General features: G+C 43.1%; 103 protein-coding genes and 1 tRNA gene (1 of these 104 cut by a window edge). 44 read left to right on the plus strand and 60 right to left on the minus strand.

From position 1 onward, the window contains the following. Positions 1-63 precede the first annotated feature (63 nt). Together EAG18_RS00535 and EAG18_RS00540 are read left to right on the plus strand one after the other, a co-directional pair. Positions 64-753: a hypothetical protein gene (locus EAG18_RS00535; RefSeq protein WP_125250468.1), complete on the plus strand. Its 690-nt coding sequence runs from the start codon at positions 64-66 to the stop codon at positions 751-753. A 40-nt stretch (positions 754-793) separates the two neighbouring features. After that, positions 794-1276, plus strand: a complete 483-nt coding sequence (locus EAG18_RS00540; RefSeq protein ID WP_125250469.1) for an NYN domain-containing protein — start codon at positions 794-796, stop codon at positions 1274-1276. Positions 1277-1362: 86 nt separating this feature from the next. Here the strand turns inward: EAG18_RS00540 and EAG18_RS00545 are convergent, their stop codons facing one another. Next, entirely contained in the window at positions 1363-2073 is a 711-nt protein-coding gene (locus EAG18_RS00545) for an SIMPL domain-containing protein (protein ID WP_125250470.1), read from the minus strand. 253 nt (positions 2074-2326) lie between these two features. Here EAG18_RS00545 and EAG18_RS00550 point away from each other — a divergent pair, with 253 nt between their 5' ends. Beyond that, a complete protein-coding gene (locus tag EAG18_RS00550) occupies positions 2327-4993 on the plus strand; it encodes a bifunctional acetate--CoA ligase family protein/GNAT family N-acetyltransferase (RefSeq protein WP_125250471.1) in 2667 nt (888 codons plus the stop codon). Positions 4994-5234: 241 nt separating this feature from the next. After that, on the plus strand, positions 5235-6182 hold the full coding sequence (locus EAG18_RS00555; protein ID WP_125250472.1) for an ion transporter: 948 nt from the start codon (positions 5235-5237) through the stop codon (positions 6180-6182). Here the strand turns inward: EAG18_RS00555 and EAG18_RS00560 are convergent. The 3 genes from EAG18_RS00560 to EAG18_RS00570 are packed head-to-tail and all read right to left on the minus strand — an operon-like array spanning position 6177 to position 11294. Then, on the minus strand, positions 6177-10613 hold the full coding sequence (locus EAG18_RS00560; protein ID WP_275557199.1) for an EAL domain-containing protein: 4437 nt from the start codon (positions 10611-10613) through the stop codon (positions 6177-6179). The two genes, EAG18_RS00555 and EAG18_RS00560, sit on opposite strands and share 6 nt — an antisense overlap. A 52-nt stretch (positions 10614-10665) precedes the next feature. Continuing rightward, the gene (locus tag EAG18_RS00565; RefSeq protein WP_125250474.1) at positions 10666-11091 is read right to left on the minus strand and encodes a GNAT family N-acetyltransferase; all 426 of its coding nucleotides are present in this window, start codon (positions 11089-11091) and stop codon (positions 10666-10668) included. Continuing rightward, the gene (locus EAG18_RS00570; RefSeq protein WP_125250475.1) at positions 11091-11294 is read right to left on the minus strand and encodes a DUF3283 family protein; all 204 of its coding nucleotides are present in this window, start codon (positions 11292-11294) and stop codon (positions 11091-11093) included. The genes EAG18_RS00565 and EAG18_RS00570 overlap by 1 nt, the downstream gene beginning before the upstream one ends. A gap of 163 nt (positions 11295-11457) precedes the next feature. Between EAG18_RS00570 and EAG18_RS00575 the strand changes: the two genes are divergently transcribed. After that, positions 11458-12147 (plus strand): transporter substrate-binding domain-containing protein, encoded by a 690-nt coding sequence (locus EAG18_RS00575; protein ID WP_275557200.1) that lies wholly within the window; start codon positions 11458-11460, stop codon positions 12145-12147. Here the strand turns inward: EAG18_RS00575 and EAG18_RS00580 are convergent. The 6 genes from EAG18_RS00580 to EAG18_RS00605 form a co-directional block, all read right to left on the minus strand. Further along, a complete protein-coding gene (locus tag EAG18_RS00580) occupies positions 12131-12379 on the minus strand; it encodes a DUF1289 domain-containing protein (protein WP_125250476.1) in 249 nt (82 codons plus the stop codon). The two genes, EAG18_RS00575 and EAG18_RS00580, sit on opposite strands and share 17 nt — an antisense overlap. Positions 12380-12522: 143 nt before the next feature. Next, positions 12523-13947 (minus strand): dihydrolipoyl dehydrogenase, encoded by a 1425-nt coding sequence (lpdA, locus tag EAG18_RS00585; protein WP_125250477.1) that lies wholly within the window; start codon positions 13945-13947, stop codon positions 12523-12525. 211 nt (positions 13948-14158) lie between these two features. Next, complete coding sequence (aceF, locus tag EAG18_RS00590; protein WP_125250478.1) at positions 14159-16048, minus strand: pyruvate dehydrogenase complex dihydrolipoyllysine-residue acetyltransferase; 1890 nt, start codon at positions 16046-16048, stop codon at positions 14159-14161. Positions 16049-16059: 11 nt separating this feature from the next. Beyond that, positions 16060-18726 carry a pyruvate dehydrogenase (acetyl-transferring), homodimeric type gene (gene aceE, locus EAG18_RS00595; protein ID WP_125250479.1) on the minus strand — a complete coding sequence of 889 codons (2667 nt, stop codon included), beginning with the start codon at positions 18724-18726 and terminating at the stop codon, positions 16060-16062. A gap of 70 nt (positions 18727-18796) precedes the next feature. After that, complete coding sequence (gene pdhR, locus EAG18_RS00600) at positions 18797-19546, minus strand: pyruvate dehydrogenase complex transcriptional repressor PdhR (RefSeq protein ID WP_125250480.1); 750 nt, start codon at positions 19544-19546, stop codon at positions 18797-18799. Positions 19547-19831: 285 nt separating this feature from the next. Continuing rightward, positions 19832-20584, minus strand: coding sequence for a transporter substrate-binding domain-containing protein (locus tag EAG18_RS00605; protein WP_125250481.1), 753 nt, complete (start codon positions 20582-20584; stop codon positions 19832-19834). Positions 20585-20947: 363 nt separating this feature from the next. Between EAG18_RS00605 and EAG18_RS00610 the strand changes: the two genes are divergently transcribed. After that, positions 20948-22078 carry a DUF1570 domain-containing protein gene (locus EAG18_RS00610; RefSeq protein WP_125250482.1) on the plus strand — a complete coding sequence of 377 codons (1131 nt, stop codon included), beginning with the start codon at positions 20948-20950 and terminating at the stop codon, positions 22076-22078. Between the two features lie 45 nt (positions 22079-22123). On the opposite strand, the gene EAG18_RS00615 is transcribed toward EAG18_RS00610, so the two are convergent. The 3 genes from EAG18_RS00615 to serB all read right to left on the minus strand — a co-directional run bounded on the left by EAG18_RS00615 (position 22124) and on the right by serB (position 24330). Beyond that, entirely contained in the window at positions 22124-22726 is a 603-nt protein-coding gene (locus EAG18_RS00615) for a hypothetical protein (protein WP_125250483.1), read from the minus strand. Positions 22727-22877: 151 nt separating this feature from the next. Continuing rightward, a complete protein-coding gene (locus tag EAG18_RS00620) occupies positions 22878-23150 on the minus strand; it encodes a helix-turn-helix transcriptional regulator (RefSeq protein WP_125250484.1) in 273 nt (90 codons plus the stop codon). 166 nt (positions 23151-23316) lie between these two features. Then, on the minus strand, positions 23317-24330 hold the full coding sequence (gene serB, locus EAG18_RS00625; RefSeq protein WP_125250485.1) for a phosphoserine phosphatase SerB: 1014 nt from the start codon (positions 24328-24330) through the stop codon (positions 23317-23319). Between the two features lie 95 nt (positions 24331-24425). Between serB and EAG18_RS00630 the strand changes: the two genes are divergently transcribed. Further along, a complete protein-coding gene (locus EAG18_RS00630) occupies positions 24426-25061 on the plus strand; it encodes an AhpA/YtjB family protein (protein ID WP_125250486.1) in 636 nt (211 codons plus the stop codon). A 78-nt stretch (positions 25062-25139) separates the two neighbouring features. After that, a complete protein-coding gene (locus EAG18_RS00635) occupies positions 25140-25868 on the plus strand; it encodes an alpha/beta fold hydrolase (RefSeq protein ID WP_125250487.1) in 729 nt (242 codons plus the stop codon). A 164-nt stretch (positions 25869-26032) separates the two neighbouring features. Here EAG18_RS00635 and EAG18_RS00640 read toward each other — a convergent pair whose 3' ends face one another. From EAG18_RS00640 to EAG18_RS00755, 24 genes are all read right to left on the minus strand, one after another. Next, the gene (locus tag EAG18_RS00640; protein WP_125250488.1) at positions 26033-26836 is read right to left on the minus strand and encodes a TatD family hydrolase; all 804 of its coding nucleotides are present in this window, start codon (positions 26834-26836) and stop codon (positions 26033-26035) included. Beyond that, positions 26802-27440 (minus strand): pyridoxamine 5'-phosphate oxidase, encoded by a 639-nt coding sequence (gene pdxH / locus EAG18_RS00645; RefSeq protein ID WP_125250489.1) that lies wholly within the window; start codon positions 27438-27440, stop codon positions 26802-26804. The genes EAG18_RS00640 and pdxH overlap by 35 nt, the downstream gene beginning before the upstream one ends. 119 nt (positions 27441-27559) lie before the next feature. Then, positions 27560-29302 carry an arginine--tRNA ligase gene (argS, locus tag EAG18_RS00650; RefSeq protein ID WP_125250490.1) on the minus strand — a complete coding sequence of 581 codons (1743 nt, stop codon included), beginning with the start codon at positions 29300-29302 and terminating at the stop codon, positions 27560-27562. A 24-nt stretch (positions 29303-29326) separates the two neighbouring features. Then, entirely contained in the window at positions 29327-30916 is a 1590-nt protein-coding gene (gene prfC, locus EAG18_RS00655) for a peptide chain release factor 3 (RefSeq protein ID WP_125250491.1), read from the minus strand. A 158-nt stretch (positions 30917-31074) separates the two neighbouring features. Further along, positions 31075-32025: a sensor domain-containing diguanylate cyclase gene (locus tag EAG18_RS00660; protein ID WP_125250492.1), complete on the minus strand. Its 951-nt coding sequence runs from the start codon at positions 32023-32025 to the stop codon at positions 31075-31077. Positions 32026-32095: 70 nt separating this feature from the next. Beyond that, positions 32096-32857 (minus strand): hypothetical protein, encoded by a 762-nt coding sequence (locus EAG18_RS00665; RefSeq protein WP_125250493.1) that lies wholly within the window; start codon positions 32855-32857, stop codon positions 32096-32098. 10 nt (positions 32858-32867) lie between these two features. Continuing rightward, on the minus strand, positions 32868-34103 hold the full coding sequence (locus tag EAG18_RS00670) for a type II secretion system F family protein (RefSeq protein ID WP_125250494.1): 1236 nt from the start codon (positions 34101-34103) through the stop codon (positions 32868-32870). Further along, entirely contained in the window at positions 34103-35761 is a 1659-nt protein-coding gene (locus tag EAG18_RS00675) for a GspE/PulE family protein (RefSeq protein WP_125250495.1), read from the minus strand. The genes EAG18_RS00670 and EAG18_RS00675 overlap by 1 nt, the downstream gene beginning before the upstream one ends. 9 nt (positions 35762-35770) lie before the next feature. Next, positions 35771-37432, minus strand: coding sequence for an ExeA family protein (locus EAG18_RS00680; protein WP_125250496.1), 1662 nt, complete (start codon positions 37430-37432; stop codon positions 35771-35773). Beyond that, positions 37429-38376: a tetratricopeptide repeat protein gene (locus tag EAG18_RS00685; protein WP_125250497.1), complete on the minus strand. Its 948-nt coding sequence runs from the start codon at positions 38374-38376 to the stop codon at positions 37429-37431. The genes EAG18_RS00680 and EAG18_RS00685 overlap by 4 nt, the downstream gene beginning before the upstream one ends. Continuing rightward, positions 38373-40100 carry a pilus (MSHA type) biogenesis protein MshL gene (gene mshL / locus EAG18_RS00690; protein ID WP_125250498.1) on the minus strand — a complete coding sequence of 576 codons (1728 nt, stop codon included), beginning with the start codon at positions 40098-40100 and terminating at the stop codon, positions 38373-38375. Before mshL ends, EAG18_RS00685 begins: the two co-directional genes overlap by 4 nt. A gap of 37 nt (positions 40101-40137) precedes the next feature. Continuing rightward, on the minus strand, positions 40138-42558 hold the full coding sequence (locus tag EAG18_RS00695; protein ID WP_125250499.1) for a hypothetical protein: 2421 nt from the start codon (positions 42556-42558) through the stop codon (positions 40138-40140). After that, on the minus strand, positions 42546-43652 hold the full coding sequence (locus EAG18_RS00700) for a type II secretion system protein (protein ID WP_125250500.1): 1107 nt from the start codon (positions 43650-43652) through the stop codon (positions 42546-42548). The genes EAG18_RS00695 and EAG18_RS00700 overlap by 13 nt, the downstream gene beginning before the upstream one ends. Then, positions 43649-45046, minus strand: coding sequence for a prepilin-type N-terminal cleavage/methylation domain-containing protein (locus EAG18_RS00705; RefSeq protein WP_125250501.1), 1398 nt, complete (start codon positions 45044-45046; stop codon positions 43649-43651). The genes EAG18_RS00700 and EAG18_RS00705 overlap by 4 nt, the downstream gene beginning before the upstream one ends. 2 nt (positions 45047-45048) lie before the next feature. After that, a complete protein-coding gene (locus EAG18_RS00710; RefSeq protein WP_125250502.1) occupies positions 45049-45804 on the minus strand; it encodes a type II secretion system protein in 756 nt (251 codons plus the stop codon). After that, positions 45805-46278, minus strand: a complete 474-nt coding sequence (locus EAG18_RS00715; protein ID WP_125250503.1) for a hypothetical protein — start codon at positions 46276-46278, stop codon at positions 45805-45807. Then, positions 46275-47582, minus strand: a complete 1308-nt coding sequence (locus tag EAG18_RS00720) for a hypothetical protein (RefSeq protein WP_125250504.1) — start codon at positions 47580-47582, stop codon at positions 46275-46277. Before EAG18_RS00720 ends, EAG18_RS00715 begins: the two co-directional genes overlap by 4 nt. Next, a complete protein-coding gene (locus EAG18_RS00725) occupies positions 47582-48067 on the minus strand; it encodes a hypothetical protein (protein WP_125250505.1) in 486 nt (161 codons plus the stop codon). Before EAG18_RS00725 ends, EAG18_RS00720 begins: the two co-directional genes overlap by 1 nt. A gap of 9 nt (positions 48068-48076) precedes the next feature. Beyond that, a complete protein-coding gene (locus tag EAG18_RS00730) occupies positions 48077-48898 on the minus strand; it encodes a type II secretion system protein (RefSeq protein ID WP_125250506.1) in 822 nt (273 codons plus the stop codon). A 10-nt stretch (positions 48899-48908) separates the two neighbouring features. Next, on the minus strand, positions 48909-49715 hold the full coding sequence (locus tag EAG18_RS00735) for a type II secretion system protein (protein ID WP_125250507.1): 807 nt from the start codon (positions 49713-49715) through the stop codon (positions 48909-48911). A gap of 13 nt (positions 49716-49728) precedes the next feature. After that, positions 49729-50520 carry a type II secretion system protein gene (locus tag EAG18_RS00740; RefSeq protein WP_125250508.1) on the minus strand — a complete coding sequence of 264 codons (792 nt, stop codon included), beginning with the start codon at positions 50518-50520 and terminating at the stop codon, positions 49729-49731. 33 nt (positions 50521-50553) lie between these two features. After that, positions 50554-51159, minus strand: coding sequence for a prepilin-type N-terminal cleavage/methylation domain-containing protein (locus tag EAG18_RS00745; protein WP_125250509.1), 606 nt, complete (start codon positions 51157-51159; stop codon positions 50554-50556). Between the two features lie 681 nt (positions 51160-51840). Continuing rightward, complete coding sequence (locus tag EAG18_RS00750) at positions 51841-52545, minus strand: DUF3581 family protein (RefSeq protein ID WP_125250510.1); 705 nt, start codon at positions 52543-52545, stop codon at positions 51841-51843. A 98-nt stretch (positions 52546-52643) separates the two neighbouring features. After that, positions 52644-53282, minus strand: coding sequence for a cytochrome b/b6 domain-containing protein (locus tag EAG18_RS00755; protein ID WP_125250511.1), 639 nt, complete (start codon positions 53280-53282; stop codon positions 52644-52646). 255 nt (positions 53283-53537) lie between these two features. Here EAG18_RS00755 and EAG18_RS00760 point away from each other — a divergent pair, with 255 nt between their 5' ends. The 4 genes from EAG18_RS00760 to EAG18_RS00775 all read left to right on the plus strand — a co-directional run bounded on the left by EAG18_RS00760 (position 53538) and on the right by EAG18_RS00775 (position 56341). Continuing rightward, complete coding sequence (locus EAG18_RS00760) at positions 53538-54395, plus strand: transporter substrate-binding domain-containing protein (protein WP_275557201.1); 858 nt, start codon at positions 53538-53540, stop codon at positions 54393-54395. Between the two features lie 111 nt (positions 54396-54506). Further along, positions 54507-54986 (plus strand): glutathione peroxidase, encoded by a 480-nt coding sequence (locus tag EAG18_RS00765; RefSeq protein ID WP_125250513.1) that lies wholly within the window; start codon positions 54507-54509, stop codon positions 54984-54986. Further along, positions 54987-55409 (plus strand): MarR family transcriptional regulator, encoded by a 423-nt coding sequence (locus EAG18_RS00770; RefSeq protein ID WP_125250514.1) that lies wholly within the window; start codon positions 54987-54989, stop codon positions 55407-55409. A 368-nt stretch (positions 55410-55777) separates the two neighbouring features. Further along, a complete protein-coding gene (locus EAG18_RS00775; protein WP_125250515.1) occupies positions 55778-56341 on the plus strand; it encodes a phosphoribosyltransferase family protein in 564 nt (187 codons plus the stop codon). Positions 56342-56432: 91 nt separating this feature from the next. Here the strand turns inward: EAG18_RS00775 and EAG18_RS00780 are convergent, their stop codons facing one another. Continuing rightward, complete coding sequence (locus tag EAG18_RS00780; protein WP_125250516.1) at positions 56433-57089, minus strand: Crp/Fnr family transcriptional regulator; 657 nt, start codon at positions 57087-57089, stop codon at positions 56433-56435. Between the two features lie 440 nt (positions 57090-57529). Here EAG18_RS00780 and EAG18_RS00785 point away from each other — a divergent pair, with 440 nt between their 5' ends. Beyond that, positions 57530-57742 carry a YgjV family protein gene (locus tag EAG18_RS00785; RefSeq protein ID WP_125250517.1) on the plus strand — a complete coding sequence of 71 codons (213 nt, stop codon included), beginning with the start codon at positions 57530-57532 and terminating at the stop codon, positions 57740-57742. Here the strand turns inward: EAG18_RS00785 and EAG18_RS00790 are convergent. Continuing rightward, a complete protein-coding gene (locus tag EAG18_RS00790) occupies positions 57739-59379 on the minus strand; it encodes an amidohydrolase (RefSeq protein WP_125250518.1) in 1641 nt (546 codons plus the stop codon). The two genes, EAG18_RS00785 and EAG18_RS00790, sit on opposite strands and share 4 nt — an antisense overlap. 316 nt (positions 59380-59695) lie before the next feature. Here EAG18_RS00790 and EAG18_RS00795 point away from each other — a divergent pair, with 316 nt between their 5' ends. After that, positions 59696-60196: a DUF1543 domain-containing protein gene (locus EAG18_RS00795; protein ID WP_125250519.1), complete on the plus strand. Its 501-nt coding sequence runs from the start codon at positions 59696-59698 to the stop codon at positions 60194-60196. 33 nt (positions 60197-60229) lie between these two features. On the opposite strand, the gene EAG18_RS00800 is transcribed toward EAG18_RS00795, so the two are convergent. Next, entirely contained in the window at positions 60230-60451 is a 222-nt protein-coding gene (locus tag EAG18_RS00800; RefSeq protein ID WP_125250520.1) for a hypothetical protein, read from the minus strand. Between the two features lie 199 nt (positions 60452-60650). Between EAG18_RS00800 and proB the strand changes: the two genes are divergently transcribed. The 4 genes from proB (at position 60651) to gltX (ending at position 64924) form a co-directional block, all read left to right on the plus strand. Beyond that, entirely contained in the window at positions 60651-61763 is a 1113-nt protein-coding gene (gene proB, locus EAG18_RS00805) for a glutamate 5-kinase (protein ID WP_125250521.1), read from the plus strand. A gap of 88 nt (positions 61764-61851) precedes the next feature. Then, a complete protein-coding gene (locus EAG18_RS00810) occupies positions 61852-62820 on the plus strand; it encodes a GGDEF domain-containing protein (RefSeq protein ID WP_125250522.1) in 969 nt (322 codons plus the stop codon). A gap of 168 nt (positions 62821-62988) precedes the next feature. Further along, entirely contained in the window at positions 62989-63354 is a 366-nt protein-coding gene (locus EAG18_RS00815; protein WP_125250523.1) for a glutathione S-transferase N-terminal domain-containing protein, read from the plus strand. Between the two features lie 82 nt (positions 63355-63436). Then, positions 63437-64924: a glutamate--tRNA ligase gene (gene gltX / locus EAG18_RS00820; protein ID WP_125250524.1), complete on the plus strand. Its 1488-nt coding sequence runs from the start codon at positions 63437-63439 to the stop codon at positions 64922-64924. 94 nt (positions 64925-65018) lie between these two features. Here gltX and parC read toward each other — a convergent pair whose 3' ends face one another. The 7 genes from parC to EAG18_RS00855 form a co-directional block, all read right to left on the minus strand. Further along, complete coding sequence (gene parC, locus EAG18_RS00825) at positions 65019-67319, minus strand: DNA topoisomerase IV subunit A (RefSeq protein ID WP_125250525.1); 2301 nt, start codon at positions 67317-67319, stop codon at positions 65019-65021. An 8-nt stretch (positions 67320-67327) separates the two neighbouring features. Further along, on the minus strand, positions 67328-68437 hold the full coding sequence (locus tag EAG18_RS00830) for a PQQ-dependent sugar dehydrogenase (RefSeq protein ID WP_125250526.1): 1110 nt from the start codon (positions 68435-68437) through the stop codon (positions 67328-67330). 1 nt (position 68438) lies between these two features. Further along, positions 68439-70328: a DNA topoisomerase IV subunit B gene (gene parE, locus EAG18_RS00835; RefSeq protein WP_125250527.1), complete on the minus strand. Its 1890-nt coding sequence runs from the start codon at positions 70326-70328 to the stop codon at positions 68439-68441. Positions 70329-70405: 77 nt separating this feature from the next. Continuing rightward, positions 70406-70969 (minus strand): YqiA/YcfP family alpha/beta fold hydrolase, encoded by a 564-nt coding sequence (locus EAG18_RS00840; protein WP_125250528.1) that lies wholly within the window; start codon positions 70967-70969, stop codon positions 70406-70408. Beyond that, the gene (locus EAG18_RS00845; protein ID WP_125250529.1) at positions 70954-71718 is read right to left on the minus strand and encodes a metallophosphoesterase; all 765 of its coding nucleotides are present in this window, start codon (positions 71716-71718) and stop codon (positions 70954-70956) included. Before EAG18_RS00845 ends, EAG18_RS00840 begins: the two co-directional genes overlap by 16 nt. Continuing rightward, a complete protein-coding gene (locus EAG18_RS00850) occupies positions 71705-72160 on the minus strand; it encodes a DUF1249 domain-containing protein (protein ID WP_125250530.1) in 456 nt (151 codons plus the stop codon). Before EAG18_RS00850 ends, EAG18_RS00845 begins: the two co-directional genes overlap by 14 nt. A gap of 11 nt (positions 72161-72171) precedes the next feature. Then, positions 72172-72786: an NUDIX domain-containing protein gene (locus tag EAG18_RS00855; RefSeq protein WP_125250531.1), complete on the minus strand. Its 615-nt coding sequence runs from the start codon at positions 72784-72786 to the stop codon at positions 72172-72174. A gap of 247 nt (positions 72787-73033) precedes the next feature. Between EAG18_RS00855 and tolC the strand changes: the two genes are divergently transcribed. The 3 genes from tolC (at position 73034) to EAG18_RS00870 (ending at position 76040) form a co-directional block, all read left to right on the plus strand. Further along, on the plus strand, positions 73034-74380 hold the full coding sequence (gene tolC, locus EAG18_RS00860) for an outer membrane channel protein TolC (RefSeq protein WP_125250532.1): 1347 nt from the start codon (positions 73034-73036) through the stop codon (positions 74378-74380). Between the two features lie 105 nt (positions 74381-74485). Continuing rightward, positions 74486-75409, plus strand: a complete 924-nt coding sequence (gene lpxL / locus EAG18_RS00865) for an LpxL/LpxP family Kdo(2)-lipid IV(A) lauroyl/palmitoleoyl acyltransferase (protein ID WP_125250533.1) — start codon at positions 74486-74488, stop codon at positions 75407-75409. A 19-nt stretch (positions 75410-75428) separates the two neighbouring features. Then, complete coding sequence (locus tag EAG18_RS00870; protein ID WP_125250534.1) at positions 75429-76040, plus strand: TcpQ domain-containing protein; 612 nt, start codon at positions 75429-75431, stop codon at positions 76038-76040. Here EAG18_RS00870 and glnE read toward each other — a convergent pair. Further along, positions 76037-78832, minus strand: a complete 2796-nt coding sequence (gene glnE / locus EAG18_RS00875; protein ID WP_125250535.1) for a bifunctional [glutamate--ammonia ligase]-adenylyl-L-tyrosine phosphorylase/[glutamate--ammonia-ligase] adenylyltransferase — start codon at positions 78830-78832, stop codon at positions 76037-76039. The genes EAG18_RS00870 and glnE overlap by 4 nt on opposite strands. A gap of 78 nt (positions 78833-78910) precedes the next feature. Here glnE and EAG18_RS00880 point away from each other — a divergent pair, with 78 nt between their 5' ends. The 7 genes from EAG18_RS00880 to EAG18_RS00910 all read left to right on the plus strand — a co-directional run bounded on the left by EAG18_RS00880 (position 78911) and on the right by EAG18_RS00910 (position 84604). Continuing rightward, on the plus strand, positions 78911-79804 hold the full coding sequence (locus EAG18_RS00880) for a hypothetical protein (RefSeq protein WP_125250536.1): 894 nt from the start codon (positions 78911-78913) through the stop codon (positions 79802-79804). An 11-nt stretch (positions 79805-79815) separates the two neighbouring features. After that, a complete protein-coding gene (locus tag EAG18_RS00885) occupies positions 79816-80331 on the plus strand; it encodes a hypothetical protein (protein WP_125250537.1) in 516 nt (171 codons plus the stop codon). Positions 80332-80452: 121 nt separating this feature from the next. Then, positions 80453-81187: a 16S rRNA (uracil(1498)-N(3))-methyltransferase gene (rsmE, locus tag EAG18_RS00890; RefSeq protein ID WP_125250650.1), complete on the plus strand. Its 735-nt coding sequence runs from the start codon at positions 80453-80455 to the stop codon at positions 81185-81187. 57 nt (positions 81188-81244) lie between these two features. After that, complete coding sequence (gene gshB, locus EAG18_RS00895) at positions 81245-82204, plus strand: glutathione synthase (protein ID WP_125250538.1); 960 nt, start codon at positions 81245-81247, stop codon at positions 82202-82204. A 19-nt stretch (positions 82205-82223) separates the two neighbouring features. Continuing rightward, the gene (locus EAG18_RS00900; protein WP_125250539.1) at positions 82224-82781 is read left to right on the plus strand and encodes a YqgE/AlgH family protein; all 558 of its coding nucleotides are present in this window, start codon (positions 82224-82226) and stop codon (positions 82779-82781) included. A 34-nt stretch (positions 82782-82815) separates the two neighbouring features. After that, on the plus strand, positions 82816-83265 hold the full coding sequence (gene ruvX, locus EAG18_RS00905) for a Holliday junction resolvase RuvX (RefSeq protein ID WP_125250540.1): 450 nt from the start codon (positions 82816-82818) through the stop codon (positions 83263-83265). 301 nt (positions 83266-83566) lie between these two features. Then, positions 83567-84604: an alpha/beta hydrolase gene (locus EAG18_RS00910; RefSeq protein WP_125250541.1), complete on the plus strand. Its 1038-nt coding sequence runs from the start codon at positions 83567-83569 to the stop codon at positions 84602-84604. Positions 84605-84625: 21 nt separating this feature from the next. Here EAG18_RS00910 and EAG18_RS00915 read toward each other — a convergent pair whose 3' ends face one another. From EAG18_RS00915 to EAG18_RS00925, 3 genes are read right to left on the minus strand one after another with little or no spacing between them, the layout of a single operon-like run. Further along, the gene (locus EAG18_RS00915) at positions 84626-85501 is read right to left on the minus strand and encodes a hypothetical protein (protein WP_125250542.1); all 876 of its coding nucleotides are present in this window, start codon (positions 85499-85501) and stop codon (positions 84626-84628) included. After that, complete coding sequence (locus tag EAG18_RS00920; protein WP_125250543.1) at positions 85479-86600, minus strand: PilT/PilU family type 4a pilus ATPase; 1122 nt, start codon at positions 86598-86600, stop codon at positions 85479-85481. The genes EAG18_RS00915 and EAG18_RS00920 overlap by 23 nt, the downstream gene beginning before the upstream one ends. Positions 86601-86614: 14 nt before the next feature. After that, positions 86615-87661 (minus strand): type IV pilus twitching motility protein PilT, encoded by a 1047-nt coding sequence (locus tag EAG18_RS00925; protein ID WP_125250544.1) that lies wholly within the window; start codon positions 87659-87661, stop codon positions 86615-86617. Between the two features lie 30 nt (positions 87662-87691). Between EAG18_RS00925 and EAG18_RS00930 the strand changes: the two genes are divergently transcribed. From EAG18_RS00930 to EAG18_RS00960, 7 genes are all read left to right on the plus strand, one after another. Further along, positions 87692-88375 (plus strand): YggS family pyridoxal phosphate-dependent enzyme, encoded by a 684-nt coding sequence (locus EAG18_RS00930; protein WP_125250545.1) that lies wholly within the window; start codon positions 87692-87694, stop codon positions 88373-88375. A 13-nt stretch (positions 88376-88388) separates the two neighbouring features. Beyond that, entirely contained in the window at positions 88389-89210 is an 822-nt protein-coding gene (gene proC / locus EAG18_RS00935) for a pyrroline-5-carboxylate reductase (RefSeq protein WP_125250546.1), read from the plus strand. A gap of 10 nt (positions 89211-89220) precedes the next feature. Then, on the plus strand, positions 89221-89754 hold the full coding sequence (locus tag EAG18_RS00940; RefSeq protein ID WP_125250547.1) for a YggT family protein: 534 nt from the start codon (positions 89221-89223) through the stop codon (positions 89752-89754). Positions 89755-89763: 9 nt separating this feature from the next. Beyond that, a complete protein-coding gene (locus EAG18_RS00945) occupies positions 89764-90198 on the plus strand; it encodes a DUF4426 domain-containing protein (RefSeq protein WP_125250548.1) in 435 nt (144 codons plus the stop codon). Between the two features lie 5 nt (positions 90199-90203). Next, positions 90204-90797 carry an XTP/dITP diphosphatase gene (locus tag EAG18_RS00950; protein WP_125250549.1) on the plus strand — a complete coding sequence of 198 codons (594 nt, stop codon included), beginning with the start codon at positions 90204-90206 and terminating at the stop codon, positions 90795-90797. Beyond that, positions 90794-91930, plus strand: coding sequence for a radical SAM family heme chaperone HemW (hemW, locus tag EAG18_RS00955; protein ID WP_125250550.1), 1137 nt, complete (start codon positions 90794-90796; stop codon positions 91928-91930). Before EAG18_RS00950 ends, hemW begins: the two co-directional genes overlap by 4 nt. Before the next feature lie 82 nt (positions 91931-92012). Next, the gene (locus EAG18_RS00960; RefSeq protein ID WP_125250551.1) at positions 92013-93845 is read left to right on the plus strand and encodes a DUF885 domain-containing protein; all 1833 of its coding nucleotides are present in this window, start codon (positions 92013-92015) and stop codon (positions 93843-93845) included. 263 nt (positions 93846-94108) lie between these two features. Here the strand turns inward: EAG18_RS00960 and EAG18_RS00965 are convergent, their stop codons facing one another. From EAG18_RS00965 to EAG18_RS00995, 7 genes are all read right to left on the minus strand, one after another. Continuing rightward, positions 94109-95914 (minus strand): HAMP domain-containing sensor histidine kinase, encoded by a 1806-nt coding sequence (locus EAG18_RS00965; protein WP_125250552.1) that lies wholly within the window; start codon positions 95912-95914, stop codon positions 94109-94111. A 147-nt stretch (positions 95915-96061) separates the two neighbouring features. After that, the gene (locus EAG18_RS00970; RefSeq protein WP_275557202.1) at positions 96062-97438 is read right to left on the minus strand and encodes a diguanylate cyclase; all 1377 of its coding nucleotides are present in this window, start codon (positions 97436-97438) and stop codon (positions 96062-96064) included. Positions 97439-97804: 366 nt separating this feature from the next. Then, complete coding sequence (locus EAG18_RS00975) at positions 97805-98722, minus strand: glycosyltransferase family 2 protein (protein ID WP_185745534.1); 918 nt, start codon at positions 98720-98722, stop codon at positions 97805-97807. Beyond that, a complete protein-coding gene (locus EAG18_RS00980; RefSeq protein ID WP_125250554.1) occupies positions 98679-99818 on the minus strand; it encodes a polysaccharide pyruvyl transferase family protein in 1140 nt (379 codons plus the stop codon). The genes EAG18_RS00975 and EAG18_RS00980 overlap by 44 nt, the downstream gene beginning before the upstream one ends. A 293-nt stretch (positions 99819-100111) precedes the next feature. Continuing rightward, the gene (locus EAG18_RS00985; protein ID WP_125250555.1) at positions 100112-100798 is read right to left on the minus strand and encodes a sugar transferase; all 687 of its coding nucleotides are present in this window, start codon (positions 100796-100798) and stop codon (positions 100112-100114) included. 2 nt (positions 100799-100800) lie between these two features. Next, a complete protein-coding gene (locus EAG18_RS00990; protein WP_125250556.1) occupies positions 100801-102042 on the minus strand; it encodes a WecB/TagA/CpsF family glycosyltransferase in 1242 nt (413 codons plus the stop codon). A gap of 186 nt (positions 102043-102228) precedes the next feature. Further along, positions 102229-102963 carry a hypothetical protein gene (locus EAG18_RS00995; RefSeq protein WP_125250557.1) on the minus strand — a complete coding sequence of 245 codons (735 nt, stop codon included), beginning with the start codon at positions 102961-102963 and terminating at the stop codon, positions 102229-102231. A 348-nt stretch (positions 102964-103311) separates the two neighbouring features. Between EAG18_RS00995 and EAG18_RS01000 the strand changes: the two genes are divergently transcribed. The 8 genes from EAG18_RS01000 to EAG18_RS01035 all read left to right on the plus strand — a co-directional run bounded on the left by EAG18_RS01000 (position 103312) and on the right by EAG18_RS01035 (position 114076). Next, complete coding sequence (locus tag EAG18_RS01000; RefSeq protein WP_125250558.1) at positions 103312-104943, plus strand: LruC domain-containing protein; 1632 nt, start codon at positions 103312-103314, stop codon at positions 104941-104943. A gap of 12 nt (positions 104944-104955) precedes the next feature. Next, the gene (locus tag EAG18_RS01005; RefSeq protein ID WP_125250559.1) at positions 104956-105474 is read left to right on the plus strand and encodes a hypothetical protein; all 519 of its coding nucleotides are present in this window, start codon (positions 104956-104958) and stop codon (positions 105472-105474) included. Between the two features lie 359 nt (positions 105475-105833). Further along, entirely contained in the window at positions 105834-107288 is a 1455-nt protein-coding gene (locus EAG18_RS01010; RefSeq protein ID WP_125250560.1) for a sigma-54 dependent transcriptional regulator, read from the plus strand. A gap of 206 nt (positions 107289-107494) precedes the next feature. Next, on the plus strand, positions 107495-108736 hold the full coding sequence (locus EAG18_RS01015; RefSeq protein ID WP_125250561.1) for an oligosaccharide flippase family protein: 1242 nt from the start codon (positions 107495-107497) through the stop codon (positions 108734-108736). A 19-nt stretch (positions 108737-108755) separates the two neighbouring features. Beyond that, positions 108756-109778 carry a glycosyltransferase family 2 protein gene (locus EAG18_RS01020; RefSeq protein ID WP_125250562.1) on the plus strand — a complete coding sequence of 341 codons (1023 nt, stop codon included), beginning with the start codon at positions 108756-108758 and terminating at the stop codon, positions 109776-109778. Positions 109779-110086: 308 nt separating this feature from the next. Next, complete coding sequence (locus EAG18_RS01025) at positions 110087-111361, plus strand: polysaccharide biosynthesis/export family protein (RefSeq protein WP_125250563.1); 1275 nt, start codon at positions 110087-110089, stop codon at positions 111359-111361. Positions 111362-111372: 11 nt separating this feature from the next. Continuing rightward, positions 111373-112764 (plus strand): hypothetical protein, encoded by a 1392-nt coding sequence (locus tag EAG18_RS01030; RefSeq protein WP_125250564.1) that lies wholly within the window; start codon positions 111373-111375, stop codon positions 112762-112764. A gap of 34 nt (positions 112765-112798) precedes the next feature. Next, positions 112799-114076: an O-antigen ligase family protein gene (locus tag EAG18_RS01035; RefSeq protein WP_275557203.1), complete on the plus strand. Its 1278-nt coding sequence runs from the start codon at positions 112799-112801 to the stop codon at positions 114074-114076. A gap of 145 nt (positions 114077-114221) precedes the next feature. Here the strand turns inward: EAG18_RS01035 and EAG18_RS01040 are convergent. Continuing rightward, a tRNA-Leu gene (locus EAG18_RS01040) sits at positions 114222-114306 on the minus strand. A 317-nt stretch (positions 114307-114623) separates the two neighbouring features. On the opposite strand from EAG18_RS01040, the gene EAG18_RS01045 reads away from it, so the two are divergent. Next, on the plus strand, positions 114624-115121 hold the full coding sequence (locus EAG18_RS01045; RefSeq protein ID WP_125250565.1) for an RDD family protein: 498 nt from the start codon (positions 114624-114626) through the stop codon (positions 115119-115121). 140 nt (positions 115122-115261) lie between these two features. On the opposite strand, the gene lptG is transcribed toward EAG18_RS01045, so the two are convergent. Beyond that, on the minus strand, positions 115262-115343 hold the 3' end of the coding sequence (gene lptG, locus EAG18_RS01050; RefSeq protein ID WP_125250566.1) for an LPS export ABC transporter permease LptG. The gene runs 986 nt beyond the window's last position; the window shows 82 of its 1068 coding nt (coding positions 987-1068); its start codon lies beyond the right edge, outside the window — the gene reads right to left on this strand; its stop codon occupies positions 115262-115264.

The raw sequence follows: 115343 nt of genomic DNA on the forward strand, positions 1-115343 counted from the left end.
GAGGGAACAATTAAGCCTTTATTAAACTCTAACCCCGCACGACTCAAGGATTTAATAAGAATAATGCGGCTGCTCCAAAACAACCTGATTAGTTTCACCATCATCGGCTCTATTTTGCTGCATCTACTGCTCGGGTGGTACCTGCAGCAAAGTACCTACGTCCGCTCAAAGCCGTTGCCAATTAAAGCAATGAAAACCTATTTGGTTATTGAGCCTACTAAGCCTAAGTCGGAGCCTGTTAAGACCCCGGCGATCACTGAAGATAAGCCAGTAAAAGAGTTAAAACCGACACAGCAGGACAATATAGTCGAAGTACCAATAGCGACACAAGTAGAACCAACAAAGCCAGCGGTTGAAAATACAACCAAGCACGTGGTCAAAACGGCCGTCACCACACAACCTAAAAAGCTAGATCATCGAAAAGCAATCTTGCAATTTCGCCAGCAACTTTTAGAGCGCTCGGCCAGTGATAGTGTTCTTAGCCCAAATCAAGCAAAGCCGCAGCGGATCACCGTGCCTAAAACGCATCAAACTACCGCTGCGAGCATGCAAAGAGAACAACTCGAGTCTACGCCTCAATACACCGTCTACCGTGAAAATGGCCTGTGTTATGCTGAGGTTAGGCCTGATCCGAGTATTCCGACACCGGAGGGGTTAGATAAGAACTGGCGTACTGCGCCCCGCCCTTGCGATGGCGGAACCATTAAAAAAGCCTATGATGCCGCGATGACTAAATGGCTAAACAAGCGCTAATCTTGCTATCATAAAGCAAACCTATTGCTAAGAGTCCGTTATGGAAAAAGTCACCATTTTAGTCGATGCTCAAAATGTTTATTACACCACCAAGCARGCCTACCAAACGGGCTTTGACTATAATGCGTTTTGGCGCAAATCAACGGCTAATCGCGAGGTATATCAAGCCATTGCCTATTCCAGCGAACGAGGTGATGATAAACAAAGACAGTTCCAGAATATCTTACGAGCAATAGGCTTTGAGGTGAAATTAAAGCCTTATATTCAACGTGCCGATGGATCAGCGAAGTGTGATTGGGACGTTGGCATTACAATAGATGCGATGGAGTGCGCAGCAAAGTCCGATGTGATAATTCTAGTTACTGGTGATGGTGACTTTGATTTACTCGCCAGTAAACTTAGAGAGAAATACCATACTCGAGTTGAAGTTTACGGCGTGCCGCAACTTACCGCTGCTTCTTTGATCCGTGCTGCCAATGAGTTTATACCAATCGAAAACGAGTTATTAATTGGCAAGAAATAAACAAGCAAAACCCCTTTGATAGAAGGAGCTTTGCTTGTTTGACGAATTTGTCATTTTTGCTCGCTTAGCCGCGTAATAAACGCATTTTAATCCGATAAGTAATATTCCACACTCGTTACCACGCGCACGATTTTAATTTGCGGTGTGTTACTGTCTCGGTCACGAATACTAAACTGCCCTTGCCTTGCCGATTTTATTTTGCCAAGCACAGAGTCAGAATCTTTAGCAAATTTTACGGCAACTTCTCGCGCTTTTTGCGTCGCTTCTTGCACCATTTCAGGCTTAATATCATTAAGACCAGTAAACAAATACTCTACTCGATTTTGATAGTCATCTTTAGTGATAGCAATACCTTGTTTTGCCAGTTCATTCAGCTGACCCAATGCTTGGGAGACTTTATCAGGATTATTAGAATATACCGTGACTCCAGCCTTTGCTACATAACGAAACCCTTGATTATTTTGGCCATACTCTTGAGCATATTTGTCTGTGATAGAAGGTGCCGACACCGATAGCTCGGACGCATCAAACCCCTGCAAGGTTAGAAATGCCCGAATGGCTGCATTTTTCTTTTCGGTGCGCTCAACAAGCGTTTCAAGGTCGTTATCGGCATCACGATAAAACACCGGCCAAATTACCGTATCTGCTTTGACTTCTTGTTCAGATAAGCCCTTCACACTAACGGTTCGCTCCATGCCTTTTACTGCAATAATGGTGTCTTTTATCAACCAACTACTTATCACCACTGCCAGTGATAATAGCGCGGCTGGGGCTAAATATTTACTCATAGTCGACATCTTTCTATCCTCGGGGTTATGCCTTCGTTGTGACTTTCAAACTCTTAAACCTATTTGCTTAATTAAGTGCGCTATCTTAAGGTGAAAAAACCTGACCTAGTCAGCGTCAGAGTGGCTCCTTCAAATTGAGCGAGTATTAAGTCTAATTGGTATTATAACGGGGGTAGATCAAAGTCTACCACTGTAGCGCTCGAAAACTGCCAGCAAAATGGTAGAGTGATAGATATGAGCCGAGGCTGAATTAGGAATCAATATGAGCGTAAAACGCATTAGCCAATTTTTTAACCCAAAATCAATTGCCGTAATTGGGGCCTCTAACCACCCTGATCGCGCTGGCTTTATCGTGATGCGCAACTTGCTTCAAGGCGGATTTAAAGGGCCAATTATGCCTGTTAGCCCAAAACACGCGGCGGTGCATGGTGTACTGGCTTATGAAACCATCAAACAGCTTCCGAAAGTCCCCGACCTCGCAGTCATAGCCACCAACAAACAAACGCTGATTAAAATAATCACCGAACTGGGAGAAATAGGCTGTCAACATGCTGTTATTATTGCCGCAGGTCTTGATAATCAGCATAAACAACAGCTAAAAGAAGCAGCCAAAGAAGCAAAAGTAACATTACTTGGTCCAAACTGCCTTGGATTATTAATTCCTCATTTGGGAATTAATGCCAGCTTTTCTCATACTGTAGCAGCACCTGGAAAGCTCGCCTTTATTTCACAATCTGCGGCTGTCTGTTCCACTATTTTAGATTGGGCACAGCATAAAAAAATTGGTTTTTCCTATTTTGTTTCTGTCGGGGATTGTCTTGATATTGACTTTGATGAGTTGCTTGATTTTTTAGGTCGCGATCCGAAGACACAGGCCATATTACTTTATATTGATAATATCGATGATGTTAGACGGTTTATCTCCGCAGCAAGAGCGGCGGCCTTTAGTAAACCTGTGATTGCTATAAAAACGGGAAAAACCAAAGCTGGTGCTATTGCCGCTCTCAATCATACCGGAGGAAATACCTCAGATGATGCTGTGTATGATGCTATGTTTCAGCGCGCAGGTATGCTGAGGGTAAATGATCTGAGAGAGCTATTTGCTGCCACTCAAACCCTTGCCCTGCACCCCAAATTGCTGCAAGTAGAACAGCTAACTATATTAACCAATGGCGGTGGCCCTGGCATTATGGCAGTGGATACGCTGCTGCAAAACTCCGGCAAATTAGCCGTGCTCAGTGAGCAGACTAAGCAAGCACTTAGCGCCCTGATCCCACAGACCGATCATGCTTGCAACCCCATCGATATTTTTGGCGATTCCTCACCAAAGCGCTACCAACAGGCGCTAGAGATTTTGCTCAAGGCAGATGAAGTTAAAAATTTACTGATCATTCATACTCCTTCAGCCTTAGCTCCAAGTACGGCCTATGCCGAAATTATTGCCGAAACCTTGGCTAAAATTCCAAAAATGGCACGCCCTTATGTAATGACAAACTTTATGGGAGAGGAAGCCGCTTACGCGGCAAGGCTTGTCTGCGCTAATGCCAAAATCCCAACGTATCGCACGCCGGAGGGAGCTGTCGGTGCATTTATGCACTTAGTTAGCTATCGTCGTAACCAAAAGCACCTCACCCAAACACCAGAATCTTACAGTGATGAGACTCACCTTCAGCATAAACAGAGTAAAACGCTGATCAATGAGTTTTTACATGCAGGTGCCGCTAAACTTGCAACACATCAGGCATCCCAAATACTTGCCAATTACGATGTAGAGTGTATCGAAACAAGAGTTGCCTTAACCCCCTCGGAAGCAAAAGAACAAGCTCAGAGACTTGGATTTCCAGTTGCGCTTAAACTCATTAGTCATGATATTCCCTCTAAATCTGAAGTCGGAGGCGTAGTACTTAACCTCAATGATGCTGAAGAAGTTGAACAAACTGCATTTGCCATGCTGCTGCGGATCCGTGAAGCTGCACCCGATGCCGAAATTGAGGGCTTTTCATTACAAAGAATGGCAAAACGTGCTGGTGGGCAAGAATTAAGAATTGCGGTTAAGACCGAGCCTGGTGTTGGTCCAGTGATCTTATTAGGCGAAGCTGGTACCGGCTTAAACTTTTCACAAGCAGCAGTAGCTTTACCGCCTTTGAATATGAACCTTGCCAAATACCTTATTGCCGCAGCTCACGATAAAGGCGTCATAAAGGAGCGCGCTTTACCTGAAAAGGTAGACAAATATCGCCTGTGTGCCTTACTCACTAGAGTGTCGCAAATGGTGGTTGATCAGCCCGATATTAAAGATATGGAGCTCAATCCCATACTAGCCTGCTCGGGACAGTTTCAGGTATTAGACGCCACTATCTCCTTGAAACGTTATCAGCCAGTTGCAGGACGTAAGCGCCTTGCAATACGCCCATATCCTAAGGAGTTGGTCAGCACCGTCACCTTAAAAGATGGCCGCCCTGCAACACTACGCCCTATTCGTCCTGAAGACGAGCGAGCTCACCAAGAGTTCGATCAATCTTTGACTAAAGAGGATAGATATCGGCGTTTCTTCGGTGAATTACCGCAGTTTAACCATGATCAGCTGGCAAAAATGACACAAATCGATTATGACCGTGAGATGGCCTTTATTGTCACTATACCGAATAAATCTAGCTACCAAACACTAGGGGTGTCTAGAGTCTTGATGGATCCTGATAATTTAGTTGCAGAGTTTGCCGTGGTCGTGCGTTCTGATTGTCAGGGGTTGGGACTTGGCAGAATTCTCATGGAAGCGGCTATCACACACTGCCGAAAACAAGGCGTTGAGAGTATTGAAGGGATCACTTTACCGGAAAATAGTGGCATGATAGGCCTTGCTAAAAAACTTGGATTTACGGTTTCGCGAGATTTCGAAGAAGGCACCATCCAGATGGTCTTACATTTTTAATCATACCAATTTACTTAATTAAGTGGTCTATTTTGAGGCGAGAAAATCTTGTCGATAACTCCGCTACCGCGTCCTGCTATCGCCAAGGTACCTACATCCGTGTAGGCAAGGCAAAAATTTTGCTATTTAGTTGTTCTAAATGAGAAATTTTTAACGCTGTTAGCGTCAGATTTACTCCTTCAAATTGAACAAGTATTAAGTCAAATTGGTATCAAATAGGGTTTGGAGAGCTAGCATTTTGATGCAACTTCACATCAGAGAAAAAACCGCTGCGGTTTTAGAAGCAACAGGTAAATATCGCAAAGTTGGTCGCGCGGTTGATATATTTCTTATTACTCTCATTCTTACGAATGTTGTCGCGATTGTACTTGAATCTGAGCGAGACTTAGCGAAGGCATATCATTATTACTTTCTCACCCTTGAGCTTGTCAGCGTTGCCATATTCGCAGTGGAATATCTGCTCAGGCTATGGTGCTGTGTAGATAAACTCGACTATCGCCACCTTGATTTACCAAACTGGAAAAAGCGCCTTAAGTACTTAGTATCACCTCTTGCGGTGATCGATCTAATCGCAATATTACCCACTATTTTAATGGCATTTATTGCCTTTGATTTGCGTTTTTTAAGGGTGATCCGCTTATTGCGAATTTTTAAACTCACGCGTTACTCAAGAGCAATGCAACTATTACTCGCAGCATTTAAAGAAGAGTCTAGCTCTTTGTTAGCAGCATTTTTTATTATGAGTGTTGTGCTCATTATGGCTTCTTGCGGTATTTATTTAATTGAGCATGATGTCCAGCCGGATAAGTTTGGCTCAATTCCCAAGTCAATGTGGTGGGCTATGGCGACACTCACCACTGTAGGTTATGGTGATGTTGTCCCTATAACCCCATTAGGACAATTTTTTGGTGGTGTGATCACCTTACTCAGTATGGGAATGGTGGCGATCCCCACAGGCTTGTTGGCATCAAGCTTTGCAGATCAGATGCGAAAGCGCAGAGATGCCTTTCATGAGGCTGTGCTACATGCTTTAGTGGATGGTGAGGTTGATAAGAATGAAAAAGAACACCTAGAAGCGTTAAGACTTGAATTAGGGCTGAGCCAGCTAGAAGCCAACCAAGCTATTAAACTAATGGCAAGCCAACGTGTGCATCACATGTATTGTCGTCATTGCGGCAAGCGGCTATAGCCGCTGCTGCATTTTTAGCATCTCAGCCACTTGCTCGCCAGCTACCGCGGGACTATATCGATACCCCTGATAGTGATCAACATGCTCTGCTGTTATTCTTTGCAGTTGAATATCGCTCTCTACACCTTCAGCAACACACAAAAGCCCTAACCCATGGGCTAGATTCACACACGAGCGAACAATTAAATAACTCTCTGGTTGCTCTGAAATTTGCTCAATAAACTGCTTATCTATTTTTATTGCATCAAGTGGCAACTGCTGCAAGTAAGTCAATGAGGCATATCCAGTGCCGAAATCATCCATATAAATGCTGCAACCCAGTGACTTGAGCGCCTTCATAACTTCTACAGCACTTTCAATGTTGCTCAGCATCGCGGTTTCTGTAATTTCAAATGTCACATATCTCCCGTCCACTTTACTGCGCTGCAACAGACTTGCTATCTCTTCAACGAGCCCTTCATAGTCAAAGTTAATCGCAGATAAGTTAACAGATACATATACATCTGGTTGTATGGTTTGCCAGTGTCTCAACTCGATTAGCGCCCGCGATAGTGTCTGTAATGTAAGCTCTGTCACTACACCTGTTTGTTCAGCGGCTAACGCAAATTCTTGGGCACAAAACTCATCATTGTCAGGCCAACGCAACAAAGACTCAAAACCTAGCAACTTGCCACTTTGAACATCGACAATAGGTTGGTAGTGATTACTGAACTGGTTATTTTTTAGCGCGTTCATCAATGCTTGTTCGACTTCCCGTGAGCGCCTTACTTTGCCGTTCATTTCTTCACGGAAGAATTGATAAGCTGAGACTTGTTTTATGAGCACATGATCAAGTGCTGCTTTTGCCGCTTGGCTCAGGGCAAAAGCATCTAAGGCATCATCAGGATACATTGCAATTCCAATAACAGGCTGCATTGCTACACTTTGACCTGACACATTAAATGGGTTGGCAAAAGAGTGAAGTAGGCACTGCACATACTGCTGAACCTGTTCAGGGTGATCTAATCCCTCCATCAATACATAAAACAACTTGTCTTGACCAATGGCTAAGCTGTCTAATTCACGAAAACAACAACGTAGCTTTTTCGCCAGCAAGGGTAATAATTCGGCCACAAAATCTGTACCGTAAATATCATGAAGGTGTTGCAAACGGCTAAACTTGATAACCAGCAAAGCATGTTGAGTTGGGTGAACTTGAGATTGCTTAATCACATGTTGCACTCTATCCATCAATAGCGCTTTGTTGGGCAGGTTAGTTTGTAAATCATAATTAGCTAATTGATATAGTTCTTTTTCGCTGCGCTTTTGTTGACTAATATCTGTTAACACCACCACATAGCTGTGTAACTCCCCCTCGCTATTGGCTACTGCAGATATTTTCACTAAAACATCACGTTCATCACCATTTGGTAGGGTTACAACCTCTTCGGAGCTAATGTGTTGGTGCACAGCCAAAGCCATCGTTTTTCGCAGATACATTATGCGCTTTTGCCGCGATACACCAAGTTTCACGGCAGTACTAGAAGATGGGATTGACTCCAAGTTGAAAGCATTTTGCATCGCTCTATTGCACACTTGAATACGTAAATTTTTGTCTAGGATCATGACCCAATCGCGAGTTTGCTCAAATGCAGCGCCAAATAGTGCCGCGCGCTCCTCAAATAAACGTTCACGCGTCAAGTTAGTATAAGTTCCAGCTACTTGAGTGGGATTACCATCTTCCCATTCCAGCACTTTGCCAAAGTCTTTATACCATCGCCATTGCCCTTGGCTGTCTTTTAGGCGGTATGTGCAGTCGATAAACCCTTTATTTGTGGTCACAAACTCTAGCCACTGTAGTCTGAACATTGCCCTATCTGCGGGATGTATTTTTTGCAGATAATCATCAAGTCCAACACTTTCAAGGTCATAATCTAGTTCATTGATAAGTCTCGGTTGATAAATTAACGTGCTCCCAGCATGCCACTCCCATACCCCTGAGTTACTTCCTTCAAGTGCCATTTTTAGCCGAGCCTCACGATCTTGTGTGGCTTTGTGGGCAGCTAAGATAAGCTGCTCAACGCGATATTTTCGATAACTCCAAAGCGACAATAGCATCAGCGTTAAAAACACATAACCCGCTATCGCAACTGGTGAGCGCCACGCAGGATAATTGACCTTTATCGTCAATTTTGCAGGAGGCGTATAGTCGCCAGTAAGGGGGTCTTTTGCCCATACTTTTAGTGCGTACTCACCGGGATTCAATTTAGGAAAAACAACTCGATTTTGATTGCGGCTCAGGATTTTTTGACCACCCGATATCTGGTATTCATAGATGATCCTATCTTGATAGCTAAATGCCATTGCTGAGAAAGACACCTCTAAGCCAATATCGTCATGTTCTAATTCTATATGCTCAAACTGCTTCAAACCCGCTTTTTGATTTGGCCGAGAAATTAAGTCCACACTGGTAATATTGACATGATCCAACAGCGGTTTTTTAGGGCGGTTATCCTCAGGAGCAAAAAGCACAAAGCCCTTGAGCATGCCGTAGCCAATCCTCCCATCTTGCAACACCACAGAGGCACCGCCATTAAATTCATTAGAGAGAATGCCATCTTCGGTAGTAAATTGTTGCAGGTGCAAATTATCTGGGTCAAGCCGCCAAATCCCCTTGTGTGAAGACATCCATATCATACCCTCGTCATCTTGGCGCATTTCGTACATCAATGTATCTATTTTATGTGCTTTTAAGTCAATATTATAAATTGGCTCGTAACCGTCTAATGTCATACCGATTAAACCAAACGAAGATAAAGACAACCACAAGATGTTATTTTTATCTATCGTATATGTGGTGATGTCCACCGCAAGGTGCTTGTTTGCTTTTGGGGCTTTGTATATTTCTGTTAGTGTTTCACGCTGTGGGTCATACTGAAATAGCACCCCCGCATTATAATAGAGTGGCTTGGTTAAATCGTTTGGTAAAGGTGGATAAAAGCCATAAGCAAGAAACGGATCAACGCCTTCAAAAGATTGCTTTAAATGCGTTAATTCTGCGCTATCTATATCATAAACAAACATTCCCTTATCGCTATTCACAAAGTAGAACTTACCATTATTTAATAGCTGTCCACCTTTGACAAAAGCGGTTAATATTTCTTGGTCTTGCGCGTTATTGGCTTTTGGCCTAGTTAACTTATGTGTAACGGGATCGAATACAAATAGGCCTTTTACGGTAGTTAGCCACAATTTATCTTTGTATTGAGCTATCCTCCATACAATAAACTCAGAGAGAATATCATCACCCATATATCCTTTAAAAAACTGTTTGGTCTCTCTCGTTTTTGGGTCGTACCGGGTTAAGCCATCATTTGTGGCTAACCAAATATAGTCTCGCGTTTCGTGCATTGCCCAAACATTGCTGTGCGAGAAGCCTTCGCCCGTTACGGTCAAATCGCTAACATTGTCAAAGGCTAAGGTGCTATCCGGTAAGTAAAATGCACCATCCTCTTTGGTCGCAACCCAGATCCCGCCGTGGTCATCTTTTGCAATGTCGATCACACTGGTATTTGAGGGAAGAAATACACTTGACGATAAACGCTTATCACGAACTGCCGTACCCTCCGAAATATCGTAATAAACGAGTCCCTTATCTGTTCCGAGCAGCAAGGTTTGCTGATCGTGCTGAAGTATTTTCCAGATATTCAAATCAGGAAGTAGCGTTTTAAATGTTACCTTGGCGTCAAAATCTTGCAGCAGTTGCGAGATATCAAGCTCATACATACCCTCAACTGCGCCAAGCAGCAGCTTGTCATTATTGAGAATAAATAGCGATTTAGTGTTAGTTTGATAAGGATGTGCAACATCCGAAATGTGCTCAAGCTGACGCAGTTTTTTTGTTGGTAAATGATACGCAAACAAGCGCTCTGATGTAGCAATAAATAAAATATCTTGATGTTGATTAACAGCTCTAATAAAGCCATTGTCTTCATTCAATGGCAGGGTAACTTCTGTCACTAATCGACCAGAACGAATATCAAGTGTCGCTACTTCATTTGTTCTGACCGCCCACATATGCTGATCATCTTTGGTTAGCACTAAGTCAACCATATTGTTGTAAAACTCTCCCTCCGTTGAGGGAGGCTCAATGTACTTTCGGTAACGGTCGGTCGTAGGGTCATAGCGCAGTAATCCCGCGATGGAAGTAGTGATCCACACCCCGCCTGAATTATCCTGATAAATATAGTTAACCTGCACTTTATCAAGCACCCCGTCAGGCCCCTCTACCTCTAAAACTTGATAGCCATCATAACGGTTAAGCCCTCCCTCTGTTGACAACCATAAATATCCCTGCTGATCAATTAACAGTGTATTTACGTAACTCTGGGAGAGCCCTTCAGCGGGCGATAATCGAGAGATTTGTACAGCATTTGCTAATGAAGAAAACAAAACAATACAAAAAATAAAGCACAGGCGAAACATAAAAAGCCAAAGTTGTTAACTAGGCGTAATACATTGCCACGAGTTGACGATTTTGTCCAAGATAACTCGCCAAGCGTGACGCAAGTTCATCGGGAAGCGGTTGCGCCATATCACAAAACCCCAGCGTGAGGTAAAAGGAGCGTAGATGGGTATATGCGAAAGTATAAACTGGACTATGTGGATTAGCTCCCTGAAACTGGCTCAACGCGTCAGTAATAAGTGCCTTTGCAATACCCCGACCACGCCACGACTGGCTAACATACACACCTACTAGCAACCAGTGTTGTGCTACTGGTTGCAATCGACATGCAGCTATAATATCAGTGGTGTCTTTAACGACCCAAACAAGATCATGCTTTGCCGCTCTTCCTCTTGCTCCATGTGCATCATAAAACTTATTCACCAAAGGAGTCATGATAGGCGCTAAGCGCTCTATGTTATACATCAGGCAAGCATCAAACTGAGATAGTATTCAAACTTTTGCTTTAATATGTCTTGCTCAGAGAGGGGGCGTTGATTAATCGCATCATAGATTGCTTCGCGACTTTTTTTGCCACGCTTTATTTGGTAAGCCCAAAATGACGCTTCATATTCAAGCTGGATCTGATACTTTTCTTGCCTTGGCAACAAACACAAGTTATGGCTCATCGTGCTATTTGAAGTAGATTATGGATGACTATAGTTTATCATAATGACTTCGTGGGRCAGCAGCAAAAATTTCTTCTCTCCCCCAACAAGGTATGCCTTTATACAATAAAGTATGTATAATCGAACGCAGAGTAACCATTTGTAGCATTTAAAAGGAGCCAGATTGAAAGCTACACTCCTGTTTTTAGTCCTTGTCGTTTTGCCCGTTACTTGTACCGCAAGTGAAATACCAAAAGTAATGAGATTCAACAAACCGCCTCAAACACCACAAGCGTTATATGTCATTGAGTTAATGGAGTTGGTTTATAAAGAGCTCGGCATTGAGATGAGACTTGAGGAGTTCAATCATAAAAGCTCTCTGATAGCGGCAAATGCCGGTAATTTAGATGGACAACTTGGTCGAGTGGCAAGTATCGAGGATGATTACCCAAACCTCAGGCGCGTAGACTATCCTTTATTCCAATTTACATTGCAGTTATTCACGCTATGCAGTGATTGTACACTAAACAACCTAAAATCTCTCACTATCCGCAGTGGTTATCCCGTTGCCAGCACCTACTTGAACAAGCATGGCGCTGATGCGTATATCATCAATGTAAAAAGCGTGGTTGCTCAGCTTAATTTAGTCATGCAGAGACAAGTCGAAGGCGCTTTGCTCCTCGACTTTCATTTAAAACCTCACCTGCGAAATATTAATGAAGACAACTTGCAAATAAAGGACTTAGAAGTAGTTGAAAGTTTTCATTTTGTGCATAAAAGGCATGCCACATTACTACCTCTTATCAAAAAAAAGCTCTCAGAGTTTGAGCAAAAAGGTGTGATAGATATGCTCAAGGCTAAATATCAAATTTAAAGTTTTCTCCTCCTTGCTCGTCTACCTGCCCCGCTTTCGCTTTACGTTGTAGGTATCGTTTATAGCGCTGCTGACATAATGCAATCACCTTACGCTTTTGCTCATTATTTAATGAATTCCATGCAAAGCGCTCTTCTCGACTACGATAACACCCGACACAATAACCGCGATTATTTACCTGACAGATCCCCTTACACGGACTTGGGATCTCAAATATCTCAATTTGTTCCATGTATAACTCAACCCCTTTGCCCCTTATCTAAGCATACTGCTTAGAAGCTGCGCTGCCAAGGTTATAAGGCGCGAGTTAAAACCCAGCGCACCAAAAACAAAAAACCCAGCGCAAGGCTGGGTTTTTTTAAAAGCTCAGAAAACTTACTTTTTCTTCACGGCTTTTTTGTTTGGTAGGTCAGTAATTGAACCTTCAAATATTTCAGCAGCTAGACCGATTGACTCGTTTAGCGTTGGGTGAGCGTGGATAGTAAGCGCTAGGTCTTCACCATCAGCACCCATCTCTACTGCTAGGCCAATTTCACCAAGCATTTCACCAGCATTGATACCAACCATAGCACCACCGATCACACGGCCTGACTCTTTATCAAAGATAAGCTTAGTTGAACCTTCAGTACGTGCAGAAGCAATCGCACGACCAGAAGCCGCCCACGGGAATACCGCAGTTTCAATGCTTAGACCTTGCTCTTTTGCTTCTTTCTCTGTCACACCAACCCAAGCGATTTCTGGATCTGTGTATGCAATTGAAGGAATACACTTAGGATCGAAGTAGTGCTTCTTACCAGAGATAACTTCAGCAGCAACGTGACCTTCATGAACCGCTTTGTGCGCAAGCATAGGCTGGCCTACGATGTCACCGATAGCGAAGATGTGATCAACGTTGGTTTTCATTTGCTTGTCAGTGTTGATGAAGCCACGCTCATCAACATTTACGCCCGCTTTGTCTGCGTCGATTAGCTTACCATTCGGTGTACGACCAACAGCAACTAGTACTTTGTCATAACGAACTTGGCCTTCTGGCGCTTGCTTGCCTTCGAAAGATACATAGATACCGTCTTCTTTCGCTTCAACAGCAACAACCTTAGTAGAAAGCATCACGTTAAACTTGTCTTTAACGTACTTTTGGTAAATCTTGATAACGTCTTTGTCAGCCGCAGGTACTAGTTGATCAGCAAACTCAACTACGTCAATCGCTGAACCTAATGCACGGTAAACAGTACCCATCTCAAGACCAATGATACCACCACCTAGTACAAGTAGCTTTTCAGGTACGTCTTTAAGCTCAAGTGCACCAGTAGAATCAATGATACGCTCATCTTCAGGGATAAAAGGTAGGCTTACAGGCTGAGAACCTGCTGCAATGATTGCATTATCGAAAGTTACTGTTTTCGCGCCGTCAGCACCTTCAACCGCAATGGTGTTAGAACCTGTGAACTTACCGTAGCCGTTAACGACAGTAACTTTACGCATCTTAGCCATACCGCTAAGACCGCCAGTTAGTTGACCAATTACAGACTCTTTCCATGAACGGATTTTGTCTAGGTCGATTTGTGGAGCACCGAAAGAAACACCGTGAGAAGCCATTTCAGCTGCATCGTCAATTACCTTTGCAACGTGAAGAAGGGCTTTTGAAGGGATACAACCAACGTTCAAGCACACACCACCTAGCGTGTCACGAGATTCGATTAGTGTAACGTCTAAACCTAAGTCTGCTGCACGGAATGCCGCAGAGTAACCACCAGGACCACCGCCTAGTACAACAACTTGAGTTTTGATTTCGTTGCTCATGTTATTACCTTAACTGTTATTTGAACGGGTTTACTCGTTAAGAGTAGCCGACCCAAAGTGCCTGCCAAACACCCGATTCGGGGCACAGGGCAGAGAGAGTTATTATTGCTCGAAAGTGTATCATTCACACTCCCTATTGTCCCGCCTAAATATCAAGCGGAACAATAAAATACAAGAAAACCGCATCACCTAAGTGATGCGGTTTCTATTCTTACATTACTAACTGGCGAATATCGCTTAGGTAGTTTGCAAGAGTCACAGTAAAGCGAGCTGCTAGTGCGCCGTCAATGACACGATGGTCGTATGAACAGCTTAGCGGCACCATTAGGCGCGGCTCAAACTCTTTACCATTCCATTTTGGTTTGAAGTCTGACTTAGACACACCAAGAATCGCCACTTCAGGAGCATTAACGATTGGCGTAAACGCCGTACCGCCGATCCCGCCAAGGCTTGAGATAGTGAAACAGCCACCCTGCATGTCAGAAGATGTCAGCTTACCATCACGTGCTTTCTTAGAGATTTCCATCAATTCGCGTGATAACTCAATGATGCCTTTTTTATTCACGTCGCGAACAACAGGAACTACAAGACCATTTGGTGTATCAACTGCGATACCGATATGAACATACTTCTTCAGAATTAAGCTCTCACCATCTTCAGATAGTGAAGAGTTAAACGTTGGGAAGTCTTCTAGTGCTTTTGCAGCGGCTTTCATCACGAATACTAATGGCGTGATCTTCACACCCATTTTCTTCTTCTCTGCAAGTACGTTCTGTTCTTTACGGAACGCTTCAAGCTCAGTGATATCGGCTTCGTCAAACTGTGTAACATGTGGGATTTGTACCCAGTTACGGTGAAGGTTTGCACCTGATAGCTTGTTGATACGAGAAAGCTTCTTCTCTTCAACTTCACCAAACTTGCTGAAGTCAACTTTTGGCCAAGGAATAAGACCAAGTTCACCGCCGCCAGTGTTGCCACCTTTTGCGACTTGACCAGACTCAACTTGCTTAACCAGCTCTTTCACGTAGTTTTGTACGTCTTCTTTTAGTACTCGGTTCTTACGACCTGTACCTTTAACGCGAGCTAGGTTAACCCCAAATTCACGTGCTAAACGACGTACTACTGGTGATGCGTGGGCATATTGATCATTGGCCACAAAATCATCTTTTTGTGCAGAAGCTTTTGGTGCTTCAGATTTCGCCGCTGGAGCCGCTGATTGCGCTGGCTTTTCTTCAGCTTTAGCTGCTGCCTGAGGTGCAGGTGCCGCGCCTTTCACTTCGAATACGAAGATTAAAGAACCCGTTGATACTTTATCGCCAGCATTAACTTTGATGGCTTTAATCGTACCTGCGAACGGTGCTGGCACTTCCATTGAGGCTTTGTCGCCTTCAACCGTGATAAGCGATTGCTCTTCTTCAACGCTATCGCCTACAGCAACCATGATCTCAGTGACTTCAACTTCGTCACCACCGATATCTGGTACGTGTACTTCTTTTTCAGCTGATGCTGCTGGCGCTTGTTCCTGTGCTGGTGCTTGCGCTTCAGAGGCTGCTGGCGCATCACCGCTACCTGCAACTTCAAAAGTGAAGATCAATGAACCCGTTGACACTTTGTCACCCGCGTTGATTTTCACCTCTTTGATAGTACCAGCAAATGGTGCAGGTACTTCCATTGAAGCCTTGTCGCCTTCAACCGTGATAAGCGATTGCTCTTCTTCAACAACATCACCAGCTGCCACTAAGATTTCTGTGACTTCAACTTCATCGCCACCAATATCTGGTACGTGAACTTCTTTCACTTCTGTCTGACCTGAAGCGTTTGCTTCTGGCTTAGCTTCTTCTGCTGGTTGCTCTGCCGGTGCTTCTTCACCTGCGGCTTCAAAAACCATAATCAAAGAGCCAGTCGATACTTTATCGCCTTCGGCTATTTTGATTTCTTTCACCGTACCTGCCACAGAGGCAGGTACTTCCATTGATGCTTTGTCGCCTTCAACCGTGATAAGCGATTGCTCTTCTGCAACCGTGTCACCTACGCTTACTAGGATCTCGGTTACTTCAACCTCATCGGCACCAATATCTGGAACATGAATTTCGATTGCCATTACTCGTCCTCTTATGCGTAAAGTGGGTTAGTTTTGGTGGTGTCGATATCAAATTTCTTGATAGCGTCAGTCACAGCTGATTTTTCAATCTTGCCTTGCTTAACTAGCTCACCAAGTGCAGCAACTACTACGTAACCTGCGTTCACTTCAAAGTGACGACGTAGGTTTTCACGGCTGTCTGAACGACCGTAGCCGTCTGTGCCAAGTACTTTGTAAGATGCGCTCGGCATAAATGCACGTACTTGATCAGCATAGTTTTTCATGTAATCGGTAGCTGCAATTGCTGGCGCATCACCAAACACACTCGTGATATAAGGTACTTTTTGCTCTGCTTCTGGATTTAGCATGTTAAAGCGCTCAGCATCTTGACCGTCACGAGCAAGCTCGTTGAATGACGTTACAGAGAATACATCAGAACCGATACCGTAGTCGTCGCTTAGAATTTGCGCCGCTTTACGTACTTCGTTCAAGATAGTACCCGAGCCCAATAACTGAACCTGTGCTTTGTCGCCAGTGTGGCTTTCTAGCTTGTAAATACCCTTACGAATACCTTCTTCAGCGCCTTCTGGCATTGCAGGTTGATGGTAGTTTTCGTTCATGAGCGTTAGGTAGTAGAACACGTTCTCTTGTTCTGGACCGTACATACGACGGATACCATCTTGCAAAATAACCGCTACTTCAAATGCAAACGTTGGGTCGTAAGAAATACAGTTAGGCACCGTACCTGCTTGAATGTGCGAGTGACCGTCTTCGTGCTGTAGACCTTCACCATTTAGCGTTGTACGACCAGCGGTTGCACCAAGTAGGAAGCCGCGCGCTTGTTGATCGCCCGCCATCCACGCCATATCACCTACACGTTGGAAACCAAACATTGAGTAGTAGATATAGAACGGGATCATTGGTAAATCGTTGGTGCTGTATGAAGTTGCCGCAGCCACCCATGAAGACATCGCGCCTAGCTCATTGATACCTTCTTGTAGTACCTGACCAGAGGTTGCTTCTTTGTAGTAAGAAACAATATCGCGGTCTTCAGGCTTGTAGTTTTGGCCATGTGGGTTGTAAATACCGATTTGACGGAATAAACCTTCCATACCAAAAGTACGTGCTTCGTCAGCAATAATAGGTACGATATTTTTACCAATACTCTTATCTTTCAACAAGATATTTAGTGCACGAACGTAAGCCATCGTTGTTGAAATATCACGTTTTTGCTCTTCAAGTAGTGGTTTAAACGCATCTAGCTCAGGTAGCGTTAATGCTTCTGTGAAGTTAGGCAGACGCTTAGGTGTGTAACCGTGCAGCGCGTTACGGCGAGCATGTAAATACTCGTGCTCTTTTGAGCCCTCTTCCAGCGTTAAGTATGGTAGGTCTTGTAATTGCTCGTCAGACACTAAGTCATCTAGGCCTAGACGTGAACGTAGATGCGCTACGTGCGTCATGTCCATTTTCTTAACTTGGTGAGCAATGTTCTTACCTTCGGCCGCAGCACCCATGCCGTAACCTTTTACGGTTTTAGCTAAGATAACTGTTGGACGACCTTTGGTTTCTTGTGCTGCTTTAAACGCCGCGAATAGCTTAGATGGCTCATGACCACCGCGCTTCAACGCGAAGATTTCTTCGTCAGTCATATCAGCAACCAATGCTGCGGTTTCTGGGTAACGACCAAAGAAGTGCTCGCGTACGAACGCACCATCTTTTGATTTGTAGGTTTGGTAATCGCCATCAACTGTTTCGTTCATCAGTTGTAGTAATTTACCTGTGGTATCCTTAGCCAGTAGCTTGTCCCAACCAGAACCCCAAACCACTTTGATCACGTTCCAGCCAGCACCTTTAAATAGGCCCTCTAGCTCCTGAATGATCTTACCGTTACCCATTACTGGGCCGTCAAGACGCTGTAGGTTACAGTTGATTAGATAACATAGGTTGTCTAGCTTTTCACGGGCAGCGAATGAAATTGCACCACGTGATTCTGGCTCGTCCATTTCACCATCACCAAGGAAGGCATAAACGCGTTGCTCAGAGGTGTCTTTTAGACCACGGCCATCTAGGTATTTAAGGAAGCGCGCTTGATAGATAGACGCGATTGGGCCTAGACCCATAGAAACCGTTGGGAACTGCCAGAATTCAGGCATTAATTTAGGGTGTGGGTATGAAGAAATACCGTTACCGTCGACTTCCTGGCGGAAGTTGTCTAGCTGCTCAGCGCTTAGGCGGCCTTCAACAAATGCACGAGCATAAATACCCGGAGAAATGTGGCCTTGGTAATATACTAAATCACCACCGTCCTTCTCGTTTGGTGCACGGAAGAAGTGGTTGAAACACATTTCATAGAATGCAGCTGACGACTGGTAAGAGGCCATATGCCCGCCCAGCTCAAGATCTTTCTTCGACGCACGAAGTACGATCATAATCGCATTCCAACGGATGATAGAGCGAATACGACGCTCAAGGTTCACATCCCCTGGATACGCAGGCTCTTGATCTGCTGGGATAGTGTTGACATAGTTAGTCGTAGTGCCTGTTGGCATATCTACGCCATCAAGACGCGCTTGCTCTAATACTTGCTCTAACAAGAACTGAGCGCGCTCTACGCCTTCTTCTTTTACGACCGACTCAAGCGCCTGTAACCATTCTTGGGTTTCTAGCGCGTCTACGTCAATTTTATTGACTTCAGACATATGGAGTGTTCCTTATGTTTAAAATACGAATTTATTCTATTTGTGCCAATTCTTACTGAATCAAGCCCGATTACTGCTGCTTAGTTCTACGCAGTGAGCGCTCTATTCGCGAGCGCTCTTTACCGGCTTCTAATAACGCTTCTTCGATAAAGGCTAAGTGGGCGTTACTAGCAAGTCTTGCTTGTTCAGGGTTACCATTGATCACCGCATCTAATAACAACTTTCTGTGCTCACCGAGCTGCTCACTGACATCTGATTTTTGCACCAAGACAGTTAAGTTTTGCAGCACGTTTTGCTCAAGCAATGACTGCATCCCTTTTACAAGATGAAGCAGGACGACGTTGTGCGACGCTTCTGCAACGGCAAAGTGAAAAGCATTAATTGCCCTTGCCTTTTGCATCAGGTCATCACCTATCTGTGCTATGTTGTCAAAGCTTTGTTGTACCTTTGCAAAGTCATTCTCTGTGCCCCTGAGCGCCGCATAGTAGGCTGCAATGCCCTCTAGTGCATGACGGAACTCAAGTAAATCGAACTGAGATTCAGGGTGTTTACTGATCAAGTCGAATAATGGATCAGTTAGCCCCTCTTCGAGCTGATTCTTAACATACGTACCACCACCTTGACGACGGGTTACAAGCCCCTTTGCTTCCAATTTCTGGATAGCCTCACGTAGTGATGGACGCGACACTTCAAATTGCTTAGCTAGCTCACGCTCAGGCGGCAACTTTTCACCCGGTAATAACGAGCCCTCGAGGATCATATTCTCAAGCTGTTCTAGTATTACGTCCGATAGTTTTGCTGCTTTAATCTTTAAAGACATTGAAATAACGCCAATTTTTTATGATGTGACCTAGCCAGCTCGCTGACTTATTTTAATCAATTTGGTAAGAATTAACTTCATAGGTAAATTGGTCATACCAAATTTGCACAATACGTTATCAAAATCCATGACAACTGTCAAAATTCAGCTCAACTCAATAATAAGCTGAGTGTAAAAACAACAGTTAAAGTGCATAAACTTTAACCAAGAATCACAAAAATTTAAAAGGTGATTTAAATGGTCAGACCAGATAAAGATTTAATGAGGATAGCTTATAGAAGACAGTCATGATTCAAGCGCACGTTCACAATGCGCTTTAAAACGCGCCACATAGTCCATATCACTTAACAAAGTCTTTAATCCCCTGTTGTATGGTGCCAAATATTCACTATGGTGTTTGTTGATAAGTAAATACCCATGCTGCACAAAAGCTGGCTCGGGTTGGGCGACCAATAACTTTGCATCGTCAACAGGAAGCTCCTTTAGATAAGCCTTAGCTGACTTTTCATCCATGATCATAATATCGGCGCGCTCTCTTAAAATAAGTGCAATATTCTTACTTGTATAAGTCGCATAGGATGTTTTTATTGCATGCGTATCAATAGCGTCTAATAAAGCTTTAGGATAAGTTAAACCCCGGTTTAGTAACAGCTTATGCGGCTTTAGATCGGCGTAACTAGTAAACTGAAAATCAAGTGTTTTATGGTGATAAAATCGCGCGGTTTCTTCTGTCAGTGGATACTCAGTGTAGTGATAGTCTCGGCTACGTTGCTCACTGTAATACCAATAAGCACTGCCAATATAGGAAGCTTTCATCCCTTCTTGATATGCTCGCTCCCAAGGCATGAATAAAAACCGCACTTTGATATTTGAAAGTGCAAATGCGTCTCTTATTACCTTGGCCACACATCCTTGGTCTTGTTGTGCCTGATCTAAATAAGGCGGCCACTGTCCAGTAGTAATGTTTACATGAGCTTCAAGCGCTCTCGCATTGCAACTGATACAAACCAGTATCACTATCAACCAAACTGCTTTCATCTGCACGCCTATTTATTTTTAGAAAGAGTATAGGCGACAATTTTTGTTATGGGTACATTATTGAGAAAAAAGAACCGTTTATACCAATTTTCTTAATTAAGTGGTCTATTTTGAGGCGAGAAAATCTTGTCGATGACACCGCTCCGCGTCCTACTCACGCCGAGGTATCTACATCTTGTAGGCAAGGCAAAAATTTTGCTATTTAGTTGTTCTAAATAAGAAATCTTTAAAGCGGTTAGCGTCAGATTTACTCATTCAAATTGAGCAAGTATTAAGTCAAATTGGTATTAATTAGCGGTTGCCAAGACAACCAAGGAACAGTATAACAAAAGCGCTTTTGGGGATATTACAAAGGAAACGACTTTGATTTGGCGAGGACTGGTTGCACTGCTACTTATTATATTCCTATTCTTTTTGCTGGTACTAATTTACCCTAGCGCATCGAAAGACTCGCCCAAGTCTTTATTACAAGAGCTTGGCGAACAATTGGAGAGCCAAACCAATAAACTTCGTGCTGTAATAGACCCCTCTCATGTACCGACATACAAACCGCAGCTAAACACTCAACCAGTTACTCAACGAGTTACTCAAAGAGTACCCACGAAAAAGCCAGAGCAAGTACTGGAACACCTGACAGGCCACAGTGATGTGGTTAATATGTTTAGCGGCATGACAACGCCAACTTGCGCAACTTTAAAAAATAAAGTGTTTTCGTTAAACGCGCAGTCCCAAAACAACCAACAGCTGCAATTACAGCTAACAGGTAAAAAGCTTAATCCACAAGCCCGTGCCCAAGCACAGCAAGTACTCCAAGTGGTCTACCTGCTATTTCAGCACTTTATCAATCAATCGGCACAAAAAAAAGCGCTCAGTCCTATCCAGCTAAATATGTATATTGCAGCCAACGATGATGAGTATAACGAGTTACTTCTTGCCCGTAATGTCGAGCCTAGTGGTACTGCTGGGATGTATTTTTTGTTTCAAAACCAAGGGTTTGTTAATGGTGGTGGTAGCGATGAACAAACCTTAAGAACATTACTGCATGAGTCAGTGCATGCGCTGGTATTTTATTATTTTGGCTTAACACCTAGGTGGGTAACAGAAGGCATAGCGGAGTATTTTGAGCACCTTAGAATAAATGAGACGGGTCGATTTACGATCTACAACTCAACTGAGGACTGGCTAACGCAACAAGGCCTGCTGCGCACACACTATACAAAACTTGATATCAGCACTTTGTTCAACAGCGAAGACCAATGGCAAACGCTGCAAAATACAACCCTTTACGCCAACACCTATCTATTCACTGGATTTATGATTGAGAATAACAGTAGCGCTTTGTTTGAATACTTGCTTCAAGAAGGTAGTAATCCTTGCAATATTGTACCAGCGCAAAATATTGAAACACTCTTTCGTAGCCACAATGCGCATATTGAGTCTCAATTTGAACAATGGCGCAGCCTCCCCAGACAAATACAAATTGGCCGCTGGTAGCGCGCTTGCTTTGTATACTGGTCGATTTCAACCAATTTACTTGGTCTAAGGTTTTGGCTTTTTAGCATGTGTAGTAATCGATAGGATAGCCCACAATTCAATTCCAGCAATGATACTTTTAATTGTCGGGTAGTTATAAAATACCCAATTCCATTCCCAAAACTGCTTTGCGAACTCCTCATCAAAACCAAGGTAATCAAGATTGCGAATAAAGTTTTCAAACATCGCCAGTAAATCAGCCACAATAAACAATAAACATACTGTCATTAATGACATGTCGGAGATAGTAAAATGCACTTTCCCACAGGGCTTATTTCGTACTCTTTGGACTGCCCTTGAAATCACAGGACGATATGCTAACACGATAAAGTTAACCATATCGGTAATAAGATGAATGGTATAGATACGAGTATTTTTCCATAGGTGCAAAGCATCTGCATTTAAGCCAAAAACATTGAAGTGAAATACTGAATACTCGAGCGTTATAATAGTTAATTGGATCGCACAAATATGTATGGCATTCACGTTTTCTCGATACCAAATCATAATCACTACAAGCGCTGTAATCACCCCCATACGATCTAAGAAAGGATGATCTAAATACAAGACACTTAGAAGTGTAAAATGCAGTGCAAGTAGCAGCTTCATATTTTCAGGAGCAAAGCCTTAAATGTTATTTTTAAAGTGATTTAGTCAACAAATTCAGAAATATAAAACATCTGGCTGTTACAATAAATTCGGATTATACATTCAAGATTGAAGCATCACTCTAGAGTGATGTTCGTTAAGAAAAGTAACTCTACTTTTTAGAAGAAATGTTATCGGTTCTATTTGTATCTTGCTCAGTATCACATTCCCTAATTTGACACATCAAACCTTTGATATCGATGGAGCAGTAAACACATATTTGTAAGAATTGATCAATTCTTGGTTGGCCTACTCCATTTTCCCAATTTTCGATTGTTTTTAGAGACACGCCGATTTTATCCGCCATCTTTTGCTTAGAAACCCCCTTGCGACTTCTAAGTGCACGAAGGTCATCTCCTGTTATGCTATTTTTAAAGAAAAACAAAGCTGTTACATCCCTACCGAAATATTGTAATTAAAAATTGAGAGACTGAATCGCCACATAGTTTTTATATTTCAACTTTTATTGAGCAACCCTATAAAACACCAACAAATAGAAACAAAAAATCAACAAATAAAGCATTACTCTTTATTACGTTACAAATCGTATATTAATTCGGCACCCCAAGCAAATATAACAGCTGTAGCAGTGAGCCTTCACAAATAGCGGCGTCAGCCTGTTCAACCACTTTTGGCTTGCCGTGAATGGCTACACCGAGCTGTGCTTTTGCCATCATCACCAGATCATTTGCGCCATCACCAATAGCGACTGTTTGCACCATAGGTATACTTAACTGGCTTGCTAACTGCTCAAGCACTTTCGCCTTTTTATCGGCATCCACTATCTCTCCTAACACTTTGCCAGTTAGCTGCTCGTTAGCCACTTCTAAGGTATTAGCAAAAACAGCGTCTAGCTGTAACGGTGTGATTAGCGCTTCTGCAAACCAAGTAAAACCACCGGAGGCAATGGCTAAAGACCAGCCATGCTGTTTTAATGATTGACACAGCACTGCAATACCAGGCATCAATGGGAGGTTTTCCTTTAACGCTTGGATCTGCGATAGCTTCACACCCTCAAGGGAGGCGACACGACGATGTAGGCTTTGTGCAAACGAAAGGCTCCCCGCCATGGCCTGCGCTGTGATAGTTGCCACTTCATCAAACCTGTCAGCCAATCTTGCAATCTCATCAATACATTCGATTTGAATTGCGGTTGAGTCCATATCCATCACCAACAACCCTGGGCGCTCAAGTGTTGGTGCTTGGCTCACAATTGCACCTTGTAGATGCAAGGCATCAGCCACAGCCCTAACCTGTGCCTTAGTAGGCAAATGTGGGGTATCAATGCTAAAGGCCAGCGCCACAGGCAGCGATTCATGTGGTTGATAGGCACACACATAAATAGGCTGCGCGGTAAACTCAGCAATAAACTTAGCTAATTTTATCAAGTGCTCACTAGCTATCTCTTCACCAAAAAAACAAAGTGTTTGCCAAGTACTAGCAAACGGCGGATTTACTTGCGAGAGACTTGTGTTATTTTGATAATGATACCACTGCCCCAGCGACATCATTGTGCGAATAGGTGTTTTTAGCTCAATATCGCCTAATTGAATGATTGACGGCATAAGTTGCTCCTTGATAGCGTTAAGGCGATTTTTAACACGATTGCGCTTAGCTGTCAGTATCTATGCTCGGTAAAAGCAGGTAATATTTGATAAATATGAAAAATTTACATGTCCTAGAAGCCCTAAATTCATCTCGAGGACGCAGACTGTTGCGTTTGTGTATCGCCGCTATCTGCTTGGTTATGGTTACTTGGCTTGCTTTTAACACCAGCTTTGAATCGCATCGGTTATTGCACAATGGCGCTGACCTCACAGCGCGCAGCTTGACCAAGCAACTAGCAAAAAATGCTGCCTTACCACTTTCACGTAATGATTACCCAAGATTAAGTGCGCTCGCTAACCATTTAGCTGGTGATGACTTTGTCTTACAAGTTTCTATTTACGATTATCAAGGACGCTTTGTTGTTGGTAATGACGGCAACACAGCACCCACGCAGTACCAGCAATTGCCTCAAACACTCCCTGGTTTAAGTAAAACAAAAAGTATTATTTCTGAACCAGTTTATACCCCAACAGGCCAGCCATTGGGCTTTGTTAACATGGTATATCTAACCGAAGCCGCGATGTCACAAAGCCATGCTCACTTTCACGAGCTAGGCAGAGTGGTATTACTCATGCTAGTTATCACTATGGTATTTACGTGGCAAATTGGTAGAGGGTTAAAAGGTTGGGAAGTCAAACGCAAAATTCGCAAGAAAGTAAAAACACTTGGGTCACCAAATCGTCATTGAGTCAGACTTACACTATTACCATTGTAAATAACTTGATAATATCAATGGTAATTTATATAAATTCCAAAGACAAAGGATATGAACAATAAACTTTTTATCATTCCAAAACCAAACCCGAATGCCACTCTAAGGCTATTTTGCTTTCCTTATGCGGGAGGCTCTTCCACGATTTTTACCCCGTGGATTGAACGGGCTAATCCCCATATAGAGCTGGTCTTTGTGCAATTACCAGGTAGAGGGGCAAGACTCATGGAGCCTGCAATCGATAATATGCCTGAAGTAATAGAGGAGCTATTACTGTATAAAGACTTTATTACCAGTAAGCCCTACGCGTTTTTTGGTCACAGTCTGGGTAGTCGTATTTCTTACGCTCTCGCTTGCGAGCTACACACTTTGGGGCTTCCTTTACCTAGTAAAATCTTTGCCTCTGCCAGCCGAGCACCGCATTGCACATCAAATAAAAAATATTTACATGACCTTCCTCATGATGCCTTTATCGCAAAGTTACGCGATTTAAATGGCACACCGAAAGAGGTACTAGACAATGCTGAGTTGATGGAATTGCTAATTCCACTTCTGCGAGCGGATTTCAAGATTGCCGATACCTATGTTGCCGAGCAACATGCACTTCCAACTCCTATTCACGTATTTCACGGTGTGGAAGATGAGATTTTAGATGAACATATTTTGGCTTGGCAAGCGCTCACCGCTCAGCCTTGTACCTACAAATATTTTGACGGTGGACACTTTTTTATCCATCAATATGGCGAGGAGATGATTAATATCATCAACCAGCAATTAACGTAACCATCACGGTTTGATGCGTAGCGTAAAAGTTGTAGTCAACAACGGCGCTTTTACCTCTTGCTTAGGATGTTTTATATCGTCACAAAGAGTACGTTTGCTGTGAATGCCTATCGTAATGGGTATTTACAGCATCACAGCATCAACCTTGGTTTATGCCAGTATTGTCAACTTATACCAAATAACTGTTTGGTATTTTGATAAAGCATTGCACCCAACAAATTTGGTGTTTCAGGGCGGTATTCACAGAGCTTTTCAAATACTTCAACTACGCGCTTGGGCGTATTAACCTTTCCTTGATACCCATTCAGCGGCATGGATGGAGCATCGGTTTCGAGTACTAAGCTTTCAAGTGGCAATTGTGAGATGATCTGTGCTGTTTTTTCACCCCTTGGATACGTGATAGTCCCTCCAACTCCAAGCTTAAAATCCTGACTGATATAATATTCAGCTTGTTGTTTTGAGCCTGAGAAAGCATGGATCACCCCACCAAATTTTGGCTTAATGCGCTTAAACACTGCGGCTATCAGATGATGACTCTTACGGTGGTGGACAATAAGTGGCAACTCAAGCAAATTACTCAGCCTAACATGCGCTTCAAAGAGCGAAACTTGCTGCGCTAGCGCTTCACAAGTCGCGTCTATGCCACACTCTCCAATGGCACACAGCTGTGCACGGTTAAGCTTGGCGTACTGGGCAAGATTTGCCATATCACTATCGTGGTGTTTGTCGATAAAATAAGGATGTAAACCTGCTGCAATCGCGCATTCCGGGTGATCAGTTTTAAATTCAAGCAGTCGTTGCGACTGAGTAAGCGTAACACCTGGTACTATAAAACGTTCAACCCCCGCGCTTTGGGCGGCTTTTATATGCGTGGCTAAGCCCGCTGCCAACTCATTAAAATCAAGGTGGCAGTGGCTATCTATAAAAGCAAGTTTATGGGTTAAGTCGCTCAATTTCCCAGCTGCCATCAGCTTGTTTCACATACATAAAACGGTCATGAAGGCGGTGTTCTCCCCCTTGCCAAAACTCAATTTTGGTGGGCACAACACAATAACCGCCCCAAAAATCAGGAAGTGGTATTTCGCCTTTAGCAAACTTGTCTTTCATGCTACTAAAAGTTTGCATTAATGCTCGACGCGATGATACCGGGCGTGATTGTTGAGACGCCCATGCAGCAAGCTGGCTTTCTTTAGGCCGTGACAAAAAATACTTGGCAACACGGCTAGTTGGCAATGGTTGTGCTTCCCCATAAACAATTACCTGACGCTCAATCTCATGCCATGGGAAATGCAAACAGATCTTGTTGTTTTGTTTTAGCTCTTGCGCCTTTCTTGAGCCGGTATTAGTAAAAAAGACAAAGCCATTTTCATCAACATGTTTGAGTAGTACTATGCGCTGAGATGGCTGTCCATCTTCATCTACAGTTGCAACTACCATTGCCGTGGGATCTGCAAATTTAGCTTCAATTGCCTGCTCAAGCCACAGTTCAAATTGCGCAACTGGCGTGTCCTTTAGCATCTCACGACGCAAACCATCTTTGGTGTACTCTCTACGAATATCTTCAAGTTTCATCACAATTTCCTTAATAATACCGATTTCACCTACTTTTGCTTATCATTAAGAAGCTAATTGGTATAAAAAAGCCGCTATAAAGCGGCTTCTAGTATACCTTAATGCAAGTTAAAACGAACTTACATTTGCTCCATCACTTCAATACCTAGCAGGTCTAGACCTGTTTTCAGTGAATTAGCTACTAGATTGCAAAGCAACAGACGGCTTTCGCGTACTTCTGCTGCCACGTCCTCTTTCAAAATTGGGCACGCTTCATAGAATGTCATATACAAGCTGGCAAGCTCATATAAGTAGCTACATAGTACGTGTGGAGTCGCTTCGCTGATCATCAGATCAAGCACTTCTTCAAGCTGCAATAGTTTCAGCGCAAGTGCCTTTTCCTGCGGCTCTTGAATTTGGATGCGACCAGTTAGACTTGTGCTATCGACATTTGCTTTGCGAAAGATACTGCGAACGCGAGTGTAAGCATACTGTAAGTATGGCGCTGTTGCCCCTTCAAAGCTCAGCATTGTATCCCAGTTAAAGATATAATCGCTGGTTCTATGCTTTGATAAGTCAGCATATTTCACCGCACCGATCCCTACCTTACGAGCGATTTCTTGGCGAGCTTCATCTGATAAATCAGAGGCTCTGTCAGCAAGCTTTTCAGTTGCTCGGCTTACCGCTTCATCGAGTAAATCCGATAGCTTAACGGTGCCACCGGTACGGGTTTTAAATGGTTTACCATCGTTACCCATCATAGTACCGAACAAGCTTGGCTCATAACTGGTTTTATCTTTAAGCAGCCCAGCTTTACGTGCAGTGATCTCAACTTGGTTAAAGTGTAACCCTTGACGCGCATCAACAAAAATTAGGATGCGGTCAACATCTAGCTCATTTGAGCGGTAATCACAGGCGGCAAGATCAGTGGTTGAATATAAGAAGCCACCACCTGATTTTTGCACGATAAATACAGAAGGTTCACCGTCTTTATTTGCTAGTTCATCAAGGAATACGACTTGAGCGCCCTGATCTTCTACTGCAATGCCTTTCTCTTTTAGTAGCGTAATAACGCCTGCAAGACGGTCGTTGTAGGCACTTTCCGCCATGATGTCATCACGCGTTAGCGTAACATTTAACTTGCCGTATACTTCTTCTGAGTGCTTAACAGACGTGTCGATAAACATTTGCCATAGCTTTTTACAATGTGCATCACCACTTTGTAGTTTGACTACATAATCACGGGCTTTATCGGCAAAACCTGCTTCGTCATCAAAACGCTTTTTAGCATCACGATAGAAGCTTTCTAAATCGGCAAGTGCGACATTTTCTAGATCAACGCCTTGGTTTAACAAATCTTCTAAGTGCGCGATTAGCATACCGAACTGGGTACCCCAGTCGCCCATGTGGTTTTGGCGAATAACGGTATCACCACGGAACTCAAGGGCGCGTACAACGGCATCACCAATAATAGTTGAGCGCAGGTGACCAACGTGCATCTCTTTGGCCAGGTTTGGCGAAGAAAAGTCCACAACGACTTTGTCAGGTGTCGCATGCTCTGCAACCCCTAGCTTGGCATCCGTATTTGCCGCTTCAAGGCTTGTAGCTAAAAACTCAGGTTTGAGGTGAATATTAATAAAACCTGGGCCTGCTATTTCTGTTTTATCCGCAAGATCTGTAACGTCTAAGTTATCGATTATTTTTTGCGCCAGTTCTCGTGGGTTGGTTTTTAATGCTTTTGCAGCTCCCATTGCACCGTTAATTTGGTAATCACCAAACTGTGGACGCGTGCTTTGTGTTACCGCAGGGTTTGTACCTTCAGGGATACCAGCCGCTTGCATCGCTGCATTGGCCTTTTCAATCAAAATACTTTTAATGTTCATTTGTTTTCCTTTAATGCGCAGCGATTAGTGTTCACGAGTTTCATGGAACTTCACGTCAGGGTAACGCTCCATAGATAAATTCAGATTCACGCGACTTGGAGCGATGTACGTGAGGTTGTCACCACCATCTAATGCTAAGTTTTGTTCACACTTACGACGGAACTCAGCCATTTTCTTCTCATCATCACAGCTTACCCAGCGTGCTGTTTGTACTGTTACGCTCTCGTAAATCGCATCAACGTTATACTCAGACTTCAAACGCGCTACAACCACGTCAAACTGCAGCACACCAACCGCGCCAACAATCAAGTCGTTGTTGATAAGCGGTCTAAACACCTGTACAGCACCCTCTTCAGAAAGCTGCACTAAACCTTTGAGTAGCTGTTTTTGCTTTAATGGATCTTTTAGGCGAATACGGCGGAATAACTCCGGTGCAAAGTTTGGAATACCACTAAATTTAAGCGCTTCCCCTTGTGTAAAGGTATCACCGATTTGAATTGTGCCATGGTTATGTAGACCGATAATATCACCCGCGAAGGCTTCTTGGGCACGCTCACGATCACCCGCCATAAAGGTTACCGCATCTGCAATACTGATTTGTTTGCCAATACGCACATGATTCATTTTCATGCCTTGAGTATATTTACCCGACACAATTCGCATAAAGGCAATGCGGTCACGGTGTTTTGGATCCATATTTGCTTGGATCTTAAACACGAAACCAGAGAACTTTTCTTCGTCCGCTTTTACTTCACGTTCATCTGTTTGACGCGGCAGTGGCGTAGGTGCCCACTCGGTTAAGCCATCAAGCATGTGGTCAACACCAAAGTTACCCAGTGCCGTACCAAAGAACACTGGAGTGAGTTCGCCGGTTAAAAACAGTTCTTGGTCAAACTCGTGTGAAGCCCCCATGACCAACTCAAGCTCTTCTCGCAGCTGCTCTGCGAGGCTTTCACCTACAGCCGCATCAAGTTCGCTGTTATCAAGCCCCTTGATGATACGCTTGTCTTGAATTGTATGTCCTTGACCAGTTTGGTACAAAATCGTTTCATCACGATGAATGTGATATACACCTTTAAACTCTTTACCACAGCCAATTGGCCAAGTAACTGGCGCACACATGATGTTCAGCTCGGTTTCTACTTCATCAAGTAGCTCCATCGGGTCACGAATATCACGGTCCAACTTGTTCATAAAGGTAACAATTGGCGTGTCACGTAAACGCGTAACTTCCATTAATTTACGAGTACGATCCTCTACACCTTTTGCCGCATCGATCACCATCAAACATGAGTCAACCGCAGTTAACGTACGATACGTATCTTCCGAGAAGTCTTCGTGCCCTGGAGTATCCAATAGATTGACTAAGGCATCATTATACGGAAACTGCATCACGGAAGTGGTTACCGAGATACCACGTTCTTTTTCCATTTCCATCCAGTCAGACTTGGCGTGTTGGTTTGAACCTCGGCCTTTAACTGTACCTGCTTTTTGTAACGCCTTTCCGAATAAAAGTACTTTTTCGGTAATGGTGGTTTTACCCGCATCAGGGTGTGAAATGATCGCGAAAGTGCGTCTGCGCGACACTTCCTGCAAAATACTCATATTTGACATTGAAATTCTACTTATGGCATTGGTAACCGAACCAAAACTCGGCCACGCTAAATTCGAACAAAGATTGCTATATTCTCTCTGATCTTGGCCATTTTAACAACTTGATGACCATAATTTTCACAGTAAAAATCCATCATCTCAACCCAAGCCACTGTGCACTAGCGTGGCTTTTGTTGATACATTTGCTTGTCGGCACGTGAGAACAAGCTCGCCATGCTTTCAAATTTACTGTCGCACTTGGCAAATCCCGCCGAAAAGCCACACTTGGGTAACTGCTGTGCCTTTAATGCTTGGTAAAATGCAGCTTCGCTTTGATAAATAAAGTCTTGGACGTCATCTTCATTGACCCGTTGCACCATAGCAATAAATTCATCGCCACCATAGCGCCCAATGATGTCATCTTCACCGCTTATTTCCTTCAGCGCTTTACCTAAGCATTGCAATACTTGGTCGCCAACTTCATGACCATAACTGTCGTTGATGGGTTTGAATCCATCCAAATCTAAAAAAATACAGTATAACGACGCGCCAAGCTTAAATGCGATGTCACGTTTATGTTCACCAAGCAGCTCTGTCGCTCGACGATTTAACACTTCGGTTAAAGGGTCTTGCATCGCAATCGCTTTGATTTTGCTGTAACGCTCAATCATGACGAGGTCATCTTCGAGCATATCGCGCAAGTGCTCAACAAATTCAATCATTGATGGAGCGTAATTGGTTGGCTTAAAGTCCATTACACATAAAGTGCCGAATGACTTACCATTCGGCCAGTGAATGGGCACGCCTAAATAAGATTCAAAGCCATCTTCGGCGACTTCCGGATTATCATCCCATTTGGCATTGCAGCTGGCGTGTTGCTCGTAAAGATTGCGATTGTTAGCTAAGACATGCTTACAAAATATATTGGTTTCTTGGGGAATAAAGCCACCAGCAGGGTAAGGGTTTTGCGCTTGAGCACTGGAAATCATGACGGTAAACCCGTCTTGTTTTTTTTGTACCACAAAAGCTGCAGGCGCTGAGAGTATTTTCGCTAACAAGTCGACTGTTTTTTGCCACTTGACTAACGCCTCTTGCGTTGTATCACGTTTAAATAAATCTGAGTAGGGCACACAGTTACCTTGCTAAAAACCACGGTGCCCTTAATAATAATTCGCTTAAAATAAATTTCAATTGTACGGTTTACTTCCGTGACAAAGCAGGGATATCCATCATATTTTTATAGCTTGGATCGATACTAAATTGCTTAGCTGGAAATTTCACTTCTTTCACCCGCACAAACTGTGACGATGATTGCTGCCCGGGTTGACTACCCAAAGGTGAAACATCAATACTGATCTTATTCTCAAGCGTTGGCATGGTATAACCAGAGAGGCTGCCAACATACTGTTGATAGCGATTAAACACAGCGGCATGTTGAGCTGATAAGCCAATATCGGCGATGTCAGCAAAGCATACCTGTTGCTGTAGCATGGCCACGCTAAACTCATAAAGCTCACAACTGATACCATTAATCCGTGCACGCTGGTTTAGCTTTTTTAATTGGTTATTGCCATTGCTCTTAAGCTGTTTGATTTGTTGCTCAGCCATGCGCAGCGCACTTTTTGCCGTTTCAAGATGAGCTACATTCTCTAACCCCTCTTGGCTTTGTAATTTTTTTAATTCAGCCTCTTGCTTTGTCAACAAAGCAGACAAATCACCAAACATGTTATTGCTCATTTCCATGTAGCTTTTTGACGTTGGTGTAACGACATATAGTTTGTTTTTCAAGGCATCAAATAGCTGATACTGTGCTGCGTTATCCATACGCATGGTATGGCCTTTAATCTTGAAGCTTTGCTGCCCAAGACCGGACTTGAATACTAGCTCCACTTCCGCTTGCGCTACCCCTGAAAGGGCCACAAATGACGCTGCAACCACAGTTTTAAACTTTAATAAATTCATAGTACTAAACTCAGAAATTACCGATATTGCCGATTAGGTTATAAATTGGCAGGAATAGCGCGCCGATAATGAATATCATAAACCCTCCCACCAAAAAAATTGCCACCGGTTCAACTAAGGTTTTTAGTTTATCTATGGTGTCATTAACACGAGTTGTATATTCATCAGAGATAAACCGCGCTTGATCTTCAAGCTTACCGCTGCGCTCACCTGTCATCAGCATCCTGATGATAAAGTTAGGGTACGACTTAGTTCGTTTAAACTCATCCGACAAGCTATTACCTTTGGCGACCCCTTGTTGAATCAGTTTTATATTTTCTTTATAAACTTCGTTGGGTACCGCCGCGGCAATTACTCCAAGAGATTTGTAGATATCCACTCCTGAGCGCACCAACAGCGAAAAGTATTCAAACACAAAGGCCATATTTGAATAACGGATCAATTTACCCACAACGGGGATTTTAAGTGCGAGCTTTGAAACCCAATATTTAAACCCTCGATGTTTTTTATAAGCCACCGAGATCAACAAAAACACTGCGACAATTACCGCGATGTAATAAAGCGTATCATGGCGTAGTGAATCCGAGATATTCATCACCATCAGCGTAATGGTAGGCAGCTCAACTTGCATTTGCTGATATAGCTCTGTCATAGATGGGACGGTGTAATACATCCAAAACACACAGGCCAGTAAAGTTGCGAATAACACCACAACTGGATAGATCAGTGCTTTTTTCACATCCACATTAATACGACCAATGCGGTTAATATGTTCCGCCGCATTTAGCAATGTTTGGTCGAGTAAGCCAGTCTCTTCACCAATACGGCACAGATATAGCACTGAGTCAGGAAATACTTCGCCTTGCTTTTCCATTGCGGATGACAAACTGTTGCCAGACTCTAATGCCATTCTTAATTCATCCGCAATAGTTCTAAGCGCCGGGTTTTCGGCGTATTCAGCAGCATCTTGAAGTGCACTAATAATAGGAATACCTGCTTTAAGCATAACCGCGATGTTTCGCAAAAAGTCTGCAATTTCCGACTTTTTAATTTTGCGCTTTGTCGACCAGTTTGATAGCGCATAAAAAGGTTGCCATACTGCGTTTACCGGCTCTAATGCAATAACGGCACAGCCCTTTCGTTCGTAATATTCATGGGCAGAAATTGGATTATCAAAAGGCAGCTCAGCCACCCCTTTCATTGCTTGGCCATCCCGGTCAATGACTTTATATTTAAATAACGCCATTAGTTGTACTCCACTTCTTTAGCAACTAAGTTTTGCAGCTCATCAACCGTCGTCGTACCATTTAACACTAAGCTAGTAGCAACACTGTGCATAGACACGTAGTTACCCGCTTTTGCATGTGCATATAGCTCTGACACTGGCTTATTTAACTCAATGAGGTGACATAGCGATTTGTCTACTGACATAATTTCATAGACAGGCACACGTCCCAAGAAACCAGTATGGCCACATGCCTCACATCCGACACCTTTTGTCAGTACCACGGGCTTATCCAGACCCAAGTACTGCATTTCTTCTGCTGTGCTTTGGACTTCTTCGCTACAGTGGCGGCAGTTTTTTCTCACCAAACGCTGAGATACCACGCCGACGAGAGAGTCAGCAATCATGTGGTTACTCACATCAAGTGAACGTAATCTTGGGATTACTCCCATCACGTCATTGGTGTGTAATGTTGATAATACCAAGTGACCGGTTTCAGCCGCGGTCACAGCGGTATGCGCGGTCTCATTATCACGGATCTCACCGACTAAAATGACATCTGGATCATGGCGGAGGAAGTGCCTAATTGCATCAGCAAAGCCATACCCGGCTTTTTCATTGACTTGAGTTTGTCTAGCCAGTGGTAAACGGTACTCTATCGGATCTTCAACCGTGACAATATTTTTCTTGAGCATATCTAAACTGCTCAAGCCAGCATGCAGCGTAGTGGTTTTACCCGAGCCGGTTGGACCGGTAAGTAAGATAATTCCAGAAGGCTTGTTAAACATACTTTCAATCAACCCAAGGTGCTCAGGTAAAAAGCCCAGTTGTGACAAACTACGCAGTTCCACCTCTCTTGGTAAAATACGCGCCACTAAGTTTTCTCCGTAAGGACACCCAAGCGTCGATACACGAATATCATAACTCAAGCCATTCACCACAACTTCAAAGCTGCCATCTTGCGGTAAACGCTGCTCAGCAATATCCATTGATGCACGCATTTTTATCGTTGAGGTTAAGCGGCTGAGCTCTTTAGGTAATGCAAATGCTGAGCGCATTACCCCGTCAACACGAAATGCCACACTAATGCTTTTTTCCATTGGTCGGATATGAATATCCGTCGCCCGCTTTTTAACCGCAAAACGTAGAATGTTAGTTAGCAACGTGTCTAGCGTGCGCACAGACTCTTTATCGGCAATAAGGTGGTCGATTTCGTCTTGGAGAATCTTTTCTACTGGGTTATTAAGGTAAAAATAGTGGTTATGTAACAGCTTTTGGATCACCCCCTTTTCTGCAAGGTGGATGTCTAAATGTAACTGGCAATATTTGTACACAAGCGCCCGTAGACCGTCTATGTTCTCATTACTCGTTGCAATCGTTAGGGTGCGCTCATCACATTTTAATGGAATGAACTGGCTACCTTTACATAAGTTAAAATTAAACTTTTTTAATGCTTCAGGTTCAGGAATATAGTGAGCTAGGTCAATATAAGGTAGCTTTAGTAATGTTGCCAGTTGTTGAGCCAGCGCACGCTGACTTACAAAGCCATTACGCTCTAGTACTTCACTTAACTTTTCGCCAGTGATCACCTGCTCTTGCAGCGCAAAATCGAGTTCATCCTGTTTAATAGCCCCTGCACTGAGTAATAATTCCGCTAGGGTCTTCATTTCTTGTGTCATGAAAAATCTCTAAATTCTAAAAAATTGAATATGATAAAGTGCAAACAAGGTTGCTTGATCTAAACTGGCTGTGGCTGGTAGCCCCAATACAAACTGTAACTTCTTAATCGCCCCAAGTGTTTGTACGCCCAACATGCCGTCAATGTCTCCACCGTACAAACCTGCGTTTGCTAGCGCCATTTGCATGTTGCTCAACTCCCCTTGTAGCGACGATAAACCTGACCAGGTAAAAATACACTCATGTTTAATGGCAAAGCACACTGCTTGCCCTTGCTCAGAAACGGCATGTAGAGGAAATGACACCACCTGTAAGTTGCCGCTACGTTGCAACCAATTGATGATAATGGTGTTATTTTGCGCAGCCAGCGCTGCCAACACGTCCTCTTTTGCGTAAAACTGCCACAGTGATAATGCTTCCTGTTCCGGTAGTAAACGCTGCGTGAGTTCATGTAACGCACGCTCAGCTAACACTTTCTCAGGCGTGGTAGTGGTGCTATTGCCCTCAGTGGTGGGAGTATTATCAATGACAGCTGGCGCAGCATCAGTGACCATGCTCACCTGCGGCGCTGGTTTCACCTCAGGCTTGTTAATCGATAGGGAAACCTGCTCAAGCTCGCTTACTGTTGTGTTGGTGGAGTCTGAAGGCGCTTCGCTTTGTGTTTCTCTTGACGTGATTGGTTGCTCCGCACTACTTTGCAGCCAATCATCGTAGTGGCCTTTGACCTTATCAACCACAGCAAACTTGCTCGCCAAAAAGGCAGCTGAAACCATCATTGTGGTGTAAATACAGCCAAAGATTATCTTTTTTTGGCTGCTGCGATAATAAAAAAACGCTTCACCAACATCGACAATCGCAAGTCGAATAATATCGCGACTGACCACAGACGTTTGCTTAGCCGCCAACACAATCAGTACTCTATCCATTAATAGGTTTACTAATCTCGGCACCCCACGGGTTGCTCGGTATATCAAGGTCAAAGCTAAGCGAGATACTTGCAGCGCATCATACCCTGAGGCTTGGGTTTTATATTTAATATATTGCGCCATTTGAGCCTTTGATAACGGCAAAAACTGACGAGATAACGCGATACGACTTTTAAGTTGTCGCATCGACTTAGTATTCAGCGTGTCTTGTAACTCTGGTTGTCCCAACAGCACTATTTGCAGTAATTTTTCGGAACTGGTTTCGAAGCTGGTTAGCAACCGGATCAACTCTAGGCTCGCGGCTGACAGATTTTGTGCATCGTCAATCACAACGACAGAAGTCACGGCATTCTTTTTATTTAATAGTAAAAAGTGATTGAGCTGCTGTAGTAGCTCCGGCATCTCTTTTGAGCATGGCGTTAAACCAAAATCCACGATGATTTGCTCAAGTAAAGCAGTTTCTTGCACCACACTATTGAGCACCAGCGCCGTTGCCGCTTGCAAAGTGGCAAGCTCTTGGAGTAACACTCGACTAAAGGTCGACTTACCCAATCCCACTTCACCTGTGATCACCACAAAACCACGTCGCTGATTGAGCGTAAACAAGACTTCATGCAGTAATGCTTGCAGAGTATCGTGCATGTAGTAATGGTTACCATCGGGTACCGCCGGAAACGGATGATGTGTCATCCCGAGGCGTTCTATATGATGATCCATCGCTGGTATGGGAAACTGCAATCGTGTCATGATGATACTTGAAGAGACTGTAGATAACGCAAACGCGACAATAAATCGCGCGCACGGTTTTGCAAGATTATTTCCTTGAACCCTTGTTCTAGCAGGGCTCGAGCCTCGTCATACGACTTGAGCTGCATCTGGCAAACAGCAAGATTCATTCTTGACTGTTCATCTGTTGGCACTAAATAAATCGCTTTTTTCCAATAGCTAATCGCCTGCTGATAATTTGCCTGCTGCATATACATATATGCCCACGCTTTGGTGATAAATGGGCTCGTTGCTGATAAATCAGCATCATACTCTTGCAGTAGTATGCTTAGTTTTTCCCAATCTTGTAATTGCATGGCACGGCGAATGTCACCAAAACGCTGAGCGAGTGACTGTTTTGCTTGAGCCTTGACATTTAAATCAATTTTCACCTCAGGCTTCACTAAAATAGGCGTCTCGACCACCTCTGTTTGTGCTCTAGCATTGGCATTTTGAGGTTGCTGCACATCAATATCTGACACGTCGGTGTCAACCGTGCTCATCGTTAGATGTGGCGTTTTTGGCTCAGCAAGCACAGCAACTTGCTCTACGCTTTGTTCCGTTTTTTGAGACTCCAACACAGGCGCACTCGAAGGCGATTCAATTTGCAACGGCAGCACTTGCGCGTCATCTGTTGTTACTGCATTCGCATCACTCGGCTGCACCACTATCAAGGGGTCAGCTTTAGCACCATACTCCCTTGACCGTTGCGTGCCTTCCCTCACCTTGGTATCTGCTGTAGTGGCAGCAGGCACCAAACTGGTACTCTGCCAATCCCAAAGCATATACGCCGCGCCTAGTGCCCCTACTACGCAAACAGGCACTAGCGCTTTGGTAAAGCGAGTGTTGGTCGTTGAGGACAAAGCTGCTGGCGTCGACGATGACGTTGACTCCAGCGCTTTGAGTGAATCAAAAATTAGACTCAAATCAGGTTAACCTTTAGTACTAGCACCAGCTCACGAACTCCTGTGCCGTTGCTCTTTTTCTTAAACAAGTTACCAAGTACTGGTAAGCTGCCTAGCACTGGAACTTCTGATTCGTTACGGAAGTCTGATTGGTCAATCAAACCACCCATAATGATAGTGTTACCATTTTTCACCTGTAGCTGAGTCGACATCGACTTTAATTCAACCTCAGGCAGGGTCACTTTCACATCAGCACCCGCTTCTACTAAACCGAGGCTCAACGGATTTACTTTGCTTTGTACAGGGTGGATAGACAGGTTGATATCACCATTTTTTGCAATGAATGGCACCACACCAACCATTAAACCATCAAATACTTGGCGTGTTTGAACTTCCTGAGTAGTCGAAAGCCCTGTACCCGTGCCATTCGTCGTGATACGCGTGTCTGAAATATACGTTGATGATGTACCGACACTGATGATCGCAGGCTGGCCATGCTTCGCACGAATTGTCGGGTTAGATAGCACGCCAACATCGCCGTACTTTTGCATCATATCAATCGCAACTAATGTACTGCCCGTTGATTTGTGGAAAGAAAAGTCTGAAGTACCAGAGCCGCCCATAGGTGGTGTCGTTAACGTAATACCACGCGCACCTTGAGAAAGGTTACCAAACGTGCCAACCGCTTCTGATACGCTGCGGGTACCTGCCGAGAAAGCACTGGCAATATCATCACGTAAAATGCTCCAATCCACGCCCCAGCGGAAGTCATCACTCAGGTTCACTTCAATGATCTGCGCTTCTATCAGTAATTGACCGCTATGAATTTGCTCATAGTTATTCACCAATGTTTTAACCGTTTTCATCACTGACGGCTTTGCTCTGACAAATAGCGTACCTGTGGTGCGATTGAGTGAGTACATTGCAAGGTCGTTGCGCACGGCACTACCAAGGCGAGATAGCTTGCCTACTTCAGCCATGGTGCTTGCTCCAGCAATCGTACCTGCAAGAATATCACTGCTGTTACTACCAACGAGCTTTTGCAACATGTTCTCTAGGGCGTCATAGGGGTTTGAGTTTGGCATTGCAACGCCAGAAATTGAAAATTCACCTTTGATCTGGTTGTTGCCAGAGCCACTTGAACCGCCATTTTGACCGCCATTACTGCTGCCACCCAACACGTCGCCGCCAGTGGCAAAAGTACTTTCTACGTCAGACTCCATAAACGCTAAGTTAAATACCGCGTCTTCCATCGGGTTGACGATGATAGTATTGTTTTCAATAGCGCCAGAAACATCTGCGATACGCATGATTTGATCAAACACCATAGACGCACTCACGTCTTTAAACTCCATGCTAATTGAGTAATCAGCGTTGAGTAGGTTTGGATGTACCAATAAGTTCAATCCAGTTTGACCTGCAAATACTTTCAGCACTTGGTGCAGTGCCGCATTCTCAACCGACAAAGTAACCTTAACTTCATCGAGTGGGTTAAACTCAGGTACTTCTACTATGCTTTGTGTTGCTTCATCTAATGCTTGTGTTTCTAGGCTTGCTCTTAGCTTCTGCATACGCTCCCAAGCGCTGCGAGACTGTTCTGCGATCAGCTCATGTGCTTCAGGCTGCTCTTTATGATAAGACTTGCTAAGGTCGACTTGATGACGTGGCGCATTGGCAGTACATCCTGCTAACACAAACGTAGCGGATATCATGGTCATTTTTATAGCAGAATGAGTTAACTTCATAAAATTCTCGTTAAGTCGTTTTAATTGAAATTGGTGATTAATTGTTTAATTCTTTTAGGCCGCCATGCTGGTCAAGTGTCACCCCAGCTCTAGCTGCATCAGCAAGGTTGCTCGTGGCATTATTTAAGCTCTTTCGTGCTTCGGCTTCATCACTGTTTGCTTCTTTCAGCTGTTTTGCAGCCAACCCCACTAATGCGCCGTCAGCAGCTGCAGCAACACCGTACGCGATAGTCGAGCCCACTTGCACACCACCTGCAATGCAGAAACTAACTGCAAACCCCAAAGAGCCAGCACAAGTTGAGAAGTAGCCAGCAGCTTTTACACCCGATGCAACTGCCGTGGCCGTTGACGACGCTAGCTTCGCTGAAGCCATTACCGTGTCAGCCACTGCTTGAGCTTGTGCTCGCTCCGCTGAAACCAACACACCGGAGGCATCACTGTGCATGAATTCAGCAATTTTTATGGAAAGCTCCATTGAGCGATAAGATTCAAGAAGTGCCGGACAGCCTAATTGAGTACTTAAGCTATTAGCTGTAGTCGGTTGAGCAATATCATCAAAAGAGCTGCTCATTACTGTATTTTCTGGCAGGAAAAGGCCGTTATTGTTTTGTAGTGAACTATTGTTATCTAAACGTTGATTGTTACCTGTCCTTACCAAAACAAAAGCGCTACTTTGCATTTTTGCAAACTTAGTTCGAAGTGCCGATGTTGTTAAACTCGTCGCAATAGTGCTAGGTACTGATTTACTAAACGCGTTGCTAGGCTTACCTGCATCTAGCCAATCTAACAGCGCAAGTTTGTAACAAAAGTCGCCCATATTTTTATATGGGTTATACACAAAGCTATCCGTGTTTCTACTATTATCAGGCGAATCATCTTTTTGCGCAGTATTATTTACTTCCTCGAGATAAGCCATCAGCTTCCCTTTGGCATTTTCCTCTTTACATCGTGTGACACTAAAGTTGAACTTTGGTCTTGGGTAGTTACTTTCCACTTCTTCGCAGATATGCTTTTGATTTTTCGCTGTGTCATTAAAATCATCCACTGCGCCGGTGTCTATTTTAAATGCGTTTGTATACTGCTCAATTACGCTATCATCACGTTGATAAAGATCACTATACAAGCCAGTCATCAAATCGCCAGCTTTCTCATAATGTGCTGCAATGCGACGATATAAGTCTGGATCACCTTTACTTCCCGAATTACTCTCGCTTAACGCATCCTCACTTAGCTGAGAAAAGTAGCCAACTTGTGACTGCTCACCTGAATCAGTTTTTAGCTCACCCGTAAAGTACCCTTGCGTTTTATCTTTTAACGTTGTGATGGAGGTGCCGAAAATACTGTTAACTTCTTGCATGTAATTTGAAGATTTTTCAACAAGGCTTAGCGCGTAGCTTTGTACCGCACCAGATAATGTAGATACATCATTGGCATTTAAGCCACTTTGATCACTAAACTCATATAAATTGAATAGTTTTGGGCTACCGTCTGAGTTTTGTGGTAGCTTCATGCTTTGATAAAAACCATCAACAGCTGAATTAGATTGCTTCAATTGGTTATAACGAGAGAGAATAGAGTTAAGCTCTAGCTTATGTTGTTCTAACTTACTGATAGATGCTTGTAAAGAGTCTATCGTTGGCTCAATATTAGATACAATAGCGGTTGCATCTGGAGTGATTTTTTCACTTAAAGTGCGCAATTGGTTAGTGTACTCAAAAGCATCTTGCTTTACATGTAAAATGGCTTCAATTTCTGCAACTTTATTATAGTTATCGTTTCCAAAGCTAAAGTTAAACAACTCATCTCCAGACTCGGCCGAAAAAGATTGGTTTCGCAGGTTAGCTAAGGCATTAATGTAATTAGCATTGATACTATTAGATATGCGAATGCCATCAGGAAACATAGGCAATGGATAGCTTTTTGCAGTGTTACTAATAATATCGACGCGGAATTTATCAAACAGATATTGCACATGAAGATTGTGTTTTAGGGTCTCATCGTTTTCCGGTGATGTAACTGTAGGCTCATTAAACTCTCGGTCAGTGAAATCGATATTAACCGGTAAGTTAGTAGGTATATCTAAACTACGTACTTCTGTCGCTTCGGTTAGGTCAATAGCATTACCTCGGTACGGTACGTAGTGCAAGCCTTCCACGTCGGCTTTTGTCAACCCTAGTGTTAAATAGGGTACGCCACCAGATTTGACCTTCTGACCAGTTGACTCGGTGCACTCTTCTTCACCATCAAAATCAGAATCAGGGCAACTAAGGCGCTTTTCTACCGCAATAAATCCGGTGAGCGCTTCTGTCACCCTGGTTGCGTTTGCTTGCTGCTGTTTAATTACATCAAGTTCATCTTGTTTATTTGTCACTGCACTGATAGCAACAGCTCCAGCAGTGATAGCTAACAAAGTGACCATTAACGGGAATAGGCTAAAACCTTTATTTAGCTTTTGCATGCAATTGCGCTCCCTTTTTGTGCTACTACATTGTCGTGTAATTTGCTGCATATATTTGCGCGATCACGCTGGTATTCGACTATCCGCTCTTGCTGCTTCTTTGTTCTATTCTCGGTTTTTTTTGCATTGACCAGCGCTTCGATTGAATTAGCAATAGCAATGGCTGTCGAAGCGACTGCAGCAGCGTTTGCTGCAAATGCTGACGCGGTTGATGGATCGCCAACTAAAACATCAGAAACCCCATCCAATGCCCCAGCAGCCATACTCGCCGTTTGGGCCGCTGCCGCTGCAATATTTACCCCAGACTCAACGCGAACATTATGAATATCGTTTAAAGTTCCATCCAACGAACTCTTGGTTGCGTCAAAGGCTGCTTTTTGCAGATTAAACGCTTGAATTTGGTTTTCCATGCTATTAGCTGAAAGTAATAAACCAGTGCAGTTAAGCTCGCCAAGTAGCGGTAAAAAGGTTTTAGACAACCCTTTATCGTCACTAACTCTGGTACCTGCCGCCGATTGGTATTCGTTGTTTTTGTCATAAACGAACGTGACAGTAGCGCCACTATATTGTTCATTTACGGTATCGACATTCCCATCCAACGAAGTTCTATCATTACTGGCTTTATTGCTGTCGTATTCTTTGAGGCCGCCACTGACAAGAAAAAAAGCATTTGCCGCCATATCACTTGTAGCCGCAGTATGAATATGTTCGCATAGTCGATACATATTGACAGGTATAGCAGGTTGTGGCTCTGACAATGACATTGACACACCATATCTAACAGGCTGATTCCAAGCGTCTGAGATAACACCGTCTAGTCCCAATGTAATGTATGGTAACGTTCCATATTGTGAGCGAGCACCATTGCAATCTTCGATACCATCTGAGTCAAGATCAGCACAGGGTAAGCGGCGATAGGTTTGCAAATGATTAAGCAAAATATTTTCTGCGTCACTAATTTGCTGCTCAGTGACTAGATAATCAGCCCTAGTTTGTTGCTTATTAAATGCGCTGAAGCCAATACCAGCAATTACGGCAAGTAAACTTGTCAATATTGCAAGCTCAAGCAAAGAGATGCCCTTTTGATACTTCACTTGATCCCCCCTGCACTCTCAATTTCACGCGCTTTTTTGAGCTCTTCTTTCATAACACTACCGGTGTACCTAGACTTGTCACGCAGGTCTTCATAGTGTGCTACAGCACTTTCTAAAGTGCTTCTTGCAGCAGCCTTTTCTAGTGCATTTGTGTCTATATACCAAACACCTAAAGCATAATCTCCTGTTGCAAGTGCAGCAGCCGCTGCCGCCGGTATTGCGCTTCCTTTTGAAGCAACTCCCTCAGCTACAGCGACGCCAATGTTGGCTAGATTTAAAGCTTGATTAACCAGTAAGAAATACCCTTCCAATTCGAGTCTTGCTACTGCTTCCGCTGTATTTAACAAGTAAATTTCCGTATTCGCCATATGAAGTTGATACATATTTTCATTTGCAATATGCGCAATACCTTTGTAAAGCGATGTGTTAGCCTGACTTAGGCGTTTACCACAGGTCAATTCCCTATTCAATTGGGCAAACGTTTTGATAAGGCTAATATCGTCATACTTATTAGATGCTTCTTTAGCACTACTAAAAAACTCAAATGGGCTAGCCTGGCTGCGCTCTGAATAACCTTTACCTGTAAGCACTTTTTGAGAGCGAGATATCGAAAGCGCATATGCGGGATTAATAGATACACTGTCAGATACTTTTACATATAACCGCTGTCCGCCAGAAAGCGAAAGCTCTCGGTTTCGAGCTAATGAAGTAATTTGATGGCAAAAATCCAATATATTTTGGTTGTTTACACTTTCTGTATAAGCTTTAGCAAGTTTCATCCCTTTAGAGTCACTTGTTTCATCCAAGTCTTTGCCTAAGTAGGAGCCATGCAAGCTCCCTCCAGAAGTCACTTCATGATATTTCACCGCGCAGTCACTTTTTCCCTCTTCACAAAGGGGCTCGTGGTTTACAGGTACTTGGCTATAATGATTGCCTTGGATGACTAAATCTTTGCTGTCTTGCTGCTGTCTGTAAACGCCGTATTCAATGCTCACTCTACGCCATTCTTCATCAGCATTTAGTGCGATTTGCAAATCCGCGACAGGTAAATAACCGACATGCACTTTGTTATCGCCACTGACTCCGTGCTCCGTCGGATTTACAGTGACCCCAGACGGTACAGTACAATCTTCACGGCCATCTAAATTAATATCAGGACAGGGTAAGCGATGGTGAGTTTGTAAAAACCCCAAAATTGCCCCATCGATTTCATCAAGCAGTAAGCGTGACTCACTAATTGATAAAGTTGGTGAGTCTTCGCTTTTCCCTCCAGCACCAATACCAGAGGTCATAACAGGTAAAATAGCTGCAAGTAATAAGCTTAAAACGGCCATACTCACTGCTAATTCAACAAGGCTAAGTCCTTGCATACGCTTAAGTTGACTGCGAACCATAACTAATTACATACCTGCGAAATTAAGTTTGCCATCGACACAAAGTGCACCACATCGTCATACTGTGCTGACTTCTCACGACCTGAAAATTCGTAGCAATTATTGCCACTGCCATTTTCGCCATCCAGCATACCGTTTATATTGTCCAAATCTTGTGCGCCCCCTGAGACCAACACAAAAGCTGGATTAAAAACATCAGCAGCCTGACAATTCAATCCCCTAGCTCGGATCACCGACAGCCTGTTGGTACTGATAGCAGCTCTATAACGAGACTTGGTTTTTTCACACAAATCATCGAGGTTCAGTCGCCCACCATCCCAACTGCTTGTTGCACTGTCTACTAACTGAGTCAATGCAAAATCAACGGCATAAAATGGGGCATTGCCAAAAGTATCAACGGGTCGTTGCTCTAGCGCGAGTGTTGTGAAAGGCAAAGTACCTTTTAATAATTCAGGTGGCGTTGCTGCATTAGGGCAATCTTCACTACCATCATTATTGGTATCGGGACAAGGTAAGCGATAATGGGTTTGCGTAAACAACAAAAGTGGTGCTGCGTAAGCATCTAAACTGAGGTTAGAGCCTGAGGCGGCAAGCTTTTCATTACTACTTGTTGCCTGCACTCCGGGCTTTTTACTGTTGTTCATCATCATCCCTGTGCCAACAGAAATGAGGATCCCTACAACCATGATATAAACCGCAAGCTCCAACAACGTGAAGCCGTGGGTTTTACGCTGTGTTATTACCCCGATACTTGGCATTTATAGCGCCTCACCAGTCATGCTTAACCGCGCCATCTGGCCTTGCTGATAAAACACCGCAGTTCTATCTTGCACATCAACAAGCTTTGCACCAGAAGGTAAGGTCTGGCCAAGCTCATACACTTGGTTATCGACTACTGCGTACATTTTATCTGCTGACTTATAAACCATGCTCAAGCTATGCTGGTTAATCACACTTTGTAAGTCAAAGTTGGCATCTCTTGCCACGTAACCAAGCATACCCAGTGACAATGCCTTATCGTTTTCAGCTATCACAATTTGTTTGTCGAGGATAGGCAACAGCGCATGCAGCCGCTCCTCATCAAATTTAGAGTAATTGAGAGTGTGTAAGGGCGGCACCCTTACTGGGTCGTTAAAAGACACTTGAGCTGGTGCTAACCAATTCGCAACCGCCGTAACAATACATGCGCCGAGCGCTATTCCAACGCCTGCTAATCCTAATTTTTTACTCATAGTGGACGCTCCAAATCTAATGCAAAGCTAACCCCTTTGAAGCTGGTTTGTACCGAGCTATCTCTAAGCTTGTAACCTTGACTTGTGAGTGACTTAACAAATTGGTTAAAGTGCTCTATTGGATCGTCTGATTGCGCAGTTTGTGTCCCCACTAAACTAATAAAAAGCTTGTTTTCGTCAGTTTGTTTTGGGTAATCAAAACTTATCCAATCAAAAACCACAGAGTTTTGTGGAATAGCCGTTGCAATATCAGCGAGAACTTCATGATAGCCGGGCAATTTAGAAGCATGCTGAATACGCTCTAAATCATCCAAATAGAGCTGATAGTCGTTTTGCTGAATGACTTTGCTTGGAATTTGCTCAGTTAATGTACTTTGCATGCTCTGTACTCGAGCACTGAGCTGTTGATGACTTTCACTAACTTGGAAGTATTGAAGGCCAATATAAGCATTTGCTGCCAGCAATAAGCTAGCCACCAGTGGCAAGCTTTTTTTAGCCAAATAAAGATATTTTGACTCGCTTTGATTCAGTGCATGCTTAAGCGATAAGCTACCCAAGTGAGGTGCTAGTGAACTAAACATAGGCTGGCCATCAACAATCACAGGAGTTGCTGTGACAGGCTCTAAATCAAGTTGCAATTCACTGGCAAGCGCTTCAGCCCAATCAACACTTGCGTCTGGTTCTAACCAAAAATGTACCGACACTGAGGTCGACTTCAAACGTAATTGGCGCTCAAGCGTACGCAAAGCATTGGTCAAACTTGCGATACGGTTTTCACCTTGAAACATCACCTTAGGCAATGACTCAAAGCCAACCACTTTACCCTTTTGACTGAGTAAAATACTAATATCACTTTCTGTGACAACGAAGCTAGCTCGTACCTGATTGCTCTTATTTGTCGCCGCAAGGCTGGCGTAGAGATGATAATAAGAAAACAACAGGGTATTGTGTAACGTATTATCTGCAATCACCTGATAACGATTATAGGTTTCTAGATTAACCGGTGCGTAAAACACACTGTTGTTCATCTGCGCTTGCTTGTTTTTTTGGATCGCAAGCAACTGCACATTACCTACAATCTCACCACTGTCTTTTAACTCTTTGGATAAGATAAATTCAGCGTATTTATAATCACACTGAATATGCTTAAACGCCGCAGTGGTGGCAAAGTCTGTCACCAAGTGAACGTTTTCAGACAAGGTACCGACAAAGTTATTTACGCCTTTATGCTCTAGCGTCTGCCAGTTTTTTCCGTCGATTAAGACCAGCTTTCCATGGCTTTCAACTAAATACTTATTTGACATTATTTCTGTACCACCAATGCTGTGCCTTTATAAGACAGTAAGAAGTTTTGTACTTCATTTTGGCTGTGTTCCAGCATTTTCACTCTATCTGTGATGCTGCCAGACAAACTCATTCCTTCACGACTCAACTGAAAATTTTGAGGCACATAAAAACGTCCAGGCTGGCTATGTGTTTGTGACATATAAGCATCAATTTCGGCGATAGGGATCATTTGGCGGAAGTTCACTTTATACTCTTGCAAACTAGACTCACCAAGCCCTAGTGAACTTGCTTTCTCGGTTAACTTAGTAACCGCAGCGTCGAAGTTTTTTCGCTGCTCTAATTTAGCTAAATAGCGCTTTTGCTGCTGTTGTTGGTTTATTAGTTCAGAAAGAACCAAACGCTCTGATCTTAATGCTTTATCGGCAGAAGCCTGTAGGTATCCCACTACAGGCAAACTGATAGATAACAATAAAATGAGCGCTAAGCTGATGCGAGTAATCATACTGCTCTCTTATTGCTCCATTTTGTAAACCGCAGTCACTAACATTACGGCATCTTCGTCTCGGTTAAGTCCTTCACGACTTTCCACAACTTGGTCATTCATCGCATAGGTGTTGTTACCTAACCATTCGCGACCAGACTCACCAGATGTTGTCAGTGAATTTGAATTAGGATTGTATTGACGGAACATCCCTTCGATTGCATCGGCTTTGCCATCAATCATGCGGTCAAACTCTCGAGCCAGCTCAGGGGTAAGGCCTCTTAGCACCATCACATTGCCACTACCGTGAATTTGGCCTTCTGGGTTCCACTGGAAACATACTTGAACTTCTTGTGGATTACCGTTGCTATCAAGGTAGACAAATCTATCTTCCCTACCTTCAGAACGAGCTGCTGGCATACGGATCCCTTGACGATCCATCAAATCATGTAAACTTTGTGCAGCTAGCGCACGATCATCGTCCATACCGATACGAGTATGACCTGCCCCTTCACAAATACGCGGTAGTGTTTCTGGTAAGCGAATATCACTTCCTTCAACACCTGGCACCCCTGCGCCACCAGCGTTTTGTTGACGAATACCTACATATTCAAACTCTTTACCCGCAACCATATAGCGCGGCTCTTGCTCACTGTCCCCTAGCACAACACCGGTGCGATTGTAGTACTGGTTATATGCCATCACCCACTGGTCGATAAATGTTTGCTTAAGCTTTTGTACCTCAGCGTTGCGCTGTAGGTTTTGTCCTACTGACACGGCACTGATGATCAAACCAATTACCACCAACACGACTGCCATTTCAACTAGCGTGAAACCTTTATTCTTGTTCATTGTTGCTACCTTACTGATTCATCTTGTAGTGTGCAGTGACAATTTTTACTTGTGCTTCGTCTGTAAACCCTGAAGCGGTTGAAGCTGTTGTGCTTGCTTGACTGTCTTTGTTCGTGAAGCTCCAGCTCACTTGTGGTGTAGTCGCTTGCTCTCTAAAGCGACCTTCTGCGGCGTTGATTTGACCGTCGATCATCTCATCTAACATACGCGCAAGATCTGGAGTTAAGCCCGCAATAACCATCACGTTACCTGAGCCTGAATTTGAGTTTGGCTTGTTCCACTGGAAACACACTTGGATTTCTTGCGGGTTACCATTGGTATCTAGATAGACATAACGATCTTCACGACCTTCTGCACGCCCCGCTGGCATACGAATACCAAGCGCATCAAAGTAGCTATGTAGATTTTCGGTGCTATTTTCACGTCTTTGCGCGTATTGGTCGATGTTTTGTCCTTGACATAAACGCGGCGGCTCATCAATTTGACTATAGTCTCCACCTGTATTTAGCCCTAAAAACTGCGATACCGTTGTGGTTTTTTGATTGTCTTTAGTAAATTCACCCGCGGCATTTACTGCAAACGTTGGCGTACTTAGGCTATCGCCAACAACCACACCTGTGCGCATATAATACTGGTTGTAAGCCTGTTCCCATTGATCCACAAATTTTTGCTTTACTTTGTTATATTCAGAGCTACGCTGTAAGTCTTTACCAATTGATACCGCACCTAGAATTAGCCCGATAACAACCAGTACCAAAGCCATTTCAACTAGCGTAAAACCCGTTTGCTTATTCGACTGAAGAGGTTGGTTTTTCATTCTTTGGTTCCTGTTATTGAGTCATGCGGTAAAATGCAGTAAGGGTAATAACTTGCTGGTGATCTTCTACTGCTGAAGTCGTGTCATTCCCACCACCTGTGCCAGCTGTCGTTACTGTATTGTTACCTGTTGGCCAACCATCACCGCCATTACCTGTACTCAAACCAAGCGTGATTGCATTATCTAAACGAAAGCGGCCATCGTCGGCATCCACAAGGCCATCAATAGCGCTGTCTAGTGAGCGTGCTAAGTCAGGAGTTAGCCCCTTGATCACCATGACGTTACCAGCACCATGGTCTGCACCTGCTACCAAAAATCGGAAACAAACGGTGAGCTGTTGTGGATTACCATTGGTATCTAGGTAGACATATCTGTCTTCATAACCATTCGCACGACCCGTTGGCAAACCAATACCAGCACGGTGGAAGTAGCCAAGTAAGTCTGCTGCTTTGCCAACGGCATTCGTTGCTGGCGTAGAACAAAGCTCAGTAATATTGCCTTGAGAAAGTGCATCATCAGCAGTCCCAAGCAGTATGTTAATAGTTTCAGTGTCAGTAACATTCACTGCATTCACTGCTAATGTTGGCGTTTTTGGGCGGTCTCCAACTACCACGCCCATGCGGTCATAATATTGGTTGTAGGCCTGTACCCATTGGTCAACAAATTTTTGTTTGATCTTTTTGTATTCAGCATTTCGCTGCATATCTTTACCGACAGACAGCGCGCCAAGAATGAGCCCTATCACAACCAGTACTAAAGACATCTCAACAAGAGTAAAGCCTTGCTGACGATATGTTTTCTTCATCGCTATTGTTCCAAGTAGTTAGAGAGTTAAAAGTTAAAATGGCATACGGTAGTAAGCATCTACCGATTGTAAATTGGTGTCATTGGCTACAGGCCAATCGGCATCGGCATTAGCGCCAGCAATGAGGCGAAACATACCGTCACTGGCGTTACTAAGGCCATCAATTGCAGTGTCCAGCTTTGCTGCCAAATCTGGGGTTAATCCATTGATACGTATTGCATTTACTGCAATCTCTGAACCCTGAATACGCCACTGCTGTACGTGAGATAAGCACACTGCTATTTGGCGAGGGTTATTGTCTAAAGCATTAAAAACGGCTTTGTCTTCACGACTTGCGCCGCGGCCAGTTGGCAGTTCAATACCGGCATCATTAAAAAACTTGCGCAAATCAGCATCACAAATATCACCATTACCCTGGTTTATTTTTCCAGTGGCGGGAGTTATGTCTCCTGGGACGAGGCCAACATAATCAAAGTAGATTTTATAGGTTTGTGCCCAAGGCATAACAAAACGGCTTTGGATCTTGGTGTACTCTGCATTTCTTTGAATGTTTCCAGCAACCGAGCTAATGGAGATCAACAGTCCAATCACCACTAAGACAATTGATAGTTCGACGAGAGTGAAACCTTTTTGATTCATGCTACTACAGTATCCAGTTGATAGTTTTGATGTTTAACCTGTTCTACTGATGATTAATGGAAGTTAGCTGCTAGTTTTAACGCTAACTACGCTTAATTCACCTTCAAAAGCCAGCATTTGGGGCATAAATTCGCTTAACTTACATCCAGTAGGTAGCTTGGTAAGCGTTCGGTGCAAAGGCAATATCCACCAAAAATGCTTGCTCAAGTAAAGAAGCAAGTTCAAACAAGTTTTATAAACAAGAGGTTAGCTTTTGCTTACTCAAATCTTAGTTGCTGTAAATTTATTGCTTAATACTGCTAGTGGTGACGAATCTTATACAACAAAATCAAAACACACAATAGTGCATAAAGTTAAATTGTAATCAAAAGAAATTAATATCACCCCATTAAAAACAACAACTTGTAAAAAATAAAAATAAAAATTGTAAAAACGTAAGTTTAAAACCAAAAACCGAACTAATGAGCCAAAAGCAACTATAATCCAAAAGTAGCACCGATTTGAATTACACGTCATTACACGCATGTTTGGAATTTAAACAAAAACAATACTTTGAGCGTAAAAATTAAAAAAGAGGTAATGAAAAGGAATTAAATACTAGAAAGTAAGGTAGGAACGAAATGGTCAAAGTTATTCAATGGGTGAACCTAACCGTGTTACACCCATACAAACACCAAAAAATTAACAAGCAGGTTTTAACGTTAACTTCCTGTTGTTATAATAGGTAATTAATTCATCGACTGTTTGCTGACAATATTCGCGGATCCCAGAAACCAGCATATGCTTTTCCCCAAAACCTACTTTTATACCATTTGCGATTAGGTTAAAGCGTAAATTGATTTTTCCACGCTTGCCATCATAGCTAAACTCAGGTTTGTCAGCCTCAAGTGATACTTCACTGACTGAGATATCATCCATTTGAATGCTCATAGATTCGTAGATAACCATAGGTCTTGCGGGGTTTATCATTACCGCTTGCTCACCCATCAATGGAATGATCACATGTGGGAAGGTAGTTCCGGAAAATTCAACATAATTTGTAGTTAAACTATTGATAAGCGATGAGCATGTACTTGTCTCCCCTTTGCGTGTTACAGAGAGCATTACTTTGTCGTTTGCCATAATATCAAACTGCGCACTGCCCTCGGGGAAAGTAAGAACGGTTGTTTCATCAACCATTCCTACAAAGCTAAACTGCATATTTTCACTCAAACCGTAGTGTTTAAGTACTAATGAGAAAAGTAGATCCCCTGGCACACAAAACTTTTTTGCATCCACATCATGTAATGGGTTGTAATCGTCCGCAACGCCCTTGGCAAATGAGCTGCCTTGCTCTCTGGTAATGGTGATCTGATTCGCCTGTTGTTGATAATACGGCTCTAACATCGTTACTTTTCTCTAACCTAGATAATAAAATTGCGCCATATTACCAGAATTTTTAGCACTAGAGGTCGAATCTGTTTCGGATATTCTGTTGCGAAATATTACAACAAACTACTCAATGGCTCAGCGCCCCAAGTCAGCAGTAACAGCGCCGACAATATTATAAAAATAAAATAAGCGACTATGCCTGACTTCATTTTGGGCGCAACAGCAGCATTTTCTTGCTTGCCTGTTAGCAGTGTTTTAACTAAATTCTGGCCTTTCAAGCGGTACATTACAATCGCCACGATATGAATAGCAATAGCAGCAAGCAGTATGTCAATATTGGTGTGATGGATGTCACCTGCAATCTCAACTAAATCGTAAGAAACATACTGGGCGAGTGGACCTTCCACCAAAATATCATCTGTCGTCATCAATCCAGACCCCAGCTGCACAATAATCAAGATAAAAAACACCAGTACCATTTGGCTGCCAGCCGGGTTGTGGCCAACATGACTTTTACTGGACTTGATGGCACTCACTATGGCTTTTGGTGAATGAAATAACGCGCTAAGTTTTGCCGTTTGGCTGCCAAATAGCCCCCAAATAAGTCGAGTAGTCATTAACGCCAGTAACAAATAACCTGTAACAAAGTGAAGCTCCATCATACCTTCTTCACCCGTGATATATAAAGTAACCAATCCAACCACAAGCAGCCAATGAAAACCTCGGATGAACCCGTCCCACACTTTAGTCATAACGTATTTGCCCCAATAATCAAAACTACCGCTATGATGACAGGTTCTAAAACGCAGTACAAAAACTTATCGTTAAAACGCGCTTGATTGATACATCTATACTATTTATGAAATTGTTAGCTGTGACTTTATTCAAATGAATGACGACGTCAAGCTGGCTATAGCCTACGAAAGTACATGAGAATATAAACCTAAAAGATAAATTACAGCGAATGTTCTATAGTAAGTAGAAATAGGTGTTATCACATTGGGGTAATGATGAAATATCTGCTGATGTTGCTACTCATACTTAGTGGTAGCTGTAACGCAAAAATTCTCCTACTCTCTATTGAAGCTGATGATGAATTTCGACTTTTTTCAAAAAAATCGAATAACCTAGAGTCAGATACAAACAACCTGCTACTCAATCAGTTTGGTCGCGATTTTTTTGATTTTAAAATAGTCACGCCGAGCGAGCTAAATCAGTTACTTGCCAGTGACCAAGCAGTATGTGCTGTATCACGACTTAAAACGCCAAGCCGACAGCAAACTTTTTTGTTCACTATTCCTATTCATTTGTATCCCAGTCACCGCCTCTACTACTTTAAGCAAAGCACGCCCATCGATGCCAGCTTAATTAATAGCACAGGCAAACTAAAGTCATTGAATAGCTTAATGGTATTCTACCCTGATAAAACCATTATTCGAGAAATCAGCAAATCGTATGGTACAGCTATTGATGCTGCATTATCTGAACTAGCACCACACAATGTCTCAGTCCAGCCATACAAAACATCGGCGGATACTATTATTAAGGAGTTTAGTTCAGGTAAGGTTGACTTTATATTAGCCTACCCCACAGTATTTCAAAATAGTTTCCCTAAAGATAAAGCACACTTGATAGGCTCCTTACCTCTTGCGAATAACCTCTCTCATCTAGAAGGCCATATAGCCTGTAGTCACACCCGCGAAACACAGGCATTTATAAAACAAGCAAACGCCATGATACGGGCGCTTTACCCTACCAAGCTTTATATTACGACGCACCTAAAGTACCTACCAAAACCAGATCATCTACTGATCACTCGCAGACTTGCAATGTTGAGCACCAAATACAAACCCATCCAGCCATAATGACGATTAACTTAATGTAAGATAGTCATTGGCATTTGAAATTGCCCACTTGCAATATTGAGAATTTGCCGATAAATTAGATCGCACACGATTAAATCTCAAGAGATTAATATGGCTAATTTATATCAGTTTGAAGCAAACACACTCCAAGGTAAGACATTTTCATTTACGGACTTACAGGACAAAGTCGTACTAATAGTCAATACCGCCAGTGAATGCGGCTTAACTCCACAATACGAAGGCCTACAAAAGCTACATCAACAGTATGGCGAGCAAGGCTTAGTGATTATTGGATTTCCTTGTAATCAGTTTGGGAAACAAGAGCCTGGCGATGCAAAGCAAATTCAAGAAGGTTGCCTGATCAACTATGGTGTTGACTTTCAAATGATGGAAAAAATAGAAGTTAATGGCGATAACGCACATCCGCTTTATCAGTATCTAAAATCTATATTACCTGGAATGTTTGGTAACAAAATAAAATGGAACTTCACTAAATTTTTATTCGATAAACAAGGCCTGCCCGTAAAGCGCTACGCACCAATTACAAAACCGGCACAAATTGCACAAGACATTGAAGAGCTGCTGCGTTAAATGAGTAAATCCAACCCTCAGCTCAACCTTGATAACCAGCTTTGCTTCAAGCTTTATAACGCGTCGAGACAAGTTACAAGGCTCTATCAGCCGCTACTCAAAGAAGTTGGGCTCACTTACCCGCAATATATCGTGCTACTTATTCTGTGGGAGCAAGACGGACAACTAGTGAAAGAAATCGGCAAGCGAGCGGGGCTGAATAGCAACACACTCACCCCTTTGCTGAAAAGGCTTGAGCAGCATGGAATAGTCTCACGGAACAAAACACCGGATGATGAACGACACACAATTATTCACTTAACTAAAGCTGGAAAAGCACTAGAGCAATCCTGCGCCTGCATTCCAGCCCAAATGTTGGAAAAGTCAGGGTTAAGCATGGAGCAAATGCATCTGCTAAAAAGCGCACTCGATTTGTTGCAATGATCTAGACTTAGCGTCAAACCAAGACCTAATACCAATTAGACTTAATACTTGCTCAATTTGAAGGAGTAAATCTGACGCTAACCGCGTTAAAAATTTCTCATTTAGAACAACTAAATAGCAAAATTTTTGCCTAGTTATCGACAAGATTTTCTCGCCTCAAAATAGACCACTTAATTAAGATAATTGGTATAAGTCAAAAAATGAAAATAAAAAGACATCAATATTGCAGCATTTTCGACTGCTTTACGTTAAAATATTCGGTTATACCAGTTACGCAAGTTCCTGTGACTTGCGAATAATTGTAGTTGGTATCAATTGGCAGCAGTTGCTGCTTATCACCATCACACGGGCTTCCTAACGGGGTATTTATGTCAGATAAGTGCTATATCACAGCGCAACAATTGCTAGAAGATTCATTTCGCTTAGCCGCTAAAGTTTATGAAGATGGGTTTAGACCTGACTTTATTATTGGTATTTGGCGTGGTGGTGCGCCTATTGGTATTGCAGTGCAAGAATTCTACGACTACAAAGGCATCGAAACCGATCACATTGCAGTGCGTACTTCCTCTTACTATGGCATTGGCAAGCAATCGAAAGAAATCAAAGTACATGGCTTGCACTATATAGTCGAAAATGCGAATGCCGACGACTCATTACTGATTGTTGATGATGTCTTTGATTCTGGTCGCAGTATTTTCGCATTAAAGGAAAAACTTGAAGAGCTAATGCGGTTAAACTTACCGCGAGATATTCGCGTAGCTTGTCCATACTACAAGCCTGCGAATAAGAAGGTGCCCATGACACCAGATTACTTTATTCATGAGTCTGATGAGTGGCTAGTATTTCCTCATGAGCTTTCGGGTTTAACCCCTGAAGAGTTAATCGAGGGTAAGTCAGATCTCGCTAATATTAAGCACTTGTTCGCTAAGTAGCTTAATATAAAAGCAATGAGGGCGAGTGTTACTCGCCCTTTTTATTAACTTAAACTTCCGATAATCTATTGTATTTTGGCTATGATCCCCATCAAGCCTGCGCGAAGCTATCTACAAACGCTTCAAGCGTATCAATGTCTACTGGCTTTAATCCTTCATTACTGCGCACTATAAGTCCTTTTTCTACTAATTCACTCACCACTCGACGGTAAGCACGCTCGGTAGTCGCAAATCGTTCAGCTTCGGCGCTAACCGTTGAGTAGGCTCGTAATAGTGTCGGATTAGAGTTTTCCGCGCGCAACAAACAATCTTTAGCAATGTTATAGCTCAAAGGTAATAATAATTTGTCTAAGTTTATCTTCTGATTTTCGGTGAATTTTGCCGCAATGGTTTGTGCTGTGTATAAGCTCAGCTCGGGTTGCTCAAGCAGTAACTTTCGCCAGTATTTTAACTCGATAAGATGATATGTCACATCACTCAAACACGTTACCGTGTAAATACAAGGCTGATGATTCAGTGCCTCAATTTCCCCAATCAAGGTATTGTTACAATCTAGTTGGCCAAGCAACAAACGACGACCGTTACCGACATCATAACTAAAAGATACAGTTCCACTGGTGACTAATATAAGCTTACTCAGCGGCTCGTCTTGGTGGATCAAGACTTCCTTTTTACTGTGTTGAAAACTGTTACCAGCAAAAGCGAGTAACTGCTCGACCAAATTGGTTGAAAAATGATATTGAAACATCTAGATGGCTCTTCGGACAAATGTCCTATTTATTAAACTATAATGACGTTAGCATGAATTTTTAAGTTTTACGCTAACTCACACTGTTTAAGTAGTATCACATTACATCGCTGCGCGAATTTATTGCATGATATTACCTTTAAACCCCCACTTCCCGTGTTAGAGCTAAGTGATTGGTGCTAATTTCTAGGGGTTTGTGGGTTAGCCTTTTTATACCAATTAGCTTAATTAAGTGACCTACTGTGAGGCGAGAAAATCTTGTCGATAACAAGGCAAAAATTTTACTTTTTAGAGGTTCTAAAGTAAAAAATTTTGAACGCCGTTAGCGCCAGATTGACTCCTTCATATTGAGCAAGTATTAAGACTAATCGATATTATTCTGCACGAGACACAAATTCGAGCATAAACTATATGCTAACGCAACTTAGGGGAGAGAACAAATGAGTTGGGAATATTTAGGCTATTTAGCCTCTGCTTTTTTGGTCTTATCTTTAATGATGAGTGATGTGACCAAGTTGCGTTGGTTTAATTTGATCGGCTGTATTTGTTTTACTGCCTACGGCGCACTTATTCAAGCGTGGCCGGTGGCATTAACGAATGGCTTACTGGCCCTCGTTAACACCTACCATTTGGTAAAACTGCAAAAGCGCTAACGCTGGTATTTTAATTCACCCGCAATCCACGTTTGCTCAACTTGAATATCGTCAATAACATCGTTGTTTACGGTAAAATAATCTTGGTCAATAAGAATAAAATCAGCCCATTTACCTTGCTCTAAACTCCCTAATTTATACTCTTGAAATGCACTATAGGCAGCGTCTAAGGTAAACGCTCGTAGTGCTTGCACCTTGGTGAGCTTTTCAACCGGACGCCAGCCTTGCTCGGGTAAGTTTTGGTGATCTTGTCTGGTAATAGCAGCATGTAAACCATGAAATGGGTTAGCCAATTCAACGGGGAAGTCAGATCCAGCAGCTACTCTACTGCCCTGCTTCAAAAATGTTTGCCAAGCATACGCTCCTCGAAGCTGCTTATCATCTAAGCGTTTTTCTGCCATGTGCATATCCGATGTTGCATGCACAGGCTGCATCGAGGGGATAATATCCAAGGTTTTAAAACGTGGTATATCATCAGGGTGAACAATTTGTGCGTGCTCAATCCGATTTCTCAGTAGTCTCCCGCCCACTTTAGTAAACACATTTTGATAAGCATCAAGTACGATACGATTCGCTCTGTCACCAATAGCATGGGTGTGTGCACTGTATCCATGACGGATACTTTGTATTATCAGAGATTCAAGCGTGGATTGGTTTTCAAGCATCAGCCCGCGATGACCTTTACGATCATGATAGTCACCGATTAATGCAGCACCTCGGCTACCAAGTGCGCCATCAGCATAGATTTTCACACTGCGGATAGATAATTGATCTTGGGTGTCTTTAATTATCCCTGCCCCCAACATTTCACCCAGTTTAGGTGAGCTGGCGCTGAGCATCGCATAGACGCGAAGCGGCATAGTGCGCTGTTTTGCTCGAGCTTGGTAAACCTGCCATGTGGTGTGGTCAATTCCTGCATCATGCGCTGATGTGATCCCAAGACTCAATAAGTGCTCTGCGGCTTTATCTAAAGCTAAGTTCACTTGTTCTTGAGACAGTGTTGGGACTTGGCGACGAACCAGCTCCTCAGCTTTATCGATAAAGATACCACTCGGTTGCCCAGTGCTGAGCTTTATGATTTCTCCCCCTTCAGGAGTCTGGGTTTCACTTGAAATATTGGCTAGCTCCATTGCTTTAGTATTGACCCAAATCGCATGACCATCGACTCGAGTTAACATGACGGGTTTATCTTTAACGTACTTATCTAAGTCCGCTGCGGTTGGAAATTGCCCACCGGGCCATAAAGTTTGATCCCATCCACGGCCTATTATCCATGCCCCTTTATGTGTTTTAGCGTAAGCAGTGAGCCGTTTACCTATTTCAGCAATGGAGCTGCTACCACGTACATCGAGGGTCAGCAAATTGTTACCTAACCCTATAATGTGCCCGTGCGCATCAATTAATCCTGGTAATAAAGTTTTGCCTTCACCATTAAACTTTATTGCATTGGGGTATTGTTCACTGAGGTCCTTTTCGCTGGTTTTAACGACCTTTCCATCTTTTATCACTAACGAGGAAAACCGCGTAACTGCTTGTGATTTAGTTGGCGTGTAGCCATTTACATTATGTATAACCGTGACTTGTGCTGTTGCACAGAGGCTAAAAACAGCCAAAAGCGCGAGGAATGTTTTTTTCATTTTCGTGTCCTTCACTGAGAATTTTTATACCAATTCTCTTAATTAAATCGTCTATTTTGAGGCGAGAAAGTCTTGTCGACAACACCGCTTCCGCGTCCTGTAGGCAAGGAAAAACCTTGCTATTTAGTGGTTCTAAATAAGAAGTTTTTAACGCAGTTAGTATTAGATATACGCCTTCAAATTGACCTAGAATTAAGGTTAATTAGTATTATTCAGCATAAGCATCTACAGGACTAAAGCCAAGCCTTTGCGTTAATTGTATACTTAACTTTATTACCTTAAGTTTGTTAACGTTGCGAAATAGGGAACCATAGTAGTGAAATTATTTATTGTCTATCTCGGTGGTCGTATCAAAGGTTGCCATATCGAAATGCACGATGTTCGGTTTGTTGCCGCAAACTCGATTGAAGAAGCATACCCTAAGCTAAAACAGCAATGGGTTGGTGATAAAAACGCCGTACACATGGATAGCTACACAATTATAGAGCATGCTGATGGTTATGCCGTAGAGCTTACTGAAGCGGCTGTGCAACAAGCTGAACATTTGTATTTTGTTAATTTAGGCGGGTATAAGCCGAATAGTTTAGCGGAGGCACACGACTTTGGCTTGTTTGTTGCCACAAGTGCTGATGAAGCAAAAACAAAAGCAAAGGCACGCCTATTGGCTGGATTTAGCCATATTCATAAGGATGATTTGCATGAAGTCGATGATTGTTTTGCTATTGATTTGTTCGACCAAAACTTAAATATAAAACTCACCCACAGCGGCCAAAGCACTCCCCTTACACCAATTTGGTTTGGCTACCACCCGCTATAATCGTGTATGTAGGTCACACTTTTAATCGCAGCGCTAACCCTCGTTATTTTCGTCGTTATCCGCTTTAATAGCGATTTTTATCGCGATAATAACGACCGCAAACATTAGAAAAGGTAGCGCTGCAAGAGAGTATTCAACTAAGTGGCTATCTTTGTAACTAGGCTGAAGAATAAAATGGCCGCCAACACACATCACGATTACCACAAACAGTAGTGGTAACATCATAATCTCTTTGTTCTTCTTGTGTTTTTTCATTGTGAACTCAGCTAGCTATTCTTTCGTTGCATGACATTACTCTCTCACACACAGTGTAAAAAAGCTTTGATCGAAATCAGTGCTGCCAATTATACCAATTTGCCTAAAGTTAGAAATAAAATTCGCGTATTTATCACTTGGGAGCGCCCAATGTCCGTGGTATAAAAGCAGGTATTGCTGAAAACGTAGTCAACTAACCATGACCAAAAATAACAAACAAATCATAGTGATCAAACTTGGTACTAGTGTATTAACTGCAGGCAGCCAAACACTCAACAAGCCAAGACTAGTAGAGCTGGTAAGACAGTGTGTTACATTACGAGAAGCTGGCCATCAGATCATTATTGTGTCGAGTGGAGCAGTTGCGGCAGGTCGTGGGGTATTGTCGCAACAAGTTGGGCATTCACTAGCTGAAAAGCAAATGCTTGCAGCGATAGGTCAAGGCCAGTTAATCCATTTGTGGCAGTCACTTTTTGGTATTTATGATGTCAATGTCGCGCAAATGTTGCTCACCCGGGCGGATTTAGAGCACCGTGAACGCTATTTAACCGCAAGGGATATGCTCACTAAATTATTAGAGCATCATGTTATACCTATCATTAATGAAAATGATGCGGTAGCAACATCAGAAATAAAGGTCGGTGATAACGATAACTTATCCGCTTACGTTGCCATTTTAGCCAATGCCGATAAGCTGGTGCTGTTAACCGATCAGCATGGACTTTTCACCGCCGATCCCCGCGCTAACCCTGAAGCTAAGCTCATCGAGCAAGTAACCCAGATAAATGATGAGCTAAGAGCACTGGCGGGAGATAGCGGCACTCAACTTGGTACTGGTGGTATGGCCACGAAATTACAAGCTGCTGATATTGCACAGCGAGCCGGTGTTGATGTAGTAATTGCTAAGGGTAGCGAATATGACATTATCCCTCAGGTACTATCTCAGACCGCCCCCGCTACCACCTTTTTGAAATTTGATGCGCCAGTGGGTGGGCGTAAACGTTGGCTGCTGTCGGGTCCCAAATCATCAGGTCGCATTATTTGTGATAACGGCGCTATCAAGGCGGTGTGCCATCAAGGCGCAAGTTTACTTGCAAAAGGCATTGTTGCCGTTGAAGGTCAGTTTCAACGTGGCGAATTGATCCAAGTCTTTTGTAAAAATGGCAAGCTTCAAGCGCAGGGCTTGACCAATTTAGACAGTCAAGCCCTGAGTCTCGTGCTTGGCTGTCATAGCAACGAATTTTCACAGCGCTTAGGGTTTAAGACCGAAGAGGAGATCATTCATCGCGACAACATGGTGATTTTGACATAAAAGGAAGCGAATAAAAGCATCAATATCGCTGTAATTTTGGCTGGTTGTTCTACACTTAGCAGGTAATAATGCAATCACGAGGCTACTTATGTCGATTAGCTATTCACCATGTGGTCATGAACTTACTGTACAGCTCTTGGCACAGAAAAGTGAGTCGCAACTGGCACAAGCGTTGGAACATATTGTCGCCGACGCCTGTGAAACCCATTATGCTTTTTACTTTAGTAAAAGCCTCAGTGCAAATGAAATACCTAAACCCATATTTGTAAGCCATCGCGATGTCTGCCTTAGCATCGATTCAACAACCTCAGTGCTGAACAAAACCAATAAAATAGAGGGAGATAAACACCTTATTCAACATGGCGGTGATAGTATCATACCGCTTTGGCATCGCACCGAATTAGTCGGTTTTTTGTATGTTAAAGGTCAACTTAACTTTACCTTGGCGACTCTATTAAAGCACCTACTCAACGTCTTTATTCATCAAATGGCAACGTTACATTTTGCTCGAATCGACCCACTTTCACAATTATTAAACCGCCAAACCTTTGATGAGAAAGTAATTGAAATAACCAATGGAGAAGGTTTTACGGTCTGCCGAGAAGCCAGTGATGAGCGCAAGTGGTACTTAGCCATGATTGATATTGATCATTTCAAACAAGTTAATGACAACTTTGGCCATGTTATTGGCGACGAAGTTATTTTGTTAGTAGCACAAATTATTAAGGCGAATTTCAGAACCGAGGATTATACCTTTCGTTACGGCGGTGAGGAGTTTTCGATACTCTTTCAAAGCTTTGATGATGATGCTGCGCTTATAGCACTAGAAAGGCTCAGAGAGCATATTGCCACCAGCCGCTTCCCGCAGGTCGAACACGTCTCCGTGAGTATTGGCTTTACAGAAGTAGTTGACACACTGCAAGTGTCAGAGCAAGTACACAAAGCCGATCAAGCGCTTTATTACTCTAAAGACAATGGTCGTAATCGAGTGACTAACTACCTCTCATTAGGATTATCTGAGTCACACTACGAATGTGCAGAAATCGAGTTGTTTTAACTCGGTATTATATATAGCGTTCAAAGAATATGCTAAACTCCCCTGCCTAATTTATACCAATTATCTTAATTAACCTGAGCTGCGGACAATTAATGCCTTTCTAGCAGCCAGTGTTGGCGCTAATTGGTATTATTGGTACTACTTAAAGCAACAGGTTTGGGAAAAGTTATGCAATTTGTGAGATGGTTTTTAGGACGTCTAATTTTACTTTTTGATTTTATTTTTACCCCACGCAGTAAAAAGCGTGCCGCAGAGCAGCAGCAAAAGCTAGATGCAATGACAGCAAATTTAAAGCTATATCAGTTTAAAGCTTGCCCATTTTGCGTCAAAGTCCGCCGTGCAGCCAAGCGTGAAGGGCTGAAGCTAGAAACTCGAGATGCTAAAAACGATGAACAGTACCGCCAAGAATTACTTGAGCAAGGCGGAAAAATTAAAGTGCCTTGTTTACGTATTGAAGAGCAAAACAAAGTCACGTGGTTATACGAGTCTAATGACATTGTTGCCTACTTAGAAAAGCTGGAAAAAGCAGCTTAAATTGCGCACCTCGCTTTGCGCCAATCGGGCGCTATGCTAGCATAGCCCCATCAATCGACTAATCCATTTTAAGAGAATTTTGATGACTATCCGTACTCGTGTCGCACCCTCTCCGACGGGTGATCCGCATTTAGGAACGGCTTATATTGCCTTATTCAACTATTGTTTTGCCAAGCAACAAGGCGGCGAATTTGTACTACGTATTGAAGATACCGATCAGGTGCGCAGTACTGTTGAGTCTGAGCAAGCTATCATGGACAGCCTGCGCTGGTTAGGACTTGACTGGGATCATGGTCCGGATGTCGGTGGCGAGTTTGGCCCATATCGTCAATCAGAACGTTCTGAACTGTATAAAAAGTTTGCCCATCAACTCGTTGATGAAGGCAAAGCATTCTATTGTTTTGCAACGGCTGAAGAATTAGATGAGATGCGTGAAGCGCAGATGGCAGAGGGGTTACGCCCTAAATATGACGGCCGTGGTTTACGCCTATCTGAAGAAGAAGTAAAGGCAAATCTAGAAGCGGGCAAGCCGTACGTTATTCGTATGAAGATCCCAGAAGAAGGTACCTTCAAGTTTAACGATTACCTACGCGGCGAAATAGAGATCCCTTGGGAAAACGTAGACATGCAAGTATTGTTGAAAGCTGATGGCTTCCCAACTTACTTCCTTGCTAACGTAGTCGATGACCACCACATGGAAATAAGCCATATCTTCCGTGGAGAGGAATGGATTAACTCAGCACCTAAGCTATTAAAGCTATACGAAGATTTCGGCTGGCAAGCACCAGTACTTGGTCACCTACCGCTACTGCGTAACCCTGATAAGTCAAAATTATCAAAGCGTAAAAACCCAACTTCAATTAACTACTATAAAGAAATGGGTTTCTTGCCAGAAGCACTGCTTAACTATTTAGGCCGTATGGGTTGGTCAATGCCTGATGAGCGTGAAAAGTTTACCCTAGCTGAGATGATTGAGCACTTTGACATGAAGCGTGTGTCACTTGGTGGACCTATTTTTGATATTGATAAGCTAAACTGGTTAAATGGCCTTTGGATCCGTGAAAATCTAACTGATGCCGAGCTGATCCAGCGTTTTGTTGATTGGAAGTTCAATGGCGATATGTTAGCCCGAGTACTACCTGAAGCCAAAGCGCGTATTAACACCTTATCTGACTTAGTTGGCCTAGCTGGTCACTTTGTTGGCGGTATTCCTGAGTACGACCCAGCATTATTAACAGCGGGTAAAGCGGACGAGGAAGTCGTTCGTCAGGCACTTCAATTCTTTATTTGGGAACTGGAAAAGCTGCGTACTTGGAATAAGTCTGAGATTTTCGCTATTGCAAAATCAGTGGCTACACATCATGAGCTTAAGATAAAAGAGTTCTTAGAGCCTATTTTTGTTGCTATTACAGGCAAAACATCATCAACCTCAGTAGTTGATGCAATGGAAGTGTTAGGCTCTGACCTTTCTCGTGCGCGCTTAAGAGTAGCGCTTGAGCATGTTGGTGTTTCTAAAAAGCAAGCTAAAAAGCTTGAAAAAGCATATCGAGAATATCCATCGATTGCGTAGTGCAATATTGTATAAAAAAGCCGCTCATGTAGCGGCTTTTTCTTTGCTTCGACTTAGACAGCTGAGTTTACGCTCAGGAAAGGCAGTACTTTTACTATTGTTCGCTGTCTGGGTTTGCGCTTTCTTCAGTTAAATCAGCACTACTTTTCTCTAAATCGTAACTGTCAACACGCTGTAAGCCTCGCGGTAGCTTGTTGCCTCGTCGTCCGCGCTCACCATAGTAATGTTCTAAGTCGCTTGGTTTAAGGGTCAACTTTCGTTTACCTGCATGTAGAGTAACGGAAACCCCCTCTGGTACCACTGCAAGCACCTTGACGAACTCTTCTCGGCTTTGCACTTTGGCACTTGGAATAGAGATGATCTTATTTCCTTTACCTTTACCAAGCTTGGGTAAGTCACGCAGTGGGAATAGCAGCATACGACCTTCACTTGAGATAGCCATACACCTATCTGTGGCAACATCAAATACCTCTATAGGTGCAATCAAGTGTGCGCCTTTCGGTACGCTTACAAATGCTTTACCATTTTTATTTTTACTGACCATATCAGCAAAGTCGCTGATAAAGCCGTAGCCACCATCGGTCGCCATTAAATATGTAGACTTCTCCTCACCCATAACGACATGCTCAAAGTTGCACCCGGGCGCAGGATTAAAGCGGCCCGTCATCGGTTCACCTTGGCTTCTAGCCGATGGCAAGCTATGTGCATCCGTCGCAAAAGCGCGGCCAGAGGTATCTAAAAATACCGCAGGCTGGTTGCTTTTACCTTTAGCGGAGGCCTTATAACTATCTCCTGAGCGGTAGTTTAGGCCTTCAGCATCAATATCATGGCCTTTAGCAACCCGTGCCCACCCTTTTTCAGACAGTACCACAGTGACCGCTTCTGATGGGATTAAATCTTTTTCACTCAGCGCTTTGGCTTCGCCTCGCTCAACGACTGGAGAGCGTCTGTCATCACCATAGAGCTCAGCGGCTTCTTGGATCTCCTTTTTCATCAAGGTTGACATACGGCGCTCAGAACCTAAGGTTTTTTCCAGCCCATCACGCTCTTTTTCTAGCTCATCTTGCTCGCCACGGATCTTCATTTCTTCCAGCTTTGCAAGGTGGCGCAGTTTTAGGTCTAATATCGCTTCCGCTTGTTTATCTGAGAGGCCAAAACGTGAAATCAACTCTTCTTTCGGCTTGTCTTCATTACGAATGATTTCGATGACCTCATCGATATTCAAAAACGCAATCATCAAGCCTTCAAGAATATGTAAACGAGCCAGTACTTTGTCTAGGCGATACTGTAAGCGTCTGCGCACCGTTTCACGGCGAAATATTAACCACTCAGATAAGATCTGACGTAAATCTTTGACCTGTGGACGACCATCCAAACCAATCATATTCAGATTTACACGGTAGTTCTTTTCAAGATCTGTGGTGGCAAATAAATGCGCCATTAATGGCTCAACCTTAACCCGATTAGAACGCGGCACGATAACAATACGCGTCGGATTTTCATGATCTGACTCGTCACGCAAGTCAGCTACCATCGGCAGCTTTTTGGCCGTCATCTGGGCAGCGATTTGCTCTAATACCTTGGCACCTGAGCACTGGTGTGGTAAAGCTGTGATCACCACTTCGCCTTGCTCTTCAGTGTACACAGCGCGCATTTTGATTGAGCCACGCCCCGTAGTGTATAGCTTCTTGATCTCTTCTTGCGGGGTAATAATTTCAGCGTCGGTTGGATAATCAGGCGCTTTCACTATTTCTAGAATTTCTTCTAGCTCAGTTTTTGGCTTATCCAATAATAAGCAACAGGCCTGTGCTACTTCACGCACATTGTGTGGTGGAATATCGGTTGCCATACCAACCGCAATACCTGTAACACCATTTAGTAAAATGTGAGGTAACCGAGCAGGTAATACTTTTGGCTCATCCAAGGTGCCATCAAAGTTAGCCGTCCAATCTACTGTCCCTTGTCCTAATTCTTTTAGTAACACTTCAGAGAACTTAGACAAGCGCGCTTCGGTATAACGCATTGCGGCAAAAGACTTAGGATCGTCCGCAGCTCCCCAGTTACCTTGACCATCCACGAGCGGATAGCGGTATGAGAAAGGCTGTGCCATAAGTACCATTGCCTCATAACAAGCACTATCACCGTGTGGGTGATACTTACCGAGTACGTCACCAACGGTACGAGCTGACTTTTTATATTTAGCTTGGGCAGATAAACCCAACTCACTCATCGCATACACAATACGACGCTGTACAGGTTTTAGGCCATCACCAATATGCGGTAACGCCCTATCCATGATCACATACATGGAGTAATTCAAATAGGCGTCTTCAGTAAAACGTCCCATTGCAAGTTGTTCAATGCCTTGTAATGACAAAGCTTGAGGATCTGTCATGTTACACCTTACTTGTTGTTGTAGCTGATGCGGTAAATTGCATTGGCGTAATCATCGGAAACGAGTAGGCTACCATCGCTAAGTTCAGCTACGGCAGCAGGTCGGCCATAGGTTGTTTCGTTTTCCATAAAACCACTAAGGAAAGGTTGATAACCGGTAATTTGGTCATTTTCTATTGTGGCAAGCATCACCCGATAACCTACTTTTTTGCTGCGATTCCATGAGCCGTGTTCAGCAACAAACAACTGGTTTTTCATTGCTTTTGGAAATTGCTCACCACGATAGAAATGAATGCCCAGCGGTGCAACATGCGCTTGCAACGCCAGTGCAGGCATCGTGTAGTCAGTCACGGACTTACCTTTGCCAAATTCAGGATCAAGCACGCTACCGCCGTGTACATAAGGAAAGCCAAAGTGCTGACCAATTTCATCCACGCGGTTGATTTCACAAGGTGGAATATCATCTCCCATCATGTCTCGGCCGTTGTCGCTGAACCACAACTTTCCAGTCACGGGGTGGTAGTCAAACCCCACCGTATTACGCACGCCTTTAGCAACCGTCGAAAACGCTTTCGTCTCTAGGTTTAATGAGAAGATACGACCAAATTTAGGGTCTTCAGCACAAATATTACAAGGTACACCAACAGGGATGATTAACTCCCCCTCTGGCGATACCGTGAGATACTTCCAGCCATGATGGCGTTTATCAGGTAAATCATCAAATACCACGTCCTTTATTGGGGCTTTGAGATTTTTTGCAATTTGCTTGAAACGTATAATACGCTCCACTTCGGCAACGTATAAATCACCGTCTTTTAATGCGATACCAGAGGGCATATTAAGCCCCTCTGCCACTAGGATTTTTTTGTCAGCAATACCATCACGATTATTGTCGATAAGTGCATGAACTTTACCAGCTTTGCGCGACCCGACATAAACAGTGCCGTCTTTACCTACAGCCATTTGCCTTGCATTTTCAACATCTTTGGCAAAATAGCTGACTTTATAACCGTCTGGCACCACTAGGCGTGATAGAATGTCACTTGCAAGTGCTTGTGAACTGAGCAAAACTGCGGCAAATGCACTCGTTATTGTGGTCAGTTTATATTGTTTTTTCATCTTAAACCTCTGCCTTATCTCCGTGCTGCTCAAGCCATACCTTGCGGTCGCTAGAGCGTTTTTTTGCTAACAGCATGTCCATCATTTCGAGCGTCTGCTCTGGCTCATCTAATGTCAGCTGCACCAAACGTCTAGTATTCGGATCCATGGTAGTTTCGCGTAGTTGCATTGGGTTCATTTCACCTAACCCCTTGAAGCGCTGCACGTTAACTTTACCGCGTTTCTTTTCGGCCTCGATGCGGTCTAAAATGCCCTTTTTCTCGTCTTCATCTAGGGCGTAATAAACTTCTTTACCAACATCAATACGAAACAGGGGCGGCATGGCAACAAATACATGGCCCTTGCGAACAAGCTCGGGGAAGTGTTTTACAAATAAAGCACATAATAAAGTGGCAATGTGAAGTCCATCAGAGTCAGCATCCGCAAGAATACATACTTTGCCGTAGCGAAGACCAGATAAATCCTCAGAATCTGGGTCGATGCCTAATGCCACAGAAATATCATGCACTTCTTGTGACGCTAAGATCTGACCCGACTCGACTTCCCAAGTATTCAAGATTTTACCGCGCAGTGGCATGATTGCTTGAAATTCACGGTCTCTCGCTTGTTTTGCCGAGCCACCTGCTGAGTCCCCTTCCACTAAGAAGATTTCAGAGCGCTCTGTTTCACTGCCTGAGCAGTCGGTTAATTTACCGGGTAAGGCTGGACCTGAAGTGACTTTTTTACGAACGACTTTCTTTGCTGCACGCAAACGCTTTTGAGCATTACTTATACACAGCTCAGCCAGTAGCTCCGCGGTTTCTGTGTGCTCATTTAGCCAGAGGCTGAAAGCATCTTTGACGATACCTGACACAAAAGTGGCACAGGAGCGCGAAGACAGCTTTTCTTTCGTTTGACCGGCAAACTGCGGATCTTGCATTTTTACCGATAAAACATAACTACAGCGATCCCACACATCATCAGGTGTCAGTTTAACACCACGCGGGATCAAGTTTCTAAATTCGCAAAACTCACGCATGGCTTCAAGCAAGCCTTGGCGCAAGCCATTCACATGCGTTCCACCTTGCGCGGTAGGGATTAAGTTTACGTAGCTCTCAGCTATAGACTCGCCACCTTCCGGTAGCCAATGAAGCGCCCAATCGACGCCTTCAGTAGAACCGCTGAAGCTCCCTGTAAAAGGAGACTTTGGTAACACTTCGTACCCTTCGGCACTGTCTTTTAGATAATCTTCTAACCCAGCTTCGTAATGCCACTCTTGTGTCTCTTTCGTTTGTTTATTCACAAAACGAATGCGCAGCCCTGGGCATAATACGGCCTTGGCTTTGAGTAAATGGTTCAGTTTGGTAAGTGAAAAGTTGGCAGAATCAAAATAGCTGGGGTCAGGCCAAAAGTGCACTGAGGTTCCAGTATTGCGTTTACCGACGCTGCCTGTAACCCTCAAGTCTTCTACCTTATCGCCATTTTCAAATGCCATTTCATAGACTTGAGCATCGCGCTTAACGGTAATTTCAACCCGAGTCGATAACGCATTCACCACCGAGATACCAACACCATGAAGACCGCCTGAAAATTGATAGTTTTTATTGGAAAACTTACCACCGGCATGTAACTTGGTTAATATCAACTCAACCCCAGGTACTCCCTCTTCAGGGTGAATATCAACGGGCATTCCTCGGCCATCATCAATGACTTCGAACGAGTTATCTTCATGTAGGATCACATCTATTTTAGTGGCATGCCCAGCTAAGGCTTCATCGACACTGTTATCAATAACCTCTTGACCTAAATGATTTGGTCTTGTGGTATCGGTATACATGCCGGGGCGACGTTTAACTGGCTCTAAGCCATTGAGTACCTCAATAGCTTCGGCATTATAGTTTTGCTGACTCATAGGCTAGTTCTGGTTATCTTTTTATCCGCTAGTATATGCACAACATGACGATTTACGCAGATATTTGTGCACAGATTTCAATTTGTGATAGTTAAAAATTTGGCGATGGTAGTAAAATAGCGTGAAAACTCGACAAAGCTATGATCCCCACCAAACTCTATAATTTGACGACAATGACTATAATAGCGTACCGCTTCTTCAAAAGGCAGCACCTCATCACCTGTTTGTTGCAATAATAGCAAGTTTTCTGGATTACTAAGCTTTGGTGTGTATATTGTTTTTAACGCTTCAACATGCTCGTACAGTAACTCATAATGACAATCCTGATATGGGTTGTATTGTGGCCCAAGGTAGTCGTTAAGTAATAAAAAAGGCCTAACGGCAGGGTTTATCACCACAGCTTTGCAGCCTTTTAGCTGTGAAAAGTAGGTGGCATAGTATCCACCCAGTGAACTACCTAATAACACAGTATCAGAATCAATGATGCTATCCAACTGTGCGAGTGCAACTCGAGGATCGAAATGCAGCCTAGGGGTAATATAACGCTCTGGCTTTCCGCGCATGTACACACCAAACTCCGTTGCCTTAAAGGATAGCTCTGAGCTGTTAAAGCCATGAATGTAGACTACCTGTCGAGCCATTTGACCTCTGTATTTATACTGTTGTTATTAAAGGTTATTAGACGATATGCGGGCCCTAAATCACACTGCTGCCACTCTTTAGTATGCTTTACAAACTGAATTGAAGTTGCAGGCGTGGCATAAATAGGTAATGTACGAAATGTTTGTTGATACTCATGGTGTACATGACCGTGAAACAGCCCTATGACCTGCTTGGTATCCACTAACGTGTTGAGCAGTTCAGGTCCATTTTCAAGCATGTGTTTATCTAAATATCCATCAATGGGCTTAGGGTGATGGTGTGTAAACACAATCGTTTGTTGTGTTATATGACGTTTTAGCGCGTCGAGATGCGCCCTTTCACACCACCCTGCCGGCGTTTCGCCTTTTGAATTTACCAACAGTATTTCACCAAACGGGGCCGTGATCCTCTTGTGGGGAAAAATCTTCCCAGTACTAATTTGCTCAAGTAAGGCGATGTCATCATGATTCCCTGGCACCCACAATACTGGGCAATGCAGCTCACTGTTAGTGACCAAACGGGCGAAAGCTTGATACGACTCAGTCGTATGGTCTTGAGTTAAGTCGCCGCCAAATATGACCACATCGCAATGCTCTTGTGCCATCGCAGCCAATGTTTGTTGTAGATTGGCTGCAGTATTCACACCAAAATACTCACCCGAATCGTCAGCAAATAAATGACTATCGCTGAAGTGTCCAATCCTAATTTGCTGCTTGTTGATTGTTAATGCAGACTCAAACCATGCCATTATTAACATCCCAGTTTAGTTGTACTCGGCCTTTTTCTAAGCACACCATTAACCAATCAGCCAAAAAAGCATTAACTTGATACTTTTCGTCCTTCTGATGCATATCAGGGTTTGGGTAGCCATAAGAGGGTTTGATCCGGCGATGATAATTACGATGGATAACTTCAGCGACTTTCGCATCGTGATATAAACGCACAGACAAAGAGAAATGTGGTAAATGCTCACTCACCACCGCAACTTGTTCAATTAAAATGTCTGTGGTGTACTTACTCACCCCTTCTACTGCAAGGCTGTAGCGAGCAGAGGCCAGATCAATAATACGACACTCCCCGGGCGTTTCCTCAGGCAGCAATTTAAGCATCCGTAAATAATTACGCTCACACAGAGTAATGTAGCGAGGCAGAGATTGAATATACTGCTTTGAACTGAGCACCTGTGACAAAAATACAACTCCTATCCTGCTTGCACAATTCGCGCTTTATTTAGTGCCAACCATTGTAGACTAATAACCGTCGCAGCGTTATCGATTTCCTCATTATCCAGTCGAGCCAAGGCGTCTTCAAAGGGAATAACATGTACTTTAATATCCTCATGTTCTGTATCGAGGCCAAAAATTCCACCTGCGTCAGTCAAGTCGGTAAGCGCCAGATATAAATACAATCGCTCCGTTGTGCCACCGGGGCTGGATAGGTAAGAACGCATATAAATCATTTCATTAAGGTCAAGCCCTGCCTCTTCTTTTGCTTCTTTTCGCGCTACGGCTTCATAATCTTGGCTTCCTTCAGCCATGCCCGCTATACATTCCAGTAACCATGGTGTGTTTTTAGATGCCAATGCACCTATTCGAATTTGCTCAATAAGTAGCACCCTATCTGTTACTGGATCATAGGGTAATACCGCAACGGCATGCCCTCGCTCAAGTATCTCTCGGGTAACGGTTGGTGAGACTCCACCTGCAAATAAAGCATGACTAAATTGGTATTTATGAATGGTAAAGAAACCATCAAAGACTGTTTCCATTGAAGAAACAGTGACATCGGCTTTATTAAACTGACTCAAAGATTTCATAAAATAATCCTGTTATTTTTGACAGCAACGGTTTAAAAGCTAACCAATCGCCCTTATATTAGCTTCATATTCTAAAAAGTAAACGAAGTCGTTTACCTTTAACTTTTTCCACTTTACAATACCCCGAAGGTATTAATATATTCTGTTACACTTGTTGGCGATGTTTTACGCATTAAGTCTTTAATTGGGCTGTAAAAACAGGGTAACATGCTGACAGTATAAAAATTGTCTAAGGACTGAGCGAAAAATGAAAAAAACTCTACTATCGTTGGTTGTTGGGTTGTCGTGCGCACTTTCAAGCAGCCTGTCCCACGCGGAAGATTTACTGCAAGTATACGACATTGCAACGGCTAACGATCCCACGGTATTAAAAGCCAAAGCACAAGCAGATTCACAGAAGTATGCCCAAGACCAGGCCCTAGGGGTGTTGTTACCTCAACTTGGTTTTAGAATGAGCTACTCAGATACCAATTCTGAGGGTGCTCCTAATAGTCAAAACGATGCCACAGGTTATACGTTAGTAGAATCAGACAGCGATACGTTTAGCCGTTCGATTACACTAAATCAAACCATTTTTGATATGGCTTCGTGGCAGAGCTTATCCATCGCTGAAAAACGTGCAATGCAGGCTATGACTCAGTATGAGCGTGAAAAGCAATCTCTGATTGTTCGTATCGCTGAAGGTTACTTTAATGTGCTTAGTGCGTTAGATAGCCTAGAGTTTGTCCAAGCTGAAAAGCGCGCGATTGAACGCCAACTTGAGCAAACAAAACAGCGCTATGAGGTGGGCTTAACAGCAATTACTGACGTTCATGAAGCGCGAGCTCAGTTTGACCGTGCAGTCGCCGATGAGATAATCGCGAGCAATGCAGTGGAAACTGCTCGAGAGACACTACGTACCATTACGGGTAAGTACCATGCTAAGTTGGATAAGCTTAATACAGAAACGTTCTCAACTGTAAAGCCAACGCAAGATACTTCTGATTTTATTGAAATTGCAAAAGGTAAAAACCTAGACTTACAAGTTGCTAAATCTGCGGTTGAGATTGCAAAAGATCAGATTGACCTTGCAAATGCAGGCCATTATCCAACGCTAAATTTGAGCGCAACATACAGCGACTCCTTAACTGATTTAACCGGCAGACAGCATGCCCCTCGTGGTGATGAAACCACGGTAGGACTAACGCTCGACGTGCCAATTTACTCTGGCGGTCGCACGGTAGCTGCGACAGATCACGCTCGTGCTAATTTTGTAGCTAGTAGCGAAGATATGGAAGCGGCAATGCGCAACATGACACGCTCGGTCATCACTTCATATAACCAAGTGGCTTCTGATGTTGCAACCTATCGTGCACTAGAGCAAGCGGTAGTCTCTGCAGAAAGTGCATTGCAAGCCACAGAAGCAGGATTTGATGTAGGTACTCGTACTATTGTTGACGTGCTAGTAAGCACACAAAACCTGTATAACGCCAAACGTAACTTAGCAGATATTCGCTATCGCTATGTGTTGTCTTCGCTTCGTTTAAAGCAAGCTTCAGGGACACTGTCTCGTGCTGATCTTGAAGCAATTAACCAAGGTTTGATTGAAGGCTAAGTACTTCAATTATTACCTCTGAAAAGGCCAGCTATGCTGGCTTTTTGTATTTTTACAGCAATATCGATAAACTAGCTGCTTCAATTAAGTCTTAGGTATATTACTTTGGTTACGCATTCACCTTTTAAATGGTCATTTCTAGCACCTAAATTTTGGCTAACTTGGCTGGGTGTCTTTTTTCTTTATCTCATTTCTTGGTTACCACAACGCTGGYAGTTTGCCATTGGCAAAGGGCTTGGTCGCCTGATCCACAAATATATGAAACGACGCCGCCACATTGCTGATGTGAACTTAAAGCTATGTTTTCCGCATCTTACTGAAGCTGAGCATCACGCCATGCTGCTACAAAATATGGAGAACACAGCCATAGCAACGCTTGAAACCGGCATGGCTTGGTGGTGGCCTACATGGCGTGTAAACCGAGTTGTTGGCTCAATCAAAGGAGTAGAGCACATTGAGGCTGTTCAGCAACAAGGTAAAGGTGTGCTCATGCTGGTGCCGCATATGCTGCATTTAGAAATGGTTAGTCGAGTTCTGGGTACCAAAATACAAGGGGTTGGATTTTATCGTCCCCATAACAATCCGCTTATGGAGTTTTTCATGACTCGCGGTCGACTGCGCTCTAACGAATACCTAGTCACCAAACGAGACGTAAAAGGGCTCCTAAAAACTTTAGCAAGTAAGCGTGTGTGTTATTACCTACCGGATCAGGATTATGGCCGCAAGCGCTGTGAGTTTGCACCGTTTTTTGCAGTACCTGATGCAGCGACTACTACTGGTACTTTGTTATTTTCTGCTAGTAAAAATGCTGAGACTTTAAGCTTACACTGTACGAGGGACAACAAAGGGATGTATCATCTAGAAATACAACCTGTTTTGGAAGCGTTTCCAAGCGGTGATAACCTTGCTGATGTCACCCGTGTTAACGAGAGAATGGAGCAAGCAATCAATTGCGCACCAGATCAATACATGTGGGTACATCGACGCTTTAAAACGCGTCCAGATGAGAAAGCACCTTCGCTATACTAGCAGCTCGGAGTAGTTTTTTATGGCAAAAAAAAGAAGAAAAAGCAATGTATCTGCAATTTGGTTTTGGACCAAGCACCTTTCTTTGGGTGTGCTGTTGATATGGGCTGCCTACTATTTTCTTTTTGGCGCATCAAAGAATTTAAATTTTAAAGAAACCACAAATGTTGCCGCCCAAGGGTTATCACAATTTTACGAAAGCTTCAGAAATAGAATGAGTGACCGCGATACCGATCGCGAAAAATACGTGATCACATTAGGCAAGCCAACCTACCCGTTAGATGATGCACTCGCCCAAAGAGCATTGGCAGTAAAACCTTCAAACTCGAAGTGGACAGGCGAAAAACAACCAAGACGCTTCGACACCGGAGATACATTAAAAGATGTGCTGTCAAAACAAGCAAAGGAAGAAGGTGTAGAGCTGTTTTGGTATCTTGAACGAGATTATGTGGTGAAGTATAACTTCCGCCTTGATACTGACTTTGTCACCGCGTTATATCAGGTAGGCACGGCGATTAACGATGATTTCGAATTTCAAGTATATACTTTCTTCTGTCCACGGGAGCGTGCTGCGGTGATCACTCAAAACCCACCGCTGTACGTACGTGAAAATTGTCGCAAGTTGGCCGGTTAGCCTAATAAGCGCTGCCAAACTTGTGTAACCTGTTGAGCGTACTGTGTAAATTCGCTACGCTCAACCGCCCTACCGAGCTGATTCAAACTGTTAAAGTGGTACCTATCTCTAAATAGGCAATACGCTGAAACCAGTGTTTCCATCTCAAGTTCTTCTATCATAGCAACAGCTCCTGCTTGCTCTAAAATACGGATGTTATCCGTATACTTACACATTTGAGGATAGGTATGACTATATTGGAGCACTATGTATTGACTCATAAACTCAATATCTGTCATGCCGCCAACGCCTTGCTTTAGGTCAAACCGTTGCTCGTTGTCTTGATTTAGGTGCTGACGCATTTTTTCACGCATTTTACACACATCATCGACTAATTTAGTGCTATCGCGTTTTTGCGTCAGGATCCCATGGCGAATTTCAGTAAAACGTGTTTGCATTGTTTCTTCACCGAGTACCATACGAGCCCTCACTAAAGCCTGATGCTCCCAAGTCCAAGCTTGCTCAAGTTGATACTGATAAAAGCTCTCAAGGTTAATCGCCAGTAAACCTGAATTTCCTTCTGGGCGCAGACGGGTATCAAGTTCATATAACATACCCGATAGCGTCTTGGTATTGAACAAGTGCATAAGACGCTGTGCCAACTTCATGTAAAATTGTCTCGATGAAATCGACTTTTCACCTTGCGTGTAGCTTTCACCATCTCGATTGTGTACAAAGACTAAATCTAAATCTGAGTTATAACCTAATTCATAGCCACCGGCCTTACCGTAGGCTATGACAGCAAAGCCTTTTTCTGTAATCGTAGCTCCTTGTGGCGCACCATAGCGAGCCACCATATGCCCCCAAGCAATGTCTACCGCTTTTGCAATAATCGCTTCGGCTAAGGCTGTAAGGTGGTCACTCACCTTCATTATGTCGAGCACTCCTGTGGCATCTGCTGCTGCGATCTTAAGCTGATGAGTTTGCTTAAACTGGCGCAGCGCTTCCATTTGTGTTTCTACATCTTGCTCGTCAATACGTAAAAAGAGTTGCTGGATCTCGCTGTGATAAGCACTTAATGGCAGTGGTTTATATAGACTTTGTGGGTCTATTAGCTCATCGAGTAAGATGGGGTATTTGGCAATATGCTCTGCAATCCAGGCACTGTGACAACAAAGTTTGATTAGCTGTGTTAACGCACCATGATTTTCATATAGCAGCTCTAGATAAGCGGTTCGAGAAACAATTTTATTAATAACACTGAATACACGTGCCAAAGCAGGTTCGATGTTCTGTTTGCTCAATTCACGTAATAGCGCAGGGATCAACTTATCTAGAATATCTCTGCCTCGGGTACCGGCTTGTTTTTTACTTAGCCCGGATTTAAATGCTTCCAGATCAGCCTGCCACTGTGGAAAACAAGGTGTCGCATTACACTCACCAAGCTGCATAATTTCCGCACTTTGCCAAGCATAAACTGCGCTGTCATCATCTTCTACCGCCTCTTCAGGCGGCTCACCAATAACTTGATTGAACTCAGTTCGAACCTCTTCCATTATTCGCTGAAGTGTTTGTTCGACCTGAGTATAATCCTGACACTGCAATAAGTAGCTAAGGCGTAAGCAAGCAAGTGTATCATCGGGTAAAGTTTGAGTCTGTTTGTCATCGAATGCTTGTAAGTATTGTTCAACTTTTCGAAGTGACAGGTAGTGATTGTAGAGCGTGTTTTTAACCTCTTTAGGCACTATATCTAGCGCTTCTAGTTGTTCAAGCGCAGTTAACAACGACGAAGTTTGTAATGGAGTTTCGCGTCCACCTCGAATAAGCTGTAATGCTTGTACGATAAACTCCACTTCGCGAATACCACCAGCACCAAGCTTAATATTATTTGTTAAGCCTTTGCGTCTAACTTCTTGGGCTATCATCTGTTTCATTTTGCGCAAAGAGTCAATTACTGAAAAGTCAATATAACGGCGATAAACAAAAGGCCTTATCAAATCATAAAACTCTTGCCAATACGCTGATGGCTCACCAATGGGACGCGCTTTTAACATGGCGTAGCGCTCCCACTCACGACCTTGATCTTGATAGTAGTCTTCCATTGCCGCATAACTCATCACCAGCGGGCCGCTATCGCCAAAAGGTCTCAATCGCATGTCAACTCTGAACACTTGGCCATCCACAGTCACTTGGTTTAGTGCTGCAATTAACTTTTGAGCCACACGAGTGTAAAACACCTGTGCTTCGATGCTACGCCTCCCACCTGTAGTCGAAATACTTCGAGGATAAGCAAAAATAAGATCAATATCAGACGAGAAATTCAACTCTTTACCACCTAACTTGCCCATGCCCAGTACTGTCATTGGAAGTGGATTATCAGCTTCATCCTTTGGAGAACCTGACTGTACTTCACAAGATGAGTACGCCCATTGGTAGGCATTGGCTATCAAGGTGTCTGACAGAGCTGAAATATAGCCAATACTGTCATCAATTGGGTTATCTGCTACCAAATCCAGCCACATCACTTTCAACCAATACTTCAACCGGTAATGACGTAATTGTGCAAAGGCTTGTTGCTCATCAGGCAGTGGGGCAGAAAAGTCAAACACCGCTGGGCAATCGCGTCTTTTCATCTGTGCATCATCAAGAAGCCATGCGCCCCATTCGGGAAATCGCGACAAGATACGAAATGCAAAGTCACTCAAAGCGAGCAAACGAGCCAGTTTGGGCTGCACCGTTTTATCGCCAAAAACAATTTTAAAACGTTCAAGCGCAAGCGCATTTAATGCCTGTTGTGAAAACAATTCCGACATAAAAACTCCACGGTTAGCTGGCTCTCTTTGTGAGCAGTGTTATAGTAACTCTATCTAAAACACAACCTTACACCGAGTATGAGTTATTTGTCTTTACACAATATCAATTTTTTGGCGATTTTAATTTGCTTTGTTATCGTCTGTGCACTCACTATTTTGTTACGTTTAATGATCCAACGCATTGCCAATAACCTACTTGAAGAAGAGCTAGCCCAACGTGACAACTTTGCTCTTGGGATCAGTTATGCAAGCCAAATAACTATGTTGTGTATTTGTGTCGCCTATTTATTCAATGACCTAGGTGTGGTGAGAGCGCAAACATATCCACTGCAAGTCGGACTCCACATCAGCTTAGTTATCGCGTTTATATATTTTGGGCAATGGATCCATCGCAAGTGGATTTTATATCAATTCAATGAAGAAGAAGCGATTTTAAAACAGAATATCTGCGCCGCGATGGTTGACTCGGGTATGTTGCTGGGCAATACGATTTTGGTGCTAGGCTTGTATCACTGGGTGCATCCGAAAGGCTGGAGTGATTTACTTGTGGTAGCACTTGGCTTTTTACTGCTACAGCTTTTATTTACGTTAGACAGTAAAGTAAGAGAAAGTCGCTTTGCTAAACTCAATCAGGGCGCGTCCTTACAGCAAAACTTTAATTTGCGAAACACCTCGATTGGGATCCGCTATGCAGGGAAAACCATTGGCTTAGCTTTAGCCATTTATGCAGGTCTTCATAGTGCCCCCTACCATGGTGCTAAAGTCGTCGAAAACTTATTCTCTGTCGTTCTTCATTGCGGTGTGATGTGGATATTTCTGTATCTGGGCAGTCATGTTCTTTTGCATCTATCCTTGCCAAAGGTCAACATTGGCCTTGAAGTCGATCACCAAGACAATGTCGGGATCGCCTGTTTAGAGTTTGCGGTTTTTTGTTCTATGGGCTATTTACTTATTAACTTGTTTTCGGTGTAACATGGCCTTGTATGAATGCACAAAGTGACGGATTTTTGCTAGTTGATAGCAACTGGGACTTTAGCCTAGAACTCGTCGCGCATATACAAAGTGTACATGAGGGTCTTGCCAGCAACATTATCATTGCTGGCGATAACACCAAACAGATGCTCAAAATGATGTTTAATGAACAGATTAAAGACTACTGCTATTGTGACTTTGATAATGAAATCAGCGTCTCTGAACTCGCGACGTATCTGCATCGCCACCATAATATTAGTGCAGTGTTGCTATACTCGCTTGACTACCACCTTGCAAGCGAAGAACAACGATTTATTTTTGACTCCCTTCACCCGCACCGATTTTTAATTGAGCAGTCACCACAAGGCTTTACCTTAAATATGCTTCGGGCTTCTACCACATTAAATCACTTATCATGCCACCCCAACATTGTAAGCTTACCAGCTCCGGATTTAATTCTTGCTAAGCTCACAGGCTTGTTATGCTCAAAGGAAAAAGTACTGGACAACCCTGTTGTAGATCAATGATAGCCATTACGTGCAAATATTCTAAGTGCCAGACTCAAATTGAGATATAAACAAGCGCTGATATAGACTAACGAAGCACAAGCGCTTACCATTGCCAAAAACAGCCACTCAATTTTCAATTATGCGTATTCCACATATTTATCAAAATTCACCGCTCGAAATTGGTATTCCTGTAACCTTAGATGATGATGCTGCTGGCCATATCGGCCGCGTTTTAAGAATGACTACCAAGGACAAAGTAAGCTTATTCAATGGTCAAGGTGGAGAGTATCTGTGTCATTTGAGCGAAGTGAGTAAAAAGAAAGTTATTGCTGTCCCTGAAACATTTCAAGACAATAATGTAGAGTCTCCGCTTGCCATACACCTTGGTCAAGGCATTTCCCGAGGTGATAAAATGGACTTTACTATTCAAAAGTCAGTTGAGCTTGGTGTCAGTGAAATAACCCCCTTATTCACAACCCGCTGCGGTGTAAAATTAAGTGCAGAACGCCTAGCTAAAAAGCATCAGCAATGGCAAAAAATCGCCATCGCAGCAGCAGAACAGTCGGGACGCAACACCATCACGGTGATCCACCCTCCAATAGAGCTGTCACAGTGGTTAAAACAACATAGTGATGAGCTAAAAGTTACCCTGCACCCACGTGCTGAGCACTCTATTAAAACGCTACCTTACGCTCAATCTGGGATACGTTTTTTAGTCGGCCCAGAAGGTGGCTTTACTGATGAAGAACTGGTAGCCACCGCAGAGCAAGGCTTTGTTGATGTACGTTTGGGCCCTCGCGTGCTAAGAACAGAAACCGCAGCCTTAACAGTACTAAGCGCACTGCAACTACAATTTGGTGATTTGGCTCTTTAAATACACAGAGTAACCCCCATATCATGGTTACATTCAGCAAGTTCAATGGAAGTATTTATGACAATTAAGTTAGGGATCATTTCTGATCCAATCAGTGGCTTTAATATTAAAAAAGACACGGGATTCGCAATGATGCTGGCGGCACAGCAACGCGGTTATGAATTGTATTATATGGAAATGAATGATCTGTTTTTATACCAAGGAGTTGCCAAAGCAACTGCCGCCAAAGCACAGGTCTTTGATAATACTTCTCACTGGTATGAGCTTGCTGAAAAACAAGAAATCGATTTGGGCGATCTTGATGTAATATTAATGCGTAAGGATCCTCCTTTCGATACAGAATATATTTATGCCACCTATATTTTAGAACGTGCAGAACTTGCCGGTGCGCTCGTTGTAAACAAACCCCAGAGCCTCCGTGATGCCAATGAAAAGCTATTTACAGCATGGTTTAGCGAGCACACACCAGACACCCTTGTCACCCGTGACCAATCTCAAATTCGTGCATTTTTAGCCAAGCATGGTGATATTATCTTAAAACCTTTGGATGGCATGGGTGGCGCTTCGATTTTCAGGGTTCGACAAGACGACGCTAACATTGGGGTGATCTGCGAAACGCTCACCGAGCACGGCTCACGATACGCAATGGCGCAAAATTATATTCCAGCAATCAAAGACGGCGATAAAAGAGTTTTGGTGGTTGATGGTGAAGTGATGCCATATTGCCTTGCGCGTATCCCTCAAGGGGGCGAGACCAGAGGTAATTTAGCCGCGGGCGGTCGCGGTGAGGCTAGACCAATTAGCGAGTCAGATCGTAAAATTGCCGAAGCCGTTGCCCCGACGCTAAAAGAGAAAGGTTTGATTTTCGTTGGGCTTGATATCATCGGCGACAAGCTCACAGARATTAATGTGACTGCCCCAACCTGTGTTAAAGAAATTGAAGCCGCGTACGATATTTCAATTATGGATAAGTTTTATGATGCGATCGAGCGAAAACTCGACCATACTGAAAGTTAATCATTGAGAGGGTCTGATTATGAAATCACTCGCTAATCACTTTTTAATAGCAATGCCTAGCATGGATGACCCTTTTTTCAATCACACTGTCACTTATCTGTGTGAGCACAACGAAGACGGCGCTATGGGGCTGGTTGTTAACCACCCTATTGACGTCACGGTTGGAGAATTACTCGACCAAATCGATATTGATAACGACAAGTCGAGTCAAACATCAAAAGTAAAGATTTATGCTGGGGGGCCTGTCCATACCGACAGAGGTTTCGTGCTACACACGCCGAAGTTGGGCTATGCCTCTAGCCAAGAACTTAGCTCTGATATCATGATCACCACCTCAAAAGACGTACTTGCCTCGCTCACCTCCCCACAATCGCCAGAGGGCTTTATCATCACACTTGGTTATGCTGGGTGGGTTCAAGGCCAATTGGAAAAAGAATTGAAAGAAAACACTTGGTTAGTGGTTGAGGCTAACCCTGAGATCATTTTTAATACACCGCCTGAAAAGCGTTGGGAAAAAGCCGTACAAATGCTCGGCATTGACGTCGCGCAGTTAAGCTCACAAGCCGGCCACGCATAACCGCTTTACGCAAAAACTAACATACGAAGTATTCATGGAAAATAAAAAAGATAAGGTCGAAAAAGGCAAGCGCAGTGTGATTGGCTTTGACTTTGGCACTAAAAGTATCGGTCTTGCTATCGGCCAAGAACTTACAGCCACAGCCTCGAGTTTAGGCGCAGTTAAAGCGAATGATGGTATTCCAAATTGGGATGATATCGCCGCGTATATAAATGAGTGGCAACCTGATTTGCTTGTTGTTGGTTTGCCACTCAACATGGATGGCACCACTCAGGATTTAACCTTTCGTGCGAAAAAGTTTGCTAATCGACTCCATAATCACTTCCGCCTACCGGTTGAAACGCAAGATGAGCGCCTGACCACAGCGGACGCAAGGGCTAGACTATTTGAACAAGGTGGTTACAAAAACCTCGCAAAAGGCAAGGTCGATGGCATGTCTGCGTGTATTATTCTCGAAAGTTACTTTGAAGCAATGTGGGAATAACCCCCATACTCTGTAATCTTAAGATTAGATTTCACTTCAAGGTGATAGTAATTACCCTACGCTCAAGAAGGCGTCTGTGCGCCAATAACTAGCCTGTTGCAAACGAATTTCATGCAGTAGTGACACAGAACAACAGGCTCATAAATACATAATAGTGTTTTCAGGTTCGGTTAAAAAGCATTCACCCCCCGTCCATTGGCTTGTCTACCAAAACGCATCACAATTTGACGACAAATGACAGTTTTTCACAACTCATATCCGTATAGTTTAACTCCCTCAGTTCGTTAAGGAAAAACTAGCAATGGTGAAGTTTAAATGGTGTGAAATATTAGTGACACTTTGTCTGCTTTGCATGCTATCGGCATGTAATGGCAAATCAAATAAAAGCGCTTACCCATATTCAATACACGTCTTTCACTCCCAGGACAATCAGTTAACAGGGCGACTTTATCTACCAGATGGTCATACAGACTCTGACCCAATCGTTATTCTCGTACATGGTGACGGTGCGATGGATAGCACCGCAAACGGATTTTATTTACCTATAATTCAATCATTGCTCAGCGAAAACATCGCAGCTTTTTCGTGGGATAAACCTGGCGTAGGACAGTCTCAAGGGCACTGGCTGACACAATCAATGATGCAAAGAGCAGCTGAAGTAAAAGACGTAATTAGCTACCTGAAGCGTAATGGTTATCAACATAATCCGATCCATCTATTGGGTTTTAGTCAAGCCAGTTGGGTTTTTGCTCACTTGCATGACGAACCAAATATTGACTCCATGATCTTGGTCGGCGGTGCCGCAAACTGGTTAGCACAAAGCCAGTACAGCATGTGGATACGCTTACTTGAAGAGGAAAAGATCGATGCTAATGATATGCAAGCCATCGCTAAGATCAAAGAATTGAGCCAACAAGAGTATCACCTTATCAAAACAGGCTACGACCACTACCTTTCATCGCCATTACACCAACACCCTTTTATGTCTGATCCCATCGCCGATGAAGCACGATTTAACTTTATTCGTAATAATATTGATGCCGATGTGCATGAGGGCTTTAGCCAGCTCACAGTGCCTATGCTTGCTATTTTCGGCGATAGCGATACCCATGTCGATATTGAACACAGTCAATTAGCATTCGCCACTGCCTATGCAAGTTCTATATCATCCAAAGCAAGATTAGTACAAGTTATTATTCCTAATGCAAGTCACAGTTTACTCAAGCCAGAGCTTCCGTTTGATGCGTTATTTTCAATTGAAAAGCAACATTTTGCTCCAGGTGCCATTGAGACGATAGTGAACGGGCTAACAAGACAACATCCAGGTGACGCACAATAAATAACATGCTAAACATACCCGCTATTGTGGATTAACAACTTGGTAGTCATCTAGGTTGGGAATAAAGCCTGCCTGCTTGTATGCCTTTGTAATTCGGCCTTGTTGGCGTAACATAGTTAGGCCTTTTTGTAACGCTGCAAATGCTCGCTCGCCTTCAGGGTGAAGCCTAGACACCGCATAATGTCGGCTATCATTTAGTAATACAATCAAGTGTTTGTTTGCCACTAATTCCACCTCTGATAACGTAAAGCGATTATCCAGATTTGGCAGCAGTGGCATTAACATGAAATCAACCCAGCCCTTGCTCACCATACGCGCTTGAGAAATCCATTCAGATTCAGCAAATATCTGTTTTAGTGAAAGTGAACGTAAGGTTTGCCAATCAGTGTGCCACTTTGGACTGGAAACTGCAGTTAACTTACTCAATCCCGCTGCATCTTTAAGTTGCTCTACAGCGCGGTTACTTGGCGCATGGAAGATCCCTGCATAATATTGTCCTTTTTTGATAACTGGCGCACTGATAAAGAGCAGGTGCGCTTTGGCAGTTAAATCTGCTTGCCAATAACTATCAAAATGAAGGAGCTGCTCTCCTTTCTCAAGTAGGTTTGATTCTCTAAAGCTCACAAAACCTGGAGTAAATTGCAACTGGAGATTGAACCCACCTATCTTTAATGCCTGAAGTGCGATAACCATATCTATCACATCACGGCGTAAATACCCTTCATTGAAATCAGTGATTGTCGTAACGTCGCGATCGCCAACAAAGTCTTCGTAGGCTGTGAGTACATCATCACGAATGAATACGTTAATCGCTTCACCGGCATATAACGTGCTGGTGAAGCACATTAAGCTACTAAAAATAGCGCTACGGTATTTAGCTTTTAGGATCCAAGCCATCAACCGTCACTCCCTGTAAGAAGCCTGCACCTTTTTGATCGTTGTTTTGAAGCTTAATCATCAAACGCAAATCATTTGGTGAGTCAGCATGGTGCAGCGCGTCTGCATAGTTGATACGCTGTTGCTTGTACAGTTCAAACAGCGCTTGGTCGAAGGTTTGCATTCCCATTTCTTTTGACTTTGCCATGGCTTCTTTAATAGAACCAATATCGCCCTTTTTAATTAGCTCAGAAACAAGGGGAGAGTTCAGCAACACCTCAATTGCAGCTTCTCTTCCTTCCCCTTTTGACGAGGGGACTAGCTGCTGCGCTACAATAGCGCGCAAGTTGAGTGCCAAGTCATATTTGAGCTTGTCGTGCTTTTCCTTAGGCACTAGGTGCATTATGCGATCAATCGCTTGGTTAGCATTGTTAGCATGTAGCGTCGCTACGCACAGATGACCAGTTTCCGCAAAGCTAAGCGCATATTCCATGGTTTCTTGTGAACGGATTTCACCAATTAAAATGACATCAGGAGCTTGGCGCAGTGAACTTTTTAGTGCTGATTCAAAGCTATCCGTGTCAATTCCGACCTCTCGCTGAGTGATAATACTTTTTTGGTGTTGATGCACAAACTCTATGGGATCTTCAATCGTTAAGATATGCCCTCGTTGGTTACGATTGCGATAGCCCAACAATGCTGCCAGCGAGGTAGATTTACCAGTTCCAGTGCCTCCGACAAATAGCACCAAGCCACGCTTTGACATAATGACATCAGTTAACACCGAAGGTAAGCCCAGCTCATTGACATCAGGGATAGCAGTAACAATGCGCCTCAACACCATTCCCGCACAATCTCGTTGCCAAAATGCAGAAACACGAAAGCGACCAATCTCATTAGCGATTGCGAAGTTACATTCTTTGGCGTTGAAAAACTCTTGCTTTTGTTTCTCGCTCATTATCGAGGTAACAAGGTTTAGTGATTGCTCAGCATCGAGCTTTTCTTCACTTAGCGCCCTCAGCTCGCCATCAATCTTAGCACTCACAGCAAGGCCTGCTGAGACAAAGAGATCAGACGCTTGCTGATCTGCCATAGTTTGTAAAAATGGTTCTATATTCATTACCGCACCACTGTTTAATAGCCGCCGCTAAACTGGTTTTTATCATGAGCCTTAGCACGAGCATCTTGCTGAGTGATCAAGCCTCTGTTTAACAAATTCGTTAAACATTGATCCATGGTTTGCATGCCGTGCATTGCCCCTGTTTGAATTGCCGAGTACATTTGCGCAATTTTATCTTCTCGGATAAGGTTACGAATAGCGGGGATCCCGAGCATAATTTCATGCGCAGCTATTCGCCCTCCTCCTACTTTTTTCACTAGTGTTTGTGAAATAACCGCTTGCAGCGACTCTGAAAGCATAGAGCGCACCATGTCTTTTTCCTCTCCAGGAAAAACGTCAACAATACGGTCAATCGTTTTGGGGGCTGAAGTTGTGTGCAAAGTACCAAACACTAAATGGCCAGTTTCTGCAGCGGTTAAAGCTAGACGGATAGTTTCTAAATCACGTAATTCACCAACTAAAATAACATCTGGGTCTTCACGCAGTGCACTTCTCAGCGCCGCATTAAAGCTATGTGTGTCACGGTGCACTTCACGCTGATTAATTAAGCTTTGTTTATTGTGATGAACAAACTCTATCGGATCTTCAATAGTAAGAATGTGATGATGTTTGTTGTTATTAATATAATCCACCATTGCAGCTAAGGTGGTTGATTTACCCGAGCCTGTAGGGCCTGTCACCAGTACTAGCCCACGCGGTGTATCCGATATTTTGGTGAAAATATCTGGTGCACCCAGCTCATCTAAACTTAAGACCTGATTTGGAATGGTACGAAATACCGCAGCAGGACCACGATTTGAATTAAAGGCGTTAACACGAAAACGTGCTAAATTCGGCACTTCAAATGAGAAGTCAACTTCGAGGTTTTGCTCATAGTCACGACGTTGATTATCATTCATAATATCGTAGATGAGGCTACTAACGTCTTTTGCTTCAAGCGGTGGAATATTAACCCGGCGCACGTCCCCATCAACACGGATCATAGGGGAGACACTAGACGAAAGGTGTAAGTCAGATGCTTTGTGTTGCACACTAAAAGCCAATAATTCTGTAATATCCATTTATAACTCCAAAATGAGCACAAGTACTATATGGTTACAATAGCAGAACGCTTAGATAACGCCTATGGCAGGATTGAAAAAGCCAAGCAAAACTGTCAATTCAGTGAAACAGTACAGTTACTCGCAGTATCTAAAACTAAACCAATTGCTGACATCGAAGCGGCTATTGCCGCAGGCCAGACTCAGTTCGGAGAGTCTTATGTACAAGAAGCCGTTGACAAAGTCGTACACTTTAAAGACAACAAAGCGCTTGAGTGGCACTTTATTGGCCCTATTCAGTCAAACAAGTCGAGATTGATTGCTGAGAATTTCCACTGGGTGCAAAGTGTGGATAGAGAAAAAATTGCACGGCGTTTAAATGAACAAAGACCAAATAACCTCAAGCCGCTTAACGTACTGCTGCAAGTAAACATCAGCGGTGATGATAAAAAGTCAGGCTGCCATCCGGACGACGTTGAATCACTCGCCCTTTTTATTCATCAATGTCGTCAATTAGACCTGCGCGGCTTAATGACAATTACCGAACAAACCAATGATAAACAAAAGCAATTGCAATATTTCCAGCAAATGCGCGCTTGCTTTGATAGACTAAAGCACCAATATCCACAGCTAGATACCTTATCGATGGGAATGAGTGGTGATTTAGAAACTGCCATTACAGCTGGTTCCACTATGGTTCGCATTGGTACTGATATTTTTGGCAAACGACAGTGAGGTGAATAATATAATGTCAAACAAGACAATTGCATTTATAGGAACAGGCAACATGAGCTATGCCATTATCGGTGGCATGATCAAAAGTGGCTTTGACGCCCAGTCAATTATCGCCACCAACCGTAATGCAGAGAAACTTGCCAACGTCGCAGCACAATTATCGGTAAGAACAACGCAGAACAACTTAGAGGCTGTCGCTGCTGCTGACGTCATAGTGTTGTCCGTCAAGCCACAAATGATGGCCGACCTATGCCAGACCTTTCAAGATGCAGATATTGATATTAGTAGTAAGCTATTTATTTCTGTAGCCGCAGGTATCACAGTTGCGCGCCTAAGAGAGATGCTAGGACAGCCAGTAAAAATGGTACGTTGTATGCCAAATACTCCTTCATTGTTAGGTAGAGGTGTATCTGGCTTGTATGGCGTTGACATCAGCGATGAAGAGAAAAGTTATGTCGAGCAAGTATTTTCATCTACAGGCATTGCGCTTTGGCTTGATGAAGAGTCAAAGATCAATGATGTGATTGCCGTAACTGGATCGTCGCCAGCTTACTTTTTCTTATTTATGGAAGCCATAGAAGAAAAAGCAATTGCACTTGGCTTTAGTCGTGAAGAAGCGAGAAAATTAGTTCAACAAACCGCGCTTGGCGCTGCTGAAATGGCACTTTCTCAGCCTGATATTAGTATTGCCCAATTACGTGCTAACGTCACTTCAAAAGGTGGTACAACACATGCGGCTGTTGAGCATTTAAAAGCGCAACAATTACCAAAAACCGTAGCAGACGCGATGGATGCTTGTATCGCGCGCGCTGAAGCAATGGAACAAGAAATTTAAAAGGTGACCAATGAATGCCATGCAATTTTTAGTTGGGATCGTATTTGATCTGTTTTTAATGGTCGTATTACTACGATTTTGGCTGCAACTTGTAAGAGCGGATTTTTATAACCCGCTTAGCCAAGCCGTGGTTAAGGCAACCTCTTTTGCAGTCAACCCACTGCGTAAAATTATCCCCGGCGTTGGTGGATTAGATCTCGCTTCCTTAGTACTGGCATTCATTGTTGGCTTTGCCAAAATGGCGGCTCTGATGACATTGTTTGGTGGTTACTTCGATGCGCTCGGTGCATTGGTTGGGGGTGCCATTACCGTCTTAAAAGAAGCGTTTAGCCTAGTTTTTTGGATTCTAATAATTCGCGCAATCTTAAGCTGGGTAGCGCAAGGGTACAACCCGGTCGCTGCAGTATTTGAACAATTAACAGAGCCAATGCTAAGACCTATCCGTAAAGTTATTCCACCTTTAGGTGGGTTAGACTTATCTATTTTGGTGCTTATCATTGGGATGCAGTTTTTACAAATTCTAATGATGGACTTGTTAAGGTAGGAGCGAGAAATGAGAAAACTGATTGCTGCTTTTATTATACTACTTTCCCCTTTTGTTTATGCCAGTGAACAGCAAGGTGGCCAATTTAAAGACTTAGGACCTTGGGAAGTACACTACATCGCTTTTCCATCCACATTTGTGCAGCCCAACATTGCTAAAGCATATAATTTAACTCGAAGTGGCAACAAAGCGATTGTAAATATTTCTGTTTTGGCAGATAAACCCGGTAAGCCTGCAATTAAAGCAAAGGTTACGGGTAGTGCTAAAAACTTACTGGGCAAAGTTGTTCCGTTAAATTTTAAAGAGGTCGTTGAAGGTGAAGCGGTCTATTATCTTGCTCAATTAGACTATGACGATGAAGATATTTTTCGTTTTAATGTCGAAATAACCCAAGATAAGCAAACACGCAAGCTTACGTTCTCACAAAAGTTTTATGAAGAGTAGAAAATATGGCAAATAAAGTGGTTCTTGCCACAGGTAACCAAGGTAAAGTCAATGAGCTTAGCGCGATGCTAAGCCAATACAATATTGAAGTGTTACCTCAAAGTAACTTTGACGTCCCTGAAGTAGCAGAAACTGGCACTACCTTTGTAGAAAATGCCATCATCAAAGCGCGTCACGCAGCTAAAATTTCAGGTTTACCAGCAATTGCGGATGACTCAGGACTTGAAGTAGATGCCCTCAACGGTGCTCCTGGTGTTTACTCGGCGCGTTTCGCAGGCATTGATGCCAGTGATCAACATAATATCGACCATTTACTGGCCGAGCTTGGTGAGCAAACGCAGCGCAGTGCGCGCTTTTGGTGTGTGCTGGTCTACATGCGACATGCTGATGATCCAACACCTATTATCTGCCAAGCGAGCTGGGAAGGTGAAATCACTCAAACCCAACAAGGCAGAGAAGGGTTTGGTTACGACCCTATCTTTAAAGTAGGTGGTTTAGACTGCACATCTGCTGAATTAACTAAGGAAGAGAAAAACGCAATTAGCCATAGAGGACAGGCACTTAAACAACTCGTCAGTCACTTTCAAGGCCTCGCGTGAAACTACCTCCATTAAGTCTTTATGTGCACGTACCTTGGTGCGTGCAAAAATGTCCATACTGTGATTTCAACAGTCATGGAAAAAAAGGAGATATTCCAGAAGCGGAATATATTCAACACTTACTTCATGATATTAAAGCAGACCTACATTATGTGCAGGGTCGAAAGCTCAGTAGTATTTTTATTGGCGGTGGTACGCCAAGCCTGCTCTCTGGTGAGGCTTATCGCTATTTACTGAGTGAAATAAAAACCCTAATTGGGTTTGAAGACGATATTGAAGTAACACTAGAAGCCAACCCAGGTACAGTCGAAACTGACAAGTTTAAACACTATGTTGCTGCTGGCATTAATCGTATTTCCATTGGTGTACAAAGCTTACAGCAAGATAAATTAGCTCAACTTGGTCGTATTCATGGCGAACAAGAAGCGCTCAATGCAGCACAAGAAGCCCATCAAGCGGGCCTAAACAGCTTTAATCTTGATTTAATGCACGGCCTTCCCAATCAATCGGTTGATGATGCAATGGAGGACTTGAAAAAAGCCATAGCAATGTCTCCTCCACATCTTTCTTGGTACCAATTAACAATAGAACCAAATACGCAATTTGCTTCTAAACCTCCTGTCTTACCTGAAGATGAAACACTGTGGGAGATCCAAGAGCGCGGCCAGGCTTTGCTTGCACAGCACGGTTATCAACAATATGAAATTTCGGGGTATGCCAAAACTGAAATGCAATGTCGACACAACCTGAATTATTGGCAGTTTGGCGATTATCTTGGGATCGGTTGTGGTGCGCATGGCAAAATTACATTACCAGAGCAACAGCAAATTCTCAGAACAGTAAAAGTAAAGCACCCTCGTGGCTATATGGATCTGAGCAAGCCTTATTTATACGAGCAGTGGCATGTTGCAAACGATGACAAACCATTTGAGTTTTTTATGAACGTATTTCGCTTGAAAGCACCAGCATCGAAGCAGCAGTTTGTCGAGTACACGGGTCTTCAACTCAGTGCAATTTCCCAGCAAATTAATACTGCTGTAAATAAAGGGCTTCTTGAAGAAACAGCGGATTCATGGCTAGTTACAAATAAAGGCCACCGCTATCTTAACGATCTGCTAGAGTTATTTGTTTAATCAGAACTCAAAATTATGCAGGAGTATTCTTGACTCCTGTATGAAAACCGCCTTTAGGCAACATATAATAAAAGGGTATAAAATGCGTAAACTAACCATTTTAGCAGCAGCGGTAAGCGTCGCGCTTCTTGCTGGCTGTCAACAAACCACACACTCTCAAGCGCCAGCGCAACACGCTGAGCAACAAATCGTGCAAAGTGAAGTTGAAAAAGCCAATGCGCTTTTTGAAGCATCTTTTATGCGTGGCGTTATGCGCAGTCCAATTTACCAAACTTATATGGGTATCAAACAGGACTATGACAAGTGGGATGACAGCAGTGAAGCTCGCCAGCTTGAAAACCTCGAATTAACAAAGCAGGACCTAGCCGCTCTGAAAGCCATTGATCGCAGCAAGTTAGACGCAAATACGCAAGTTAGCTATGACTTATTCAAGCAAAGCCTAGAAAATACCATTGCAGACTTCAAATGGCGTCATCACTCTTACCCAGTAAATCAAATGTTTGGCACACATTCTATGGTGCCAGCGTTTTTGATCAACCAGCACCAAATCGCTGATGTTAAAGATGCAAAAGCGTACATCTCACGTTTGAATGGCGTGCCAGCCGTGTTTGATCAGCTAATTGTTGATTTAAAAGCGCGCGCAGACAAAGGTATTATTGCACCAAAGTTTGTATTTCCTCACGTTATTGAATCAAGTGAAAACATCATCAAGGGCGCACCATTTGGCTCAGGTGATGATTCAACCTTATTGGCAGATTTTAAGCGTAAAATTGCTAAGCTTGAAATTACGGAAACAGAAAAGTCAGCATTAATTAGCGAAGCCACCGCAGCGTTAACTAGCTCAGTAAAACCTGCCTATAACAAGCTAATCGGTTATCTACATAAACTGGAGAAAAAAGCAGATAATCGCGATGGTGCATGGAAGTTCCCTGACGGTGAAAAGTTTTATAATAATGCTCTGGCGCGAACCACAACAACAGCATTAAGTGCAGAAGAAATTCATAATATCGGTTTAGCGGAAGTGGCTCGAATTCATGACGAAATGCGCGCTATTAAAGATAAAGTTGGTTTTAAAGGTGATTTACAAGCCTTTATGGAGTTCATGAAAACCGACAAGCAATTTTATCTTCCAAATACAGAAGCTGGCAAAGCGCAATATTTAGCAGAAGCAAAAGCGATGATCGATAATATGAAATCACGCTTAGATGAGCTGTTTATCGTGAAACCAAAAGCTGACATGATAGTGAAGCGTGTAGAAGCATTCCGCGAAAAGTCAGCGGGTAAAGCGTTCTATCAGCAACCAGCACCTGACGGCTCTCGCCCAGGTATTTACTACGCTAACTTATACGATATGGAAGCCATGCCAACCTACCAAATGGAAGCCCTCGCTTACCACGAAGGTATTCCTGGTCACCATATGCAGATAGCTATCGCGCAAGAGCTGGAAGATATGCCTAAGTTCCGTAAGTTTGGTGGCTATACTGCGTATATTGAAGGCTGGGGTCTATACTCTGAACTTGTACCTAAAGAAATGGGGTTATATGAAGACCCATATTCTGATTTTGGTCGTTTAGCGATGGAGTTATGGCGTGCTTGTCGCTTAGTAGTAGATACCGGTATTCATGCTATGAAATGGACACGTCAAGAAGGCATCGATTACTATGTAAACAACACACCAAATGCGAAATCAGATGCTGTGAAGATGGTTGAGCGTCATATTGTCATGCCATCACAAGCGACCGCATACAAAGTTGGTATGTTGAAGATTTTGGAACTTCGTGAAGCGGCGAGAAAAGAACTAGGTGACAAGTTTGATATTCGAGAATTCCACGATGTTGTACTTAAAAATGGCCCAGTGCCACTTAACGTACTTGAATCATTTGTTGATGGCTGGGTAGCGAGCAAACAAGACTAACACTCGCAAACCACCTTCAACATAAGGCCAGCAATATAAAGCTGGCCTTTTTGGTTACGCTTGTTTTTCATGCCAATCAATACATATACCAATTAGCCTTTATACTTGCTCAATTTGAAGGAGTAAATCTGATACTAGCTGCATTAAAAGTTTCTTATTTAGAACAAAAAACAATCTAAACCAATTAATGATTAACGCCTTTTTCCAACCAGTTTCAGCATTAGCTAGGTTGATTTCACCTCACAATAGAAAGCTGAGTTAAGCTAATTGGTATCATTCAAGAAAAATTCGGTTCCAGTTAGAATAATGTGTAAGCATGCGCCACCATGTGCGGGGCTCTGCATTTTGATCTCCCCTTTGAGCTTTTGAGTTACTAAATTATACACAATGCTTAGGCCCAGTCCCGTGCCACCACAAAAGCGCTTAGAAGTTACAAACGGCTCAAAAATTACTGGTAAAAGCGCTTTATCTATCCCCGCTCCATCATCTTTAAAATAAAAATGAAGATAATCGTTTATCACCACGGTTGACACCACAATATTGAGTTTTTGACCGGCTACCTTGGCATGCTTAATACAATTATTGATGCAATATCCAACAACTTGACTGAATACAGAGGGGTAGCTATTCAAGACTAAACTTTCCGGAATTTCTATTTCGACAGAGTAATCATCTCGATCCATCTCTGACTGATAACAGTCAAATACGCTTTGTACTAAGTGATTCAGGTTGAAGCGACTTTGCTCTTCATATTCACGGTTCACAGCCACTAACTTAAAGTCATCCACAAGCGAAGCGGTACGATGCAAGTTATTTTCTAAAAGATACAGAGCAGCTTCAGCTTCAGTAATTAGGGTTGTCAGTGTCTGACGTTGCAGTTTRCCAAGCTCAAGCTGTGACTTAAGTGTCGCAACTTGTTCTTTTAAATGTGATTGACTGGTTATAGCCACGCCCAGCGGCGTATTTAATTCATGGGCAAAACCACTGACCATATTACCTAAACTCGCCATTTTCGCTTCTTCTATAAGTCGCTGCTGCGCAGCGCTGAGGCGTGCTAATAAGGTTTCTATAAACGACAATAAATCGTCTAGGTGATGTGCGATTTGCGCAATCTCATCGTTTCCCTCTATTCCAACCCGAAGACTAAAATCTTCAAGTTTGGCTACTTTTACGAGCACTTTATTAATAGCCAAAATATGGCGCGTCACCTTACTGTTTTGGTAATTGAGTAGAATCAGCACCGCAAGATTCATTAATATAATGAGCGTGAGACCATACACGATAATATTCTCTTTTCGCTCCTGTGCCAGCGTTTGTGTTCTTACTGCAACCAGTTCAAACTGACTTCTTAGCTTTTGTTTTTCAGTTAGTAATTCAGCTCTCACCCCTTGTGCGCTGTGAAGTCCTAATTTCTGTAATACAGAAACGTAGTGGTTAAACCCCGTAACATAGCGTTGTAGCAAGTTTTTAACTTCAACATCTGATTGATTTTGCTCAAGTAAATGCTGAGTTTCTTGAACCAACTGCTCGTGCATTTGTAAGTAGCTCAGATCCGCTCTTAACAAAAAGTCTTTTTCGCGACGCCGCAACTCTAGTACGGCAATTTCTAATTTTGCTGTCGTTTGCCCAGACACTCTAGCCTGCAATGCGTGGGCACTGCGCCTAAACTCACCATAAATGCCAGAGTTCTCATCATAGCCAAGTTGCTCGTAGAGCTGGGTCAATTCTTCTTTTTTGGTAAAATATGACTTAGAGACAGTATCTAGCTGTAATAGTAACGGCAATAACTGCTGCTCGTGTGACAGTGAATTAAGCAGGTTGCTAAAACTATCTTGGTAGCTGTATTTAAGTTGGGGTAGCGCCGAGGCTGGTTCTTTCTTTCCACGCTGATGTAGTAACTCCTCATTATCCATTGCCCGTTGTAACGCCTTTTGCACATCACCAAGCTCTGTGGTTAGCCGCGCACTGAGATGCACTTCGTAATACAAAAACCAACTCGTGCAAATAATCACAAGAGCCGACGCCAACGCTGCGACTTTAAAAAATAATACAGACTGTTTTAGCTGCACAACACTACTCCTATCCGCGTTTTCTATAAGCTTAGTACAGTTCAAACGTGCTTTAATGACCACTATCGCACTTTTGTACAAATAGGGATTAATATTGGCCGAGTTGAAAAAATGGGTAGTAATACCAATTCGGTCTAAATAGCTACGCTAATCAATTTCTAAAGCATTGTGATTTTGTTGTCGAAACACACTTTTATCGTAATACATATTATGGTCGGCTCGCGCCATTAACTCTGAAACACTCGTATTACCAGCTTGAGGGAAAGCATGTCCGATGCTCACTGAAATTGCTATCAAGTGCCTATCGACTTGAAAAGGATGCTGCTGGATTTGCTGCTTTATATGTTGAACTATAGAATTGACTTGCTCTTCTTCTGAGACACGATGAACAATAATGATAAACTCATCTCCTCCAAACCGAGCAATAAAGTCATACACCCTTACTGAGTTCCTCAATATCGACGACACATGCAGCAACAATTTATCACCAACCTCATGACCGAATTTATCATTTACTAGCTTAAAATCATTTAAATCCAAATTGAGTAGTGCAAATGATGGTGGCTCAGTTCTTCCAAGTAATGAGCTCAGTTGACGGATAGCATGACGGCGATTAGGTAATTTTGTGAGCTCGTCTTGCAACGAAGCTGTACGTGCAAGATAGTAAGCGCGGTAAAGGATCAGTAAAGATAAAAAAAGTACGAGTGCTATCACATGAACAAAAAGTCGTACTTGATTTTCAGATTTTGAATAGGTGCTCGGGTCAATTTGGTAATCAGCAACAAGTTGCCACTGACCTGATGGCAAACTGATCGGAATCGTAACGTCTGGTGCGCCAAACAGCGCACTATCTCCAAAAAAAACAGCTCCGTTTTGCCCCTGGCCATCCCGCCCACGCAAAGCCACTTTCGCATCGTCAAGTGCCAATATCCCACTAGAATCAAGTAACTTCTGATAGTCTAGTACAACGCTAATCGCTCCCCAATACTCTGTGTTTACCGGGTAATCAGAAAAGACCGGAAACCGAGCGATAAGCGCCTCTCCCCCTTGAACCAACTGCAAGGGACCGGCAATAAATACGCGCTTTGAAGTTCGAGCTAACTCAACGGTACGAAACTGCTCGGGGCGAGTTCGAAAATCAAATCCAATTGCAGCGCGATTTCCCTCAGCAGGATACACATGACTGATAACGTTATTTGGCGCTAGACCGACATGACGAATTAACCTCGATTCATCTACCACTTTTGCAGCTACAAGAGACCAATGTTCAATAGCAAAGTCCGAATCAATCGTCACAAATGTGGCCAAACTCTCAGCCAAGTATGTATCCATAAAGATTGCATTTTCTATTTTGGCTCGAACTAGGGCAATATTTGAGCGCACAACTTCTTTTCTCTCGCTTATCTCCTGCACGACAATCGAGTGGGCGATATGCTTTGCGGCATAAAATGTAAGCCCCCAAAATACCGAGCTAAATAAAAGTAATAGCGCTATGGTTGGTTTTTCTATCGTTATTCTTATCACCGTACTTTACTCATGACCGCTTAATGAGGTTAATGTCGCCAGTTCAAAACTAAACTGTTGTCCTATGCTCTTCACTTAACATGCTACACATCCACCGCATATGCGAGATCATGGCTATGTAAAAAGCGTATTTTTTGATGCCACTTGCAATCACGCCAGACACATTTTGAACTGCAATTTACTAATATGACCGAGTATACTGAGATATTATTACCAAAAGTATGTGCTTAAATCACTGTAAACTAAAACTTAGTATCGCAACAACTGGCTTTATTGAAGCATAGGCAAAGATAAGAAAATCGCGAGTTTTACGCCAAAAAGGGACAAATCAATGACTCTGTTTTGGCGCAGTAAAACTATTCTTTATTATCGGCTAAGTAATGACATAGGTTTTGCTATCAAACTATAAAGTCCCCAATGTAATGCCCTGCTCTTTGCTGCAGGGTGAGCTAACAGCCCAAGTGCAGCTCGGTAACTGCGATGCTTAATATTACGCTTGGCCAGATCACACAAATGTGCGCCTATATACTTTTTCGCCATGCTGGCGGTGCGATCTGCTACTTTTCCTAGTGAAATCTCTGTCATCAAACGCTCAGCAAAGGGGCAAATGGTGCTTGGGGGAGCTTTATCACAGGCACTGTCGGCAATACCTATATAATAAAAGCTCTCAATTGCAGGTGTGTAAGCGATGGTTGAATTCAAAGCAACTTGCACATACAAACTTTGATCTTCTCCCATCCACTCCCCTTCAGGAAAACCACCGACTTGCAGAAAAGTCTGTTTATCTAGCACAATGCTTGAAGCGGTAAATGGTAAATCACCATTGGCAGCAATTTCAAAGTAATTATCCATTTGATAGCCATCAGGGTTCCAGTGCGTTAACGCAATTTTTGCATCAAGATAGTCACACTCTCCTCTCACTTTTTGGTAGCGGCTAGCATAAAGCCCTGCGTTAGGAAAGCGCTGGATAAGCTGAGCTATTTTCGCAAGAAAGAAGGGGGACCAGGTATCATCTGCGTCCAAAAATGCAATATAACGACTTGATGCCTGTCTTACCCCGTTGTTTCTCGCACTTGAAACGCCTTGGTTTGGTTGCTGGATCAGCTTTAGGTTATCCAAGTTCAGTGCTCGCACTTTGTCTACACTATCATCTGTTGAGCCATCATCGACTACGATAATTTCAGCTGCGGGATGCTTTTGCGCCATAACACTTGTTAACGCACGCTCAATACAGCCGCTTTTATTGTATAGGGGAATAATGACGGAGAATTGTATTTTGCTCATGGCTCTCGCTCCAATTAGAAATTGATAAAGAAATTGCTTGGTGTAGAGGAAACTTCGGTTGTATGAAGCCATATCTCAACCCGTGGGTAATTCGATTGTGTATTTCAGCAACACTAAACTCATTGGCATCAAAACGATTGTCAGTACTCGTTGCTGTTTGCATACACCACTGTGCACATTTATTGTGATATTCAAGGCTAAGATAAGGTGTTTGCATCATGTAAGCATAAACCAGCGCATGTAAGCGCATCCCTATCAGGGCTTTGAACATAGAGATACATTTAAGTGTCGCTAATGGGTTGGCAACATAACTTATGCGCTGGACTTCCACCCAACTGGGCAGCGCAGCTATAATTTTGTCGTGAACTAACCTATCGCTTATCAGCGGCTGGTCATTCAGCTCAATCAAATAGATTTTCTCTCGTGTGGCTTCCCAAGTTGCCGTGATCAGCTTGGCAGCTTTGTTGATACGGTTGGCTTCTGCTTGCTCATTAACATCACCAAATGGTGTGATCACTTTTGGACAAAAATTAAAAGCGATGCCTTGGCGCTCAACCGGGTTTAGCCTATCAGCGAAGTAATGTAGTAAAGACGGAGCTAGGTCAAATGTATGCCTAATATTGGCATGTGGCGCTAGTAAAGTCGCAATCTCATAGCTTTGCTTGTCTCTGACAGTGACAAGTCCACACTCATTCAAAAACTTCTTACACTGTCTCTCAGCATTGATATCACTAAAACCTTCAATCCCTACACCTAACGCCATTGAATTTTTAGCGCCGGCAAGTGCTATCATATGACGCTTCTGCGCGATATCGCGACAGCTGTGTAGCACCGACCCGCCACCAAATATCACCGCTTTTGAGTGTAGCGATCTGTGATAATGTTTAAGCCGTTGATGACCACGAAATACTACGTCAGTTTGGCCTATACATCCTGACTCTCGTACTATGGGATTATTGATTGGGGCATTCACCGCAATCGAAGCGCTGCCAAGAAATGTCTTAGCACCTAGCATTGTTGCTTGCATGAGGGCATCGTCACCGCTGTTTCTCATGCCGTAGTACCCGACTAGATACGCGTCCAAATTTTTCATCATGCTAATTCCACCGATTCAAGAAGATAACTTGATACTGCAGTTAGCATGCCAAAATTTAAGGTGTTGATTTTAAAGATTTATATTGCATTTCACTTGGCGTTATTCGCAGATTGCATTGCATATTATTAAAATGAAAACAGGGCCACCGAGATAACCGGTCGCCCTGTTTAGGTGATGTTTTATTTGACGAGCAGTATGTAGTCTAAGCTGAGGCAGATGAAACGCTTTACTGTCGGCTCGAATACTGCTGCTGTGATACACAGACTACCAGTGTCAATAGTCTCAGTTACGCACTAGTATGCACCGCGAGCTCCTAATACACATGGAACTGTTTTGCATATAATTTTAATATCCTGAACCATACTCTGGTTATCTATATACTGCTTATCCAACATAACTTGCTGCTCGAAAGTAGTGTCAGCGCGCCCAGTTACCTGCCAGAGACCTGTAAGCCCTTGTTCACAGTTTAAACGCGTAAGCTCTCTCACTTGATAAGCACTCACTTCTTTTTCTAGCGCCGGTCGTGGACCTATTAGCAGCATGTCCCCACATACAACATTGAATAACTGTGGTAATTCATCAATCGAGTACTTACGAATAAAACGCCCTACTCGCGTGATCCTAGGATCATTATGAAATTTTGCACATACGCCATCACGGTTACTTTGGCTTGGATCTGGCGCTTTGAATTTTGGGTCATCTGCCATATACATAGAACGGAACTTATACATAGTGAAGCGACGACCGAGTTTGCCCACTCTCACCTGCTTGTACACACATGGCCCTTGGCTTTCTAGTTTAATCAGCAACATCACGAGTAAAAGTAATGGTGAGATAAATAGCATACCGAGTCCAGCTATTGCTCTTTGTAGCATGACAGGGATACCGTGGTGACGACCGTCGCGCACAGAGGTTGAGTCGGGCGCGGTTGCAGTTTGAGTAAATGCCATATTGGTTGATAATTTTTTGATAGTAGTCATGATTAAAGCCCTCTCAATGCCTGATTCAGAATATAAACACGGAATAAAAATATCGGATTTCCAATAACGTAGCGGTGAAACTTAGCTTTAGGCTGTTGTATTAATCGCCAAACCCACTCAAGTCCTAGCTCACGCAGCCAAAGTGGTGCTCTTGGAACATCACCGGAAAAGAAGTCAAATAATCCACCAACCGCTAGCGCACAGCTGGCTTCAAGCTTATGTTTATTGCTATCTACCCATATCTCTTGACGAGGTGAGCCTAATGCCACCAGCACGATATCTGCTTTACTTTGATTGATTTGCGCAATCACAGCTTCATCATCGTCAAAATAGCCATGGTGTGACCCTGCGATCCGCAAATTTGGATATGTTTGACGTAGGGACTGCGCCGCCTTTTCAGCAACACCGGGTTTTGCACCAAGTAAAAATACTGATTTTCCAGACACTTCCATACGTTCGCAAAGTTGCGGGAGCATATCTGTACCATTGCAATTATCAGCTAGTTGCACTCCAACTTTTCTTACAGCTAAGCGCATACCCGAGCCGTCGATAAAGTTACAGTTGCTGCTTTTTAACGCTGAGCGTAACGCAGAGTTTTCAGCCGCAAGGTTGATAGAATTCGCATTGATAAAAAACGCGGTACGACAAGTTTGCGATGCCGTGCTGTCAAGTACCCAAGAAACCGCCTCGTCCATCTGACAATTACTGAATGGCAGACCAAAAACGGGACGCGACGTGTGGTCAAGTGTCTTGCCTGAAAAAAGCAGTCGGCAGATGAGAATCTTAAACACCATGACAAGGTCGGCCAAGGCGCTCTGTTGTACCTGCTTATTAAGCAGTGCCTGTGGGTCTTCGGCCTTTAATCCGGTAAGGCTATGAAGCTGTAGATAATCAAATAATCCTGATTTGCTACACGGCGAGCGGAAGTTATCTACTTTTGGGATAGAAACATTGTCTCTCACCAGCGGGTTTCCCACGAACTCAATGTCTCCTTTGATGACATTAAATAATGCAGCGCTATCAACAAATATGCCTTTACTCCACTGATACAACTCTACCCTACATCCGCTTATGTCCATCCAAGATCTTTTCTTTATCGGTGTACAAAAGCATAAAACCGCTATGACCACATTAACGGCATATAGAGGCATAAGGAGTACCAGTAGCAAAGAAGCTATCATCACCGCGAATATGCGTGTGCTTTTCGAACTAGAGACTTGAGTTTCAAAATCTAAGACTTTCATAATCCACCTCAGTGTGGTTTGCTTTGTCTTAGTTTTGCGATTACCGTGCCAAACCTATAACTCATTGTTTATAAATAAAAAAATATAAATATCAGAGTAAATTTGTTGCAAAATGCAAAAGTAATTCCGAATTAAAAAATGAAATTAAAAAACAAATACCAGATAAAAAAAGAGGCCTATAGGGCCTCAAGAAAAGTGTTTGTACTCGGAAATGACACGATGGAATAATATAGGAATGCGTTCTTTTACCGTTTTTAATTTAAGCGGCATTTCTGACTTATTATTTAAATTGCAGTGGAGCAATAGCTTTGAAAGCTTAAATATTAATTTGTGAAATAATCGGTCGACTACTGAATTTTTCATCGGTCCGTAATTATAATGTCTAATATAGTCTGAACACTGTGGGCTTTTAGTGTTATTCCATTTTTCGTTTAATAGCTCAAGTCCATCACAATTTTTAGCAAAGTGAATGACATGACCATTTTCTCCCCACCCTACTGACTCGATATCGACAACAGGCTCAGTGATAGCGTTGATAATACTATCGAGCCACAACAACGCTTCGGGGCAGGCCTTCATTAACATCACCCCTGAGTTTAGCCTGCCGCTGTAACCATTTGCCATAAACAAAAACTTATCAGGCTTAATAACACTCGATAGATTGGGACAAGAGTCTTGAATGTAAGCGTCGGCATCGACAAACAACACATAGTCATAGCCAGCCGCCAGCGCTGAGCGTAATAGATACAGCTTTAACCAGCAGCACTCCGCACCAAGATTTGTCACCCAAGGCTTTGTGATCACAGTGTAGTCGTACCCCATGCGCTCAGCGTAACGCCGCTGGCTTGCAAGATGGCGGCGGTATCGAATTTGATAACCATTCAAGGCTATGCTGAATATGAGTATGTTGTCGTTTGTCATAGATCACCTCCGAGGTGATATAAAGGTATGCAAATACCACTCCAGCTGCCAATAACAAACCTTTCGAACAAAACAAAACGCAGTAACAAACTGATTTAAAATACTTTTATTATTTCTGACTTCAAACAAACTCGATAACTAGAGCCGCAATATAGAAAGCTAACTGATGCGCTTTATGACTTTCTAATCTTTTTCACCATTGTGCAAACCACACTGCACTGCAAAATGCGAAAAATTCAAATCACAAGCACACCAAAACACGTAACACATTAATAATTAAAAACTTTTCATTTTGGCATGATAACTGCGTTGTGAGCTGTATCTCCATCTCTGCCCACGGAGGCAATTATGAAAAACAGGTCTTTATTATCGCAGTCGTTGTTTGTAGCAAGTACACTATGCTTGAGTACAGCGTCTTTTGCTGTAGAGAAACAAGGTGGTAACTATTTATGGCAGTTCAACTCTGGCCAACCTTGGCCACTAGGCTATAACCAAAATACCGGAAAGCCTGATCAACTTACCTACAATCGTGGGGAATACACACCAGAGTTTTTTCAGCGGATCGCCAATGCACTCCCTGAAAGGCGTATAAACGAAGCTTTCATCACCGGCGACCAAGGTTCAACAATTCATTTATCCGAAGACGCTGAAGTATTTATCACATTTATTCATGAGGGCGCTGGCTATAAAAACTCTTTTGGGTACTTCACATTTGACCCAGAAAATCCACCACAGTCACCTGAAGAAGTGCAAGAGACCATCGTGTTTCCCAATCTTAGCTACCCACATTTAACCAATGGGCACCGGGTAAGTATTGGTGAGTTTCCCGCTGGTACTAGCATTGGTTTCTTTATCGCGGCAAATGGCTTTTGGTATTACACTGGGGTTAAACCATTCAAAGTTCCTTACTACTATTCCTTATCCAATTTAAATCCAGAAGCTGATGAGTCACTCAAGCAACACTGTGTCTTACTCTATGATGAGGAGCAAGACGAAGTCGTAATAGGCTTTGAAGACTTACCAAGAACATGGGGTGACAATGACTTTAACGACGCTCTGTTCAGTGTGAAAAGCTCACCTGCTAGCGCCATTACTGCTACAAATCTAAACCCCATGCCAGAGACGAACGACAGTGATGCTGATGGTGTGCCTGATGACCAAGATGAGTTTCCAAATGATCATGACCGTGTATCCAGCCAGTACTTCCCATCAGAAACGGGGATAGCCACCTTCGCTTTTGAAGATAATTGGCCGAATCGTGGCGACCATGACCTCAATGATTTGGTGGTCAAACAGCAAATTCGGATCACCTATGACGCAGATAACCAAGTAAGTGGCTTTATTTTAAATGGTTTTATAACAGCCAGAGGTGCGGCTAACAATAACGGGTTCGGGTTGAGGTTGATGGACTCTGAACCAAGTTTAATTGGAGAAGCAAGTATCCAAATAGATGGGCAAACTTATGAAAAACGCGCAGAAGAATATCAATCAAATGCAGTTATTACACTTTGGCGCAATACTCATGTGTTTACGACAACTGGACAATCAGGCAGCTGCTCCCACTTTAACACGGTCATGAGTTGCGACAACTTCAGCCCAGTACCATTTACACTCGATGTAAAGTTCGACTACAGCATTTCCGCTTTGGCTTTGGCAGACTTCGACTTTTTCTTATATCGCAGTTGGGATCGCTCGTGGGAAGTACATATGGCTGATTATCCACCAACTGACTTATTTGACGATAGTCGACTTGGTAGAAAAGATGATACCTCAGATGCAGCCAGTGGTCGCTACTTCAGAACAGCAGAAAACCTATCTTGGGCATTAATGATCAGTGAAGACTGGAATTACCCAAGAGAATATATTGATGTTGTTTGGGCTTATCCAGACTATGAGCAGTGGGTCGAGAGCAACGGTGAACAGGCACAAGATTGGTATCTCACCAACGAAAGAACAACACATACGTATAGTGAACAGTAATCGGAGGCTGTGATGAAAATACATAACCAACAGACAAAATTATTTATGCTCGTAAGCTTGGCTTTACTCGGATGCAGTGACGGCGATACAAACAACGAAACTGAGATAAAAACAGCATCTCAACCTGTTTCTCAAATTAAAACCAACCAGTATGAGCCGGATCCCATGCTGCTAAGCTCGACCGCAGCAACATCCAAGCAGCTTCATGTCAAACCTAAGTTTGCTTTTAAAACCAGTAGTGCCGTTACGTTAGATTTAAGTGGCAATGACGTTTTTGGTGCCTCTTTGGCAACTAAAACAGTAAAAGTCTATGCGTTAAAGAGTCGCGTAATCCAGTACGATGAGCAAGCAATGGTGGAAAAGTCATTGTTAGCGACTACTCGATTTAACTCAGCGGGACAACTTGGCCTTAACCTCGATGTTCCTGCTCACTATAAGACCCTGTTGATCAGTGTTGATGGCATGTTGGAGAACAATCACCTACTAGTACCGGTAGAAAAGCAATCGACGATTAGCCATCAGTTTTACTGATAAACGAGGGAGGTTAAGAATGAGGTAACGCATTGTAATAAAGCTCTCATCAACTTATTGCTCTGTAGGGGCGCTTTGGGGATAACTTGATGAAGTTATACATCATTAGTTGACCGAAGAGCATAGTGTTAACGTGATTTGGCACAAAAGACGGTAACCAGAACCGCGTTAATTCTGCAAAACTCTGGCCAATAAGCCCTCGCCCCGATGACAGCTGCGCTTCTGGATTAGAAGTGCAGCTTTTTCGGTTTAGATAGACCATAATTAAATATGTGTAATTAAACAGCACTTCTTTTTGATTAGATAGCCGTTGAGCTGCTATAAATAAGTTACAGGAAAGCCAAAGTAGTGAGAGATTAATGGAGCCAATACACAATATTACGCTACTATTTGTAGATGATGAGCCGCTTATACTTCGCTCCCTAATCAGGGCGTTAAGAGACGAGCCATACGAAGTTCTTACTGCAAACAGTGGTGAGGAAGGGCTTGCACTACTTGAGGAGCGCCCAATTGATGTGGTCATTTCAGATAAAATGATGCCCAATATGTCAGGGATAGAGTTCCTGGGTGAAGTAGCAGAGCGATACCCTGATACTTTACGTATTATGCTTACTGCATTTACAGATTTGGATGGGTTGATCCATGCCATTAACCAAGGAAAAGTCTGGGGCTACCTACAAAAGCCATTCGAAATTGATAGCATTAAATTAACGATAGAACAGGCGTTACAGACAAAGATGCTGATTGCCGAGCGCAATATGCTACGCTCTAGCCTTGCACGCTACAAAAGCGAATACCGCACAGGGTTTCATCGCTTTGTTGGTGATTCTATTGCCATGCAAACCGTGTATAGAGCAATAGAAAAAGCAGGACCAAGTAGAGCAAATGTATTCATCACGGGACCAAGCGGTACGGGTAAAGAACTTGCAGCAGAGGCCATTCACCACTCAAGTGAACGCAGTAATAAACCTTTTATATGCTTGAACTGCGCCGCGATCCCTAAAGACCTTATGGAGTCTGAAATATTTGGTCATATCAAAGGTGCCTTCTCTGGTGCAATTGCCAATCGTGATGGCGCAGCTTCTGAGGCCGATGGTGGTACTTTGTTTCTTGATGAATTAGGAGAAATGGATATAGCTTTACAGGCTAAAATTTTACGTTTTGTGCAAACTGGTACGTTTCAAAAGGTAGGCAGTGCTAAAACTGAAAAAGTCGATGTCCGCTTTGTTTGCGCTACCAATAGGGATCCTTATCAAGCCATTGCAGAGAATCATCTTCGGGAAGATTTGTATTACCGGCTCAATGTTATTTCTATAGATTTACCGCCACTGCATGATAGGGGGCGGGATGTCTTACTACTGGCACAACACTTTTTACAACGATTTAGCGAATTAGAAAATAAAATTTTTGTCGGGTTCTCTGACCGTGCAGAGCAACTCATATTACAGTTTGACTGGCCAGGAAACGTGCGCCAACTAGAAAACTTTGTGCATAGCATTGTTGTGATGTCAGACGGGCCATTAATAGATTATGATGTTGTTCAAGCGCACCTTCCTGGTGATACCCCAGCCCCCTTGGTTACTAAAACCGAACTGAACCCAAAGGCTGCTGACATTCCACCGATAGGACAAGATTCCACTAGCATTCAAAAAGAGAGTAAAAACGTAGCGCCCTTAGCGGAAGTTGAACGTGTTGCCATTGAACAAGCATTGCTTTTATGTGATGACAATGTCGTAAAAGCAGCGAGCTTATTAGAAGTTAGCCCCTCTACCTTATATAGAAAGATACAGCAATGGTCAGAGGCGACTTCATAGCATTAATTTAGTACACGTAAAATGAATTGCACTTTGCAAAAGATAAAATTCGCAAAGTGCGATTTTCCTATCCAAATTTTCTTCACCGTCCTGAAAAAAAAATAAAAAATCAATAAGAATCAAGAAGATAAACAAAATTACTATCTAACCTCTATTTGGCATGCTTCTTGGAACTGTATACCCATAGTTTCTAGAGGCCGCCTGCTATGAGTAATCCAAAAAGCACATCAAGTATTCTTGTATCCAACACCTCATATTTGGTTGGTGCTGAAGTCGTTGCAAAAGGTTCTCGACTTTTTAGCATCATGGCCATGGCGGTGTATTTCACCCCCACAGAGTATGGTGCAGTGATGCTTGCTCTCACCATCCATGAAGTACTTAGATTGCTTCTTCGCTCTGGCGCTGGCGTGCAAATAATTCGCGCCTCGGATGAATCGCTCCCATTATTTTTAGGAAATGGTTTGTTGATACAATGGCTGCTTTGTACGTCGCTATGTCTCATTCAAATTGCCATAGGATGGAGTGCACAATGGGCTTTTCCAGAGCATGATATATTCGCTTTAGTTGCTTTAATGGCACTCACATATCTTGCCTTTCCCGCAGTAAGTACCCGCGTTTTTCTTCTTCAACGTAGTAACAGAATGGGCTTATTCAGCCTAATAAGTAGCGCGTGCATTATTGTTGAAAATGTCACTATTGCTGTTGCTCTCTATTTTGACGCGCACATGATGGCTGTAGTCATAGCCAAGTGGTGTTTCGCCCTTCTGTGGCTCGCGTGTTTTTCGTTCGTACCTTGCCTTTCACACAAACTGAGTTATCACAAAGACACCTTTCGTTTATTACTTAAGTCCTCATCGCAACTCGCCATCAGCGAAATCTTGCGGTCTTTAAGAATAAACATGGATACCTTTATCGCTGCACGGTTATTAACGCCGGAGTTATTTGGGATCTACAGTTTTGCAAAAAGCGCAGGAATTGGGCTGGCGATGTCGATAAGTCAAGCCTACACCAGCGCGCTATATCCGTTTATATGCCGCCGTGCACTCCAAAACAACAGCGACCACAATAGTCAAAAGCTTATTTTTATAACAACGTTTGCAGTATCAAGCATATTTATGATTCAAGCCCTAGCAGTGCCAGTATACGTGCCAATTTTATTTTCGTCACAATGGCAAAGCAGTTTTGATACCACATCGTTACTGTGTCTTGTGGCGGTAAGCTCAGTATGGGTCGACACCTACACCACAGTGCTTAGAAGCGAAGCACAGTACAAGCGAGATTGCCACTTTTGCGTGTTTGCATTAGTCGTATCGCTACTTAGCGTCGCAATTGTTATGCCCAGTTCACCCGTTCAACTTGCTGTTACCTTATTAGGCGGCAGCATAGTTTGGCTTCTATTTCCTTTAGCTGATATCACATCAAGATATCTACAGCCTGATCCAGCTTAAAATCTTATCGGAGAGTACTATGAAAAGTTCAAAAAATAAGGTGTATCCAAAAGTAAGTGTCATTATCCCGATGTTCAATGTCGAAAAGTATATTGATGAGTGTATCTGCTCGGTGTTGAATCAAACCTTTAAGAATTTTGAAGTTATTTGTGTCGATGATGGCTGTACAGACAACACATTGAACTATTTGACTGACTATAAAGACGCACGGATCAAAATTGTTCGCCAACCAAATAGAGGACTTTCCGGGGCTAGAAATACTGGGATCCGTGTTGCACGTGGTAAATATATTGCGTTTCTTGATGCTGATGACTTTTGGGATCCTAGAAAGCTTGAAAAGCATGTATATCACTTAGATCGTGATTATGAGTTAGGGGTTAGCTACTGCCCTTCTTTATTTGTCGATGAGCAGAGCAAACCATTAGGTATTGGACAATTTCCATCACTTAAGCACATCAATGCTAAAACCATACTATGTAGAAATCCTATCGGCAATGGTTCTGCGCCTGTCATTAGAAAAGATGTACTTAGCCAGATCGCATTTAATGACGGAAAACGAAGCTGGCGCCAGTATTTCGATGAAAATTTAAAACAGTCAGAAGATATCGAGACATGGCTGCGCATAGCACTAAACACTCAATGGAAATTTGAAGGTATTGAAGAACCACTGACTTTTTATCGTGTAAACGCATCTGGTTTGTCTGCTAATTTAACAAATCAATTCAAAAGCTGGCAGTACGCTATAAATAAAAATAGTAAAAAACATGCTTGGTTTTTTGAGCAGTTTGGTTCTTTGGCTCAGGCCTATCAACTCAGATATCTCAGCCGCCGAGCATTGCAGTCACGGAATAAATTCCAAGCATTAAAACTGATTCATCAAGCGATTTGGACTAACTGGAGAATACTCACAGAAGAACCAACCAGAACTACAGTAACCTGGTGTTGCTCACTGCTGTGCATTTTGCCCAATAAAGTCTATTCCACCATTGAGCGACTAACGATGCGCACCATCGGACTATTACAAAAACGCACCACCGCATAAGCCCTCGACCTTATGGCCAGCTCAGCTGGCCTTTTTCATTTTGCAATGCAAATCTCAAAATGCCGCATATAGTTACTAATATAGAAGAAAAAGTGGGCTTCTCAGTGCAGCAGCTTAGTTGCAACTCGTAAAGGCACACTACATATAACCTTTAGCAGCAAACTACTAATAAGCTATTGTTTTTATTTAATATAAAATGGTGAAGTAACAACATGATGGTAATACAACTGGGTTTTGATTGTATTAAACCATTAACTTGGTCTAATTAATGCAACAACCAAAGTGAACGCATCCACAAGGAGCCCACTATGAAACATGTACATAAAGCCACATGGATAAAGACACTTACAGTTACCCTTGTGAGTGGGATATTACTGGGATGCGCTAACAACGCTGCATTAGTGGAGCTTGAAGATGACGATATGCAGTTTTATGGCTATCCAAACGCTACCGGTAAAGCAATCAAACACCAAGCCGTAAGTTCCGTGTTTGCCACCAATATTGATTGTATTGATGCACAACAATTCGCTGCCCCCACTAATTTTCGTGTCGACAAACCATTACTCTTACCTGACTCAAAACAAATGCTACATGCCGTCACCACTTCACTTTCATCAGAGTCCCTACCCTTAAGCCCTGGAGACTTGATAGAACTGAGCATGGAGTATGGTGAGGGCTTTAACGGCCGTTATATTCTCGATACTACGGGTTCCATTTTCTTGCCGGTCGCAGGCGCAGTAAAAGCGTCGGGCTTAACTAGTCACCAGTTAGCACAAAAATTAGAGTTGACCCTAACGAAAGCAAAAATATTCAAAGCTTATACCATTGATGTCAGCGTTAAAGTGTTAAATTGGGCAGCGATAGAAGTTCCTGTGTCCGGTGCTGTTTTTCAACCCGGACGAGTGACTATTAACTCTGCTTTACCAGAGCAAGTAATGGAAGAGCGCATTGGTGCCTCTGGTGATTATTCTAACCAACGCTTGCTGTCTGAAGCTATCCGAGCTGCGGCTGGGATCCGTCCTGACGCAAAGCTTGATCAAGTGATACTAATCAGACAAGGCTGGCAGATTGAAGCTGACCTCAGCGGCATACTAACCGGTCAACCTGTTAAAGATTATGCGTTGATTGCTGGCGATCAAGTGATAGTGCCGAGTACTGGTTGCTTTCAACCGCACTTAGTTAGACCGTCACAAATAACACCAAAAGGATTCAGGGTGTTTATGTCAAATTTAATTGACTCAGCAATGAGCAACTCCAATGCAGCTATTGGACGTTTTTCTAGCAACCTACCCTATGGAACGCGTTTACTTCAAGCTGCTATCTCTGCAAACTGTGTTGGTGGCAAAGCCTACACTAATGCCCCTCGACGTGTGGCGTTGGTGAGCAATAACCCAATTACAGGTCAAACTCAAGTAATAGAGCGCTCTGTTGAACAGTTAATGAGAATGCCATATCGGGATTTAATTAACCCCTATGTCATGCCAAATGATGCCATTGCTTGCTACGACTCTGATGTTACTAACCTTAGAGACATCGCGGGTACACTACTTGACTTAATCGCGCCGTTTTCGGCTCTAAATTAAGGGGGCTTGTGATGAGTAACCACTTACAAACTACGACTCCATATAGTCGCTTTAGAGCATCAATCTATCGCACATTACGAAGACCATATCTGGTGACTTGTCTGATCAGCTATTGCGTGATCACTCTGCTGGTTTTGTTCTATTTACAACAGCCCCCAAAATACAGCAGTGATTTAGATATGGTTTTACCCGGTACAGGTGCAAATAGTAATGTGTCACTGGATGAAGTGGGTCAAGTCGTTTCATCCACCAGCGCTCCTTTTGGAAAAGGTTACAACCCTAGAGTCAATTACAAAGAAATGTTGATGAGCAGAAATTTACTTGAAAGTGCAGCAACATCACTCAGCATGGACGTAAAAAGTTTTGGTCGACCAAAAGTGAGACTTACTGAGCAAACATCAATTCTAAATGTCGAGATAAGCGCCTCGTCAGCCAAGCTTGCTGAGCAAAAGGCATGGGCGTTATTCAACGCACTGCAGGAGCAACTTAAGTTTTTAAGAGCCGATGAAGTATCACGCAGAGATGACAGTATTAAAGCAGTATTAGATCAATACCGAGAGCGCCTTAACATTGCCAGAAATAATATTACCGATTTCCAGCAACGATCGTTACTCGTATCTACAGACCAGCTAACACAGCATATTGCAACCCTTGCTAACCTCAAAGAACAAATTGTAATTACAAAGGCAGAGATCGGCCGCTCTGAATATTATGTCACGCAATTAAGCGTTGACCTTGGTGTCTCACCGTCTATGGCAGGACAGGCCTTCGCTTTACAATCCGATGGTGAGTTTAGAGCCTACCTATCTGAACTTACAGAGTCCTCATCACAATTAAGTGAATACCGCTCTCGCTGGGATGAAGGACACCCAAAAGTAAAAGCAGAACTTGCTAGGTTTGAGCAGTCAAAACAAGCCCTTCGCACACGTTCAGAGGGTTTGGTAGGCCCACATGCGGCACATGCTTTCCAAACAATGGATCTTGAGAGCAATCCAAATAGAGCACAACTGTTTGCTGATCTTATAAGCGCCTTTGCTGCCAAAAAAGGCATAGAAGCCAAGCAGGCTGAGCTCGAAAACTCAGCACAGTTATTGAGTGAAAAAATAAAAATATACGCACGAGAGGCCGCTGAGTTAGACCGACTTGAAAGAGAATTTGACTTAGCCGAAGCCGTATTTACTTCAGCCGCTGCTCGCCTAGAAGCAAGCAAAGCAGACGTATTTGCATCATACCCTGTGATCCAATTGATGACACCGCCTTCACTTGCAATCAATGCCTCAAGCCCGAAAAAAAGTATTGCGATAGCGGCAGCATTAGCTGCAATGATATTCCTGACAATGGGCATGCTCATGGTGAACAAGCGCAGAGAGATAGTGTCAGCTATTTTGCAAAAGCCAGACTAGACGCAGCTAATCAGGACAACCAAACAAGGAGCTAATGATGTTAATGAAAGCCGCCTTGCCAGGGCAGGACAAGCGCTTCATCAGTACCGAAGAGATGCTGGTGTGGGCTGGGCTTGTTCTTACCTACCCGATGTTTTTATTGGGTATGCTATACGTGATGGGTTCAGTAATCGGGTGGATAATCGCATTTGTTATAATGCTGCGTATGTATGTCCAGACACATCGCAAATATACTCCTATTTCGTTCATGGTTTGGCTCTGGCTCATCGCTATGCTAGTCATGCTTGTAGCCTTACTAATGGCACATAGTGAGTGGTCTCTCGGGCTGCCACAAACAATAAAATCGTCAATAGGGTGGATGAAAGGCTGGGCACTACTGGCAATTTTCCCATTGATTGCAAATCTTGCACAGATCCGTAAAGAAGTTGTTGTCCGTGGTGTTTGTATTATTGCGATTCATACTTTTATCTTTGCGCTAGTTTCTCTTGCTTTTTACATTGTCAGATTACCCGGAGATATATTTTTATCTCCGTTAAAAGTGATAGGAGGCCCAGGCGAAAGTTTCTTTATGGTGAGTTTTTATGGTATCAACCCAGAAACAGGGGCTGGACGTTGGCGCTTTTTCACCCCTTGGGCACCTGCTGCTGGCTTTATGGCATGTACGTATTTAGTATTCTGTTTACAAGAAAAAAACACACGAATACGCCGCTGGGCAATTGCAGGGTGCTGGGCCATGTTACTGCTGTCTCAATCAAGAGCCGGCATAGCTATTTTTATTATGCTTTTTCCACTTGTGATTTTTAGTGACAAACTAAAAGAGCCATGGCTCCTTATCTGCCTTGGAGTTATTGTACCGACCATCTTACTCTTGGGAGAACCTATTTATAACGCCATCATGGACTCTTATGAAGCCATAAAGCAACAAAGACCAGGCTCTACTCGAGTCAGACAGGCGCTTGCCAATATTGCTATCCAACGCTGGCAGGCCGAAGCACCGATTTGGGGGCATGGCATTGTTGAAAGAGGGCCTAAGATGGTTGAGTTTATGCCGATAGGGTCGCATCATAGTTGGTACGGACTGCTATTTGTTAAGGGGTTAGTCGGTGCATTCGCACTGGCTATTCCGATGATTATATCAGCGCTTTATTTTTTATGGCACGCACAAACCTCAAAAACCTCGCAAATTGCGTTTTGCTTGCTCACTGTACTTATCTGCTACAGCTTTTTCGAAAATTTAGAGATTTTATCTTATCTATTCTGGCCTGCGTTATTATGGTTTGGCTTCGCATTTTCAGAACGCGATACGGGCTAACACTTAGCCACACAGTCAACGCTAAACTCATATTTGCGCAACCTGCGTGGCGCTGTCCACTTGCTGTGAGTCCGACACCACTATTTTCAATACACAAATTCAAGACATAAAAAAACCCCAACCAATCGGTTAGGGTTATAAAAAGTGGTACCAGTGGGCGGACTTGAACCGCCACGCCCGAAGGCAACGGATTTTGAATCCGTCATGTCTACCAATTCCATCACACTGGCATAATTTTTCTTTCATCTTCTAAAACAAGAGAAAATAAAGAAAAACCACTTTGAGCTTGGGCTTTTTTTATTTGCCTTCGTCTCTATGCTTTGCATTATACAAAGGCGATGCAGAACGGCAAGTAATTTTTTTGCAATATCGCGTTAACTGCTTGTTATTTGCACACAAGATGCTAGATTTCAGCCAAACGTCAACTTTATTGCTGTAAAAATGATAAAGGTAACGTATTGCTAGGCCATTAGTTAATGTRATTGAGTAAACGTTTTACACGTTTATGTGTAGAATACGCGTCAACCTTGTAATGATGAGAGTTGTTATGTCCAACATCGTTCCTGCGAACTTTGCACGCCGTTTGGCTTCACTTATATACGACAGCTTAGTTGTAATTGCATTTGCCATGCTTACGACTATTGTATTTCTGCTTATTGTTAATGGATTTATTTCATTTGGGCTCTTGTCACTAGGTAGCCATGAAGATGTGTCTGCTTTGATCCAAGCAACCCCAATTTTATATACGGCAAGAACAGTCTTACTAGTGGCTGTATCTGTACTATTTTTCGCTTATTTCTGGACAAAGAGCGGCCAGACTATCGGTATGCGAGCTTGGCGCTTAAAAGTACAAACACATAATGGTGAGTTATTAACTTGGCCAACCGCAATTGCGAGAAGCTTATGTGCTCTACTTGGACTTGGCAATTTATTAGTGCTAATCGACTTTAAGAAGAAAAGATCGCTGCAAGATTTACTCTGTGGAACGCAAGTTATCGTACTAAGTAAAGAAGAAAATAAAAAGGTATACAACAGCTTGGACTGAATTTTCGCTCAGCAACAACCGTTATTCTGCGTGCAAAAATATAGGCCTCACTTGAAGGCCTATATTTTTTAGCTGAAAAGGTAATACCAATCAGCATGAATACCAACTAAATTTGAGGGAGTAAAGTTAGCGAATTGGTATTAATTTTGTCTTTTTAGTAGATGTATTGCCAATCCAATGAATAATAAACTTGGCATCAGCGCCCCAACAACGGGAGGCACT

Source organism: Pseudoalteromonas sp. J010 (assembly GCF_003934235.1).
Lineage (GTDB): Bacteria > Pseudomonadota > Gammaproteobacteria > Enterobacterales > Alteromonadaceae > Pseudoalteromonas > Pseudoalteromonas peptidolytica.

What these genes read in the sequence shown, in the direction of transcription:
- EAG18_RS00535 (WP_125250468.1), top strand. Translation starts at nt 64, where the DNA reads ATGCGGCTGCTCCAAAACAACCTGATTAGTTTCACCATCATCGGCTCT.
- EAG18_RS00545 (WP_125250470.1), bottom strand. Translation starts at nt 2,073, where the DNA reads ATGTCGACTATGAGTAAATATTTAGCCCCAGCCGCGCTATTATCACTG.
- EAG18_RS00550 (WP_125250471.1), top strand. Translation starts at nt 2,327, where the DNA reads ATGAGCGTAAAACGCATTAGCCAATTTTTTAACCCAAAATCAATTGCC.
- EAG18_RS00555 (WP_125250472.1), top strand. Translation starts at nt 5,235, where the DNA reads ATGCAACTTCACATCAGAGAAAAAACCGCTGCGGTTTTAGAAGCAACA.
- EAG18_RS00565 (WP_125250474.1), bottom strand. Translation starts at nt 11,091, where the DNA reads ATGTATAACATAGAGCGCTTAGCGCCTATCATGACTCCTTTGGTGAAT.
- EAG18_RS00570 (WP_125250475.1), bottom strand. Translation starts at nt 11,294, where the DNA reads ATGAGCCATAACTTGTGTTTGTTGCCAAGGCAAGAAAAGTATCAGATC.
- EAG18_RS00580 (WP_125250476.1), bottom strand. Translation starts at nt 12,379, where the DNA reads ATGGAACAAATTGAGATATTTGAGATCCCAAGTCCGTGTAAGGGGATC.
- lpdA (WP_125250477.1), bottom strand. Translation starts at nt 13,947, where the DNA reads ATGAGCAACGAAATCAAAACTCAAGTTGTTGTACTAGGCGGTGGTCCT.
- aceF (WP_125250478.1), bottom strand. Translation starts at nt 16,048, where the DNA reads ATGGCAATCGAAATTCATGTTCCAGATATTGGTGCCGATGAGGTTGAA.
- aceE (WP_125250479.1), bottom strand. Translation starts at nt 18,726, where the DNA reads ATGTCTGAAGTCAATAAAATTGACGTAGACGCGCTAGAAACCCAAGAA.
- pdhR (WP_125250480.1), bottom strand. Translation starts at nt 19,546, where the DNA reads ATGTCTTTAAAGATTAAAGCAGCAAAACTATCGGACGTAATACTAGAA.
- EAG18_RS00605 (WP_125250481.1), bottom strand. Translation starts at nt 20,584, where the DNA reads ATGAAAGCAGTTTGGTTGATAGTGATACTGGTTTGTATCAGTTGCAAT.
- EAG18_RS00615 (WP_125250483.1), bottom strand. Translation starts at nt 22,726, where the DNA reads ATGAAGCTGCTACTTGCACTGCATTTTACACTTCTAAGTGTCTTGTAT.
- serB (WP_125250485.1), bottom strand. Translation starts at nt 24,330, where the DNA reads ATGCCGTCAATCATTCAATTAGGCGATATTGAGCTAAAAACACCTATT.
- EAG18_RS00630 (WP_125250486.1), top strand. Translation starts at nt 24,426, where the DNA reads ATGAAAAATTTACATGTCCTAGAAGCCCTAAATTCATCTCGAGGACGC.
- EAG18_RS00635 (WP_125250487.1), top strand. Translation starts at nt 25,140, where the DNA reads ATGAACAATAAACTTTTTATCATTCCAAAACCAAACCCGAATGCCACT.
- EAG18_RS00640 (WP_125250488.1), bottom strand. Translation starts at nt 26,836, where the DNA reads ATGGCAGCTGGGAAATTGAGCGACTTAACCCATAAACTTGCTTTTATA.
- pdxH (WP_125250489.1), bottom strand. Translation starts at nt 27,440, where the DNA reads ATGAAACTTGAAGATATTCGTAGAGAGTACACCAAAGATGGTTTGCGT.
- argS (WP_125250490.1), bottom strand. Translation starts at nt 29,302, where the DNA reads ATGAACATTAAAAGTATTTTGATTGAAAAGGCCAATGCAGCGATGCAA.
- prfC (WP_125250491.1), bottom strand. Translation starts at nt 30,916, where the DNA reads ATGTCAAATATGAGTATTTTGCAGGAAGTGTCGCGCAGACGCACTTTC.
- EAG18_RS00665 (WP_125250493.1), bottom strand. Translation starts at nt 32,857, where the DNA reads ATGAATTTATTAAAGTTTAAAACTGTGGTTGCAGCGTCATTTGTGGCC.
- EAG18_RS00670 (WP_125250494.1), bottom strand. Translation starts at nt 34,103, where the DNA reads ATGGCGTTATTTAAATATAAAGTCATTGACCGGGATGGCCAAGCAATG.
- EAG18_RS00675 (WP_125250495.1), bottom strand. Translation starts at nt 35,761, where the DNA reads ATGACACAAGAAATGAAGACCCTAGCGGAATTATTACTCAGTGCAGGG.
- EAG18_RS00680 (WP_125250496.1), bottom strand. Translation starts at nt 37,432, where the DNA reads ATGACACGATTGCAGTTTCCCATACCAGCGATGGATCATCATATAGAA.
- mshL (WP_125250498.1), bottom strand. Translation starts at nt 40,100, where the DNA reads ATGAAGTTAACTCATTCTGCTATAAAAATGACCATGATATCCGCTACG.
- EAG18_RS00695 (WP_125250499.1), bottom strand. Translation starts at nt 42,558, where the DNA reads ATGCAAAAGCTAAATAAAGGTTTTAGCCTATTCCCGTTAATGGTCACT.
- EAG18_RS00705 (WP_125250501.1), bottom strand. Translation starts at nt 45,046, where the DNA reads ATGGTTCGCAGTCAACTTAAGCGTATGCAAGGACTTAGCCTTGTTGAA.
- EAG18_RS00710 (WP_125250502.1), bottom strand. Translation starts at nt 45,804, where the DNA reads ATGCCAAGTATCGGGGTAATAACACAGCGTAAAACCCACGGCTTCACG.
- EAG18_RS00715 (WP_125250503.1), bottom strand. Translation starts at nt 46,278, where the DNA reads ATGAGTAAAAAATTAGGATTAGCAGGCGTTGGAATAGCGCTCGGCGCA.
- EAG18_RS00720 (WP_125250504.1), bottom strand. Translation starts at nt 47,582, where the DNA reads ATGTCAAATAAGTATTTAGTTGAAAGCCATGGAAAGCTGGTCTTAATC.
- EAG18_RS00725 (WP_125250505.1), bottom strand. Translation starts at nt 48,067, where the DNA reads ATGATTACTCGCATCAGCTTAGCGCTCATTTTATTGTTATCTATCAGT.
- EAG18_RS00730 (WP_125250506.1), bottom strand. Translation starts at nt 48,898, where the DNA reads ATGAACAAGAATAAAGGTTTCACGCTAGTTGAAATGGCAGTCGTGTTG.
- EAG18_RS00735 (WP_125250507.1), bottom strand. Translation starts at nt 49,715, where the DNA reads ATGAAAAACCAACCTCTTCAGTCGAATAAGCAAACGGGTTTTACGCTA.
- EAG18_RS00740 (WP_125250508.1), bottom strand. Translation starts at nt 50,520, where the DNA reads ATGAAGAAAACATATCGTCAGCAAGGCTTTACTCTTGTTGAGATGTCT.
- EAG18_RS00745 (WP_125250509.1), bottom strand. Translation starts at nt 51,159, where the DNA reads ATGAATCAAAAAGGTTTCACTCTCGTCGAACTATCAATTGTCTTAGTG.
- EAG18_RS00750 (WP_125250510.1), bottom strand. Translation starts at nt 52,545, where the DNA reads ATGTTAGAGCCGTATTATCAACAACAGGCGAATCAGATCACCATTACC.
- EAG18_RS00755 (WP_125250511.1), bottom strand. Translation starts at nt 53,282, where the DNA reads ATGACTAAAGTGTGGGACGGGTTCATCCGAGGTTTTCATTGGCTGCTT.
- EAG18_RS00760 (WP_275557201.1), top strand. Translation starts at nt 53,538, where the DNA reads ATGATGAAATATCTGCTGATGTTGCTACTCATACTTAGTGGTAGCTGT.
- EAG18_RS00765 (WP_125250513.1), top strand. Translation starts at nt 54,507, where the DNA reads ATGGCTAATTTATATCAGTTTGAAGCAAACACACTCCAAGGTAAGACA.
- EAG18_RS00770 (WP_125250514.1), top strand. Translation starts at nt 54,987, where the DNA reads ATGAGTAAATCCAACCCTCAGCTCAACCTTGATAACCAGCTTTGCTTC.
- EAG18_RS00775 (WP_125250515.1), top strand. Translation starts at nt 55,778, where the DNA reads ATGTCAGATAAGTGCTATATCACAGCGCAACAATTGCTAGAAGATTCA.
- EAG18_RS00780 (WP_125250516.1), bottom strand. Translation starts at nt 57,089, where the DNA reads ATGTTTCAATATCATTTTTCAACCAATTTGGTCGAGCAGTTACTCGCT.
- EAG18_RS00785 (WP_125250517.1), top strand. Translation starts at nt 57,530, where the DNA reads ATGAGTTGGGAATATTTAGGCTATTTAGCCTCTGCTTTTTTGGTCTTA.
- EAG18_RS00790 (WP_125250518.1), bottom strand. Translation starts at nt 59,379, where the DNA reads ATGAAAAAAACATTCCTCGCGCTTTTGGCTGTTTTTAGCCTCTGTGCA.
- EAG18_RS00800 (WP_125250520.1), bottom strand. Translation starts at nt 60,451, where the DNA reads ATGAAAAAACACAAGAAGAACAAAGAGATTATGATGTTACCACTACTG.
- proB (WP_125250521.1), top strand. Translation starts at nt 60,651, where the DNA reads ATGACCAAAAATAACAAACAAATCATAGTGATCAAACTTGGTACTAGT.
- EAG18_RS00810 (WP_125250522.1), top strand. Translation starts at nt 61,852, where the DNA reads ATGTCGATTAGCTATTCACCATGTGGTCATGAACTTACTGTACAGCTC.
- EAG18_RS00815 (WP_125250523.1), top strand. Translation starts at nt 62,989, where the DNA reads ATGCAATTTGTGAGATGGTTTTTAGGACGTCTAATTTTACTTTTTGAT.
- gltX (WP_125250524.1), top strand. Translation starts at nt 63,437, where the DNA reads ATGACTATCCGTACTCGTGTCGCACCCTCTCCGACGGGTGATCCGCAT.
- parC (WP_125250525.1), bottom strand. Translation starts at nt 67,319, where the DNA reads ATGACAGATCCTCAAGCTTTGTCATTACAAGGCATTGAACAACTTGCA.
- EAG18_RS00830 (WP_125250526.1), bottom strand. Translation starts at nt 68,437, where the DNA reads ATGAAAAAACAATATAAACTGACCACAATAACGAGTGCATTTGCCGCA.
- parE (WP_125250527.1), bottom strand. Translation starts at nt 70,328, where the DNA reads ATGAGTCAGCAAAACTATAATGCCGAAGCTATTGAGGTACTCAATGGC.
- EAG18_RS00840 (WP_125250528.1), bottom strand. Translation starts at nt 70,969, where the DNA reads ATGGCTCGACAGGTAGTCTACATTCATGGCTTTAACAGCTCAGAGCTA.
- EAG18_RS00845 (WP_125250529.1), bottom strand. Translation starts at nt 71,718, where the DNA reads ATGGCATGGTTTGAGTCTGCATTAACAATCAACAAGCAGCAAATTAGG.
- EAG18_RS00855 (WP_125250531.1), bottom strand. Translation starts at nt 72,786, where the DNA reads ATGAAATCTTTGAGTCAGTTTAATAAAGCCGATGTCACTGTTTCTTCA.
- tolC (WP_125250532.1), top strand. Translation starts at nt 73,034, where the DNA reads ATGAAAAAAACTCTACTATCGTTGGTTGTTGGGTTGTCGTGCGCACTT.
- EAG18_RS00870 (WP_125250534.1), top strand. Translation starts at nt 75,429, where the DNA reads ATGGCAAAAAAAAGAAGAAAAAGCAATGTATCTGCAATTTGGTTTTGG.
- glnE (WP_125250535.1), bottom strand. Translation starts at nt 78,832, where the DNA reads ATGTCGGAATTGTTTTCACAACAGGCATTAAATGCGCTTGCGCTTGAA.
- EAG18_RS00880 (WP_125250536.1), top strand. Translation starts at nt 78,911, where the DNA reads ATGAGTTATTTGTCTTTACACAATATCAATTTTTTGGCGATTTTAATT.
- EAG18_RS00885 (WP_125250537.1), top strand. Translation starts at nt 79,816, where the DNA reads ATGAATGCACAAAGTGACGGATTTTTGCTAGTTGATAGCAACTGGGAC.
- rsmE (WP_125250650.1), top strand. Translation starts at nt 80,453, where the DNA reads ATGCGTATTCCACATATTTATCAAAATTCACCGCTCGAAATTGGTATT.
- EAG18_RS00900 (WP_125250539.1), top strand. Translation starts at nt 82,224, where the DNA reads ATGAAATCACTCGCTAATCACTTTTTAATAGCAATGCCTAGCATGGAT.
- ruvX (WP_125250540.1), top strand. Translation starts at nt 82,816, where the DNA reads ATGGAAAATAAAAAAGATAAGGTCGAAAAAGGCAAGCGCAGTGTGATT.
- EAG18_RS00910 (WP_125250541.1), top strand. Translation starts at nt 83,567, where the DNA reads ATGGTGAAGTTTAAATGGTGTGAAATATTAGTGACACTTTGTCTGCTT.
- EAG18_RS00915 (WP_125250542.1), bottom strand. Translation starts at nt 85,501, where the DNA reads ATGGCTTGGATCCTAAAAGCTAAATACCGTAGCGCTATTTTTAGTAGC.
- EAG18_RS00920 (WP_125250543.1), bottom strand. Translation starts at nt 86,600, where the DNA reads ATGAATATAGAACCATTTTTACAAACTATGGCAGATCAGCAAGCGTCT.
- EAG18_RS00925 (WP_125250544.1), bottom strand. Translation starts at nt 87,661, where the DNA reads ATGGATATTACAGAATTATTGGCTTTTAGTGTGCAACACAAAGCATCT.
- EAG18_RS00930 (WP_125250545.1), top strand. Translation starts at nt 87,692, where the DNA reads ATGGTTACAATAGCAGAACGCTTAGATAACGCCTATGGCAGGATTGAA.
- proC (WP_125250546.1), top strand. Translation starts at nt 88,389, where the DNA reads ATGTCAAACAAGACAATTGCATTTATAGGAACAGGCAACATGAGCTAT.
- EAG18_RS00940 (WP_125250547.1), top strand. Translation starts at nt 89,221, where the DNA reads ATGAATGCCATGCAATTTTTAGTTGGGATCGTATTTGATCTGTTTTTA.
- EAG18_RS00945 (WP_125250548.1), top strand. Translation starts at nt 89,764, where the DNA reads ATGAGAAAACTGATTGCTGCTTTTATTATACTACTTTCCCCTTTTGTT.
- EAG18_RS00950 (WP_125250549.1), top strand. Translation starts at nt 90,204, where the DNA reads ATGGCAAATAAAGTGGTTCTTGCCACAGGTAACCAAGGTAAAGTCAAT.
- EAG18_RS00960 (WP_125250551.1), top strand. Translation starts at nt 92,013, where the DNA reads ATGCGTAAACTAACCATTTTAGCAGCAGCGGTAAGCGTCGCGCTTCTT.
- EAG18_RS00975 (WP_185745534.1), bottom strand. Translation starts at nt 98,722, where the DNA reads ATGAGCAAAATACAATTCTCCGTCATTATTCCCCTATACAATAAAAGC.
- EAG18_RS00980 (WP_125250554.1), bottom strand. Translation starts at nt 99,818, where the DNA reads ATGATGAAAAATTTGGACGCGTATCTAGTCGGGTACTACGGCATGAGA.
- EAG18_RS00985 (WP_125250555.1), bottom strand. Translation starts at nt 100,798, where the DNA reads ATGACTACTATCAAAAAATTATCAACCAATATGGCATTTACTCAAACT.
- EAG18_RS00990 (WP_125250556.1), bottom strand. Translation starts at nt 102,042, where the DNA reads ATGAAAGTCTTAGATTTTGAAACTCAAGTCTCTAGTTCGAAAAGCACA.
- EAG18_RS00995 (WP_125250557.1), bottom strand. Translation starts at nt 102,963, where the DNA reads ATGACAAACGACAACATACTCATATTCAGCATAGCCTTGAATGGTTAT.
- EAG18_RS01000 (WP_125250558.1), top strand. Translation starts at nt 103,312, where the DNA reads ATGAAAAACAGGTCTTTATTATCGCAGTCGTTGTTTGTAGCAAGTACA.
- EAG18_RS01005 (WP_125250559.1), top strand. Translation starts at nt 104,956, where the DNA reads ATGAAAATACATAACCAACAGACAAAATTATTTATGCTCGTAAGCTTG.
- EAG18_RS01010 (WP_125250560.1), top strand. Translation starts at nt 105,834, where the DNA reads ATGGAGCCAATACACAATATTACGCTACTATTTGTAGATGATGAGCCG.
- EAG18_RS01015 (WP_125250561.1), top strand. Translation starts at nt 107,495, where the DNA reads ATGAGTAATCCAAAAAGCACATCAAGTATTCTTGTATCCAACACCTCA.
- EAG18_RS01020 (WP_125250562.1), top strand. Translation starts at nt 108,756, where the DNA reads ATGAAAAGTTCAAAAAATAAGGTGTATCCAAAAGTAAGTGTCATTATC.
- EAG18_RS01025 (WP_125250563.1), top strand. Translation starts at nt 110,087, where the DNA reads ATGAAACATGTACATAAAGCCACATGGATAAAGACACTTACAGTTACC.
- EAG18_RS01030 (WP_125250564.1), top strand. Translation starts at nt 111,373, where the DNA reads ATGAGTAACCACTTACAAACTACGACTCCATATAGTCGCTTTAGAGCA.
- EAG18_RS01035 (WP_275557203.1), top strand. Translation starts at nt 112,799, where the DNA reads ATGATGTTAATGAAAGCCGCCTTGCCAGGGCAGGACAAGCGCTTCATC.
- EAG18_RS01045 (WP_125250565.1), top strand. Translation starts at nt 114,624, where the DNA reads ATGTCCAACATCGTTCCTGCGAACTTTGCACGCCGTTTGGCTTCACTT.